General features: G+C 71.9%; 97 protein-coding genes, 2 pseudogenes and 1 riboswitch. Of the genes and pseudogenes, 50 read left to right on the forward strand and 49 right to left on the reverse strand.

The window, feature by feature from the left end; all coding sequences use genetic code 11:
- The first annotated feature begins 113 nt into the window (after positions 1-113).
- The 3 genes from OP04_RS39505 to OP04_RS39515 all read left to right on the forward strand — a co-directional run bounded on the left by OP04_RS39505 (position 114) and on the right by OP04_RS39515 (position 3,222).
- Positions 114-884, forward strand: coding sequence for a pectate lyase (locus OP04_RS39505; protein WP_033345104.1), 771 nt, complete (start codon positions 114-116; stop codon positions 882-884).
- 213 nt (positions 885-1,097) lie between these two features.
- Positions 1,098-2,558 (forward strand): M28 family peptidase, encoded by a 1,461-nt coding sequence (locus tag OP04_RS39510; RefSeq protein ID WP_051799805.1) that lies wholly within the window; start codon positions 1,098-1,100, stop codon positions 2,556-2,558.
- A 28-nt stretch (positions 2,559-2,586) separates the two neighbouring features.
- On the forward strand, positions 2,587-3,222 hold the full coding sequence (locus OP04_RS39515) for a DedA family protein (RefSeq protein ID WP_033345106.1): 636 nt from the start codon (positions 2,587-2,589) through the stop codon (positions 3,220-3,222).
- A gap of 241 nt (positions 3,223-3,463) precedes the next feature.
- Here OP04_RS39515 and OP04_RS39520 read toward each other — a convergent pair whose 3' ends face one another.
- The 5 genes from OP04_RS39520 to uraD all read right to left on the reverse strand — a co-directional run bounded on the left by OP04_RS39520 (position 3,464) and on the right by uraD (position 6,977).
- Positions 3,464-3,652: a hypothetical protein gene (locus tag OP04_RS39520; RefSeq protein WP_033345107.1), complete on the reverse strand. Its 189-nt coding sequence runs from the start codon at positions 3,650-3,652 to the stop codon at positions 3,464-3,466.
- A 325-nt stretch (positions 3,653-3,977) separates the two neighbouring features.
- The gene (locus OP04_RS39525) at positions 3,978-5,306 is read right to left on the reverse strand and encodes an 8-oxoguanine deaminase (protein ID WP_033345108.1); all 1,329 of its coding nucleotides are present in this window, start codon (positions 5,304-5,306) and stop codon (positions 3,978-3,980) included.
- Positions 5,303-6,136 carry a factor-independent urate hydroxylase gene (gene pucL / locus OP04_RS39530; protein WP_033345109.1) on the reverse strand — a complete coding sequence of 278 codons (834 nt, stop codon included), beginning with the start codon at positions 6,134-6,136 and terminating at the stop codon, positions 5,303-5,305. Before pucL ends, OP04_RS39525 begins: the two co-directional genes overlap by 4 nt.
- A gap of 5 nt (positions 6,137-6,141) precedes the next feature.
- On the reverse strand, positions 6,142-6,480 hold the full coding sequence (uraH, locus tag OP04_RS39535) for a hydroxyisourate hydrolase (RefSeq protein WP_033345110.1): 339 nt from the start codon (positions 6,478-6,480) through the stop codon (positions 6,142-6,144).
- The gene (uraD, locus tag OP04_RS39540) at positions 6,477-6,977 is read right to left on the reverse strand and encodes a 2-oxo-4-hydroxy-4-carboxy-5-ureidoimidazoline decarboxylase (protein ID WP_157240982.1); all 501 of its coding nucleotides are present in this window, start codon (positions 6,975-6,977) and stop codon (positions 6,477-6,479) included. Before uraD ends, uraH begins: the two co-directional genes overlap by 4 nt.
- 114 nt (positions 6,978-7,091) lie before the next feature.
- Here uraD and OP04_RS39545 point away from each other — a divergent pair, with 114 nt between their 5' ends.
- Both OP04_RS39545 and OP04_RS39550 read left to right on the forward strand, forming a co-directional pair.
- Complete coding sequence (locus tag OP04_RS39545; RefSeq protein ID WP_157241002.1) at positions 7,092-7,523, forward strand: MarR family winged helix-turn-helix transcriptional regulator; 432 nt, start codon at positions 7,092-7,094, stop codon at positions 7,521-7,523.
- A gap of 5 nt (positions 7,524-7,528) precedes the next feature.
- On the forward strand, positions 7,529-7,948 hold the full coding sequence (locus OP04_RS39550; RefSeq protein ID WP_033345113.1) for an organic hydroperoxide resistance protein: 420 nt from the start codon (positions 7,529-7,531) through the stop codon (positions 7,946-7,948).
- Positions 7,949-8,246: 298 nt separating this feature from the next.
- On the opposite strand, the gene OP04_RS39555 is transcribed toward OP04_RS39550, so the two are convergent.
- From OP04_RS39555 to OP04_RS39570, 4 genes and pseudogenes are all read right to left on the reverse strand, one after another.
- Positions 8,247-10,577, reverse strand: a complete 2,331-nt coding sequence (locus tag OP04_RS39555; RefSeq protein WP_232323911.1) for a putative bifunctional diguanylate cyclase/phosphodiesterase — start codon at positions 10,575-10,577, stop codon at positions 8,247-8,249.
- Positions 10,578-10,744: 167 nt separating this feature from the next.
- Positions 10,745-11,455 (reverse strand): annotated as a pseudogene (locus tag OP04_RS39560) (PP2C family protein-serine/threonine phosphatase); the annotation flags it as partial.
- Between the two features lie 100 nt (positions 11,456-11,555).
- Complete coding sequence (locus tag OP04_RS55020; protein WP_198154146.1) at positions 11,556-11,852, reverse strand: hypothetical protein; 297 nt, start codon at positions 11,850-11,852, stop codon at positions 11,556-11,558.
- Positions 11,839-12,894: a transporter substrate-binding domain-containing protein gene (locus tag OP04_RS39570; protein ID WP_157240984.1), complete on the reverse strand. Its 1,056-nt coding sequence runs from the start codon at positions 12,892-12,894 to the stop codon at positions 11,839-11,841. Before OP04_RS39570 ends, OP04_RS55020 begins: the two co-directional genes overlap by 14 nt.
- Before the next feature lie 280 nt (positions 12,895-13,174).
- Between OP04_RS39570 and OP04_RS39575 the strand changes: the two genes are divergently transcribed.
- The 4 genes from OP04_RS39575 (at position 13,175) to OP04_RS39590 (ending at position 17,633) form a co-directional block, all read left to right on the forward strand.
- Positions 13,175-15,451 (forward strand): transglycosylase domain-containing protein, encoded by a 2,277-nt coding sequence (locus OP04_RS39575; protein WP_085067140.1) that lies wholly within the window; start codon positions 13,175-13,177, stop codon positions 15,449-15,451.
- Between the two features lie 126 nt (positions 15,452-15,577).
- Positions 15,578-16,345 (forward strand): hypothetical protein, encoded by a 768-nt coding sequence (locus OP04_RS39580; protein WP_157240986.1) that lies wholly within the window; start codon positions 15,578-15,580, stop codon positions 16,343-16,345.
- 48 nt (positions 16,346-16,393) lie between these two features.
- Positions 16,394-17,278 (forward strand): type II toxin-antitoxin system PemK/MazF family toxin, encoded by an 885-nt coding sequence (locus tag OP04_RS56880; protein WP_408606833.1) that lies wholly within the window; start codon positions 16,394-16,396, stop codon positions 17,276-17,278.
- An 88-nt stretch (positions 17,279-17,366) separates the two neighbouring features.
- Entirely contained in the window at positions 17,367-17,633 is a 267-nt protein-coding gene (locus OP04_RS39590; RefSeq protein WP_033345116.1) for a YggT family protein, read from the forward strand.
- 1,455 nt (positions 17,634-19,088) lie between these two features.
- Here OP04_RS39590 and OP04_RS39595 read toward each other — a convergent pair.
- Positions 19,089-19,529: a DUF3307 domain-containing protein gene (locus tag OP04_RS39595; RefSeq protein ID WP_232323912.1), complete on the reverse strand. Its 441-nt coding sequence runs from the start codon at positions 19,527-19,529 to the stop codon at positions 19,089-19,091.
- Positions 19,530-19,717: 188 nt separating this feature from the next.
- Here OP04_RS39595 and OP04_RS39600 point away from each other — a divergent pair, with 188 nt between their 5' ends.
- Positions 19,718-21,139, forward strand: a complete 1,422-nt coding sequence (locus OP04_RS39600; protein WP_033345117.1) for an Nramp family divalent metal transporter — start codon at positions 19,718-19,720, stop codon at positions 21,137-21,139.
- Positions 21,140-21,336: 197 nt separating this feature from the next.
- Here the strand turns inward: OP04_RS39600 and OP04_RS39605 are convergent, their stop codons facing one another.
- Positions 21,337-22,368 carry a glutathione S-transferase family protein gene (locus tag OP04_RS39605; RefSeq protein ID WP_033345184.1) on the reverse strand — a complete coding sequence of 344 codons (1,032 nt, stop codon included), beginning with the start codon at positions 22,366-22,368 and terminating at the stop codon, positions 21,337-21,339.
- A gap of 231 nt (positions 22,369-22,599) precedes the next feature.
- On the opposite strand from OP04_RS39605, the gene OP04_RS39610 reads away from it, so the two are divergent.
- The 4 genes and pseudogenes from OP04_RS39610 (at position 22,600) to OP04_RS39620 (ending at position 26,393) form a co-directional block, all read left to right on the forward strand.
- Complete coding sequence (locus OP04_RS39610) at positions 22,600-24,153, forward strand: discoidin domain-containing protein (protein WP_033345118.1); 1,554 nt, start codon at positions 22,600-22,602, stop codon at positions 24,151-24,153.
- 19 nt (positions 24,154-24,172) lie between these two features.
- A pseudogene (locus OP04_RS56075) lies at positions 24,173-24,466 on the forward strand (discoidin domain-containing protein); the annotation flags it as partial.
- A gap of 133 nt (positions 24,467-24,599) precedes the next feature.
- Positions 24,600-25,262 (forward strand): DUF1996 domain-containing protein, encoded by a 663-nt coding sequence (locus tag OP04_RS56080; protein ID WP_232323913.1) that lies wholly within the window; start codon positions 24,600-24,602, stop codon positions 25,260-25,262.
- 96 nt (positions 25,263-25,358) lie between these two features.
- Positions 25,359-26,393: a LacI family DNA-binding transcriptional regulator gene (locus OP04_RS39620; RefSeq protein WP_033345119.1), complete on the forward strand. Its 1,035-nt coding sequence runs from the start codon at positions 25,359-25,361 to the stop codon at positions 26,391-26,393.
- A 16-nt stretch (positions 26,394-26,409) separates the two neighbouring features.
- On the opposite strand, the gene OP04_RS50610 is transcribed toward OP04_RS39620, so the two are convergent.
- Positions 26,410-28,407: a serine/threonine-protein kinase gene (locus OP04_RS50610; protein WP_051799782.1), complete on the reverse strand. Its 1,998-nt coding sequence runs from the start codon at positions 28,405-28,407 to the stop codon at positions 26,410-26,412.
- 171 nt (positions 28,408-28,578) lie between these two features.
- Positions 28,579-29,535 (reverse strand): TIGR03885 family FMN-dependent LLM class oxidoreductase, encoded by a 957-nt coding sequence (locus OP04_RS39630; RefSeq protein ID WP_033345120.1) that lies wholly within the window; start codon positions 29,533-29,535, stop codon positions 28,579-28,581.
- A gap of 157 nt (positions 29,536-29,692) precedes the next feature.
- On the opposite strand from OP04_RS39630, the gene OP04_RS39635 reads away from it, so the two are divergent.
- Positions 29,693-30,112, forward strand: a complete 420-nt coding sequence (locus OP04_RS39635; protein ID WP_157240988.1) for a hypothetical protein — start codon at positions 29,693-29,695, stop codon at positions 30,110-30,112.
- Between the two features lie 125 nt (positions 30,113-30,237).
- The gene (locus tag OP04_RS50615) at positions 30,238-31,716 is read left to right on the forward strand and encodes a hypothetical protein (protein ID WP_051799783.1); all 1,479 of its coding nucleotides are present in this window, start codon (positions 30,238-30,240) and stop codon (positions 31,714-31,716) included.
- A gap of 63 nt (positions 31,717-31,779) precedes the next feature.
- Here the strand turns inward: OP04_RS50615 and treZ are convergent, their stop codons facing one another.
- Genes treZ through glgX form a run of 3 tightly spaced genes read right to left on the reverse strand, consistent with a single transcriptional unit; the run spans position 31,780 to position 37,908 of the window.
- On the reverse strand, positions 31,780-33,513 hold the full coding sequence (gene treZ / locus OP04_RS39645; RefSeq protein WP_033345122.1) for a malto-oligosyltrehalose trehalohydrolase: 1,734 nt from the start codon (positions 33,511-33,513) through the stop codon (positions 31,780-31,782).
- A gap of 14 nt (positions 33,514-33,527) precedes the next feature.
- On the reverse strand, positions 33,528-35,786 hold the full coding sequence (treY, locus tag OP04_RS39650) for a malto-oligosyltrehalose synthase (RefSeq protein ID WP_033345123.1): 2,259 nt from the start codon (positions 35,784-35,786) through the stop codon (positions 33,528-33,530).
- Between the two features lies 1 nt (position 35,787).
- The gene (gene glgX, locus OP04_RS39655) at positions 35,788-37,908 is read right to left on the reverse strand and encodes a glycogen debranching protein GlgX (protein ID WP_033345124.1); all 2,121 of its coding nucleotides are present in this window, start codon (positions 37,906-37,908) and stop codon (positions 35,788-35,790) included.
- Between the two features lie 360 nt (positions 37,909-38,268).
- Here glgX and OP04_RS48775 point away from each other — a divergent pair, with 360 nt between their 5' ends.
- The 5 genes from OP04_RS48775 (at position 38,269) to OP04_RS39685 (ending at position 45,330) form a co-directional block, all read left to right on the forward strand.
- Positions 38,269-40,335: an amylo-alpha-1,6-glucosidase gene (locus OP04_RS48775; protein ID WP_063746828.1), complete on the forward strand. Its 2,067-nt coding sequence runs from the start codon at positions 38,269-38,271 to the stop codon at positions 40,333-40,335.
- A 151-nt stretch (positions 40,336-40,486) separates the two neighbouring features.
- Positions 40,487-41,491 (forward strand): 3-oxoacyl-ACP synthase III family protein, encoded by a 1,005-nt coding sequence (locus OP04_RS39670; protein WP_033345125.1) that lies wholly within the window; start codon positions 40,487-40,489, stop codon positions 41,489-41,491.
- The gene (locus OP04_RS39675) at positions 41,491-42,948 is read left to right on the forward strand and encodes an AMP-binding protein (RefSeq protein ID WP_033345126.1); all 1,458 of its coding nucleotides are present in this window, start codon (positions 41,491-41,493) and stop codon (positions 42,946-42,948) included. The genes OP04_RS39670 and OP04_RS39675 overlap by 1 nt, the downstream gene beginning before the upstream one ends.
- A gap of 145 nt (positions 42,949-43,093) precedes the next feature.
- Positions 43,094-44,452, forward strand: coding sequence for a cytochrome P450 (locus OP04_RS39680; protein WP_033345127.1), 1,359 nt, complete (start codon positions 43,094-43,096; stop codon positions 44,450-44,452).
- Positions 44,453-44,463: 11 nt separating this feature from the next.
- Positions 44,464-45,330 carry an NAD-dependent epimerase/dehydratase family protein gene (locus tag OP04_RS39685; protein WP_033345190.1) on the forward strand — a complete coding sequence of 289 codons (867 nt, stop codon included), beginning with the start codon at positions 44,464-44,466 and terminating at the stop codon, positions 45,328-45,330.
- Here OP04_RS39685 and OP04_RS39690 read toward each other — a convergent pair.
- Positions 45,304-45,795, reverse strand: a complete 492-nt coding sequence (locus tag OP04_RS39690; protein ID WP_051799784.1) for a MarR family transcriptional regulator — start codon at positions 45,793-45,795, stop codon at positions 45,304-45,306. The two genes, OP04_RS39685 and OP04_RS39690, sit on opposite strands and share 27 nt — an antisense overlap.
- A 49-nt stretch (positions 45,796-45,844) precedes the next feature.
- Positions 45,845-46,984 (reverse strand): PP2C family protein-serine/threonine phosphatase, encoded by a 1,140-nt coding sequence (locus tag OP04_RS39695; RefSeq protein ID WP_033345128.1) that lies wholly within the window; start codon positions 46,982-46,984, stop codon positions 45,845-45,847.
- A 129-nt stretch (positions 46,985-47,113) separates the two neighbouring features.
- On the opposite strand from OP04_RS39695, the gene OP04_RS39700 reads away from it, so the two are divergent.
- Positions 47,114-47,503: a universal stress protein gene (locus OP04_RS39700; RefSeq protein WP_051799785.1), complete on the forward strand. Its 390-nt coding sequence runs from the start codon at positions 47,114-47,116 to the stop codon at positions 47,501-47,503.
- Here OP04_RS39700 and OP04_RS39705 read toward each other — a convergent pair.
- The 3 genes from OP04_RS39705 to OP04_RS39715 form a co-directional block, all read right to left on the reverse strand.
- On the reverse strand, positions 47,467-48,081 hold the full coding sequence (locus OP04_RS39705) for a hypothetical protein (RefSeq protein ID WP_033345129.1): 615 nt from the start codon (positions 48,079-48,081) through the stop codon (positions 47,467-47,469). The genes OP04_RS39700 and OP04_RS39705 overlap by 37 nt on opposite strands.
- Positions 48,082-48,195: 114 nt before the next feature.
- The gene (locus OP04_RS39710) at positions 48,196-48,693 is read right to left on the reverse strand and encodes a GNAT family N-acetyltransferase (RefSeq protein ID WP_033345130.1); all 498 of its coding nucleotides are present in this window, start codon (positions 48,691-48,693) and stop codon (positions 48,196-48,198) included.
- A 30-nt stretch (positions 48,694-48,723) separates the two neighbouring features.
- Positions 48,724-49,257 carry an RBBP9/YdeN family alpha/beta hydrolase gene (locus OP04_RS39715; protein ID WP_033345193.1) on the reverse strand — a complete coding sequence of 178 codons (534 nt, stop codon included), beginning with the start codon at positions 49,255-49,257 and terminating at the stop codon, positions 48,724-48,726.
- A 260-nt stretch (positions 49,258-49,517) separates the two neighbouring features.
- Here OP04_RS39715 and OP04_RS39720 point away from each other — a divergent pair, with 260 nt between their 5' ends.
- A complete protein-coding gene (locus tag OP04_RS39720) occupies positions 49,518-50,324 on the forward strand; it encodes a SigB/SigF/SigG family RNA polymerase sigma factor (RefSeq protein ID WP_033345131.1) in 807 nt (268 codons plus the stop codon).
- A gap of 194 nt (positions 50,325-50,518) precedes the next feature.
- The gene (locus OP04_RS39725) at positions 50,519-50,971 is read left to right on the forward strand and encodes a response regulator (RefSeq protein WP_085067153.1); all 453 of its coding nucleotides are present in this window, start codon (positions 50,519-50,521) and stop codon (positions 50,969-50,971) included.
- Positions 50,972-50,977: 6 nt separating this feature from the next.
- Here the strand turns inward: OP04_RS39725 and OP04_RS39730 are convergent, their stop codons facing one another.
- From OP04_RS39730 to OP04_RS39750, 6 genes are all read right to left on the reverse strand, one after another.
- Entirely contained in the window at positions 50,978-52,264 is a 1,287-nt protein-coding gene (locus tag OP04_RS39730; RefSeq protein WP_085067143.1) for a transaminase, read from the reverse strand.
- A gap of 57 nt (positions 52,265-52,321) precedes the next feature.
- The gene (locus tag OP04_RS39735) at positions 52,322-53,032 is read right to left on the reverse strand and encodes an EcsC family protein (RefSeq protein ID WP_033345196.1); all 711 of its coding nucleotides are present in this window, start codon (positions 53,030-53,032) and stop codon (positions 52,322-52,324) included.
- A gap of 73 nt (positions 53,033-53,105) precedes the next feature.
- Positions 53,106-53,255: a hypothetical protein gene (locus OP04_RS55030; RefSeq protein WP_198154147.1), complete on the reverse strand. Its 150-nt coding sequence runs from the start codon at positions 53,253-53,255 to the stop codon at positions 53,106-53,108.
- A 48-nt stretch (positions 53,256-53,303) separates the two neighbouring features.
- The gene (locus OP04_RS39740) at positions 53,304-54,467 is read right to left on the reverse strand and encodes a hypothetical protein (protein ID WP_033345132.1); all 1,164 of its coding nucleotides are present in this window, start codon (positions 54,465-54,467) and stop codon (positions 53,304-53,306) included.
- Entirely contained in the window at positions 54,409-56,298 is a 1,890-nt protein-coding gene (locus OP04_RS39745) for a glycosyltransferase (RefSeq protein ID WP_051799787.1), read from the reverse strand. Before OP04_RS39745 ends, OP04_RS39740 begins: the two co-directional genes overlap by 59 nt.
- 41 nt (positions 56,299-56,339) lie before the next feature.
- A complete protein-coding gene (locus OP04_RS39750; RefSeq protein ID WP_157240990.1) occupies positions 56,340-58,568 on the reverse strand; it encodes a putative bifunctional diguanylate cyclase/phosphodiesterase in 2,229 nt (742 codons plus the stop codon).
- A gap of 193 nt (positions 58,569-58,761) precedes the next feature.
- Between OP04_RS39750 and OP04_RS39755 the strand changes: the two genes are divergently transcribed.
- On the forward strand, positions 58,762-59,679 hold the full coding sequence (locus OP04_RS39755) for a proteasome assembly chaperone family protein (RefSeq protein WP_033345134.1): 918 nt from the start codon (positions 58,762-58,764) through the stop codon (positions 59,677-59,679).
- A gap of 258 nt (positions 59,680-59,937) precedes the next feature.
- On the opposite strand, the gene OP04_RS50620 is transcribed toward OP04_RS39755, so the two are convergent.
- On the reverse strand, positions 59,938-62,076 hold the full coding sequence (locus tag OP04_RS50620; protein ID WP_157240992.1) for an IPT/TIG domain-containing protein: 2,139 nt from the start codon (positions 62,074-62,076) through the stop codon (positions 59,938-59,940).
- Between the two features lie 346 nt (positions 62,077-62,422).
- Between OP04_RS50620 and OP04_RS39765 the strand changes: the two genes are divergently transcribed.
- The 3 genes from OP04_RS39765 (at position 62,423) to OP04_RS39775 (ending at position 65,683) form a co-directional block, all read left to right on the forward strand.
- Entirely contained in the window at positions 62,423-63,013 is a 591-nt protein-coding gene (locus OP04_RS39765) for a hypothetical protein (RefSeq protein ID WP_033345135.1), read from the forward strand.
- A gap of 13 nt (positions 63,014-63,026) precedes the next feature.
- Positions 63,027-65,276: a putative bifunctional diguanylate cyclase/phosphodiesterase gene (locus tag OP04_RS50625; RefSeq protein WP_051799789.1), complete on the forward strand. Its 2,250-nt coding sequence runs from the start codon at positions 63,027-63,029 to the stop codon at positions 65,274-65,276.
- Between the two features lie 104 nt (positions 65,277-65,380).
- Positions 65,381-65,683, forward strand: a complete 303-nt coding sequence (locus OP04_RS39775) for a DUF559 domain-containing protein (protein WP_051799790.1) — start codon at positions 65,381-65,383, stop codon at positions 65,681-65,683.
- Here OP04_RS39775 and OP04_RS39780 read toward each other — a convergent pair.
- Entirely contained in the window at positions 65,670-66,305 is a 636-nt protein-coding gene (locus tag OP04_RS39780; protein WP_033345136.1) for an O-methyltransferase, read from the reverse strand. The genes OP04_RS39775 and OP04_RS39780 overlap by 14 nt on opposite strands.
- 52 nt (positions 66,306-66,357) lie before the next feature.
- Here OP04_RS39780 and OP04_RS39785 point away from each other — a divergent pair, with 52 nt between their 5' ends.
- From OP04_RS39785 to OP04_RS39815, 7 genes are all read left to right on the forward strand, one after another.
- Positions 66,358-67,044, forward strand: coding sequence for a hypothetical protein (locus OP04_RS39785; protein WP_408606838.1), 687 nt, complete (start codon positions 66,358-66,360; stop codon positions 67,042-67,044).
- A gap of 620 nt (positions 67,045-67,664) precedes the next feature.
- Complete coding sequence (locus OP04_RS39790) at positions 67,665-68,648, forward strand: TolB family protein (RefSeq protein ID WP_051799791.1); 984 nt, start codon at positions 67,665-67,667, stop codon at positions 68,646-68,648.
- A 132-nt stretch (positions 68,649-68,780) separates the two neighbouring features.
- On the forward strand, positions 68,781-69,872 hold the full coding sequence (locus tag OP04_RS39795; protein ID WP_033345138.1) for a cellulose binding domain-containing protein: 1,092 nt from the start codon (positions 68,781-68,783) through the stop codon (positions 69,870-69,872).
- A gap of 149 nt (positions 69,873-70,021) precedes the next feature.
- Positions 70,022-70,756, forward strand: a complete 735-nt coding sequence (gene trmB, locus OP04_RS39800) for a tRNA (guanosine(46)-N7)-methyltransferase TrmB (RefSeq protein ID WP_051799792.1) — start codon at positions 70,022-70,024, stop codon at positions 70,754-70,756.
- 43 nt (positions 70,757-70,799) lie between these two features.
- Positions 70,800-70,973: riboswitch (cobalamin riboswitch) on the forward strand.
- A 33-nt stretch (positions 70,974-71,006) separates the two neighbouring features.
- Positions 71,007-71,204 (forward strand): CbtB domain-containing protein, encoded by a 198-nt coding sequence (locus OP04_RS39805; RefSeq protein WP_033345139.1) that lies wholly within the window; start codon positions 71,007-71,009, stop codon positions 71,202-71,204.
- Positions 71,195-71,965, forward strand: coding sequence for a CbtA family protein (locus tag OP04_RS39810; protein WP_051799793.1), 771 nt, complete (start codon positions 71,195-71,197; stop codon positions 71,963-71,965). The genes OP04_RS39805 and OP04_RS39810 overlap by 10 nt, the downstream gene beginning before the upstream one ends.
- A gap of 509 nt (positions 71,966-72,474) precedes the next feature.
- Complete coding sequence (locus OP04_RS39815) at positions 72,475-74,577, forward strand: ATP-binding protein (RefSeq protein ID WP_232323914.1); 2,103 nt, start codon at positions 72,475-72,477, stop codon at positions 74,575-74,577.
- Here OP04_RS39815 and OP04_RS39820 read toward each other — a convergent pair.
- The gene (locus OP04_RS39820) at positions 74,539-74,979 is read right to left on the reverse strand and encodes a hypothetical protein (RefSeq protein WP_051799794.1); all 441 of its coding nucleotides are present in this window, start codon (positions 74,977-74,979) and stop codon (positions 74,539-74,541) included. The two genes, OP04_RS39815 and OP04_RS39820, sit on opposite strands and share 39 nt — an antisense overlap.
- A gap of 384 nt (positions 74,980-75,363) precedes the next feature.
- Here OP04_RS39820 and OP04_RS39825 point away from each other — a divergent pair, with 384 nt between their 5' ends.
- Positions 75,364-76,071 (forward strand): hypothetical protein, encoded by a 708-nt coding sequence (locus tag OP04_RS39825; protein ID WP_033345140.1) that lies wholly within the window; start codon positions 75,364-75,366, stop codon positions 76,069-76,071.
- Between the two features lie 157 nt (positions 76,072-76,228).
- Entirely contained in the window at positions 76,229-77,317 is a 1,089-nt protein-coding gene (locus OP04_RS39830) for a lytic polysaccharide monooxygenase auxiliary activity family 9 protein (RefSeq protein WP_033345141.1), read from the forward strand.
- Positions 77,318-77,351: 34 nt separating this feature from the next.
- Here the strand turns inward: OP04_RS39830 and OP04_RS39835 are convergent, their stop codons facing one another.
- The 3 genes from OP04_RS39835 to OP04_RS39845 form a co-directional block, all read right to left on the reverse strand.
- On the reverse strand, positions 77,352-77,750 hold the full coding sequence (locus tag OP04_RS39835) for a YchJ family protein (RefSeq protein ID WP_051799795.1): 399 nt from the start codon (positions 77,748-77,750) through the stop codon (positions 77,352-77,354).
- 293 nt (positions 77,751-78,043) lie between these two features.
- Positions 78,044-78,925: an LLM class F420-dependent oxidoreductase gene (locus OP04_RS39840; protein ID WP_033345142.1), complete on the reverse strand. Its 882-nt coding sequence runs from the start codon at positions 78,923-78,925 to the stop codon at positions 78,044-78,046.
- A gap of 18 nt (positions 78,926-78,943) precedes the next feature.
- Positions 78,944-79,285 (reverse strand): winged helix-turn-helix transcriptional regulator, encoded by a 342-nt coding sequence (locus OP04_RS39845; RefSeq protein ID WP_033345143.1) that lies wholly within the window; start codon positions 79,283-79,285, stop codon positions 78,944-78,946.
- A gap of 133 nt (positions 79,286-79,418) precedes the next feature.
- On the opposite strand from OP04_RS39845, the gene OP04_RS39850 reads away from it, so the two are divergent.
- On the forward strand, positions 79,419-80,273 hold the full coding sequence (locus OP04_RS39850) for an SDR family oxidoreductase (RefSeq protein ID WP_033345144.1): 855 nt from the start codon (positions 79,419-79,421) through the stop codon (positions 80,271-80,273).
- A gap of 4 nt (positions 80,274-80,277) precedes the next feature.
- Here OP04_RS39850 and OP04_RS39855 read toward each other — a convergent pair whose 3' ends face one another.
- Positions 80,278-81,483 (reverse strand): GGDEF domain-containing protein, encoded by a 1,206-nt coding sequence (locus OP04_RS39855; RefSeq protein ID WP_033345145.1) that lies wholly within the window; start codon positions 81,481-81,483, stop codon positions 80,278-80,280.
- Between the two features lie 53 nt (positions 81,484-81,536).
- Entirely contained in the window at positions 81,537-82,637 is a 1,101-nt protein-coding gene (locus OP04_RS39860; RefSeq protein WP_033345146.1) for a M20 family metallopeptidase, read from the reverse strand.
- A 67-nt stretch (positions 82,638-82,704) separates the two neighbouring features.
- Here OP04_RS39860 and OP04_RS39865 point away from each other — a divergent pair, with 67 nt between their 5' ends.
- The gene (locus OP04_RS39865) at positions 82,705-83,001 is read left to right on the forward strand and encodes a hypothetical protein (protein WP_033345147.1); all 297 of its coding nucleotides are present in this window, start codon (positions 82,705-82,707) and stop codon (positions 82,999-83,001) included.
- A 12-nt stretch (positions 83,002-83,013) separates the two neighbouring features.
- On the opposite strand, the gene OP04_RS39870 is transcribed toward OP04_RS39865, so the two are convergent.
- From OP04_RS39870 to OP04_RS39880, 3 genes are all read right to left on the reverse strand, one after another.
- On the reverse strand, positions 83,014-83,739 hold the full coding sequence (locus OP04_RS39870) for an alpha/beta hydrolase family protein (protein WP_033345148.1): 726 nt from the start codon (positions 83,737-83,739) through the stop codon (positions 83,014-83,016).
- The gene (gene kynU, locus OP04_RS39875; RefSeq protein WP_033345149.1) at positions 83,739-84,995 is read right to left on the reverse strand and encodes a kynureninase; all 1,257 of its coding nucleotides are present in this window, start codon (positions 84,993-84,995) and stop codon (positions 83,739-83,741) included. The genes OP04_RS39870 and kynU overlap by 1 nt, the downstream gene beginning before the upstream one ends.
- A gap of 102 nt (positions 84,996-85,097) precedes the next feature.
- Positions 85,098-85,898, reverse strand: coding sequence for a tryptophan 2,3-dioxygenase (locus OP04_RS39880; protein WP_033345207.1), 801 nt, complete (start codon positions 85,896-85,898; stop codon positions 85,098-85,100).
- A 111-nt stretch (positions 85,899-86,009) separates the two neighbouring features.
- Here OP04_RS39880 and OP04_RS39885 point away from each other — a divergent pair, with 111 nt between their 5' ends.
- Positions 86,010-86,453, forward strand: coding sequence for an Lrp/AsnC family transcriptional regulator (locus OP04_RS39885; protein WP_033345150.1), 444 nt, complete (start codon positions 86,010-86,012; stop codon positions 86,451-86,453).
- Positions 86,454-86,520: 67 nt separating this feature from the next.
- Positions 86,521-87,039 carry an RICIN domain-containing protein gene (locus OP04_RS39890; protein WP_085067144.1) on the forward strand — a complete coding sequence of 173 codons (519 nt, stop codon included), beginning with the start codon at positions 86,521-86,523 and terminating at the stop codon, positions 87,037-87,039.
- On the opposite strand, the gene OP04_RS39895 is transcribed toward OP04_RS39890, so the two are convergent.
- Entirely contained in the window at positions 87,036-88,241 is a 1,206-nt protein-coding gene (locus tag OP04_RS39895) for an LCP family protein (RefSeq protein WP_051799799.1), read from the reverse strand. The two genes, OP04_RS39890 and OP04_RS39895, sit on opposite strands and share 4 nt — an antisense overlap.
- Positions 88,242-88,313: 72 nt before the next feature.
- Positions 88,314-90,365: a protein kinase domain-containing protein gene (locus OP04_RS50630; protein ID WP_085067145.1), complete on the reverse strand. Its 2,052-nt coding sequence runs from the start codon at positions 90,363-90,365 to the stop codon at positions 88,314-88,316.
- Between the two features lie 290 nt (positions 90,366-90,655).
- Between OP04_RS50630 and OP04_RS39905 the strand changes: the two genes are divergently transcribed.
- Entirely contained in the window at positions 90,656-91,441 is a 786-nt protein-coding gene (locus tag OP04_RS39905) for an NAD(P)H-binding protein (RefSeq protein ID WP_033345151.1), read from the forward strand.
- A gap of 395 nt (positions 91,442-91,836) precedes the next feature.
- On the opposite strand, the gene OP04_RS54035 is transcribed toward OP04_RS39905, so the two are convergent.
- From OP04_RS54035 to OP04_RS39915, 3 genes are all read right to left on the reverse strand, one after another.
- Positions 91,837-91,974, reverse strand: coding sequence for a hypothetical protein (locus tag OP04_RS54035; protein ID WP_157240997.1), 138 nt, complete (start codon positions 91,972-91,974; stop codon positions 91,837-91,839).
- A gap of 52 nt (positions 91,975-92,026) precedes the next feature.
- Entirely contained in the window at positions 92,027-93,241 is a 1,215-nt protein-coding gene (locus tag OP04_RS39910; RefSeq protein WP_033345152.1) for a hypothetical protein, read from the reverse strand.
- 101 nt (positions 93,242-93,342) lie between these two features.
- Positions 93,343-93,891, reverse strand: coding sequence for a general stress protein (locus OP04_RS39915; protein WP_033345153.1), 549 nt, complete (start codon positions 93,889-93,891; stop codon positions 93,343-93,345).
- Between the two features lie 180 nt (positions 93,892-94,071).
- Here OP04_RS39915 and OP04_RS39920 point away from each other — a divergent pair, with 180 nt between their 5' ends.
- Positions 94,072-95,169 (forward strand): thiamine pyrophosphate-dependent dehydrogenase E1 component subunit alpha, encoded by a 1,098-nt coding sequence (locus OP04_RS39920; RefSeq protein WP_408606841.1) that lies wholly within the window; start codon positions 94,072-94,074, stop codon positions 95,167-95,169.
- Positions 95,170-95,273: 104 nt separating this feature from the next.
- Positions 95,274-95,654, forward strand: coding sequence for a VOC family protein (locus OP04_RS39925; protein WP_033345154.1), 381 nt, complete (start codon positions 95,274-95,276; stop codon positions 95,652-95,654).
- 23 nt (positions 95,655-95,677) lie between these two features.
- Here the strand turns inward: OP04_RS39925 and OP04_RS39930 are convergent, their stop codons facing one another.
- Positions 95,678-96,544, reverse strand: a complete 867-nt coding sequence (locus OP04_RS39930) for a hypothetical protein (protein ID WP_157240999.1) — start codon at positions 96,542-96,544, stop codon at positions 95,678-95,680.
- Positions 96,545-96,727: 183 nt separating this feature from the next.
- Here OP04_RS39930 and OP04_RS39935 point away from each other — a divergent pair, with 183 nt between their 5' ends.
- Positions 96,728-99,487, forward strand: a complete 2,760-nt coding sequence (locus OP04_RS39935; RefSeq protein WP_085067147.1) for a penicillin acylase family protein — start codon at positions 96,728-96,730, stop codon at positions 99,485-99,487.
- 26 nt (positions 99,488-99,513) lie between these two features.
- On the opposite strand, the gene OP04_RS39940 is transcribed toward OP04_RS39935, so the two are convergent.
- Positions 99,514-100,413, reverse strand: coding sequence for an SPFH domain-containing protein (locus tag OP04_RS39940; RefSeq protein WP_051799801.1), 900 nt, complete (start codon positions 100,411-100,413; stop codon positions 99,514-99,516).
- Positions 100,414-100,568: 155 nt separating this feature from the next.
- Between OP04_RS39940 and OP04_RS39945 the strand changes: the two genes are divergently transcribed.
- A complete protein-coding gene (locus OP04_RS39945) occupies positions 100,569-101,060 on the forward strand; it encodes an MmpS family transport accessory protein (RefSeq protein ID WP_033345156.1) in 492 nt (163 codons plus the stop codon).
- Positions 101,061-101,067: 7 nt separating this feature from the next.
- Here the strand turns inward: OP04_RS39945 and OP04_RS39950 are convergent, their stop codons facing one another.
- Complete coding sequence (locus OP04_RS39950; protein ID WP_033345214.1) at positions 101,068-102,591, reverse strand: SLC13 family permease; 1,524 nt, start codon at positions 102,589-102,591, stop codon at positions 101,068-101,070.
- 341 nt (positions 102,592-102,932) lie between these two features.
- Here OP04_RS39950 and OP04_RS50635 point away from each other — a divergent pair, with 341 nt between their 5' ends.
- On the forward strand, positions 102,933-104,714 hold the full coding sequence (locus OP04_RS50635; RefSeq protein WP_232323915.1) for a serine/threonine protein kinase: 1,782 nt from the start codon (positions 102,933-102,935) through the stop codon (positions 104,712-104,714).
- A gap of 8 nt (positions 104,715-104,722) precedes the next feature.
- Here the strand turns inward: OP04_RS50635 and OP04_RS39960 are convergent, their stop codons facing one another.
- A complete protein-coding gene (locus OP04_RS39960; protein ID WP_051799803.1) occupies positions 104,723-104,992 on the reverse strand; it encodes a hypothetical protein in 270 nt (89 codons plus the stop codon).
- 216 nt (positions 104,993-105,208) lie between these two features.
- Between OP04_RS39960 and ggt the strand changes: the two genes are divergently transcribed.
- Positions 105,209-106,954, forward strand: a complete 1,746-nt coding sequence (gene ggt, locus OP04_RS39965; protein ID WP_051799812.1) for a gamma-glutamyltransferase — start codon at positions 105,209-105,211, stop codon at positions 106,952-106,954.
- Between the two features lie 198 nt (positions 106,955-107,152).
- On the forward strand, positions 107,153-108,721 hold the full coding sequence (locus OP04_RS39970) for a metallophosphoesterase family protein (RefSeq protein WP_033345157.1): 1,569 nt from the start codon (positions 107,153-107,155) through the stop codon (positions 108,719-108,721).
- 4 nt (positions 108,722-108,725) lie between these two features.
- Here the strand turns inward: OP04_RS39970 and OP04_RS39975 are convergent, their stop codons facing one another.
- Positions 108,726-109,214 carry a DinB family protein gene (locus tag OP04_RS39975; protein ID WP_033345158.1) on the reverse strand — a complete coding sequence of 163 codons (489 nt, stop codon included), beginning with the start codon at positions 109,212-109,214 and terminating at the stop codon, positions 108,726-108,728.
- The gene (locus tag OP04_RS39980) at positions 109,211-109,828 is read right to left on the reverse strand and encodes an SAM-dependent methyltransferase (RefSeq protein WP_033345218.1); all 618 of its coding nucleotides are present in this window, start codon (positions 109,826-109,828) and stop codon (positions 109,211-109,213) included. The genes OP04_RS39975 and OP04_RS39980 overlap by 4 nt, the downstream gene beginning before the upstream one ends.
- 67 nt (positions 109,829-109,895) lie before the next feature.
- On the opposite strand from OP04_RS39980, the gene OP04_RS39985 reads away from it, so the two are divergent.
- Entirely contained in the window at positions 109,896-110,471 is a 576-nt protein-coding gene (locus tag OP04_RS39985) for a helix-turn-helix domain-containing protein (RefSeq protein WP_033345219.1), read from the forward strand.
- Positions 110,472-111,454 lie beyond the last annotated feature (983 nt).

Raw genomic sequence — 111,454 nt, forward strand, 5'->3', positions numbered from 1 at the left:
TTAAGTTTCGGGCGGGATCAAACCGGGACGGCGGGGCGCGCGTGCGACAGGGCAGGGACCGGAAAGCGGTTCCCCACCCGATCGAGGGTGACCGGCGTGCGGAAGGCTGATCAATGAGGGTTGCTGTCAAGCGGAGGCTGGTCATCGCGGCCGCGATCGTGGCCGGTGCGAGCGCCGTGGGCATCACGACCTACGCGTCCGCGGAGACGCCGGACGCCACCGGTGAGCAGGTGGTGACCGCGTCGATCGAGGTCGACGGCGTGTTCGACGGGGAGAACCAGCGGTTCATCGGCGGTGGCGCGCTCGGCGACGGCGGGCAGGACGAGGGGCAGGACGCGCTGTTCGAGCTGGCCGACGGCGCCACGCTGCAGAACGTGATCCTGGGCGACCCGGCCGCGGACGGCGTCCACTGCGCCGGGAGTTGCACGCTGCGCAACGTCTTCTGGGAGAACGTGGGCGAGGACGCCGCCACGTTCCGCGGCGAGGACGCGACCGTGGTGATCGAGGGCGGCAGCGCGGCGGGCGCGGCGGACAAGGTCTTCCAGGACAACCGCGGCGCGGGCGGGTCGGTCACGATCCGGGACTTCGAGGTCTCGGACTTCGGCAAGCTCTACCGGTCCTGCGGCAACTGCTCCACCCAGGCGCCGCGCACCGTGACCATGGAGGACATCACCGTGACCGCGCCCGGCGACACGCTCGCCGGCGTCAACGCGAACCTCGGCGACACGCTGGTCATCAACGGCGTCACGATCATCGGGGACGCGGACGAGGAGATCTCGCTCTGCGACCTGTTCGAGGGCAACGACACCGGCGACGAGCCGACGAAGATCGGCGAGGGCCCGGACGGCGAGACGTGCACCGTGACCGGCGTGGTGCGGCAGTGAGATAACGCCGTGCCCATCATCCGCACATGATGACGTTTTCCCTGGTCGACGGGGGAATGAGCGGCATCTGAAGGAATTGATCCAGCGCTATTGATTACACCCCGGGGAGTGGGGAGCCTCGCGTGAGCGCCTGACCGGCGTCCCGCATCCCTACACCCCGGGGAGATCCCCTTGCCGCACCCTCTGGTGGCCGCTGCCGCCGCCCTCCTGATCATGCCGGCCGCGTGGCAGGCACCGGCTCAGATCGCGGCCGCGCCCGACATCTCCGTCACCGCCGTCAAGGCGCACCTCACCCAGCTGCAGTCGATCGCGACCGCCAACGGCGGGAATCGCGCGCACGGCCGCCCCGGCTTCCTGGCCTCGATCAACTACGTGAAGGGTCAGCTGGACGCGGTCGGCTACACCACGGTCGTGCAGTCGTTCACCTACGGCGGGTCCACCGGCTACAACCTGATCGCGGACTGGCCCGGCGGCGACGTGAACGACGTGCTGATGACCGGCGCGCACCTGGACAGCGTGACCGCCGGACCGGGCATCAACGACAACGGCAGCGGCTCCGCGGCGATCCTGCAGAGCGCGCTCGCGGTGGCGCAGACCGGCTTCGCCCCGGACCGGCACCTGCGGTTCGGCTGGTGGGGCGCTGAGGAGCAGGGGCTGCGAGGGTCGACGTACTACGTCAACAACCTGTCCGCGGCCGCGCGGGCGCAGATCACCGGCTACCTCAACTTCGACATGGTCGGTTCGCCGAACCCGGGCTACTTCGTCTACGACGGCGACAACTCGGACAACACCGGTTCCGGTCCGGGCCCGGCCGGCAGCGCCGAGATCGAGGACGTGATCGAGGGCTACTTCGCCGGGATCGGCGTGCCCACGCGCGGCACCGACTTCGACGGGCGCAGCGACTACGGCCCGTTCATCGCGGTCGGGATTCCCGCCGGGGGCACGTTCACCGGCGCGGAGGGCACCAAGACCAGCGCACAGGCCACGCTCTGGGGCGGCACCGCGGGCGCCCGCTTCGACCCGTGCTACCACGCGTCCTGCGACACCTCCACCAACATCAACGACACCGCGCTGGACCGGAACTCGGACGCGATCGCGCACACCATCTGGACGCTCGCCGCCGAGACCGCGACCCCCGGCACGCAGGTCTGGGCGGACGGCCTGGAGACCGCCACCGGCTGGACCACCGACCCGGACGCGACCGACACCGCCACCTCCGGCGCGTGGGAGCGCGGCACGCCCGGCGCCACCAGCTCCGGCGTGGCCACCCAGCTCGCGGCGCGTACCGGCGGATACGACCTGGTCACCGGCGCGACCGCGGGCAGCAGCGCGGGTGCGAACGACGTCGACGGCGGCATCACCAGCGTCCGCTCGCCCGCGATCACGCTGCCGTCCTCCGGCACGCTGACGCTGTCGTTCGCGTACTACCTGTCGCACCTGAGCAACTCCAGCAGCGCGGACTACCTGCGGGTCCGCGTCGCCGGCAGCACGACCAGCACGGTGCTGACCGTGTCCGGCGCCGCCTCCGACCGGGCCGCGTCCTGGGCCACCGCGAGCGTGAACATCTCCGCGTTCGCCGGCCAGTCCGTGCGCATCCTGGTCGACGCCGCGGACGCGTCCACGGCCAGCCTGGTCGAGGCCGCGATCGACGATGTGGTGATCACGCAAAGTTGAGCCACGGGAACGGGTAGCGTCGACAGTCGTGCACGATCTCGTTGACTGGCTGTCGACGCTGCCACCCCTCGCGATCGCCGCCGTCGTGCTGCTGATCATCGGCGGCGAGAGCATGGGCATCCCGCTTCCCGGGGAGCTCGCGCTGATCTCGGCGTCGCTGCTGTCCGTGAGCGCCGGCTTCAGCCCCTGGTACATCGCGGTCGGCGCGGCCATCGGCGCCATCGTCGGCGACTCGATCGGCTACGCCATCGGCCGTCGCGGCGGACGCCCGCTGCTGGTCCGCCTCGGCCGCCGCTTCCCTCGCCACCTCGGCCCGCCGCACCTGGCCCGCGCCGAACAGGTCTTCGCCCGCTGGGGCGTCTGGGCCGTCTTCTTCGGCCGCTTCATCGCACTGCTGCGCATCCTGGCCGGCCCGCTCGCCGGCGCGCTGCACGTCCCCTACGGCCGCTTCCTGATCGCGAACGGCGCCGGCGGCCTGGTCTGGGCCTTCGGCACCGTCTTCTTCATCGTCTGGGTCGGCGAGGCCGCCGAACGCTACCTCAAGGACTTCGCCTGGACCGCCCTCCTGGTCACCACCCTCTTCGGCCTCGCCTCCACCTGGTACATCCGCACCCGCGCCGCACTGAGCTTGCCTGGGGGCGACCCCAGACCCCGATCCCGCTGACGCGATGGCCACGTTCGCGTGTTGCCGCCGGTATTCGCGCCGGCCAGGAGGCGGGTCCAGGTCAAGATCTAATTCATCTGCCCGCTTCCGGCGTGGTCCGGCAGCGTTGCTCCCGCGGGCAAACCTCGCGCCGGGCTCCGCCGGCGCTCCGCACGACGCGAGGAGCCGGTCCCGCCGTGGTCCGGCACACCCATGGTGGCGGCGAAGACCGGTGACTTCCGGGCGCCAGGCACCCGACATTTCACAAATAGGCACCGATCTCCTCCTGCGGGCAGATCTCGCGCCGGGCTCCGCTGGCGCTCCGCACGACGCGAGGGCCGGTCCTGCCGTAGTCCGCCGACCCCAGGGTGGTCGCCGCGACCAGCCCGGCCCGCATCACCCAGCCCAGGCAGCGATCGCCGCAAGGAGCGATCTCCACCCAAAGGATCATTGACCGATGCGAAAGGTAGATCAACAGCGCTAGTCGATCTACCTTTCGCATCGGTCAATGATCCTCCGCCGCACGGTGATCGACTGTGGAGACTGTGCTACCCGCGTCTACTCGATGAATGACTCCTTTATGACGAAATTTCGGGCGCGGAGCGCCCGTTCTCGCCGCCCGCTGACAGGGCCCGCGCCGCGAGCCCTCCCGGGGAGCAACCACCCCGGAGAAACGGCGAGACCGATCCACGCTGAGTGGCTTCATTCCGGCGCCTGCGGAAACGCAGGCCGTGACCGCCCGTGGAGCGGAACGAGAGGGCCTGGAGTGCGAGGTGTCAGCGGCTGCCGAGGAGGCGGTGGGCGGCGCGGGTGGCGTTGCGGGCGAGTGCGAGAGGGTCGGCGGTGAGGAGGGTGCCGGCGTGGACGATGTCGCGGGCGCCGACCAGCAGGGACTCGAGCGGGGCGGGCGGGCCGAGCACCAGGGCGGCGACCGGGTCGGCGATGCCGGCGTGCGGGAGTCCGTCGAGGCGCCAGAGCGCGAGGTCCGCGAGTTTGCCGACCTCGATCGTGCCCAGATCCGCGTCGCGGCCGAGGCAGCGGGCACCACCGAGCGTGGCCATGAACAGCGCGTCGCGGACCGTCATCGCGGTGGGGCCGCCGCGGAGGCGCGCCGTGTAGAGCGCGTGCCGCAGCTCGGCGATCATGGAACCGTTCTCCTGGGAGGCCGGGCCGTCGACGCCGAGGCCGACCAGGTGCAGCTCACGCGCGGGGGCCAGACCGGCGCCGAGGCGAGCGTTCGAGCCGGGGCAGTGCGCCACACCCGTACCCGCGGAATTGATCTTTGAAATGTCCTGGGTGGAGAGGTGCACGGCGTGCGCGAGCCAGACGTCGTCGCCGAGCCAGCCCAGCTTCTCCGCGTAGTCGACCGGCGTGCAGCCGAACGAGGCGAGGCAGAACTCCTCCTCGTCGCGCGTCTCGGCGAGGTGGGTGTGCAGGCGTACGCCCCGGTCGCGGGCCAGCGCGGCCGCCTCGCGCATCAGCGTGCCGGTGACCGAGAACGGCGAGCAGGGCGCGACCCCCACCTGCACCATCGCGGACGGCGACGGGTCGTGGAAGCGGTCGATGGCGTCCGCGGTCGCGGCGAGCGCGGCGTCGACGGTCTCGACCACGGAGTCCGGCGGCAGCCCGCCCGCGGACGCGCCGAGGTCCATCGACCCGCGCGTGGGGTGGAAGCGCAGCCCGATCGCCGCGGCCGCCGAGACGGTCGCGCCGAAGAGGTCCCCGCCGGGCGGGTAGAGGTAGTGGTGGTCGGTGCTGAGCGTGCATCCGGTGAGCGCGAGCCACGCGAGCCCGGCGGACGCGCTCGCGTGCACGATGTCCTCGTCGATCCGGGACCAGATCGGGTAGAGCGTGGTCAGCCAGCCGAAGAGCGTGTCGTCCTGGGCGAGGCCGCGGGTGGCCCACTGGTAGAGGTGGTGGTGCGTGTTGATCAGTCCGGGCGTGAGCAGGCAGCCGGTGCCGTCGATCCGCCGCGACACGGCACCGGTGAACGGACCGCTGCCGACCGCCACGATCCGGCCGGTGGCCGGGTCCGCGACGACGTGACCGCGGGTGTACTCCGGGCCGGAGACCGTGGCGATCGCGCAGTTCTCGATCGTGATCACGCCGGGTCCCGCAGCACCGTGCCCTCGATCAGGCCGTACGGGCGGTCGTCGGCGTGGAACACCTCGGCCGTGGCGTCCAGCCCGAACGGCGTGCAGTCCACGACGAAGTGGTGTTTGTTCGGCAGGCGCAGCCGGATCTCGGCCAGGTCCGGGCAGGCCTCCAGCACGGCCGTGCCCATCGCGTAGAGCGTCTGCTGCAGCGAGTAGCTGTAGGTGCCGACGAACGCGGCCACCAGCGCGTCCCGGGCCGCAGTCCAGACCGCGTTGAAGTCGGCATCAGCGGAGGAGAATCGCCAGGCGGCGTCCACCGCGGTCGCCAGGATCCGGTCCGACGTCTCGGCCAGCGTGGTGTAGTCGTCCCTGATGAAGCCGGAGAACTCCGAGTCGGTGGAGTTGAGCAGCGTCAGCCCGGCCAGGCCGCCGGTGATCTCCGTGGAGGCCGACGACACCACCACGCCGGCGGTACGCACGAGCGACCCGTCCCGGGAGAACGAGTGCGGCCCGAGGCGGTGCCACGGGTACTCCTCGATCTCCACCCGCGCCACGCCGATCGTGGGCCGGGTCGCCGTGAAGTGCCGCGCCAGCAGCAGCGCGAACGCCTCCGGCGAGGCCACCCCGTGCTGCTTCGCGAACGCGTACACCGTGTTCTTCTGGGTGTCGGTCGGCAGCACGTTCGCGTTGTCGCCGGTCAGGTGGGTGGCGGCGAGGTCACCGGAGAGCGAGACGCTGACGTTCAGGTCCGTGACGGTGTGGGTGCCGCCGTCGCGGACGACGCGCACCACCCGGGTCTCCGCCTTGCCGTACTGATTCGGCCCGAGCACGATCGCCACTGTGTCTAGCTCCCTCGATAGGTGGTGTAGCCGTACGGGCTGAGCAGCAACGGCACGTGGTAGTGCCGCCCCGGGTCGTGGACGTGGAACGCGATGGTGATCTCCGGGAAGAACGCGTTCCCGCCCAGGTACGGCTCGACGTAGAAGACCAGCCGGAACCCGCCCGCCTGCCACGCGTTGATCGGCGCCCACTCGCGCAGCCGCCCGTCGTCGTCCGTGCGGCCCTCCGCGATCTGCGCCCAGCCGTCGGCGTCCCGGCGCTCCAGCCGCACGTAGACGCCGCGGGCCGGCTCGCCGCTGACGGTGTCCAGGATGTGGGTGGAGATGCTCGCGTACTCCGTCATCCGAACAGCCTCTCCAGCCGCAGCCGCACGATCCTGGTCAGCTCGCCGTGCACCACGCGCCGTTCGGCCGTCTCGTCGTTGCCGAGCCGTTCGCGCGCCGCGGCCAGCATCTCCACGTCGGACCGGCCGCTCGCGAAGATCAGGAACACGTGCCCGAACCGCTCCTCGTAGTCCGCGTTGGCCTCGGCGAGCGCGGCCCGGACGTCGTCCGCCGCATCGTCCATGCCGGACTGCTCCCGCCGCGACCAGGCGCTCTCCCGGTCGCCGCCGGTCACCCGCTGCCCGATCCGCGGGTGGGCCGCGAGCGCCTCCAGCACGTCGTCCCAGCTGAGCACTGCCAGCGCGGCGTCGCTGACGTTCATCAAAAGATCACGATGGGGGTACGGACGGCGCGCCGCCACCTCGGCCGCCCACCGGGTGGAGGCGCAGCAGGTGCGCAGCTCCGCCCGCGCCTGTTCGTCCGGGAGCTGGTTGAGCGCGGCGAGCTGGTCGGTCACCCGACCAGTCAATCAGTCCGGCCATCGATCATGAAGCCTTTTGATCCCCCGATTTCAGTTGTGCACAACTGAATTGTGGGCTACTTTTGCCGGGTGACGGATGATCCGATCGGCATGGGTGTGCGGTACCAGCTCTGCTTCGCGCTCTACTCGGCGTCGCGGGCGGTCACCGACTTCTACCGGCCGATCCTCGACCGCGTCGGCCTCACCTACCCGCAGTACCTGGTGCTGCTCGTGCTCTGGGAGCGGCCGGACGAGCCGGTCACCGTGAAGGAGCTGGGCGCCACGCTCCGGCTCGACTCCGGCACGCTCTCCCCGATGCTCAAACGCATCGAGGCCGCCGGGCTGATCCGGCGCGAGCGGCGCGCCTCCGACGAGCGCGTGGTCGAGATCGGCCTCACCGGCACCGGCCGTGAGCTGCGCGCCGAGTGCGCCGCAATCCCGATGACGGTCGCCGGCGGCCTGGGCATCTCCCTGGACGAGTACGTCCAGTTGCACCGCACGCTCGAAAAAATCACCACCACCATCAACGGTACGAAGGAGTGACGCGCATGTCGGCCATCTACACCGCCGAGGTCCAGTCGTCCGGCGACGGACGCAACGGCACCGTCCGATCCACGGACGGCCTGATCGACTTCCCGGTCGCCACGCCCAAGGAACTGGGCGGCGCGGGCGGCGCCACCAACCCGGAGCAGCTGTTCGCGGCCGGGTTCGCCGCGTGCTTCCACTCCGCGCTGCGGCTGATCGCCCGCCAGCGGAAGCTGGACCTGGGCGCGTCGACCGTGACCGCGAAGGTCGGGCTCGGCCGCGTCGAGGGCACGCCCGCGCTGGGCCTGTCCGTGATCCTCGAGGTCGCGCTGCCGAACGCGGACGCGGACGGCGCGAAGGCGCTGACCGACGCCGCCGAGCAGGTCTGCCCGTACTCGAACGCCACCCGCGGCAACATCGACGTGACGGTCGTCCACGTCTGACCGCCCCGGCCCGCCGCGCGCCGGGGGACGGGCGTCCGCGAATCTCGCGCACCCCCTCGCCCGGCCCGGCGCGCGGCCGGGAGACGAGCGGCCGCGGGTCTCGCGTGCTCTTCTCCCGGCCACGGCGGGACCGGCTCCGAGCGCAGCGGCAAGCGGAGCGCCAGCGGAGTCTTGGTGCGAAGCGAGGTTGGCCCGCGGGAGCATGCGGGCCGCACCACGCCGGAAGCGGGAAAATGAACTAGATCTTGACCTTGACCTTGCTCCTGATCTTCGCGGAGCGGTCGGATGGATCTTGATATCAGTTCAGCGGGACCGCGGCGCCGTAGAGGTAGCCCTGGCCGAGCGGGCAGCCGAGCCCGGCCAGCGCGGCCGCCTGCGGCGTCGCCTCGATGCCCTCCGCTATCACGGACACGCCCATCTCCCGGCAGATCGCCAGCACGGACCGGATCAGCGCGCGGGACCGCTCGTCCGCCGTGGTCAGTGACGCGTCCAGCTTCACGATCGTGACCGGCAGCGCGTGCAGCTGGGCGAGCGTGTTGTAACCGGTGCCGAAGTCGTCCAGCGCGAGCCGCACGCCGGCCTCGGTCAGCCGCCGCGCCGCCGACACCGCGGCCGAGAGGTCCGCGATCCGGCTGGTCTCGGTGATCTCCAGGATCAGGCGTTCCGGCGGCAGGTCGTGGCGGCGCAGCGCGTCCCGCACCGCGGACTCCAGCTCGGGACGGCCGAGCCGCCCGCCGGACACGTTCACGTGCACGGCCACCTCGCCGCCGTGCAGTGCGGCGAGCGCGCGGGCGTCCCGGCACGCGGTGTCCAGCACGAAGTCGTCGAGCGCGGCGACCAGGCCGGCCCGCTCCGCGACCGCGACGAACACGTCCGGGCCGATCACGCCGAGGTCCGCGTGCGTCCACCGGGCGAGCGCCTCGACGGCCAGCACGGTGCCGCCGTTGCGCAGGTCCACGATCGGCTGGTAGTGCACGGCGAAGCCGGACGACGCGGGCTCCGCGGCCAGCGCCTCCGCGAGCAGGCCGGGCAGGTCCGCGTCGCCGCCGCCGTCGCGGGTGCCGGCGTAGCGGACCATCATGTTCTTGCCGGCGCGCTTGCCCGCGTACATGGCCGCGTCCGCGCGTCGCAGCAGCGCGTCGCCGGTGAGGCCGATGTCGTACGGCTCCGGCGCCACCACGCCCACGCTCGCCGCGACCGTGACCGGCTTGCCGTCGATCTGCACCGGCTCGCGCAGCGCGGCCAGGATCCGCTCCCCCACCAGGCCGGGCGCGCCCGGGTCCGCCTCCAGCAGCACCGCGAACTCGTCGCCGCCGAGCCGGGCCACCATGTCGTCGCGGCGCACGCAGCGCTGCAGCCGGGCCGCGATCTCCTGGAGCATCCGGTCGCCGGCCGCGTGCCCGAAGCTGTCGTTGACGAATTTGAAGTCGTCCAGGTCCACGAAGATCAGCGCGATCGGCCGGCCCTCGTCCCGGTGCGCGTCCACGGCCGCGGTCAGCCGCCGGCCGAACAGCTCGCGGTTGGCCAGCCCGGTCAGCGGATCGTGGGCGGCCTGGTGCGCGAGCCGGCGCCGCGCCTCCGCCACGGAGAGCAGCAGCGCCCGGTTGTCCACGATGGTCATCAGCTGGCGCGCGATCACCAGCAGCAGCCCGAGCCAGCCGAGCGCCACCTCCGGCCAGGTCAGCGGGTGCCCGACCAGCGTGCGGATCGCGATCGTGACGCCGGTCGCGAGCACCGGCAGCAGCGGGAGCAGCAGGTACACCGCGTCCAGATCGCCCGGCGTGGCCTTCTCGTCCTCGGCGGGCGTGCGGGCCAGCGCGGCGAGCCCGATCAGCGCCGGGCCGAGGATCCAGCCCGCGCTGTGCAGCGCCAGCATCCGGTCCGCGTCCATGGACACCAGGTACGCGTAGAAGCCGTCCGCGACGGTCAGCGCCGCCAGGCCGCCGCCGAGCAGCAGCAGTTGTGGCCACAGCGCCCGGGGCGGCTGCCGGAACACGAGCAGCAGCGCCAGCAGCACGCCGAGCAGCACGTCCATCAGCAGGTGGGCCACGCCGGCCACGACCGCGCTGGGCAGCCCGTCCGCCGCCATGATCAGCGCGCGGACCGGCGCCCAGGACAGCATGATCACGGAGCCGAGCACGATGACCACGTCGAGCATCGCGGTCAGCCGGACGCGCCAGGACGGGCCGAGCACGCGGCGAGGCGTGGCGGCCGCGACGGTCAGCAGCGCCCAGAGCGCGAAGACCGGCAGCGACAGGTAGCCGAGCTCGGCCGTGGCCGGTCCGGGCAGGTAGTCGTCGCCGAACAGCTGGTCGACGGTCCAGACCAGCTGTCCGCCGGACCAGCCGGCCATGCCGAGCCCGATCAGCAGCCGCCAGGTGTGCGCGGCGCCGGTCGTGCCGCGCGCGGTGACCAGGCAGGCCGCCGCCGCGGCCACCCCGGCGGCGAGCTGTGCCAGGTTGTCCAGCGCCACGCCGGCCGGGCCGGGCAGCACGCCGGTGGCGTTCACCGCGACGACGAACGCGACCGTGAGCAGCGTGGCGGACACGGCGACACCGAACCGGACGCGCGGCCGCGTGGGGGCGTCGGCGAGGGGCAGCATCGCGGGCGCGAGGCGCGTAGAGGTCATCACACTCACCGGGCATCGAAAGGCCGCAGGTCAACGACCGGTGAGTAACCTACCGCAGGTCTCGGCGCCACGCGATTCGACGGTTAGGCGACCTTCTCCGCGGGGGCGGTCTCGGCCGGTTCGGCCGCGCAGGTGGCGCCCTGCGGGTCCGTCTCGGCCGCGCCGTCGATCAGGTCGACCAGCACCACCGTGATGTTGTCCGGGCCGCCGGCGCGCAGCGCGAGGTCGATGAGCCGCTTCGCGCACTCCTGCATGTCCGGGTATTCCAGCATGGTCTCGTTCATGGTCTCCAGCGACACCACGCCGGAGAGCCCGTCCGAGCAGAGCAGCCAGCGGTCGCCGGCCTCCGGCGGGATCTTCGCGTACGCCGGCGCGACCGCCTCGCCCTGCAGCGCCTGGGTGACCACGGACCGGCGCGGGTGCACGTCCGCCTCGGCCTCGGTGATGACGCCCTCGTCCACCAGCATCTGCACGTAGGTGTCGTCGCGGGTCAGCTGCACGAGCTTGCCGTCCCGCAGCAGGTACGCCCGGGAGTCGCCCACGTGCACGAGCGCGAACAGGCTCCCGGAGAAGAGCAGCGCGGTGAGCGTGGTGCCCATGCCCTGCAGCGTCGGGTTCGCCGAGACGTGCTCGTGGATGCGCGCGTTCGCCGCCTCCACCATCGCGTGCAGCGCCTCGACCTGCTGCTCGTCGGAGATCAGCGAGTCGAACGGCGCGACGGCCTCGATGGTGAGCTGGCTCGCCACCTCGCCGGCGGCCATCCCGCCCATGCCGTCGGCCACGGCCGCCAGGTAGCGCCCGGCGTAGGCGCAGTCCTGGTTCCCGCTCCGGATGAGGCCGCGGTCGGTGACCGCCGCGGATCGCAGCTGCAAGGTCATGGCGGAAGCCTGCCAAATCGTCGTCGGCCTGTCTCCAGGCGGTGGTATCCCATCATGGTCCGCCAACCGAACGCGTCGTGCGCCGGGTTCGGCGGCAGAATCACTCGGTCCGCACGGGGCGTCCCTGACACCGCGGGTCCGGTTCGGTGCGTACCTGCTTCGGGGCCATCCACTCCAGTGCGGTGTCCTCCGCATACCATCCCTGCACGTAGACCGTGCTGGATGGCACCTGCTCCGCCTCGGGACACAGCGTACGGGACCGTACGGCGGACGACGGGATGAAACGGACGCGGCCGTCGGCATCCATGAGCGTGATCATCGAGTCGTCCACGGTGATCAGCCGGCCGCGCCAGACCTCGTACTCCTGATCGGATTTTTCCCCTTCACGAGTGATCACCTCGGGCGTGATCACCGCGCCGGCGGACACCTCGATCGCGGTGTCCGGCAGTATCGGCACGCGCATGAAGAGCACGCCGACGGCGAACGGCGCCACGATCGACGCCGCGACCGCGGCCCAGTGCGTGCCGAGCCGCGCGACCGAGGGCGGGATCGGGCCGGCGATCATCGTCCGGGTCCTCGCGGGAGTGCCAGAGGCTCAGGTCGACCAGCGCGAGCAGCGCGTCGTTCTCGCCGACGTTGATGCCGTACGCCTCGGTGGTGGTCAGCCCGATGTCCCAGTGCCGCAGGTCCGGGTACTTCGCCTTGATCCCGCCGAGGATGGTGGCGTCCGTGCTGATCGCCTCCACCGTGCCGTCCCGCAACAGCTCCACGCACCGGGTGATGGTCAGCTCGGAGCGCACCACGTTGCCGGCCTGGGCCGCCGCGGTCGCACTGGTCGCCGTGGCGAGGCTGCACACGTTCTTCCCGCGCAGATCCTCCAGCGTCGCGACCGGCGCGTGGTCGCTGAGCGTGAGCACGGACTGCTCGGTATAGAGGTACGGCGCGGAGAACGAGACGCCCGGCGCCTCCTTGCGGTCATCGGTGATGCTGAAGCTCGCGATCACCAGGTCGACGATCACGACGTTCGCCCCATCAGGCGTCTCCGCCTGCATGCGCTCGCGATCTTCGCTCTGGATCTGGTAGAACTCGATCTCATTGCGGCGGAATCCAAGATCCTCCGCGACCAGGTAGGCGATCTCGATGTCGAAACCGCTGAACGTGCCGTCCGACTGACGCTCGGCGACCCCGGGCTGATCGAACTTCACGCCGATTTTCAACGTCTGTTTACCGTTGAGTCCGGCCTGCTCGCGTAATTCGTCCACGGACGGGGTACGGGTGAGGAAGACGAAACTCACGGTCACCACCACCGCGAACACCACGAGTCCCGCAAGGATCACGAAGCGGAAGCGCATCCACCACTGCCCCCAGCCGGGTGTCGGCTTCTCGTCATCTTCGGCCGCAACCGGGGAGCCCTTCCCGGAGTCTTTCTGAACGGACACGTCTCACCCCCGTAAGAACGCCGAACCCCGTGCCGAATCAATGGAGCGTTCATGTTCTCCTAAGACGCGGCACGACGACAGACCACAATCCGGACGAGTGCCCCGCCCCCGGGTCACCAATGGACACGAATGATCACGGCACGCAAACAGGAATGTACGTGCTGTGAGCTGATCCGTCACTGGCAGCTGCCTGTGACTTCCGCCCGCGGAGTGGCCATCTGCGCTTCGCAGCGGGACTCTTGAAGACGGCCCACATCTCGACGAGGGGATCCTTCCCGCAATGCAGGTACCGGCAAAACCGCCCGTCCCGGAGACCCCCCCGGAGACCGCGGCCCCCGGCAAGGCGCGCACCACGCTCTCCATAGCCCGGAAGGTGCTCACGCTGGCGATGCTCGGCCTGGTGGGCGGCGCGGTGGTGGCCGGAGCCGCCCTGCCCGCGAGCGCCACCGCCGGTCTTGCGGCGAAGCTGGCCAGTGACTCGTTCGAGGATCTGCCGAGCGCCCTGCAGACGCCGCCGACCGCCCAGACGTCGTACGTCTACGCGAACGACGGCAAGACCGTCATCGCGCAGTTCTACGAGGAGAACCGGACCGACCTGGACGCGGACGACATCGCGAAGGTCATGAAGGACGCGATCGTCGCGGCGGAGGACACCCGCTTCTACGTGCACGGCGGCGTCGACGTGAAGGGCCTGGTCCGCGCGTTCGTGTCGAACGCGCAGGGTGGCGAGGTCTCCCAGGGCGCCTCCACGCTCACCATGCAGTACGTGCGTAACGTGCTCAAGAACGACCCGAGCATCACGGAGGAGGAGCGGCAGGCCGCGCTCGAGCAGACCACCGGCCGCAAGCTCCAGGAGATCCGCTACGCGGTCACGATCGAGGACTCGCTGGACAAGCCGGAGATCCTCCGCCGCTATCTCAACATCGCGTACTTCGGCGCCAACGCGTACGGCATCTCCGCCGCCGCGAACGCGTACTTCTCCACCACCGCGGACAAGCTGACGCTCGGTCAGGCCGCCATGATCGCCGGTCTGGTCCAGTCCCCGGACCAGTACAACCCGCTCAGCGAGAACGGCGAGACCGAGGCGCTCACCCGCCGCAACTACGTGCTCGGCGCCATGGTCGGGACGAACGCGATCACCCAGGCCGAGGCGGACAAGGCGATCGCCGAGCCGCTGGGCCTGCAGCCGAGCCGCGCGCGCAGCAACTGCACCGCGGTCTCCGAGGCGCACAACAGCTGGGGCTTCTTCTGCGACTACTTCGTCTCCTGGTGGCAGGAGCAGGAGGAGTTCGGCTCCACGCCGTCCGCGCGTTACGACTCGCTGAAGAAGGGCGGCTTCCGCGTCGTCACCTCGATGGACGCGGCGATCCAGAACAAGCTGTCCGACGAGTCGAAGAACATCTACGGCTTCGACAACCCGAAGGCCGCGCCGTTCGCCGCGATCGAGCCGAACACCGGCAAGGTCAAGGCGCTCGCGATCAACCGGCACTACAGCATCGAGGACAACCCGGGCGGCAAGAAGTACCCGAACACGGTGAACCAGCTGGTCGCCGGCTCCGAGGACTCGGCGGGCTACCAGTTCGGCTCGACGTTCAAGATGTTCGTCATGCTGGCCGCGCTGGAGAACGGCATCGCACTGGACAAGGGCTTCACCACGAAGTCGCCGTACAAGTCGAAGTACCCGATCGGCGGCCAGCCCAACTGCGGCGGCTACTGGTGCCCGAGCAACGCGAGCACCAGCTACCAGGACGGCTACCAGAACATGTGGACCGGCTTCGGCAAGTCCTCGAACACGTTCTTCGTGAAGCTCGAGGAGACCGTCGGCGCGGACAAGGCCGTGGAGATGGCGAAGCGGCTCGGCATCAAGTTCCGCAACGGCGACGCCAAGTTCGCCGAGGAGGGCGCGTCGGCCAGCTGGGGCACGTTCACGCTCGGCGTCTCCAGCACCACCCCGCTCGACATGGCCAACGCGTACGCCACCGTCGCCGCCGAGGGCAAGTACTGCGCACCCACGCCGGTCGTCTCGATCATCGACACCACCGGTGCGGCCAGCGAGGCGGCCGCGAAGGCCGCCCAGCCGGACTGCAAGCAGGTCATCGACAAGGACGTGGCCCGCGCCGCCACCGACGCGGCCCGCTGCCCGCTCGGCCAGCAGCCCCAGCAGGGCGCCTGCAGCAACGGCACCTCGATCGAGGTGCGGGACATCATCGACCGCCCGATGGCCGGCAAGACCGGTAGCTCCTCGGACAACGAGACGGAGTCGTTCATCGGCTTCACGCCGCAGCTGGCCATCGCCGGCATCGCGGTGAACCCGGACAACCCACGCGACGCCGTGGGCGCCCCGGTCCAGAAGGAGGTCATCGCCGCGGTCGCCCGGACCATGCGCGATGCGCTGAAGGGCCAGGAGAAGAAGAACTTCAACGCGCCCAGCGCGAAGATCGCCTTCAAGTCCGGCAACCCGTCCCGTCCGGAGACCGCCCCGGCCCCGGAGAAGTCCTCCACGCCGGGCGGCGGCAACAACAACGGCGGCCGCCCCGGCAACAACGGACCGCGCTAAACAGCAAGATCACCAAACCCGTCCGGGGGTACGCCAGGCGCCTGGCGTACCCCCGGACGGGTTTTCTGGTCCGACTCCCCCGTTGTTTGACCCGGTAGGCGGCTTATGGGCGTTTATCCTGAGCCTGTGCCCACTCCAAGATCGCTGACGTTCGCCACCGCCGCCGTGCTCGCCGCGCCCGTGTTCGCCTGGCCGTTCCTCGCGGCCTCGCCCGCGTCCGCCGCGCCCGCCACCGGCGCCACCGAGATCGCACCGGTCTGGCAGCAGCCACACACCTCCACCGCACCCGGCCTGGTCAAACAGGAGCTGACGCTGGCGCTGCCGACCGGCTGGACCATGCAACTGGCGAACCGGCACCCGGAGTACACCGACTGCGTCGTCGTCCCGAACGGCTTCTACGCGCGCGAGTCCGCCACCACGATCAGCTACACGCCCACGCTCGGCTTCCTCGGCGCCGCGGACCCGGTCACGATCGAGCTCACCGACCCGGCCGGCGTGACGCACACGACCACCTACACGCCGACCGTCACCCGCCCCGCGCCGCCCGTGATCAAGGATCTGACCAGCGCCGGACGCCCCGGCGTGGAGCAGAGCGTCCAGGTCCCGCTGCCACCCGGCGGCGGCATCGGCTACGTGGACGCGAACGGCAAGGAGGTCGCCGCGCCCCCGTCCACGCACGGCGAGTACTCGCTGGCCGCGATCTCCGGCGTTGCCGCCGAGGAGGGCCGCCCGTTCGACCCGACGCTCATCTCCGCGGCCGGCTACGTGATCTTCACGCCCGCGCGCGGCGCCTCCGGGCCGGTCCCGCCGATCCGCTACCGGGTCACGGACGCCTACGGCCAGACCTCCATCGCCACCTACACACCGTCGGTCAGCGGTTACGCAACGAAGTAAGATCCACCACGGTGGGCGCGGGTGGCGCGCGCCCCGTAGGGTGCCGTCATGGCGCGAATCCTGCGGGCAATCCTCGACTGGCTGACCGGACGCACCTCCGAGGCCTCCCGGGTTCCCCAGGCTCCCGCGCCTCAGAGTCCCGCTTCTCAGGCGCCCGCACCCAAGGCTCCCGCACCCAAGGGGCCCGGATCCAAGGCGACCGAGTCCAGGAAGCCCGCTTCTCAGGCTCCCGCGCGCCCTGCGCCGGCGTCGCCGGCACCCGCCCCGGTTTCGAAGCGCCCGGCTTCCGAGCGTCAGGCGCCCACGTCTCCGGCTCCCGCGCCCGCGTCTCCGAAGCGCCCGGCTCCGGCGCCCCAGGCCCCGGCGTCTCCGGCTCCGCAGGCTGCCGCGCCAAAGCCTCCCCAGACGCCGTCGTCCCGGCCCGCCGCACCCCGGCAGCGCGGCAGCCTGCGGGAGAACGCGACGCACCTGAGCCGCCGCGTCACCGGCCGCCCCACCGCGCGCCCCGGCACCGGCAGCGAGGCCCGCCCCGCCCGCCCGACGCCCGCCACGGCCCGGATCCGCAAGGGCCGCCAGCTCGCCTACGCGCCCGAGCTCGACGGCCAGGCCGACCCGGGCGAGATCGTCTGGACCTGGGTCGCCTACGAGGAGGACGCCTCCAAGGGCAAGGACCGCCCCGTGCTGGTCGTCGGCCGCGACGGCCGCGTGCTGCTCGGCCTGATGCTCTCCAGCCAGAGCGAACGCAAGGGCCAGCGCCACTGGCTCGCGCTCGGCCCCGGCGAGTGGGACCGCGAGAAGCGCCCCAGCTTCGTCCGCCTCGACCGCGTCATCCAGGTCGACGAGGACGGCATCCGCCGCGAGGGCGCCATCCTCGACCGCCCCCGCTTCGACCGGATCGCCGACGTGCTGCGCCACACCTACAACTGGGCCTGAGCCGCCTCACAGGCAGTCTTCAGCCGGTTACACAGCCAGGTCTCAGGATCCTGCCGCACTCTTGGGTGACGTACCCAGGAGGTCACCCATGTTCGCCCTGATCAGCGCGGTCCTGACGCTGTTCCAGTTCGTGCTCATCGCACGCGCACTCCTCGACTGGAGCACCGTCCTGGCCGGCCCTTCACTGCCCGGCTCCTTCCGCGCGCGAGCGACAACCGTGGTCTGGGCCATCACCGAGCCCGTCCTGGCCCCCGTCCGCAAAATCCTCCCGCCCGTCCGCTTCGGCGCCGTCGGCATCGACCTCTCCTTCATCGTCGTCTTCGCCGTCGTCCTCCTCCTGCAGGCGATCTTCTAGCCGTTCTCCCGGGGTTGGGTAGTCCGGAGCGGAGCTGGAGGGCTCCGCTCCGGACTTTTTTGTAGATTTCTTCAGCGCCAGGTCGAGGCCACCCCTCCCAAGACCGCTATTTCCCGAAATTTCGGGCGTACGGCGCCCGCTCCGCTTTCTGCGCCCCCGCGCGCTCCGAAGCTCGCCTCCCGCAACCCGCTTCCTGCAATCTGCTTCCCGCAACCCGCTTTCCGCAGCTCGATCACGGCAGCAGTCACCCTCAGGCCCGAGTTGCTCTTGGATGCGGCACCAATCTCCCGAAATTCAAGAGCACCCTCCCAACATTCGAGACCCAAGATCCTTACGTCTCTGGTGGCCTTTCCCGGCCCGAATGAACAGCCCCGCCGCCCGCCCGCGCGGTCTTTGTCTTTTATGCGCAAGCAGTCACAAAGGTGACCGCCTGGCTGCCCCGTCTGCCATCGACCCGCCCGCAGGGGCGCAGATCATCGGCAGGGCCGCCACCAACGCAACCGGCGGCGAGCAACGCGGCGCAAGCCTGAACCCGACCACGACGCTGACCGGCGCCGGACGACGTCACGCAACCCTCAAGACCGGACCACCCACGGACCGCGGCCATCAACGAAAAGCGACCACCAAACGCGAGAACCGCGCCACCGCCACCGACGAGACCAAAGCTGGCGGCCCTGCCGATGATCTGCTCGGCTTGTCCCGGGTCGACGGCAAACGGGGCAGACAGGCCGCACGAAACCCAGCCACCCACGGGAACGGGCTCAGCGCAGCTGAAGCTTGTGCCCCTGCCCCGGAGCCGGAGCGCTCCCGCCGGAGGCCCGCCGGAGGCCCGCCGGAGGCAAAAACAGCGACCAGCCCACCCAACGCAACCAATAACACGAAATTTCGGGCACGGAGTGCCCGTGACGCGAATCTTTGAAGCCCAGGTCAGGTCGCGAGGGCGAGTCGGGTGGGTGCCGGGTCGGGTGTGAAAGTGAGGCGGACAGTGTCGGCGCCGAGAACAGGAGGGACGGTCTCGGGCGCTGAGAACAGGACAGATCGTCCCGCGCGCCGAGAACAGGACGACCGTCCCGCGTTGAAAGACAGAGCGGACGGCCCCCGATCCTGAAAGGCAGGGCAGGAGTGGTGCTGGAACGCGCCTCGCTCACCGCGACCACGCCGGGAATCGCGTGCTCTTCCCCGGCCACCGCGAAACCGGCTCCGACGCGAAGCGGCAAGCGGAGCGCCGGCGGAGTCTTGGCGCGCAGCGAGGTTTGCCCGCGGGAGCAACGCTGCCGGACCACGCCGGAAGCGGGAAGATCAAGGTCTGGATTTCTCTCTTGATCGGCGAGGTACCGGCGGCGAGTCGCGGGCCGGACCACCGCGTGACCGGAATCGGGATCTGGGCTCGCCCCCGGAAAGACTCAAGCGCCCACAGAAGCAAGCAGACCCCCGCCACGCCGGAAGCGGGAAGCTTCAGAGCCTCGCGATCAGCAATGCCGAGATCAGCAGGCAGGCCCAGTGCAGGGACTGATCCGCCACATACATCCCGCAGACCGGTGACGTCTGGTCGGCGAACTCCCGGGACCCCGTGTGCTGCAGTACCAGCCGCACGAACGCGCGCCGATCCAGGATCGCGTGGGTGACGACGCTGAAGAGCAGTCCCGCCGCCACTCCGAGCCACGTCAGCTGGACCTCCAGCGCCCATGCCGTCAGCCCCAGTACGACCGCGACGGTGCCGTGATAGGCCGCCAGGTGGCCGGCCATGGCGGTGGCCGCGGCCCGGCCGCGCCCGGCCTTGTGGGCGGCCTGGCGGTCGGTCTGCATGACGTGGTCGCCGAGCTGGTGACCCACGATCAGCGCGAGCAGCGTGATCACGAACGTCATCTGCTGTGCGGCTAGCGGGTGCTCGATCATGGAGGGCCTTTCCGCCGGGTACCCACATCGTCCGCGCTCCGGGTCGCCACCGCTGCGCACCATCCGACACTCGGGACAAATGTGGTGAACATCGCGTAATGCCCTGGATCGAGAGACCGTGACGTTTCGGCCGGATTTCGTCGAGGGTATAGAGGGCGGCCCATTTCCGCAGCGCGAAAGGGACCCTCGTGAGCGAGAACGCAGCCGGCCGATTCCCGGCACGCCATTTACCCCAGGTCGTCGTCCGGGATCTGCCGCCACCACCCGCGTCGGCCCGGCGGGTGATCGGGCCCGGTGTGGTCGCGGCGGGCGTCGGACTCGCCTCCGGCGAGTTCGTGCTCTACCCGTATATAGCGTCGCAGGTGGGGCTCGTCTTTCTGTGGGCCGCGGCTGTCGGCATCGTGACGCAGTGGTTCCTGAACATGGAGATCGAGCGGTACACGCTGGCCACCGGCGAGACCGCGCTCACCGGTTTCTCCCGGTTCTGGCGCCACTGGGGACTGGTTTTCGCGATCATGGTCTACTTCGCGAACCTCTGGCCGGGCTGGGCGACCAGTTCGGCCACGATGGTCACGTACCTGTTCGGCGGCAACGCCACCTGGATCGCGATCGGGATGCTGCTGGTCATCGGCGTCACGCTCACGCTGGCGCCGGTCATCTACACCGCGCTGGAACGCATCGAGGGTCTCAAGGTCATCCTGGTGGTGCTGTTCATCGCGGTCGCGATCGGGTTCGCCATCTCCGCGGACGCCTGGGCCGAACTGCCGACCGCGGTCACCGCGCCGGACTTCCCGACCGAGCTCGGCTTCGCGCTGATGCTCTCCGCGCTGGTCTTCGCGGGCGCGGGCGGTGGCCAGAACCTCTGCCAGTCGAACTGGATCCGGGACAAGGGCTACGGCATGGGCGCGTACGTCCCGCGCCTGGTCAGCCCGGTCACCGGCGCGGAGGAGGCGGCGCCGGGTACCGGGTTCATCTTCGAGACCACGCCGGAGAACCTGACGCGCTGGCGGCGCTGGTGGCGGCTGGCCAACCAGGAGCAGGCGCTCACGTTCGCGCTGATCTCGTTCGTCACGATCGTGCTGATGTCGCTGCTGTCGTACTCGACCGTCTTCGGCACGCCGGGCCTGGCCAACAGCGTGGAGTTCCTGCGCATCGAGGGCGAGACGCTCAAGGCCACCGTGGGCGGCTGGTTCGGCACGCTGTTCTGGCTGATCGGCGCGCTGTCGCTGTTCGCGGCCGCGCTCGGCATCGTCGACTACACCAGCCGGCTCGCGGCGGACGTGCTCAAGACGTCCTACCTGCGCTCCCGCTCGGAGAACCGGATCTACTTCGGACTTGTCTGGGGCCTGGTCGCGATCGGCATCGTGGTCCTGCTCGCCGGGTTGAACCAGCCGTTGCCGCTGCTGGTGATCGCCGCGTGCGTGGGCGGGTTGATGATGTTCATCTACTCCGTCCTCCTGCTGCTGCTCAACCGCCGCGTGCTGCCGCCGGAGATCCGTCCGCGCGTGTGGCGGGTGGTGGCGCTGGTCTGGTCCGTGCTGCTCTTCGGCGTCTTCTCCGCCCTCACCATCTGGCAGCAGGGCGCCAAACTGCTGGACTGGATGGGCTAAAGGCAAAGATCTATTTCCCGCTTCCAGCGTGGTCCAGCAGCGTTGCTCCCGCGGGCACCGGTCGTCGCATCAGCCGAGCGTGTACTCCGGTCAGGGGTGGGTGGCCGGGGCGGCAGCGGGCTCCCCGGCGGTGCCGCGGGTGGTTGCGAAGAACCTGGCCGGTGCGAATCGCGCCGGCCAGGTTCTTCGGTGAGGAGCTAGGCGGACAGCGGGTTGTGGCCGGCCGGGACCGTCTCCGCCGCGGACGGCGGTCCGGGCGGCGTGCCCTTGCCGAACGGCTCGCCGCCCAGCGACTCCCGGTCGTGCGGCGTCAGCCAGCCGGAGAGGTCCGGGCCGGCCGGGACGATGCCGGTCGGGTTGATGTCGCGGTGGACCTCGTAGTAGTGGCTCTTGATGTGCACGAAGTCCGTGGTGTCGCCGAAGCCGGGCGTCTGGAACAGGTCTCGCGCGTACGCCCAGAGCACCGGCATCTCGGACAGCTTCGACCGGTTGCACTTGAAGTGCCCGTGGTAGACCGCGTCGAAGCGGGCCAGCGTGGTGAACAACCGCACGTCCGCCTCGGTGATCGTGTCGCCGACCAGGTAGCGCTGCCCGGCCAGCCGCTCGGACAGCCAGTCGAGCGCGTCGAACAGTCGCGCGTAGGCGCTTTCGTACGCCTCCTGCGTCCCGGCGAACCCGCACCGGTAGACACCGTTGTTGACCTCGGTGAAGACCCGCTTGTTGACGGTGTCGATCTCCTCGCGGAGGTCCTCGGGGTAGAGGACGGGCGCGCCGGGCCGGTGGAACTCGGCCCACTCCGAGGAGAGGTCCAGCGTGATCCGCGCGAAGTCGTTCGTGACCACCTGGCCGGTGGGGACGTCCACGATGGCCGGCACCGTGATGCCGCGCGGGTAGTCCGGGTCCCGCTTGAAGAACGCCTGCTGCAGCCGCTCGATCTTGAGGACCGGGTCGACGCCGCCGGGGTCCAGGTCGAACGTCCAGCTGCGCTCGTCGTGGGTGGGGCCGGCGATGCCCATCGAGAGGACGTCCTCGAGGCCGAGCAGGCGCCGGACGATGATCGCCCGGTTGGCCCACGGGCAGGCGCGGCTGACGATCAGGCGGTAGCGGCCGGGCTCGACCGGCCAGCCCTCGCTCCCGTCGCGCGTGATGCGGGTGGTGAGGTAGCGCTGGTCGCGGTTGAACTCGCCCTGCGGGTTGACGTAGACGCCCTGCTGCGACTCGGTTCCCATGGGTGACATGATGCCCGGTTTCCGGATGATCGGCGCGGCGTCGTGAGCAATGTCCGCCGAGATCATCTCGGAGAGCGCTCCCCGGGATTGACGCCGCACTATTGACACAAACCGGTGAACGGCGTCACAGTACTGGCTTAGAGAGCGCTCTCCTGACACGGCTTCGTAACCCCACCGACACGCCGCGAGGGAGAGCGCTCTCTAGATCCGCACCCACCCCGAGGAGCCCCCATGTCCCCACCCCGATGGCGCAGCGCGGGAGCGGCCGTCGTCCTGCTCGGTGCCTATCTCGTCGTCACCGCCGGCACGGCCCAGGCCGCCGAGACGTTGCTGTCCCAGGGCCGCCCGGTCACCGCCTCCTCCACCGAGTCGGCCACCGCGTTCCCGGCGAGCGCGGCCGTGGACGGCGACGGCGGCACCCGCTGGTCCTCCGCGGCCGCCGATCCACAGTGGCTGCGCGTCGACCTCGGCGCGTCCACCTCGGTCAGCCGGGTCGCGCTGAACTGGGAGGCGGCGTACGCCCGCGCGTTCCAGATCCAGACCAGCGCGGACGGCAACACCTGGACCACGATCCACACCGCCACGAACGGCGACGGCACCCCGCCCGCCACGGCCGGGCTGCTGTCCTACAAGAAGCCGGGCACCGCGTCCACCAGCCAGAGCGACGGCGCCTGCTGGGAGTGCACGCCGGACAAGGCCTTCGACTCTGATCCGGCCAGCCGCTGGGCGACCAGCAACGTGAACGGCTGGGTGGACCCGGGCTGGATCGCGGTCGACCTGGGCGCCACCGCGCAGATCCAGCGCGTGGTGCTGCAGTGGGACCCGGCGTACGCCACCGCGTACCAGATCCAGGTGTCGAACGACGGCAACGCCTGGACCAGCATCTACTCGACCACGGCGGGGCGCGGCTTCAAGGAGACGCTGACCGTGAGCGGCACCGGCCGTTACGTGCGGATGTACGGCACCGCGCGGTCGAACGGCTACGGCTACTCGCTCTACGAGTTCCAGGTCTACGGCACCGGCGGCAACCCGACGCCGCCCCCGGCACAGCCCGCGGACCCGGTGTTCCCGGCGACGCGGCTGGTCTGGAGCGACGAGTTCAACGGCGCGGCCGGCGGGAAGCCCGACGCGGCGAAATGGACCATCGACCCGGGCACCGGGCAGAACAACGAGGTCCAGTACTACACGAACAACGACAACGCCTCGCTGGACGGCAACGGCGCGCTGGTGCTGGAGGCCCGGCGGCAGACCGCGGGCGGGCGGGACTACACGTCGCACCGGATGAACACCAGCAACAAATTCCACGTCCAGTACGGCCGGGTCGAGGCGCGCGTCAAGGTGCCGAAGGGCAACGGGCTCTGGCCGGCGTTCTGGATGATGGGCGCGGACTTCCTGGAGGGCCGTCCGTGGCCGTACAACGGCGAGATCGACATCATGGAGGTGCTCGGCCGGAACACCAGCGAGGCGTACTCCACGCTGCACGCGCCCGCCTACAACGGCGCGGCCGGCTACGGCCAGAAGTACGCCACCGTGGATCTCTCGCAGGACTTCCACGTCTGGGCCGCGGAGTGGGACAGCAAGGGCATCCGCTTCTTCCTGGACGGCCGGCTGGTCTTCACGGCCGACAAGGCCACGGTGGAGTCCACGCGCGGGCCCTGGGTCTTCGACCACCAGTTCTACCTGATCCTCAACCTCGCGGTCGGCGGTGACTTCCCCGGCCCGGTGGACGCCACCACGCCGTTCCCGTCCCGGATGTACGTCGACTACGTCCGCGTCTACCAGTAAAGGAGGAACGCACATGAAGATGAAACGCCTGATCACGCTCGGGGTCGCGCTGCTGGGCCTGCTGAGCACGTACCTGGTCGTCTCCGCCGCCACCGCGAGCGCGGCCGAGGCGCTGATCTCCCAGGGGCGCACGGCCGCGGCCTCGTCCACGGAGTCGGCCACGTTCCCGGCGAGCTCGGCCGTGGACGGCAACGGCGGCACGCGCTGGTCGTCCGCCGCGGCCGACCCGCAGTGGCTGCGCGTCGACCTCGGCGCGTCCGCCACGATCACCAGGGTCGCGCTGAACTGGGAGGCGGCGTACGCCCGCGCGTTCCAGATCCAGACCAGCGCGGACGGCAACACCTGGACCACGATCCACACCGCCACGAACGCTGGCCGACTGCCCGTACACGCACCGGCTCCCGGACGACCCGATCATCTTCCCCGGGCTGCCCGGCGCGTCGCACATGCACAGCTTCTTCGGCGCCACCGTCACGAACGCGATGACGAACCTGGCCGACCTGCTCAACTCGCAGACCACCTGCAACCCGCGCGAGGACACCAGCTCGTACTGGGTGCCGACGCTCTACCAGGACAACAACCCGGTCGAGCCGACCATCGTCACGTTCTACTACCTGGGCGAGGGCGTGCGGGACGACATCATCGCCACCACCCAGCCGATCCCGCAGGGCCTGCGGATCGTGGCCGGCAACGCGAAGGCAACCGGGCCGAACGACAACACGATCTCCCGCTGGTCCTGTCTGCACGCGGGGCAGGTCGGCTCGTCGCACGACTTCGTGAACTGCCCGGCCGGCACGATGCTGGAGTCCTACCTGGACTTCCCGCAGTGCTGGAACGGGCGCGACCTGGACTCCGCCGACCACAAGTCGCACATGGCGTACCCGGTGAACCAGGCCTGCCCGTCGACCCACCCGGTGCCGGTGCCGAAGCTGCGGCAGGTGCTGCGGTACCCGGTCAGCGGTGACCCGGCGCGGCTGCGGCTGGCGTCCGGCGGTGGCTTCACGATGCACGGCGACTTCTTCAACGCCTGGCCGGTCGAGGAGATGGCCCGGCGCGTCAACGACTGCATCCGTCCCATCATCAAGTGCGGGGCGAACGGTCGTCCCTGAACGGATGATCGCGCTCCCCTCCGTACCCTCGGAAGATCTTTTGAAAGGCCTTCGAGGGTACGGAGGGGAGTGCCCGGCCGGTGTATAAAGACGAACATGTCCTCCCGGCCGTCGCGCGATTCCCGCCCTCCCACACTTGAGGCGGTCGCCGAGGCCGCCGGCGTCTCCCGGGCCACGGTCTCCCGCGTGATCAATGCGGTGCCCACGGTCGACGCGCGCATCCGGGCCGCGGTGGAGCGCGCGATCGCCGAGATCGGCTACGTGCCGAACCTGGCCGCACGCTCGCTCGTCACCCGCAGTACGAACTCGATCGCGCTGGTCATCTCCGAGCCGGACCGGGAGTACGAGGCGCCGTTCCTGAACCGCGTCTTCACCGACCCGTTCTTCGGGCGCGTCACCGCGGGCGCGCAGGAGGTGCTCCGGCCCAGCGGCATCCACCTGGTGATCATCCCGGCCGACCCGCCCGCGCATCACCTGGTCGTCCGCTACCTGCGGCAGGGCCACGTGGACGGCGTGCTGCTGATCTCCAGCCACAGCGAGGACCCGATCCCGCGGCAGCTGTCCGACCTCGGCATTCCCACGGTGATGTCCGCGCGGCCGGGCTATCCGGTGCCGCTCAGCCACACGGACGTGGACCAGCGGGCCGGCGCCCACCTCGCGGTCGCGCACCTGCGCGCGCTCGGGCGGACCCGGATCGGCACGGTGAGCGGCCCGCTGGACACGCAGGCCGGGCACGATCGGCACGACGGCTTCCTGACCGCGGCCGGGCCGGACGCGCCGTTCGCGGAGGGCGACTTCACCCGCGCGCAGGCCGAGCGCGTCACGCGGGCGCTGCTGGACGCGCACCCGGACCTGGACGGGCTCTTCGTGGCCAGCGACGTGATGGCCGAGGGTGCGCTGGCCGCGCTGCACGAGCTGGGGCGGCGGGTGCCGGACGACATCGCGGTGGTCGGCTTCGACGACAGCAGCGCGGCCATCGCCTGCCGGCCGCGGCTGACCACGGTCCGCCAGCCGGTCGAGGAGATGTCCGCCGAGATGGCCCGCCTGCTGCTGGCCACGATCGACGACCCGGCCCGGCTGCCGCGTTCCGTCATCTTCCAGCCCACGCTGGTGATCCGCGAGTCCGCCTGATCAGCCGGGCACGGTCTCAGCCCGGGACGGTGAAGTACCGGGAGCGGGCCGTGCCCGGGGCCAGCGGGCCGGGGCGGTCCGAGGCGGTGCGCCAGGTCTGGACCACGGCGTAGCGGCGGCCGCGCGGCACGGCCGCGTCGAACCCGCCGCAGGAGTGCTGGATCTCGTCCCTGGTGAACGTCATGGTCGGGCAGTCGTAGGGACCCGCCACGGTACGGCCGGACGACTCCTCCACCAGGTGCAGCGTCACGTCCACGGACGAGCCGGGCAGCGCGGAGATGACGCCGCTGAGCCGCACCGCGGGCCCGATCGCGTAGCAGGTCTGGATCACGGCGGGCCGGCTCGTCGCCCACTGCATCACGGAGTCGCACCGGGACGGGCCCCACGTGTAGGTCACGGTCTCCGGCGTGGCGGCCGGGACAGCCGCGGGCGCGGCGGTGGTCCTGGCCACCGGCCGGCCCGGGACGCTCGCGGGCGCGCCGGTGGGCGTCGGCGTTCCCGGGGCCGCGGAGCCCGAGGCGTGCGGCAGGGGCGCGTGGACCGCGGGCGGCCCGGTCCGGCCGGGTCCGGCGGTGGGCGTGGGCGTGTGGACGCCGGACGGGGCGGCGGAAGCGGTGCGGTGGTCACCGCCGGTCATGCCGTGCCGGACCGCGAGCGTGGCGGCACCGGCCAGGACCCCGAGCGCGGCCACGGCGGCGATCGGGGTGAGCACGCGGCGACGGGCGGCGACGGCCTCCTCGGCGGAGGTACGGCGTCGCTGGCGCCGGGTGCGGAGGGGTTTTCCGGTGCCGTCGATGCCGGGTGCGGCGGCCTTGGTGACGGGCTCGGCCGTGCTGCCGCCCGGTCCGCTGTCGCCTGCGCTGCCAGGAACGGCACCGGACGCGGCGGCACCGGGAGCAGACCCTGCCGCCGCGACGCCTCCGGCCGCCGCCACCTCGGAGGCCGCCGCCCCCTCGGAGGCCGCCGCCTCGGAGGCCGCCCAGGCCGAGACCGCGTCCACGTCCGCCGCGGGCAGGACCGCGTCCGCCGCGCGGGACATGCCGGGCAGGCCGGCTGAGCCCGGCGCGGCCGCCTGGGCCGGGATGGCGACCGGGACCGGGAGCAGGTCGCCGGTGAGCGGCGCGTGCAGCGCGTCGCGGGCCGGTACGCCCTCGGTCGTCTCGGCCAGCAGCCGGAAGCGGTCGATCAGCTCGGCCGCGGTCGGCCGCCGCAGCGGGTCCGCCACCAGGCAGGTCTCGATGATCTCCCAGGCCTCCGGCGGCACCCCGTCCGGCCGGGTCTGCGAGAAGCCGTTGAGCGCGGCGTAGGGCGTGATGCCGGAGAACGGCGGCCGCCCCAGCAGCAGCTCGAACAGCACCACGCCGAGCGCGTAGACGTCCGCGGCCGGCGTGGGCCGCCCGCCGGAGATGACCTCGGGCGCGAGGTAGCTGGGCGTGCCGATGACCGCGCCGGTGGTGGTGAGCCGCGGGCTGTCCAGCACGCGGGCCACGCCGAAGTCGGTGAGCCGTACCGTGGGGTCGGCCTCGCCCGGCGCGGTGAGCAGGATGTTGTCCGGTTTGAGGTCCCGGTGCACGACGCCGCGGCGGTGGGCGTGGCTGAGCGCGGCCGCGGTCTGGCCGAGGATCACCGCGGCCTCGGCGGGCGCCAGCGTGCCGGCCTGGCGCAGCCTGCGGCGGAGGCTGCCGCCCGGGATCAGGTCCATCACCAGGCCGAGCGACGGGCCCACGGTGAGCAGCTCGCGGACCGGCACGATGTGCGGGTGGCGGAGCATGCGCAGGATGGCCCGCTCCTGGACGAACCGCATGACGGTCTTCGGCTCGGTGGCCAGGTCGTCGCGGAGCAGCTTGATCGCGACCTGCTCGCCGGTGGAGGACTCGAGCGCGCGCCAGACCGTGCCGGTGGCGCCGCCGCCGATCTCCTCCTGCAGCGCGTAGGCGCCACCGATCTGCCGGGGCGGCGGCGCCCCGGCCGGGTCGGTGGCCGGGGCATCGACAGAAGGCTCTGAGGGGCGCATCGGCGGGCTCCTTCGTACGGGGAGGATCGGGAGAGACGCGGAGTGGAGTCGCGTCGTTGCGCCCGGTATTCCTAACCCGTGGGAAAGTCTCACGCAACCGACACATCCGGCATATCGCCAAAAGGTGCCCGTAACGGTGAATTGCCCGTCAATAAATGGTCGTAAAAATGACTAAGCGAGCTGCGGCAGCACCTCGGACCCGAACGTGTCGATGAATTCGCCCAGATCCTGGCCGACGTGGTGCAGGTAGATCTCCTCGAAGCCGAGCTCCGCGTAGCCGCGCAGCAGGTCCCGATGCTCGCCCAGGTCGGCGGAGATGTGCACGGACTCGCGGACCTGGTCGATGCCGACCCTCTCGGAGACCACGTCGAACGCCTCCGCGGTGTCCAGGTCCCAGCAGACCGGCGGCGCGAACACATTGCTGCGCCACTGGTCCAGCGCGATCGCCTCCGCCTTCTCCCGCGAGGGGTCCCAGCTCAGGTGCACCTGGAGGTGCAGCGCGCCCCGGCCGCCCGCCTCCCGGTACGCGTCGATCATGCGGCGCAGGTGCTCGTGCGGTGCGTTCACGGTGATCAGGCCGTCCGCCCACTCCGCGCACCAGCGCGCGGTCTCCACGCTCACCGCGGCGCCGACCAGCTTCGGCGTGATCGCGGGCCGCGTCCACAGCCGGGCCCGGTCGACCGTCACCAGGCCGTCGTGGCTGACCTCCTCGCCGGCCAGCAGCGCGCGGATCACGTCCACGCACTCGCGCAGCCGCGCGGTGCGGACGTCCTTGCGCGGCCACGGGTCGCCGGTGATGTGCTCGTTGCTGGCCTCGCCGGTGCCGAGCGCGGCCCAGAACCGGCCGGGGAACATCGCGCCCAGCGTGCCGATCGCCTGCGCGATGATCGCCGGGTGGTAGCGCTGGCCGGGCGCGTTGACGATGCCGAACGGCAGCGAGGTGGCCTGCATGGCCGCACCCAGCCAGGACCAGGCGAACGCGGACTCGCCCTGCCGGGTGCTCCACGGCGAGAAGTGGTCGGAGGACATGGCGGCCGCGAAACCGGCGGACTCGGCCCTGGTGACGGCGTCGAGAAGGGCCGCGGGCCCGATCTGCTCGTGCGAGTTGTGGATTCCGTAGAGAGTCACGCTCTCCCCGTACCCACGAGGGTTTTTGATCATTCTTTCCGATAAGTGCAATATCAGAGGGCAAACGGGGCACCAAGGACGACACGCGGACGTGCTGGTCGTCACCCCGGCGGTCACGAACTCTGCGAGAGGCCGCGAGCGGCGGTACCGTAGATCCGTGCCACTCGCGTTCAGCTCCCTCCGGCTCCCACAGGTGGGCCTCACCTGGGTGAGTCGACGGACGCTGCGTCTGGCCGGGGCGTTCGCGCTCTTCGTGCTCGCCTTCACCGGCGGGTGGACATCCACCACCTCGGATGCACCGCCGGCCACCCGGATCGTCTCCGCCACCTCGGCCGGAGGCATCGATCTGGTGCCGGCCGGAGCCGACAGGTCCGGGATCACTCCGGCAGGCTCCGCCGTCGACGTCGTGCAGGCGCCGGCCGCCGGTGACCGGCAACCCGCACTGCCGGGCACGCTCCCGCTGCTCGCGGTCGCGGCGTTCCTGCTGGCCACGCTTCCGGAGTGTCGTCGCCCCCTCGCCCGCAGTGCCCCGTCCGGGCCTCGTGGCGACCGGGCCCCTCCGCTGAGACACGCCTGAATTTCTCTCATCGGTCACCTTTTGTGACCGCAGCTGCACTCTCACATGATCGCGTCGCCGTCCTACGGTGATGCCACCTGCCCTCCCCGGCAAAACCGGCTTTCCTCACCGATGAGGTTCATGACATGGACGGCTTCATTCAGCAGGCCAACCTCGACGAGATCCTTCAGCTCAGTCGTACGGCCACGCTGAGCTGGCTGGCCTTCTTCGCCTTCGCCATGCTCGCGCTCGCGGGCCTTTCCCTGCTCAACCGTGACCGCGAGGCGGTGGCGGAGCTACGCGAGTACCGGCGGCACCGCCGGCGCTACCGCCGGCGGCTGCGTGTCGCGCGGGCCACCGCGGCCCGGGTCGGCACCACCACGGGCGCGGTCATCTCCAAGCCGCTCCCGTCCGAGCGGCACGAGCCCACGCTCGACGAGATGCGGCGGTACGCGGCCGAGGTCGCCACCGCCGCGATGCACGCGGAGCAGACCGCGGCCCGGTCCCGCACCGAGTGGGAGGCGGCCGAGCGCATCCAGCAGTCCGCCTGGCGCGCGCTGCAGATCGCCACCGACGCGGCCGAGCGGCTGAACCGGGCGTCCGCGTTCGCGTCCAGCGTGGAGCAGATCGAGGAGTCCACGACGGAGCTGGACCGGTCCGAGCTGGAGGAGCGCCGCGCGCACCTGCGGCGGGCCGCGACCCGGGCCTTCCACCGTGGAGAGATCCGCTACGACCAGCTCAGCGTCGTGCTCACGTTCGAGGGCGAGTGGTCGCCGCGCGTGTCCCCACTGGAGCACGAGCGGTCGCTGCTGCGCCTGGCGCAGGAGCGGCTGAACGCGGCGTACCAGGAGGCGACCCGCATCGAGCGCCGCGCGTGGGACCTGGCCGCGACCGCGTCCGCCGCGAAGACCAGCCTGGCGCAGGAGGCCGGCGAGGCCGAGCTGACGGTCACGCTGGCCGAGGCCGAGGCCGCCGCGCCGACGGGCGTCGCCGCGGTGCTGGCCAAGGTCGGCGCGGTCCGGCTGTCCCGCCGCACCAAGCCTGCCCCGGTCCGGCGCGTCACCCGCGTGGTCCTGCCCGAGCCGGCCGCGGTCGCGCTCCCGGCCGAGGACATCGAGGCCACCACGGATCTCACCGCGCTCACCGCGAAGGCGGAGGCCGCCGAGGCCGTGGCGGTTACCGAGGTCGTGGCGGTCACCGAGGACATCGAGGCCACGGTCGCCATCCCGGCCGTGCCGTCCGCGGCCGACGCCGCGGACGAGTGGCAGATCGAGGCGAGCGCGGTCGTCGCGGCCGCGCAGGCCGAGATAGAGGCGGCCGCGTCGCGCACCGAGGACGCCTCCCCGGAGGACTCGGCCGCGCTCAACCCGGCCGCGCTGCCGGTGATGGGCATCGCACGGGTGCCGCTGCGCGCGATCCCGTCGCCGCGGGCCACGGACGACGCCGAGGCGCCGACCGTCTCGGCGCGGGCCGCGGTGACCGCACCGGGCGCGGTGGTCGCCGGGCGCGCGTCGGTCAAGCCGCGCGTGGTGGCGGTCGTGGGCAAGAAGGACGGCAAGCCCACGCCGGAGAACGACGACGACGATCCGACCAGCACGACCATCCCGGTGATGGCGTCCCGGTAGGGCTTTGACGACAGAACGGCCGCGTGGAGATCTCCACGCGGCCGTTCTGTCGTCATGAGGGAGTCAGAGTGAGACGACGACCGCGCTCTCCGGCGGCAGCTCAGCCACGTCGCGCGTGAGGATCGTGCCCGGCTCGGTGGCCAGCAGCACGCCGCGCGGCACCGCGCGCAGGCTGATCCGCTGCGCGACCGGCGCCAGGTTCGCCGCGACCACGCAGTCACCGCGGCGCATCACCACGAACTGGTTGCCGTGCCACACCTGCACCCGGTCCAGCCGCGGCTCGGACAGGTCGGCCCGGGACTTCCGCAGCGCGATCAGCGTGCGGTAGACGTCGAGCATCTCGCGGTGCGCGGGCTTCTCCGGCTCGGCCCAGTCGAGCTTGGAGCGCTGGAACGTCTCCGGGTCCTGCGGGTCGGGCACGTCGTTCTCCGCCCAGCCGTGGCCGGCGAACTCGCGCCGCCGCCCGTTCTGCACCGCGAGCGCCAGCTCCGGCTCGGGGTGGCTGGTGAAATATTGCCAGGGCGCGGTGGCCGCCCACTCCTCACCCATGAAGAGCATCGGCGTGTACGGCGACGTGAGCAGCAGCGTGGCCCCGACCTTCAGCAGGCCCGGGGAGAGCGTGCTGGAGAGCCGGTCGCCGATCGCGCGGTTGCCGATCTGGTCGTGATTCTGCAGGTACGCCACGAAGCGGTGACCGGGCACGGCCGTCCGGTCGATCGGCCGCCCGTGCCGCCGCTGCCGGAAGCTGGAGAACGTGCCCGCGTGGTAGAACGCGCCGGTCAGCACCGCGGCCAGGCAGTCCAGCGAGCCGAAGTCCGCGTAGTAGCCCTGGCGCTCGCCGGTGAGCAGCGTGTGCAGCGCGTGGTGCACGTCGTCGTCCCACTGGGCGTGCAGGCCGTAACCCCCGGCCTCGCGCGGCGTGATCAGGCGCGGGTCGTTGAGGTCGGACTCCGCGACCAGCGTGAGCGGCCGGCCGAGGTGCGTGGAGAGCGCCTCCACCTCCGCGGCCATCTCCTCCAGCAGGTGGACGGCGCCGCGGTCGGCCAGCGCGTGCACCGCGTCGAGCCGGAGCCCGTCCACGTGGTAGTCGCGCAGCCACATGACCGCGCTGTCGATGATGTAGCGCCGGACCTCGTCGGAGCCGGGCCCGTCGATGTTGACGGAGCTGCCCCACGGGGTCTGGGTGCCCTCCAGCAGATACGGCGCGAACATCGGCGCATAGGCCCCGGACGGGCCGAAATGGTTGTAGACGACGTCGAGGACCACCCCCAGGCCGCGCGCGTGGGCGGCGTCGACCAGCCGCTTCAGGCCGTCGGGACCGCCGTAGCTCTCCTGCGGGGCGAACCAGCAGACGCCGTCGTACCCCCAGTTGTGCACGCCGTTGAACGCGGCGACCGGCAACAGCTCGATGATGTCGACGCCCAGGTCGACCAGGTGATCGAGGCGGCCGATCGCGGCGTCGAACGTGCCCTCGGGTGTGAACGTGCCGACGTGCAGCTCGTAGAGCACGCTGCCGGGCAGCTGCCGGCCGGTCCAGGACGTGTCCGACCAGGAGAAGGCAGCGTGGTCGTAGACCCGGCTCGGGCCGTGCACGCCGTCCGGCTGCCAGGCCGAGCGCGGGTCGGGCAACTCCTGCGCGGAGTCGTCGAGCAGGAACGTGTAGTCGGTGCCGGGACCGGCCTCGGGGACGTCCGCACGCCACCAGCCGTCCTCGGCCTTCTTCATCTCCCGCACGTCACCGCCGGGAAGACTGAGCCGGACGTGGGAGCCGGGCGCCCACACAGCAAAATTCGTCATTGAATCAACAGCCCTCAGCGCCTAATCAATAGTGCGACGGGATATGTGTCGAGCACCTCGGCAAGCGACAGCCGAGCCCCACTGTAGTCGCGTCCCGTGAACGAATCGATGTATTCACGGTCCGGAAGTTTCAGCGATGTTTCACTCCAGCCGCCTTGACGTGAGAGTCCCATCGGGAGCCTTGTCGCCACGACGCATGCGCCGCCCCGGTCGAACGCGATCGCGTGCGCCGCGGCCGGCCCCTCGATCTCCAGCGGCGTGTAGCCGGTGAACAACTCCGGCCGGTCCCGGCGGGCACGCAACGTACGGCTGGTGACCAGCATTTTTGCGGCTCCGGAGTGGTCGATGCCGGGCAGTTCGCCGCCGTCGATGCGGGCCAGCAGCTCACGCCGGGCCGCGAAGTCGACCGGGCGCCGGTTGTCCGGATCGACCAGCGAGTGTTCCCACAGCTCGGTGCCCTGGTACACGTCGGGAATCCCGGGCATTGCCAGTTGCACGAGTTTCTGGCCGAGCGAGTTGACCCATCCGGAGAATGTGATCGATTCCGCGAACTCGGCGATCTCGGCACACAACTCCGAATCGTCATACACGCGATCGACCAGCGTCGACAGCGCCTGTTCGAATTCGGTGTTCGGCGCGGTCCAACTCGTGGAAGTTCCAGCTTCGCGCGCGGCCTTTTCCATATAGGCCTTCAACCGCTCACGTTCGATCGGCCACGCGCCGACCGCGGACTGCCACAGCAGGTGCGCGGTCGACGGATCGCCGAACCCGGAGACCTCGGTCCAGCGCTTCACCCGCGACGCCCACTCGTGCGGCGCCTCGGAGAGCACGGCCAGCCTCGCCCGTACGTCCTCGGAGCGCTTGGTGTCGTGGGTGGAGAGCGCGGTCATGCCCTCCGGTGCGCGGGCCGCACAGGCCGTGTGGAACTCGGCCGGTCGCACGCCGAACCGGTCCGGGTCGCCGCCGACCTCGTTGAGCGCGACGAATCGCGTCCACCGGTAGTAGGCGGTGTCCTCCACGCCCTTCGCCATCACCGCGCCGGTGAACTGCTGGAACCGCACGGCCAGCTCGTCCACCGGGTTGCGCAGCCGCGCGGTGAGCGCGTCCAGCCCGCGGCCCATGCCGGGACGGCGGCGGCCGGCCTCGGATCGCGCCTTGGCCAGGTGGCGGGCACCGTCCGGCAGGTAGGAGCGGTAGACCGGGAAGTCCGCGGCCAGCTCCGCCAGCCCCTGTTTCGCGCCGGTCACCTCGCCGGCCAGCTTCGACAGCCGGTTCAGCTCCGCGGCCAGCAGGCGGGTCGCGGCCGCGTACTTGGTGCCGTGGGTCAGCTCGGCCCAGGAGGTCCGCCTGCCGGTCAGGTGGTGGTCGAGCGCGGTGAACGCGGGCCCGGCGGCCGGGTCGATGAACAGGCCGCAGACCTCGCGCATCGCGTCGTACCCGGTGGTGCCCGCGACCGGCCAGTCCGGCAGCTGCTCGCCGGTCTCCAGGATCTTCTCCACCACGATCCACGCGTCCGGTGCGGCGCGGTGCAGCCGCCGCAGGTAGTCGCCGGGGTCGCGCAGGCCGTCCGGGTGGTCGACGCGGATGCCGTCCAGCTCGCCGGCCGCGTACCACCGCAGGATCTCCGCGTGGGTGGCCTCGAAGACGGCCGGCTCCTCGACGCGCAGGCCGGCCAGCGTGGTGATCGAGAAGAACCGCCGGTAGTTCAGCTCCGTGTCGCCGCGCCGCCAGTCCACCAGCTCGTAGTGCTGCCGGTCGTGGATCTCCTGCGGCGTGCCCTCGCCGGTGCCGGGCGCGACCGGGAACCGGTGCGCGAAGTAGTGCAGGTCGCCGTCCTTGAACTCCAGGTCGTTCACCGCGTCCGCGTCGCCGAGCACCGGGACCAGCAGCCGGCCGCGCGTCCAGTCGATGTCGAACCAGGTGGCGTACGCGGAGTCGCGGCCGTGCTTGAGCACGTCCCACCAGGCGGGGTTGCTGGGCGGGTCCGCGATGCCGGCGTGGTTCGGCACGATGTCGACGACCAGGCCGAGGCCGGCCTCGCGCAGCGCGGCGACGAGCCGCTGCCGGCCCTCCTCGCCGCCCAGCTCCGGGTTGACCTTGGTGTGGTCGGCGACGTCGTACCCGTGCGACGAGCCCGGCACCGCGGTCAGCAGCGGCGCGGTGTAGCAGTGACTGACCCCGAGATCGGCGAGGTAACCGGCTAGGTCGGCGGTGGCGTGGAGATCGAATCCGGGGCGCACCTGCACCCGGTACGTGGAAGCGGGCGTTCCCATGTCACACCGTCCTGTCCAGCACGACGATTGAACGATCCGGGACCCAGAACGTGCCGCCGGCCTCGGCGACGACGGGACTGTCGGGCGACGGCTCGGCGGTCTCTATGACCTTCTCCCACTTCTGCCCGTACTCGGTCGGCGGAAGCGTGAATTCCAGGGGCGCGTCGTGCGCGTTGAAACAGAGCAGGAACGACTGGTCGTGGTGCCGCTGCCCGTACTGGCCGCGCTCCTTGATCCCGTCGCCGTTGACGAACAGCGCGACCGCGCGGCCGAAGTCGTTGCCCCAGTCGCCGTCGTTCATCTCGCGCCCGTCCGGCGTGAACCAGGCCAGGTCCGGCAGCGCCTCGTTGCTGCCGCGGCCGCCGACCGGCAGGCCGGTGAAGAACCGGCGGCGGCGGAAGACCTGGTGCTTCTTGCGAAAAGCCACGAGGGTACGGGTGAAGTCGAGCATCTGCTCGTCGACGTTCTCCCAGTCGATCCAGGCGATCTCGCTGTCCTGGCAGTAGGCGTTGTTGTTGCCGTGCTGGGTGCGGCCCAGCTCGTCGCCGTGCCCGATCATCGGCACGCCCTGGGACAGCATCAGCGTGGCCATGAAGTTGCGCCGCTGCCGCGCCCGGATCTCCAGCACGGCCGGGTCGTCCGTCGGGCCCTCCACGCCGGAGTTCCACGACCGGTTGTGGCTCTCGCCGTCCCGGTTGTCCTCCGCGTTCGCCTCGTTGTGCTTGTCGTTGTACGAGACCAGGTCGTTCAGCGTGAACCCGTCGTGGCAGGTCACGAAGTTGATGCTGTGGAACGGGCGCCGGCCGTCGTCCTGGTACAGATCGGCCGAGCCGGAGAGCCGGGACGCGAACTCCGCGATCGTGGCCGGCTCGCCGCGCCAGAAGTCGCGCGCGGTGTCCCGGAACTTGCCGTTCCACTCCGTCCAGACCGGCGGGAAGTTGCCCACCTGGTAGCCGCCCGGTCCCACGTCCCACGGCTCCGCGATCAGCTTGACCTGGCTGATTATCGGGTCCTGCTGCACCACCTCGAAGAACGTGGAGAGCCGGTCCACCTCGTAGAACTCACGGGCCAGCGTGGCCGCGAGGTCGAAGCGGAAGCCGTCCACGTGCATCTCCTGCACCCAGTAGCGCAGCGAGTCCATGATCAGCTGGAGCGTCTGCGGCCCGCGCATGTTCATGCTGTTGCCGGTGCCGGTGAAGTCGACGTAGTACTGCCGGTCCTCCTCGGAGAGCCGGTAGTAGGCCGCGTTGTCCACGCCCTTCATCGACATGGTCGGGCCCAGGTGGTTGCCCTCGGCCGTGTGGTTGTAGACCACGTCGAGGATCACCTCGATGCCCGCGGAGTGCAGCGCCTTGACCATGCCGCGGAACTCCTGCACCTGCTGGCCGAGATAACCGAGGGCCGAATATCCGTGGTACGGCGCGAAGAAGCTGATCGTGTTGTAGCCCCAGTAGTTGCGCAGTCCCAGGTCGTTGAGCCGGTGATCGTGGACGAACTGGTGCACCGGCATCAGCTCGATCGCGGTGATGCCGAGCTTGAGCAGGTACTCGATCATGGCCGGGTGCGCGATGCCCGCGTAGGTGCCGCGCAGCTCCTGCGGGATCTCCGGGTGCTGCTTCGTCAAGCCCTTCACGTGCGCCTCGTAGATCACCGAGTGGTGGTACGGCGTGCGCGGCGGGCGGTCGTTGCCCCAGTCGAAGTACGGGTTCACCACCACGCCCTTGGGCATGTACGGCGCCGAGTTGATCTCCGACATCCGGCTCGGATCGTCCATCTGGTACCCGTAGAGCGCCGGGTGCCACTGCACGTCGCCGTCGACCGCCTTCGCGTACGGGTCGAGCAGCAGCTTGTGCGGGTTGCAGCGGGCGCCGCTGCCGGACGGGTCGTACGGGCCGTAGACGCGGTAGCCGTACCGCTGGCCCGGCTGTACGCCCGGCAGGTAGGCGTGCCAGACGAACGCGTCCACCTCCGTCAGTTCGATGCGCTGCTCCGCGCCGATGTCCCACTCGTCGAACAGGCACAGCTCCACGGACTCCGCGACCTCCGAGAAGATCGCGAAGTTGGTGCCGGTGCCGTCGTACGTGGCACCCAGGGGATAACGCCGTCCTGGCCAGGTCTGCATATGAAAGCTCCCCCTCAACGTCGCGGACGTCCGCGTCCCAATCCTCGCCGGACCGGACCCATACCATCGCGACGCCACGCGACGGTGATCCCGGACACCCGTACTCTCCGCCCGCCCGTACGGACGCGCGAAGGGCGAGGCGCATATGCCCCGAGAGTCACCGCGCTAATCCCCCACGTGTCCACTGCTCCGACGAGCGCGGATTTCGCCTGCCGTACCGCTGAATTTCGTCACCGGCCGGACCCAAAATCTTGACTGGAAGCTGCTAACGTCGAGCGCATCGCCTGCTTTTCCAGGGACTTCACCATTGGTGAGGCCCTCGGAGCATCTTGTCAGGATTCTTTCGATCACAGAGGGCTCGTGCTGTTGAACGCACCGCTGATCTTCGGTCCCCAGGTCTGCGCCTCCCTGTCGGAGGGTGCGGGCGCGTCCCGCGAATGGCTGGTGCCCGACGGTGTCGGCGGGTACGCGATGGGCACGGTCTCCGGCCTGCGCACCCGGCGGTACCACGCGCTCCTCGCGATCGCCGACTCCGCGCTCACCGAACGCCACGTCGCGCTCGCCTCGCTGGACGCCACGCTCACGCTGCCGTCCGGCGCGAAGGTGCAGCTCTACACGCATGAGTGGGCCTCCGGCGCGATAGCCCCCACCGGGCACGCGCACCTGGAGCTGTTCGAGCTGCTCGACGGCCTGCCGCGCTGGCGCTGGCGGGTCGGCGACGTGGTGCTGGAGCGCGAGCTGGCGATGGCGCACGGCCAGTCGTCGCTCGGTGTCGTGCACCGGCTGATCTCCGCGCCCGGCCCGGTCAAGCTGCAACTGGCCGCGATGTGCACCTGGCGCGACGCGCACGGCGAGCGCCGCGCCGACGGCCCGCCGCTGTCCGTGGCGAACGTGTCCGACGGCGCCGTGGTCGAGGAGGCGTACCGGTTGGCCGGCCCCGGCTGGACCGCCGGCGGCGCCTGGCACCTGGACGCGTTCACCCGCGCCGAGGCCGAGCGGGGCCTCAACCCGGTCGAGGACCTCTGGCACGCCGGGTCCTTCACCGCCACGCTGGACATCGGCCAGGCGCTGGAGGTGTCCGCCTGGGCCGGTGACCTGGGCGAGCGCCCGCCGCCGGCCTCCACGATCGTCGCGGCCGCCCGCGACCGCGCGCACAAGCTGGTCACCGGCGCTGACCCGGGCGACGCGATCGCCGCCTCGCTGGCGCTGGCCGCGGACTCGTTCATCGTCGACACCGCCAACGGGCCCGACGTGGTGTCCGGTTACCCGTGGTTCAACGCGTACCTCGGCGACACCATGACCGCGTACGAGGGGCTGTTCCTCGACACCGGCCGCGCCTCCGAGGGTGCGGCGCTGCTCCAGGCGCGCGTCGCCGCCGCGGTCGAGGCCGCCGACGCCGGGCTGCTGCACGACCCGGTGGACGGGCCGTTGTGGCTGGTCCACGCGGTCGAACGGCACGTGACCCGCACCGGCGACACCGACCTCGCCGCGGAGCTGGCCGACCCGCTGACCGCGCTGCTGCTGCGGCACGTCGGCATGGGCCCGGCCACCCGTCCGGCGCCCCGGGAGGAGAAGCCCGAGGTCGCGAAGTCCGCGCTGGCCGCGATGCTCCAGACGCCCACCCAGGCGCTCACGCCGATCACGCCGACGTCCCGCCAGGCCCGGCAGGCGCCGGTGCTGCTGGTCAGCGACGCGGACGGCCTGCTCCGCCACGACTCCGACCGCAACGCGCTGACCTGGATGAACGCGCGGCTCAACGGCGTTGCGGTCACGCCGCGCACCGGCAAGCCGGTCGAGGTCAACGCGCTCTGGGTCAACGCGCTGGCCGGGCTGCTCAGCCTGCTGCGCGCCGCCGGCCGGGAGAACGCGGACCTGACGAAGGCGCACGAGACCGCGCAGACCTCGTTCCAGCGGCGCTTCGTCGCGCCGGACGGCTGGCTCTACGACGTGGTGGACGCACCCCCGGCGCTCTACCCGCTCGGTGGCGGCACGCACCACGACGACTCCAGCCTCCGGCCGAACCAGCTGCTCGCGTTCAGCCTGCCGCACGGGCCGCTGCGGGGCGAGGCCGCGCCGCGGGCGGTTCGCGCCACCGGGTCCGCGCTGCTCACGCCGCTGGGCGTGCGGTCGCTGGCGCCGGGCGAGTTCGGCTACATGGGCACGCACCGGGGCAACCGGATCGTGCGCGACGCTGCGTACCACCAGGGTGTGGTCTGGCCCTGGCTCGTGGGTCCCTACCTGGACGCGTGCATCGCGGCCGGCCTGCCCACGGACGGCGTGCTCACCGGCCTCGAGTCGCACCTGAGCGAGTGGGGTGTCGGCTCGGTCAGCGAGACCGCCGAGGGCGACGCACCGCACGCGGCGACCGGCTGCCCGTTCTCCGCCCGCTCCGTCGCCGAGCTGAACCGGATTCGTCACCGTCTCTGAGCTGCGGGTTCTCGGGGCGTCGTCCGGACCGGTACGGCGCCTCGAACTGTCCGTTCCTGTCTATCGCGTATCCACTCGCCCGTGCTGAACTCCCTATTTTGAGTTCGCCTACTCATACCGGGAGGGGCGGGGCTGCGAGAGGCTACGGCGCATGATCATGACTCGGGTGGGCATCACCGCGGCGGCCTCGGCGCTGCCGGACAACGAGGTGGAGACCGCGGAGCTTCAGCGCCGGGTGGCCGCGGACAGCGGACTCCGCCTGCCGGACGGCATGTTCGAGCAGCTCACCGGCGTGCAGCGGCGCCGGATGGCCCGCGACGACGAGTACGCGTCCACGCTCGCGGTCGCGGCCGCCCGGCGCGCGCTGGACAGCGCCGGGCTCGACCCGCTCGACGTCGACCTGCTGCTCTTCGCGTCCGCCAGCCGCGACATGGTGGAGCCGGCCACCGCGCACATCGTGCAGGCCGCGCTGGGCTCGCAGGCGCACGCGCTGGACGTGACGAACGCCTGCAACAGCTTCATCAACGGCATCGACCTGGCCCGGTCCATGATCATCGCGGGGCGGGCCGGGCGCGTGCTGGTCGTCACCGGCGAGACGCCCACCCGCGCGATGCGCCGCACGCTCACCGACATGCGGCAGGCCCGGGACGCGTTCGCCGGATACACGTTCGGCGACGGCGGCGCGGCCGTGCTGCTGGAGGAGGTCTCCCGCGGCGGCATCCTGGACATCGACACGGAGACGCACTCGGAGCACTGGGAGGTCGGCGGCATCGCCGGCGGCGGCTCCCGGCACCCGCGCGGCGACGAGCACACCTACTTCAGCGGCGAGGGCCACACCCTGCGCGCGGTCTTCGAGAAGGTCGGCGCCGGCATCATCGAGCGGGTCGGCGTCCGCACCGGGCTGAGCTGGGACGACTACCGGCACGTGCTCGTCCACCAGGTCACCGTGCCGTACCTGGAGCGGTTCACCGAGATCACCGGCGTGCCGCCGGAGAAGCTGGTCCCCACGCTGCCCACGCTCGGCAACCTGGCCAGCGCCAGCCTCGGCGTCCAGCTCACCCGGATCTTCCCCGATCTGCGCAGCGGCGACCGGGTACTACTGGTCGGCCTCGGCGGCGGCGTCAGCATGATGACCATGGTCTGGGAGAAGGCCTGATGCTGGACCGGCTCCGCGTCACGCTCGCCCGCGACACCGACCGCCCGGCCGTCCTCGGCAGCACGCGCACCGGCCGGGCCCGTCTCCGCGCCACGCGCGGACAACTGCACGACCTCACCGAGGGGTACGCCCGTGCGCTCCACCACCGCGGCCTGCGCGCCGGCGACACGCTCGGCGTCGCCGCGATCCCGGGACCGGCCGCGCTCGCGCTGATGCTGGCCGCACACCGGCTCGGCCTGCGTACCGCCGTCCTCGACCCGCAGGCCGGGCCGGACGTGCTACTCGCCCGGCTCCGGCTCGCCGAGCCCGCGCTGGTCGTCGCGGACGGCGCCGCCCAGGCGCTCGCCTCCTGGGCCGCGCCGCTGGCCCGCCGCGTCCACCTCGCACTCCCGCCGCTCGGCGACCTGGCCCCGGTCGCCACGCTCGGCCGCCGCTGGCCCGGCAGCGCGCCCGCGCTGACCGTCCCGTCCGGCCCGCCGCCACCGATCTTCGAGGGCGACGGCGACGCGGTCATCGTGTTCACGTCCGGCACCACGAGCAGCCCGCGCGCGGTCGTGCACAGCCGGGCCAGCCTGGACGCCGGCATGCAGGCGGTCACCGAGCTGGTCCGCCCGGACGCGGGGTCGCCGGTCGCGGGCGGCACGTTCTTCGTGCTCGCGCCCGCGCTGGTGGCGGGCGCGCCGGTCGCCATGCCGGCCGGGAACCCGCGCACGCTCGCCCGGCAGCTCGCCCACCTGCGCCCGCAGGCCACCTATCTCACGCCGCCGGAGCTGCGGGCCGCGCTGGACGCGGGCACCCGGTTCACCGGGCGCGTCTACAGCGGCTCCGCGCCGGTGTCGGCCGCGCTGCTCTCCCGGGTCCGCGACGCGGGCGCCGACGAGGCGTGGGGCGTCTACGCCCTCACCGAGGTCTTCCCGGCCGCCGCGGTCGAATCCCGCGCCAAGATCGCCTACGACGGCGACGGTGACCTGCTCGGCGCACCGCTGCCCGGCGTCTCCGCCCGCCTCGACGCGGGCGGCGTGCTGGAGCTGCGCGCGCCGCAGATGTGCGACCGCTATCTGGGCGCGCCGCCGCACGAGTGGGTCTCCACCGGCGACATCGCCCGCCTGGAGACCCCGCACCTGGTGCTCTCCGGCCGCGCCAAGGACATGATCCTGCGCGCCGCCGAGAACATCTACCCCGGCCTGTACGAACCGTCGCTCCACGTTCCCGGCGTCGCACTGGCACTGCTGGTCGGCATCCCCGCCCACGACAACGACGAGACCGTGGCCGCGGTCATCGAGCTCTCGCCCGGCGCCTCCGAGGCCGGGGTCCGCGCCGCCCTCCGCGCGCCGCTGCGCCGCATGGGCGACGCCCGCCCCGACCACCTCGTCTTCGCCCCCGTCCCCACCTCCGGCCGCTCCCGCAAACCCGACCGCGCCGCCGCCTCCGCCCTCGCCGCCCGAGCCGTCCGATGACGCCCGCTCGCCCCGGCAGTCACGCCGCGGCCCCGCGGGCCGGTCGGCGCAACACGGCCGATCATGCCGGTCGGCGGGCTGCGGCCGCCCGATTCCACCCGCGCTCCGCGGCCGGCGCGCACACCTCCACGGGCCTGGTGGCGCGGTGAGGGCGCGGACCCGCGACCGGCGGGTCTATCTGAGCGGCCATCCGGTGCTGTTCGCCCTGCTCGCGGCCGTGCGGAGGCGGCCGGTAACGCGGCTGGGCGGGACGCTGCTGGTCAACGGCACGGACGAGTTCATCGAGGCGATGACGCGGCTGCCGCTGGACCGGCAGGCGGAGGGCACCACCGGCGCCATCGCCCGCGACCTGGCCGACGCGGACCTGCTCTTCGACCAGGAGGGTGCCGCCCACCGCACCACCCGGCGCGATCTCGCGGCGCGGTTGAGCAGCACCGGCGTGGAACGGCTGCGGCCGGTGTGGCTGGCGGTGCTGGACCGCCACCTCGTCACGCTGCGCCGGGGCGGTGAGATCGACCTGGTCGCGCTGACCGCGGAGCTGGCCGGTAGCACCGCGGCCGCGCTGCTCGGCATCGAGGCCGACCCGCGTGCGCTGTCCACGGCCGCTCGCGACGCGGCCGCCGCGGCCGCCCGCGCGCACCTGCCCGGCCCTCGCCTGCCGCACCGCCGCGGCCACGACCCGGCGATCACCGCGGCTCGCCTGACCACGCTGCTCGCCTCCGCGCCGCGCATCCCGGCACCACTGCTCGACGGGCCGGCCGCAGGCTGCCCGGTCACCGGGAGAGCCGGGCAGGAGGCCGCCACCAGCACCCCTTCTGCACCCGGCTGCCCGGTCATCGCGGACTCCGGCTCCAGCACCGCTGTCGCCGCTGGGCAGGAGGCCGCGCCGGGCACGGCGAACTCCCCGCTACCGGGCACGACCGGCTCGCATTCCGAGGCCCGGCGGCGGGGCAGGCCCGCAACAGAGACCGGGCCCGAGATGGGGGCCGGGCTGGCGGCGATGCTGGCGGTGGCCGCGATCAACACCACGGTCGCGGCGATTCCGCGGGCGGTCGCCTGGTGTGCGGACGACGGGCTCTGGGATCACGCGGCCACCGGTGGCGAGCGGCTGGACGCGCTGGTCACGGAGTTGCTGCGGGTCATCGTGCCGACGCCGCTGCTGCCCCGGGCGGCCGCTGCGGACGGCACGGTCGGCGGCTGCCCGGTCGCGCACGGGGACCGGCTCGTCCTGGTCACCCGGCACGCGACCGGCGCGCACCGCGACGACCCGGATCCGGCCGCGCCCGCGCCGCCGCACGTGGCGCAGCTGGTCTTCGGCACCGGTCCGCACGCCTGCCCCGGCGCCGGCCTGGCCCGCGCGCAGCTCCGCGACGTGCTCGCCGCGCTGGCGCCGTTCCGCCCGGTCGTGGTCGCTGCCCGCCCGGACCGCGCCGCCGCGCTCCCCGGCTGGCGCACGCTGCGGATCAGACCCACGATCGGGCAGACCGGCGGCGCAGGCTCGTGATCGAGGCGGGGATGCGCGTGGCGGTGACCGGGGGCAGCGGCTTCTGCGGCGGCTACGTGGCACGGGCGGTGGACCGGTGCGGCGCGGGCCTGGTCTGTCTCGGGCGGCGTCCCGGACCGGCCGGCCGGCACGTCCGGTGGGATGCCGCCACCGACGTGCCCGACCTGGACGGCGCGGATCTCGTCATCCACCTGGCCGCGGCCGTCGGCGACCCCGGGCCCGGCAAACGCGAGGAGCAGCGGTTCCGCGCCGTCAACGTGGACGGCACGAAGCGGCTGCTCGACGCCGCGGGCGGGCGGCCGGTGGTGTGGGTGAGCAGCGGGAGCGTGTACCGGACGAAGAGCGGGACCGTGACCGAGGACGCGCCGGTGGCGGATCAGCGGACCGCCTACGGGCGGACGAAGGCGGCCGGGGAACGACTCGCGCTGGAGGCCGGCGCCGTGGTGCTGCGGCCGCGGGCGGTCTACGGGCACGGGGATCCGCATCTGCTGCCGCGGCTGCGGCGGGCGGTCCGGCGGGGCGTGATCCGGTTGCCGGGGCCGGACGTGCTGCTGAGCCTCACCGCGGTGGAGAATCTCGCCGACGCGTGCCTCCGGGCCGGAGACTGGCCGGCGGGCGCTTACAACATCGCGGACGCACACCCGTACCCCCGGAACGAGGTTGTCGCTCTGGTTCTTCCGGGCGTGCGGATCCGGCAGGTGCCGATCGCCGCGGCGCTCGCGGCGGCCGTGCTGGTCCCGGGGCTGGAGATCACGCGGTACGCCGTGGAGCAGCTGGCCTACGGTCTGGTGCTGGACATCGGGCGGGCGCGCGCGCAGGGCTGGGCGCCGGAACGCGTGCTCGGCGATTTTCTAGGCGACGCCGAGCCCGTCCGCTGAGGGGGTGATGATCTCGGCCTCGACCAGCTCGGACGCCAGCGCCTCGGACGCGGCCGCGAACGCGGTCAGCGAGCGCAGCAGCGACCGCCGGGAGCCGGTCGGCATCCTGGCCAGCACCACCTCGATCGCCTGACAGCGCCGCCGGCGGAGCTCCTCCAGCAGCTCGACCGCGGCGGAGGTGAGCGTCAGGTGCACCTCGCGCCGGTCGCGCGGGTCGGGGGCCCGGGTCAGCAGACCGGTCGCGGCGAGGCGGTCGCAGAGGCGGCTGGCCGAGGACGGCACCACGTCCAGCGCCGTGGCGAGCCCGCCGAGCGTCAGCCCGGGGCGCCGGGACAGCACGCTGAGCACCCGGAACTGCGTGGCCGAGACCGGCAGCCGGGGGTCCAGACGGGCGGAGTCGATCACGTCGAGCAAGGGTCCCACGACCGCCTCGACGGCGACCGCCAATTCACCCACGCTCTTCATAACCGAGGCGCATACCCCGCGCCGGGAGCTTCAACCCGATGAACGCGGATCAGTCCGCCCCGTGCCAATCCAGGCAGACGATCACGGCGTCGTCGTCCGGGTCCGTGTCCTCGTGGTAGTCCTGCAGGCCGCGCATCACGGCGCCGACCGCCTCGGCCGGCGGCTGGAGTTTCGTGGCCCGGATCGCGGTGATCATCGCGGCCTGGCCGAACGCCTCGCGGGAGCCGGGCGTGGCCGCGTGCACGCCGTCGCTGACGATGAAGAGCCGGTCACCGGGCTCGAGCAGGAAGCCCTGGGTGGAGTACCTCGCCTCGCCGAACATGCCGAGCGGCAACTGCTGGTCGAGCGTGATCGGCGAGAGCGTCGCGCCCCGGATGCGGAACGCGTGCGGGGACCCGGCGTCGACCGCGGCGACCCTGCCGGTGGCCAGGTCCGCCTCCAGCAGCAGCGTGGCCACGTGCCGCTCGCCGCCGTAGTGGGCGAAGACGGTGTCGGAGGCCAGCTCGGCCTGCTCGACGATGTCACCGGCGGACCGGCGTGCGTTGCGCATCGCGTTGACCGCGAGCCCGGACAGCGCGGACGCGGCCAGCCCGGTGCCGCTGCCGTTCATGACGGTGAGCGTGAGCTTCTCGTCCGTGACGGCCCAGTCGAAGTGGTCGCCGGCCACCGTGTACGCCGGCTCGAGCTGGCCGGCCAGCTCGAAGCGCGGATGACTGAGGCTGCGGCCGGGCAGCAGGTCCCACTGCATCTCGGCGGCCATGGTGAGCCGTTCGCGGCGGCGGGCCCGGCGGTAACGGTCGGTGTCCCGATCCGCGGCGCGCAGCGCGACCGCCAGCTCGTCCGCGGTCTCGGCGAGGCGGTCCAGGTCGAGGCCGTCGCCGTCGAGCACGAGCACGCCGACGCGCTCGCCCCACGCGGTGAGCGGCAGGAACACGCGGCGGCCCTCGACCACCGGCTGCTGACCGGCGAAGCAGCGGGCGGACGCGCCGCGGTCGCGCAGGATGCCGCCGAGCGGGTCGTCGTCGCGGTCGTCGAGCAGCGGCCACAGCCCGGAGATGCGGTAGTCGGCGAAGAGCACGTCCGCCGCGTCGACGCCGTGCCACTCGCGGAGATGGTCGGCCGCGGCCTCGACGAGCAGGTCGGGCGCGGTGGCGCGGAGCCGTGCCCCGAAATCGTCGTCCGCCGCCATCCGGCATCACCTCCCCCTGCCCCACCTTGCCAGCGGTCCGGCCACCGGTCCAGGCACGTTTCAGGACCAAAGTCCCTGTCGGCCCATCAGGGGGTACGGGAAGACTGGAATCGAGCCCGGGAGGCTGTCATGGAGCGGATCGCGATCGGTTACGACGGCACGCCGGAGTCGGCGGCGGCGCTGCGGTGGGCGGCACGGACGGCGGCTCGACGGCACGGCGCGCTCCGGGTGGTGACCGCCTGGACTGCCCGGGAGCGGGCCGTGGCACGGGCGGCCGGGACGTTGCCGGCCGAACGGGAGCGGCTGCAGCGCGCACAGGCGGATGCGATCGACGCCGCGGTGGCGGGCCTGCCGTCGCGCCCGCCGGTGGTGCGTGAGCTGGTCCTGGGCGAGCCGGAGACGGCGCTGGCGCACGCGGCCTCGGACGCGGCGCTGCTGGTGCTCAGTGCCGGTCAGCGGGTACCGCGGCACTACCACGGCCCTTACAGCACGATGAACGGCGTCGAGCGGGCGATCTGAAGGTCGCGGCCCACGCCGTACTCGTAGGAGTTGACGACCGCGTCCAGCCAGAAGATGTACGGCTCGCCCTTCTTCAGCCCGGTCACGGTCTGGGTGATCGTGGTGCAGCCGTCGCCGGCCGGCACGTCCTTCCAGTCCGCCGGCGCCTGGTCGCCGTAGTAGATCGTCTGCGGGATCGCGGCCAGCCGGTACGACATGACCGTCGGATCGCCCACGTTGACCCAGGTCACGGTCGCCTGCCCGGCGCCGGGCGTGACGGTCAGCCCGTTGATCACGTTCGGCCGCAGGTTGCCGATGCACTCCGGCGGGACCGGGCTGACCGACGCGGCCGGGTCCGCGGAGATGGTGAGCACGCTGGTCGGCGTGGGGCTGAGCGGGACACCGGCGGGCGTGGTGCTCGCGGTCGGCGTGCCGGTGAGCACGCGCGTGCTCCACTGGCCGTCGCCCGCGCCCGCGGACGCGTCGGAGGAGGAGCCGGTGGTGCTGCTCTCCGTGGTCAGCCCGAGCACGCTGCAACCGGAGAGCGCGATCGCGGTCGCCACGCCGGCGATGGCGAGTCCGATAGCCCGTGGATGCATTGTCCGACCCTTCCGTGGTCCGCGCACACGCCGTCCATGGCGGTGGTGTGACCAGACGGATCGGCCGCCGCTGCAGCCTCCTGAGCGAAAGCCTCCTGAGCGAATCGGTGCCGCTCAGACTTCCTGAGCGAAGCGGTGCCAGAGGTCGAGTTGCAGCGCGGTGTGGCGGGGCGGGGTGAAGCCGAGCGCGCGGTACCCCGCCTCACCGTCCGGCGAGGCGTGCAGCGACACGCGGGCCACGCCGCGCTTGGCGAACCACTCGATCAGCTCCTCCATGCACGCGCGCGAGTAGCCGCGGCGCCGGTAGTCCGGATCGGTGGCCACGTTGAAGATGTAGCCGCCCTCGCCGGTCGGCGAATTCGGGCTGGCGATGCGCGTGTCCACGCTCCCGACCGCGCAGGCGGCCAGGCCGGTGCCGTCCGGCCGGTCCACGACGAACGCGGCCAGCAGCCCGGCGGAGTCACCGAGCCGCACCCGGAACTGCCGCTCCGCGATGCCGGTCCACTCCCCCTCCGGTGCGTCGCCCTCGCCGAACGCGTCCCGGATCATGACGGCCCGCAGCCGTACCAGCTCTGCCGCGTCCGTCGATTCAGCCCGCCGCACCGTGATCATCACTCGACCCTAGAACGCTCGGGCCGTTTCTCACAGCAGGTTCTTGAGGAGCTGCTCGCCGGCGGGCCACGGGCCGTACCCCGCGGCGCTGTGCAGATGTCCGGCGTCACCTGCGTCGATCAGCTGCGCGCCCCAGTCCTGCGCGTAGTCGCGGGACTCCTCGAACTCGGCATAGGGATCGGTGCGGCTGGCGACCACGATGGCCGGGAACGGCAGCGCGTGCCGCGGCACGTCGATGGCCGGCTCGTCCGGATCGTCCGGCCCCGGTTTCCACTCCGGATCGATGTAGGGCGGCGCGACCAGCAGCGCGCCCTTCACCGGGCCGGCGTGCAGGCTCGCCCAGACCACGGTCGCGATGCACCCGGCGCTGTGCGCGACCAGCACGACGGGCTCGCGGGACGCGGTGATCGCCCGGTGCAGCGCGGCGACGCGCAGGTCGAGGTCGAAGAGCGGGCCGCGGGGACGGGGGACCCACTGGTAGTCCGGGTGGTCGGCCGCCCAGCGCGACTGCCAGTGGTCGGGTGAGGCGGCGCTTCGCCCGGGTACGAGAAGTATCCGTGCCACGGCCACATCATAGACATCCGTCATTGCGCGCGAAGGCCGTCACAGAGTCGGAAGTCCGTCACATCTCGTAGTTGCTCAACTACGGAGCGACATGCTAATCGAACTCGATTGGTGGACAGCAAATATTCTTGGAAAAGGTGGTTTGAGCCCGGAGGCCAGCGGCTAGTAAGCAGGTCGCCGAGCCCCCGGTCGATAGCGTGCACCAACCGTCGACTGCGCCCCCGGGGTTCGGAGGACACCGAGGTGCTGGGAGGACCACCATGACCGCAACGACCACGGCAGACACGAAGGCCCCGGAGCTCAGTCGCGCCGCGAAGGCGGACCGCGCGACCGAACTCCTGTCGACCCTGTGCGCGATGCCCGCCGGACACCCGTCCCGGGAGGCGCTGCGTGACCAGGCGATCGAGGCCTGGCTGCCGCTGGCCCGCCATCTGGCGCTGCGCTTCTCCGGACGCGGCGAGCCGATGGACGACCTGGAGCAGACCGCGACGATCGGACTGATCAAGGCGCTCGACAAGTTCGACCCGGAGCGCGGCGTCGACTTCGCCGGGTACGCGATCCCCACCATCATCGGCGAGATCAAGCGCTACTTCCGCGACCGGACCTGGGACGTGCGGGTCCCGCGCCGGCTGCAGGAGCTGCGGCTGGCCATCTCGGAGGCGAACAGCACGCTGCTGCAGTCGCTGGGCCGCTCCCCGACGGTCGCGGACATCGCCGCGCACCTGAAGGTGACGGAGGAGGAGGTCCTGGAGGGCCTCGAGGGTGCCCGCGCCTACACGGCCACCTCGCTCTCCACCCCGGCCACCGCAGACGGCTCGACCGAGCTCGGCGACACGCTCGGCGGCGTCGACCGCGAGTTCGAGCTGGCCGAGCTGCGCGTCGCGCTGGGCCCGGCGCTGGCGACGCTGGACGAGCGCGAGCAGAAGATCCTCACGCTCCGCTTCTACGGCAACCTCACCCAGTCGCAGATCGCCGACCAGATCGGCGTGTCCCAGATGCACGTCTCCCGGCTGCTGACCCGCGCGCTCACCAAGCTCCGCGGCCACTTCGGTCCGGACGGCTGCTGAGACCCGCGCTGCTGCGCCCTTCCAAGATCCGCGTGCCGGCCAGGTTCCCCCGTGCTTGGCCGGCACGCTTCTATCCGTTTCACGTCACCGTCGGTATCCGAAAAGCGCGAGAAGCGGACCCAGGTATCCGGGGAGCGCGGCGCGGGTGTCATAGACTGCGGTCCCGCACGCGAGCGAAAGAGGAACCACCGGTGATGATGTCCACCTCCACGCAGCCGGTCCGCATCCTCGTGGTCGACGACGATCCCGGCGACGTGCTCATGATCGAGGAGGCGCTGGAGGCCTCCGGCAGCCCCAAGCACGTGGACGTGGTCGGTGACGGGCAGGAGGCGCTGCAGTTCCTGCGGCGCGAGGGCAAGCACGCGGAGGCGCACCGCCCCGACCTGATCCTGCTCGACCTCAACATGCCCCGCGTCGACGGCCGGCAGGTGCTGGCCGAGGTGAAGTCGGACGAGCGGTTGCGGCTGATCCCGATCGTGGTGCTGACCACCTCGAAGGCTGACACGGACATCCTGTCCAGCTACACGCTGCAGGCGAATGCGTACGTGACGAAGCCGATAGACCTCGACGAGTTCGAGAACGTGGTCCGCAACATCGACGAGTTCTTCGGCCAGATCGTCGTGCTCCCGAAGCAGTCCTGGTCCTAGAACGAACTAGCTCGTCAGCTCCTTGATCGCGCCGTGGAACGCCTCCTGGTGGCGGGCCACGTCGTCGAGCGTGGTGTCCGGGCACATCAGCGCCATGTTGTGGGACGGTGCCAGCAGCACGCCCCGGTTCGCCAGGTAGACGTGCAGGTAGTCCTCCAGCTCCGGGTCGGCCGCGGCCGCGGACTGCGTGCCGTTGCGCGGCGCCGGTGACACGAACCGGTAGTCGACCCGCGCGCCCAGCTGGCACACCGACCAGGTCAGTCCGTGCCGGTCCAGCACCAGCCGCACGCCGGCCGCGAACGCGCGGGCCATCGAGATCATGTGCGCGAACGCCGCGTCGGTGAGCACCGACGTCAGCGTGGCCCTGGTCGCGGCCATCGAGAGCGCGTTGCCGCCGGCGTCGGACAGGTCCAGATCGGACCGGGTGGCCAGCGCGTCGGCCAGCTCCGTGGTGATCCCGTACGCGGCCGACGGCACGCCCCCGCCGATCGCCTTCCCGATCGTGACCACGTCCGGCTGCAGCTCCCAGGCGCGGGTCGCACCGCCCGGCCCCTCGGAGAACGTATGCGTCTCGTCGTTGATCAGGTATGTCCCGTATCGCTGGGTCAGCTCCCGGACCTTGGCCAGGTAGCCGATCTCCGGCGTGACGATGCCGACGCCGGTCAGCGCCGGCTCCATCAGCACCGCGGCCACGTCGCCGTGCGCGAGCTCCCGCGCCAGCGCGTCCACGTCGTTGAACTCCACGACGCGGCTGGTGGTGAGCACGTCGACCGGCGCGCCCACGGTCCCGGCCCGGCTGCGCGGCCGGCCGTCCGGCCCGGTCACGATCAGCGTCTCGTCGACCGCGCCGTGGTGGCAGTGGCTGTTGACCAGGATGCGCGGCCGGCCGGTGACCGCGCGCAGCAGCCGGATCGCCCACCGGTTCGCGTCCGTCGCGGTGAGCGCGAAGCTCCACAGCGGCAGCCCGAAGCGGCGGGCCAGCTCCGCGCCGACCGCCTCCGCGTCCTCGGTGGGCAGCGTGGCGCTGAGCCCGGCGCGGCGCAGCGCCTCGGTGACCGGCGCCGGGGAGTGCCCGGCCATCGCGTCCGTGCCACCGAGGCAGAAGTCCGCGTAGTCGTGGCCGTCCAGGTCGGTCACGTGGGCGCCGCGCGCACTGTCCAGATAGAGCGTGATCGGCGCGCGGCCGAACAGGTGCTCGGCGCGCGCGTGGGCCGCGGCGGAGCGCGGGCTGCGATCGGCGTAGGTGGCGCGCTCCCGGGCCAGCAGCGTGGCGAGACGACCGCGGTCGATCATGTGCAGCGCTCCGATCCGGGCCCTTCAAGATAACGTTTTCCGGGGTCCCCCGGAAGGCTAGGAGGTCAGCGCGCGCGGCGGCGTGTCCCGGTAGATCTCCACCGCGCGCTTGGCCAGCGAGGTCGTGGCGCTGGAGTTGGCCCAGGTGCCGAGCACGACCGCGGCACCGGGCACGACCTTGGCGAACATCCGCTTCGCCGCGCGCACGCCCGCCATCTGTGCCAGCCGCAGTCCGAGCCGCAGCATCACGCCGGTCAGCGGCGCGCCGCCCGCACGGGCGAAGAGCGCGCTGGCCCGCTCCCGGCCGGCCGCCACGCCGAGCGCGGTCCTGGCCGTCTCCGCGACCTTGTGCACCCGCTGCAGGACCAGCAGGTCGGTGGCGCGGTCGGAGTGGGTCGGGTCGACGCCGTACGCGGCGGCGATGTGCAGCACCATCCGCGCCTGGGTCCAGGCGAGCACGCCCACGTCGACCACGGCGCCGGGCAGCCCGGCCGCGCCGGAGACCGCGCCGGACAGCCGCGCGTGCGTGCGGAACCGCTTGGTCGCGCGCCGGGCCAGCACGTCGGCCGGCACGCCCGGCTGGGCCGCGCGGGACCGCTCGGCCCAGTCGCGCGCCTGCGGGCCGAGCCGGCGCACGGCCTCCAGCGCGAGGTGCTCCGGTGCGTACTGCGGATCGCTCTTCATCCGGTCCCACAGCCCGCCGGGCGGTGCGGCGATCGACTCGTCCTCGGCGATCGGGTCGTCGTCATCGGGTGCGGGGGCGGAGATGTCAAACCCATCCGAGGGTACGGTCACGTGTGCGCTCCGGAAGACGTGCTGGTGGTGAAGGACAGGATGCCGGTTACCGGCGACGGCCGGACAACCGGGTCAGGAGTCCGCGCAGCTTCTGCTGCGTCTGCGGCTTCGCGAGCTCCCGCTGCACGCGCTGGGCGGCGCTGCGGCCCGAGGGCGAGCGGAGGAATCGCTGAATGCGGTCGACGATGCGTGCCATGGTGGGGCCTCCTCGGTGACGTTTCCACTGTGATACCCCCGCGCCACCTCACCACAACCATCCGAGGCCGAGCTGGGCCGCGATCGCCGCGGACAGCACCACGATCGTGACGCGGCCGGGGCGGACCGGCACCACCACCGCGGCCACGCCGAGCACCAGCAGGCACTCGTCCGGCGAGAGCGGCAGGCCGAGCGCGACGGCCAGCCCGACCACCAGCGGCAGCACCGGCAGCAGCAGCGCCAGCAGCCACCGGCGGTGGAACAACGACAGGATCAACACCGCCAGGAACACGGGGGTACGGAGCAGCGCCTCCCCCAGCGCCCGCCACGGCTGGTCGTCCAGTGCCGCGAGCCCGTCCGTGACGATGCTCGGTCCCCACCCGCCGTCCAGCCCCTCGAAGAACGTGCCGGCGAACCGCCACTCCAGGAAGGCCCAGCCCAGCAGCGCGGACGCGGCCGGGAAGACGATCACCAGCACGGTCGCGCCGATCAGCCCGGGGGCCACGTCCGCGCCGCCGAAACCGTGCCGGCGGATGATCACCGCGCAGGCCACGGCCAGCATCGCCGTGAACAGCACGGCAGAGAGGTCGCACATCACGGCCGCGCCCATGGCGAGCCCGCAGGTGAAGCCGCCGCCGGTGTCCCCGTCCGCCGCGAACCGCACCATCCCGGCCAGGCCCAGAGAGAGCAGCGCCACCACCAGGAACTGCCCCAGGTCGCCGACCGCGAGCCGGCCGAACACCGGCATCCCGCCCAGCCCGGCCAGCAGCGCGCCGACCAGCCAGAACGGCAGGCCGGACCGGGAGAGCCGTTCCGCGAGCACGCCGAGCACCACGCCGGCCACCAGCGCGCCCGCCAGGCCGGCACCGCGCGCGCCGAACGGGGCCAGCCCGGCCACGGCCGCGGGCAGTGGCGGGAACAGCGTGCTGACGAAGCTCAGGTCGTCGGAGCCCCACGCGATGGCCGCGCCCTCCCGGTCCAGGGCCGCGTTGGCGGACTGGTCGCCGGTCCAGAACAGCGCCAGCGCGACGTACGGCGAGGCCAGCGCCAGCCGGAACGCCCAGCGGCGCAGCGTGCCGGCCCGGCGCTCGTGCTGCAGCGTCCTGGCCCGCTGCGGACGGCTGGTGACCGTGGACGGCGCCCGCGGTGGCCACTCAGGTCGAAACGGCGCCGTCTGCGGTGTGCGTGTGTCCCGCGACGGTGCTGAGGCCATGGGTGGTCTTCTCCCAGTAGTGCGGACGGGTGATCAGCTGCCAGAGCGCCTTGTAGGCGGAGATCGAGTGCATGAGCCAGTAGAGCGGGTTCACCAGGCCCCAGGCGACGAGCCGGTACCGCCGTCGTTTGAACGCGCCCATCATCGACACGTAGATCATCAGCGAGTTGCCGAGCAGCAGGTTGGTCAGCCCGCTCCACAGCACCCAGCCCGGGAAGTACGGCGAGAGCGCGCCCGGCGGCAGCAGCAGCGAGATCGCGAACAGCAGGTAGAGCGGCGGGACGCACAGGAACGTCAGCGGCGTGCCGCCCACCAGCAGCGCGAACCCGAACGCCGACCGGAACCCGATCATCCGCAGCAGCGTGATCGGCTGCCGCAGGTGCACCAGCGTGGTCTGCAGGTACCCCTTGATCCACCGGGACCGTTGCCGGATGAAGTTGCCGTACGCCCGGTTCGCCTCCTCGAACGTGGTGGAGTTGATGACGCTCACGGTCCGCCCGAGCGCGGCCGCCCGGATCCCGATGTCCGCGTCCTCGGTGACGTTGAACGGGTCCCACCCGCCGAGCCGGCGCAGCGCGTCCGTGCGGAAGTGGTTGGACGTGCCGCCGAGCGGGATCGGCATCCGGCTCGCGTCCAGGCCCGGCAGCATGTAGTCGAACCAGAACGAGTATTCGAGCGTGAACATCCTGGTCAGCGCGTTCTCGTCCGCGTTCCAGTAGTTCAGCGCCGCCTGCACGCAGGCCAGGCTCCGCCCGCCACGGCGGAACGCGACCACGGCCTTCTTGAGCTGGTCCGGGTCCGGCTTGTCCTCCGCGTCATAGATGACCAGGAACTCGCCCTTCGCCAGGAACAGCCCGACGTTGCACGCCTTCGGCTTGGTCTGCGGCTGCCCGGCCGGGATCGTGACGAACGTGATCGTCTGCGGTGGCCGGGCCGCCTTGGCCGCGTCCCGGGTCTCGTCGTCCTCCTCCTCCAGCAGCAGCAGGATCTGCAGCTTGGACGGTGGATAGTCGAGCGCACCCAGGTTCGCCACCAGGTCGCCGACCACGTTCGCCTCGCGGTAGACCGGGACCAGCACGGTGTAGACCGGCAGGTCCACGTCGCGCAGCGCGGCCACGTCCGCGCCGGTGACCACCTCGAACCGCTCGAACCGCGCGCCGGACAGGCAGATGGCGAACTTGAACCACACGCTGACCAGGAACGCGGCGCCGACGGTGGCGGAGAGCGCGACCAGGACCGAGCGCGGGTAGAGGATCGAGAGCACCACCAGCACGACCAGCACCACGCCGAAGAACCACTGCTGGCCCTTGCTGAGCACGGTGCGCGCGGAGCGGTTCTCGTCGCGGCGCCACAGGCCGAGGCTGGCCTCCTCCAGCACCAGGCCGCGGAAGCCGTGCATCACGGCCACGTCGATGTCCAGACCGGTGACGGCCGCGAACCGCACCTCCGCGCCGCCGAGCCGACGGGACACCTCGACGCGCCGGCGCTCGGACGGCGCCTCCGCGGTGGCGACCAGGACCGAGCCGTCGTCGTGCCGTCGCACCGGGAACCAGGCCGCGGCCACCAGCTCGGTCGGTTCCAGGCCCGAGAGCAACTGCTCGTCCACCGGGTACGCGTCCAGATCCTCCAGGTACGGGATCTCCCAGCCGCGGGCCAGCACGCGGTAGATGTCCAGCCGCCGGACCACGCCGGAGGTGATCAGAATCGTCTCCAGGCGGGCGCCGGTACGCACCCTGGTCTTCACCGCGTCCGACATCTGCTGCCGGGTGAGCAGCCCCGCGTCGACCAGCAGGTCCCCGACCGGGACCCCGACACCCGCCTGCTTCACCATTCCCACACGATATGACGGAAATTTGCTGCTTTAACGGCAAATCAGACGTTGGCCGCCGACTGTTCCGCGAGCAGGTCCGACACCGCACCCGCGGCCATCGGCCTGGCGAAATGGAAGCCCTGCGCGTTGACGCAGCCGAGCCCGGCCAGCTCCGCGGCCTGCCCCGGCGACTCGACACCCTCCGCGACCGTCTCCAGGTGCATCATCTGGCTCAGCCGCAGCACGGTCTCGGCCACGACCTTGCCCTCGGGCGTGCCGTCCAGCTTCGCCACGAACGACCGGTCGATCTTGAGGATGTCGACCGGCAGCGCGGTCAGGTAGCGCAGCGTGGAGTAACCGGTGCCGAAGTCGTCCAGCGCGATCCGGATCCCGCGCTCGTGCAGCCTGCGCAGCTCCGCCACGGCCACCGGGTCCTCCACCCGGACGCTCTCGGTGACCTCCACGATGAGGTCCCGGTACGGCAGCCCGTACGTGTCCAGCACCGCGAACACCCGGTCGGCCAGCCCCGGCTCCAGCTGCCGCGGTGACACGTTCACGGCCAGGTGCAACATGTGCCCGGCCGTCCGCCACGCCGCGACCTGCGCGATCGCCTGCTCCAGCACCCACGCGCCGATCTGCCGGATCGCGCCGGTCTCCTCGGCCAGCGGGATGAACGACAGCGGCGCCACCGTGCCGCGCTCCGGGTGCTCCCAGCGGACCAGCGCCTCCACGCCCACGATCCGGCCGTCCGGCAGCGTCGCGATCGGCTGGTAGTGCACGCGCATCTGTCCGGCCGCGACCGCGTCACCGAGCGCGGCGGCCAGCTCCTCCACGTCCGGGTCGGCGCCGTCCCGCTCCGCACGCTTCGCCCGGTACATCGACTCGTCGGCCAGCCGCAGCAGCGCGTCCGCGCCGTGCTCGCCCGGACCGGTCAGCGCCACGCCGATCGCGGCGCGCACCTGCACCACCACGTCGCCGATCAGGATCGGCAGCTCCATCTCCTGGCGCAGCCGCCGCACCACGGACTGCGCGTTCGCGGCCGTGCCGATGTCGTGCAGCACCACCGCGAACTCGTCGCCGCCCAGCCGCCCGACCACGTCCGAGCCGAGCACGGCCCGGCGCAGCATCCCGGCGAACTCCACCAGCATCCGGTCGCCGGCCGCGTGCCCGAGCCCGTCGTTGACCTGCTTGAAACCGTTCAGGTCGACCAGCAGTACCGCGGTCGACTGGCCGGAGCGCTGCCCGCGGACCAGCGCGCGGCCGAGCGCGTCGTGCAGCCGGGAGCGGTTCGCCAGGCCGGTCAGCCCGTCCGTGATCGCCAGCTCGTGGTTCTCCCGCAGCGTGGCGACCTGCCGCAGCACCACGATGCCGACCAGCACCAGCGCGCCGAGCACCAGCCCGGTCCACGGATAGATCTCGCCCTCGCGCAGCGTGGCCACGACCAGCAGCGCCAGGCCGACCAGCACGCCGAGGTAGGGCAGCCGGCTCACCGAGGCCCGGCTCACCGACTCCAGCCGGGCCGCGCCCTCGGAGCGGGAGGCCTCGAACGCGGCCGCGGCCAGCATCACGTCCGCCGTCGTCCAGCAGCAGTACTGCCACGCGGTCGCGGCCAGCGTGCCCGGATGCGAGGCCAGCCAGCCCAGGTAGGCATTGCTGATGATCTCGAAGATCCAGCCGGCGCCGACCAGCAGCATCGGCAGCCGGGCGGCCGCGTCCACGCCCCGGACCAGCACCAGCGTCACGCCGAAGAGCAGAAGCAGATCGCCGATGGGGTACGAGAGCGCCGCCGCCGCATCGGCCGCCTCCATCCCGGACGCGCCGGCCACCGCGGGCCCGACCACGAAGTACCACATGACCATCGCGCCGCCGACCAGCACGGCACCCACGTCCAGGATGACCTTCCAGCGGTCCAGGCGCCCGCTCGCGCGCCGGGGCATGGACAGCACGCCGGCCAGCATCAGCGGCAGGAACAGCCCGAGCCGGACCAGGTCGCCGGGCGAGGGGAAAAGGGCGGACTTGTCCCGGTACACGATGAACAGCACGGTGCCGGTGAGCAGCGCGGCGAACGCCAGGGACATGATCAGCCAGGCCCGCCGGGTCGCCGCGTCCAGTCCGGGACGGCGCGCGGCCCGGATCGCGAACACCAGCGCGGTCACGTCCACCAGCGGGATCGCCACGCACGGCAGGATCACCCGGGCCGACAGCGAGAACGGCGCCAGCAGCATCGTGGCGGTCACCGTCAGTACCACGACGCCGGCCGCGCCGTAGAAGGCCACCGTTGATCGGCGCATGATCCTCCCCGCGATCCGGAACCCGACTCATCCCTCATCGGCCACGCGAAGGGCGAGATGAGGCGGCCGCCGCGTACGCCGTCGGGGAAATTTGAGAGAATTTCGCGGGGAACGCCCGGTGATGCGGGAATGAGGCGCCGCACCGGGACGTTGGCCGAGTCGGTTTGTTCTTTGCATGGAGGGGGAGAGACCGGTGCTCGATCCGGAGGGGCTCTACCAGCTCACCGATGACCTGCCGACGCTCGCTGAGCTCGACGAGCCGGTGCTGGTGCACGCGATGACGGGCTTCGTGGACGCGGGCAGCGCCACCCAGCTGGCAGTGGACCACATGCTCACGACGCTGGACAGCACCGTGCTGGCGACGTTCGACCACGACGCGCTGATGGACTACCGGTCCCGCCGTCCCACGATGATCTTCGACCGCGACCACTGGGTCAGCTACGACGCGCCCCAGCTCGCGCTGCACCTGGTGCACGACGAGGTCTCCGCGCCGTTCCTGCTGCTCACCGGCCCGGAGCCGGACCTGCAGTGGGAGCGGTACATCGCCGCCGTGACGCAGCTCATCGAGCGCTTCCGGGTCCGGCTCACGATCGGGCTGAACGCGATCCCGATGGCGGTCCCGCACACCCGGCCGACCAGCGTCACCGGCCACGCCACACGGCGCGCGCTGCTCGGCGATCAGGAGTCGTTCATGCAGAAGGTGCAGGTGCCGGCCAGCATCGGCAACCTGCTCGAATACCGGCTCGGTGAACAGGGCAAGGACGCGATGGGCTATGCGGTGCACGTGCCGCACTACCTCGCGCAGACCGAATATCCGGCCGCGGCCGAGACGCTGCTCAGCTCCGTGTCGCACTCCACCGGCCTGCTGCTCACGCTGGACGGGCTGCGGGCGTCCGCCGCCGAGGTCCGCGCCGAGGTGGACCGGCAGATCGCCGAGGACGACCAGGGCCGCAACCTGGTCGGCGCGCTGGAGCAGCAGTACGACGCGTTCGTCCGCGGCCGCGCCTCGAACAGCCTGCTCGCCAGCCCCGCCGTCGAACTCCCCACCGCGGACGAGCTGGGCGCGGAACTGGAGCGCTTCCTCGCCGAGCAGTCCCGCAACGACGACTGAATTTCTGGTCGTCGCTCCGCTCCTCCGGGCTCGGCGCCACTCCCGGCGACGACAGACGGTATCAAGACGAAGAACGTGTCTTGATACCGCCCGCCATCTCTGGTCGCCCGCGCCTCACGACGCGGCCGGCTCTCGCCGGGGCCGGGGGAAACTGCGGCATCAAGACGAAGAACGTGTCTTGATACCGCCCGCCATCTCTGGTCGCCCGCGCCTCACGACGCGGCCGGCTCTCGCCGGGGCCGGGGGAAACTGCCGCGGTCACTTCCTGAACGTGAACGTGGCCTTCTCGCTGGTACCGCCCGGCGTGGTCACCTGGACGTCGTAGGCGCCCGCGACCTTCGCCGGGAACGTGACCTTGATCTGCGTGTCCGACACCTTCACGAACGACACCTTGGCCCCGCCCAGCGTGACCGCGGTGGCGTCGCTCAGCGCCGTACCCGTGATGGTGATCGAGATCGTCTTCTTCTCCGGGCCGGACACCGCGCTCAGCGCGCCGATGACCGGCTTGTCCGGCGCGACGTAGGTGAACGTCGCCGGGTCGCTGGTGCCGCCCGGCGTGGTCAACCGCACCTCGTACGTGCCGGCCGCCTTCACCGGGAACGTGGCCTTGACCTGCGTGGCGGAGACCCTGACGAACGACAGCTTCTGCGTGCCGAGCGTGAGCGCGGTGGCATCGGCCAGCCCGGTCCCGTTGATCACGACCTGCGTGGTCTTGTACGTCGGCCCGCTGGTCGCGCTCAGCTCGGTCACGACCGGCTTCGGCGGCGCGACGTAGCTGACCGTGACGCTCGTGGTGCCGCCGGCCGTGGTGATGGTCAGCGGGACGTCACCGGCGGGACGCGCCGGCAGCGACACCGTGATCTTCGTGTCCGTGACGGTCCCGCCGGCCGTCTTCCCGCCCAGCGACAGCGTCGCCTTCAGCAGGTTCGTGCCGGTGATGGTGACCGGCGTGGCCTTGAACGTGGACGCCGTGGTCGTCGACACGGCCGTGACCGCGGGCGCGTCCGGCAGCGTGTAGGTCAGCGTGACCGGCGTGCTCACGCCGTACGCCGTGGTGACCTTGACCGGGTACGACCCGGCCGCCATCGCCGGCGCGACGAACGTCAGTGCACCGCCGCCGGCCGCCGCCTTGGCGGACACCGTGCGGGTGCCGAGCGTGACCGACTTGACGCCGGTCAGGTCCGTGCCGGTCAGCGTGACCGTGACGCCGCCGTAGAGCACGGTGGACAGCGGCGAGATCGCGCTGACCGACGGGCCGTTCGGCGTGTACGCGAACTTCGTCGCGGTCCCGGTCGCGCTGGTCCCGGCGCCGTTGACGACCGTGACGTCCACCGTGGCGCCGGAGGCCCCGGCCGGCGCGGTCGCGACCAGCTTGGTGACGCCGCCGGTCGTGGTGGCCGTGAACGCTGCCGTCGTCGCGCCGAACCGCACCGCGGTCGCGGTGGACAGGCCGGAGCCGGTGATCGTGACCGCGGTGCCGCCCGAGGCCGGGCCGGACTTCGCGGAGAGCGACGCGACGGACGGCGCCAGCTCGGTCTGGCTCGCCGGCGTGCTGATGCCGCTGACCGTGTACGCGCCGTTCACCGCGGTCTGCACGAACGACCAGGACAGGTGCGCGTCGCCGCCGTTGCCCCAGCCGGTGCCCCACGAGTTACGGATGATCACGCCGGTCGCGTCGTAGCCCATCACCGCGACCATGTGGCCGCCCAGGCTCGTACCGCTGGTGGTGGTGTAGTTGGTGTGGCTCCTCAGGTTCATGAAGTCCTTGTAGACCGGGAAGCCCATGGCGACCGGCTGGCCCGAGGCGAGCGCCTCCTTGACCACGGCCTGCGCGTTCGCGCCCTGACCGCCGCCGACCCACAGCCGCTGCCAGCCGTTGACCCGGTAGTTCTTCGCGTTCTCGATCTCGTCCGCGGTCGGCGGGGTCTGCCAGCCGGTGGTGCCCTGGAAGTAGTGGTCCTGGGTGTCCACGCCGCCGTTCGACGCCGTGGTCAGCGCGTGGTCCGGGTTCGTGCCGGCGCTCGGTGCGCCGCCGGACGCGACCGTGCGCATGTAGAGGAAGAGCGGCGCGTAGGGCGCGCCCGCCCCGGACTGACGCTTCGCGTAGTAACCCATGATCTGGTACGCGATGGTCCACGACACGCAGGCGCCGACCTGGCCCTGGTCGCCCGGGGACGGGGCGTAGGAGCGCAGGTCGACGCTGGCGGGCAGGTCGGCGGCGGCGGACGCGTCCGACGAGCGCGCCTTCTTCAGGATCGGGCTCTGGACGTAGCCGCCGACCGCGTGCGGGAGCCTCGGGGCCGCGGCCGAGGCCGGGACCGGGACGGCCGCGACGCCGAGCGCCACCGCGAGCAGGGCAGCGCCACGGGACAGGAATCCCCTGCGGGTAATGCTCATACGGGCTCCTTCCGATCGACCGGTCACCCGAAGACGGCTCGGGGACCGGACTGGCCGCACAGTCGGCCCGGCCGGGTGCGGCCTGAGGGTTTTACCGGTGCACCCGGGGTTCGTGCGGTCTCAGCGGGTGCGGCCGGCGCCGCCGCACACATCGCCGTCGCTGCCCGGCCCGCATCGCTGGGGCTGCCCGGCTCGCTGCCGCTGCCCGGCTCGCAACGCTGGGGCTGCCCGGCTCGCAACGCTCGTGCTGCCGGCGCGCAACGCTCAGGTACCGGTCCGCAACGCCGATACAACCTGCCGAGCGCGGCCATCCCCCGTCGCGCCGGTGGTGACGTGGAGGATTCCCATGGCCGGGAACGAGGCCGGAGCGGCAAGCGAGAGTGAGAGCAGCGCGGGCAGCGCCCGGCTCAACCTGATCGGCGCCGCGCTCGTGCTGGCCCTGCTGTTCACGGGCGGGCTGGTCTGGCAACGGCACGTGGCATCCCTGCCCCCGGCGGTCGCGGCCTGGGAGCGCGGCACCGTCTCGGTGACGCCGCAGGAGACCGGCGCGGCACGCCTGGAGATCGCCGGCACGGCCGTGGGCACGGACGACCAGCACTGCGCGACCGTGCACTACACCGGCGACACGGACGTGTCGGTCCGGCTCTACGGCGCGAACTACGCGGACGCGGACGCCGGGCAGGTGCGCCTGCGGATCGTCTCCGGCAGCGGGCCGACGTGCGCCGCGTTCGGCGAGGAGAGCACGGTCTACGACGGCACGGTCGGCGACTTCGCGACCCGGTCCACCGCGTACCGCACCGGCGTCGGCGCGTGGCAGCCGAGCGAGGGTGGCGAGCAGTCGCACCCGTACGCGTTCACCTACGAGGTCATCAGCAGCACCCCGCAGCCCACGGGCGTCGACTTCGTCTGGGAGGCCCGCTCCGGTGACCCGCGCTGAGCCGCTCACTGGCGTGCGGTACGCCGTCGTCGCGGCCACCGCCGCCGCGCTCTACCAGGCCGCCGCGCTCGTCCTGCCGGAGGTCTTCACGCAGGCCGGCCTCTGTGCGGCGCTCGCCGGCGCGCTCGTCGCCTACACGCTGGCCGCGATGCGCCGGCAGTCCGGCCGCCGCTGGCTGTGGACGGTCGGCGCGGTCGGCCTCACGCTGTGGCTCGGCTCGAACGTGCTGATGCTGGCCGGCCTGCTCGCCGGCCGCGAACTGGTCCCGGCGGTCGTGGTCGCGCTGCCCACCATGATGACGTTCGTCTGCGCGTTCGGCGCGCTGCTGATGCTGCCCACCGCGCCCGCCGGCTGGGCCGGCAAGCTGCGCATGACGCTGGACGGTGTGCAGATCAGCACCGCGCTGCTGATGCCCGGCTGGATCCTCGCGGTCGAGCCCGCGCTGCACGACGCCGGACCGCTCGCGGGCGACGGGCGGCAGTGGGTGACCATCTCGTACACCATCGGCTCGCTCGCGGTTCTCGCCGTCGCGCTGCTGCTCTTCTCCGGGGCGCAGGGACAACCCGCGCTCGGCCTGTTCAGCGGCGCGCTGTCGCTGGCCGCCTGCTACAACCTGGCCGCCACCTATTTGGAGATCAACTCCGGGATCGACGTGGACCGGGCGCTGGCCGGACTGCTGGTGCTGGTCGTGCTGCTGATCGCGGGCACGCCCCGGCTGCCGCTCGCCTCCGGCGGCGACGCGACCTGGTCACCTCGCACCATCGTGGGCGGCTGGGTCATGCCCTATCTGCCGGCCATCGCGGGCCTGACCATCAGCCTCGCGCACGTGCTCGGCACCGGCACGATCGACCTGGTCGTGGTGGTACTGACCGCGCTGATGGTCGGCGCGATCCTGGCCCGGCAGGCGCTCACGCTGTGGATGACGTCCCGCCTCACCGCGGAACTCACCGAACAGCGGCAGCGCCTCGCCCACCAGGCCGCGCACGACCCGCTGACCGGGCTGGCCAACCGTTCCGTCTTCGCGGAGCGGCTGGCGGCCGCGCTCACGCCCGGGTCCGGCGGCACGCCCGCGCTGCTCATGGTCGACCTGGACGGGTTCAAGACGGTCAACGACACGCTCGGCCACGCCGCCGGCGACACGCTGCTGGTGGCGGTCTCGGAACGGCTGTGCGCGCTCACCCGCGCCGGCGACACCGTGGCCCGGCTCGGCGGCGACGAGTTCGCGGTGCTGGTCACGGAGTCGTCCGCGGAGGAGGCCGCCGGCCTGGCCGACCGGCTGCTCGCGGAGCTGACCCTGCCGGTACGCGTGGACGGCGGCGACGCCGCGGTCGGCGCCAGCATCGGCATCACGCTCGGCGTCGGCTACGACGACGACCCCGGCCGGATGCTGCGCGACGCCGACCTCGCGCTCTACGCCGCGAAGGCGGACGGCAAGGGCCGCTACCGGTTCGCCGACGCGGAGATGATCGCCGAGTCGCTCCACCGGATGGAGCTCGACGGCGAGCTCCGCAACGCGCTGGTCCGCGGCGAGTTGAAGATCCACTACCAGCCGGTGGTGGACCTGGACACCGGCCGGGTCACCGGCGCCGAGGCGCTGCTGCGCTGGCAACACCCGCAGCGCGGACTGCTGCCGCCCGCCATGTTCCTGCCGGCCGCGGAGGCGAACGGCCTGCTGCCCGACATCGACCGCTGGGTGCTGCACCAGGCCTGCCGTCAGGCCGTCGGATGGCAGGGCGAGCACGGCTTCTCGGTCAGCGTCAACGTCACCGCCGGGCACGTGCTCTCCGGCCGGCTGGTCCACGACGTGCGCGAGGCGCTCGACGGATCCGGCCTGGCCGCGAACAAGCTGGTGCTGGAGCTGACCGAGACGTCACTGCTCTACGACCTGGACGGCGCCGCGGTCACGCTCACCGAGCTGGCCGACATGGGCGTGCGGGTGGCGCTCGACGACTTCGGCACCGGGTACGCGTCCCTCTCCTACCTGCAGAACCTCCCGATCCACGCCATCAAGATCGACCGCTCGTTCGTCCAGCGGCTCGGCGACGACTCCACCAGCTCCGCCGTCACCCAGGCCCTGGTCAACCTGGCCGAGACGCTCGGCATCTCCCAGATCGCCGAGGGCGTGGAGACGCCGGACCAGCTGGACCGGCTGCGCGGCCTCCAGTGCGCCTTCGGCCAGGGCTTCTTCTTCTCCAGCCCCCTCCCCCCGGAGGAACTCACCCGAGTCCTCGCCGACGACCGCGCCGCCGCCGGCTCCTCCTGACAGCGGCCCGCCGCCGGAGCAGCAGCCTCGCCGGCAGGCCGCGTCACGGCCTGCCGGGGCTGCGCACCGCGCTCTCACTGACCGAGCGACTGACCGAGTCGCCGATGGAAACGCGGGTCCGGTTGCTGCTGCACGATGCCGGGCTGGCCGCGCCGACGCCGCAGCACCGGATCATTCACCGTGGACGCCGGCCGGCGCGGGTCGGCTTCGCCTACGAGGAGCAGCGAGTGGCGATCGAGTACGAGGGGGACTACCACCGGGAGAAGTCCGCGTTCCGGTGCGATGTGGCACGACTGCACGACCTGGCCGCGGCCGGACGGCATGTCATCCGGGTCACCGCGGACGACGTCCACCACGACCCGGATCTCCTGATCCGCAGAGTACGAAAACGGCTCAGAACGGGGTGAAGTCCTCGTAGGAGGGCTCGGTCAGCATGTCGGGGAGGCGGATCGCGGTGCAGCGCCACGGCGACGCGGAGGGGATCTCGGTCCAGCCGAGGTTCGTCACGTAGTAGCGCAGCGCGGCCTGGACCGGGGGCACGTCGTCGTCCAGCACGATCACGCCGCCGGGCCGCACGATCTTCCGCAGGTAGTAGAGGTCGACGAAGACCTCGTGGAAGCGGTGGCTGCCGTCCACGAACGCCGCGTCCACCCGCAGGCCGTCGTGCAGCAGACGGGGCAGCGCGACCGAGGAGTCCTCCCGTACCAGCGTGGTGGTCTTCTCCAGACCCGCCGCGGTCATCGCCTCCCAGCCGACGTCGTCGTAGGCGCTCTTCTGGAACGGATCGATCGCCCAGTGCCGGCCGGACGGGCCCAGCGCCTCACCGATCGCGAGCGCGGACGCGCCGTAGGCCAGGCCGATCTCCACCACGGTCCGCGCGCGCTCCGCGAGCAGCAGGTCGCGCAGCAGGTCGCAGTCGTGCGCGGGGAGCGAGACCGCCCGGAAGTCGCCGGCCTGCCCTCCTCCCCGCAGGCGCGGCGGCCCGTCCGTCGTCAGTCGTCGCCGTGCCGCGCTCACCGGATTTTCCACGCTGTCACCGTACCGTCACCGCGGGTCGAAAATGTCGTACCCGTCGATTAGTATGTGTGTACGAAAGACGCCACCCCACCAGGGAGGATCTTCAACCGTGCCCACTCTCGAGAACGATCTCACGCCCTACGCGACGATGCTCTCGTTCACCCGCTACGTCGGCCGCACCGGCCCCAAGAAGGCCTCGTTCGTCAGCGGGCTCCGCCGGGCGCGGCAGGCAAAGTCGGGCTTCAATCCGCACGGCCAGCTCGTCAAGGCACTCAAGGCCGACATCCAGTTCCGCACACCCGGCACGCACCTCGAGGCCGTGGTGCAGGCGGTCAAACCGCGCTGGCGGCCGCTCTACGAGGCGTCGACCACGGGCGCGGCCCGCTACCTCGAGTCGCTCGGCGACCTGGACAAGCTGTGGCTGGCCCAGACCCACGACGCGCTCGCCGTGATCGGCGGGCTTCCAGTCAAGATCAACCCCCACCTCGGCCTGCGGTACGAGGGCGGCCGCGCGGAAGCCGTCCGCCTCCACTTCGACGAGACGCCGCCGAGCGACGAGACCGTGGTCGCCACGCTGCACCTCATGGCCGCCCACATGGGCCTGATCCTCCCGCACGCGGAGCCGGTCCTGGTCGACGTGCGGCGCGGTTCCGTGTTCCGCGCCGACACGACGTCCAAGCCCGCGGACATCGACCGCTGGCTGACCGGCGAGGCCGCGGCCTTCGCGGCGATGTGGTCAACCGCGTCGTAGCCACCGAACCCGGCAAGCGGCGGGCCGCGCGACTTCGCGCGGCCCGCCAGTTCGCGCGGCCCGCCAGTTCGCGCGGCCCGCCAGTTCGCGCGGCCCGCCAGTTCGCGCGGCCCGCCACGTCGCGCAGACCGCCACGTCGCGCAGACCGCCACGTCGTGCACGCCGCCACCTCGTGACAGGAGAGCCGACCAGCAGCAAAGATGGGCCGAGACGCGCCCGAAATACGGTATTTACGGCCTGAATGGTGCACTCCCGCTTAGGGTGCGAAACGGGAAGCGCTCAGGTGCCGTTCGGTTGCGACGATCGGATGCCCGGACACGTCAGCAGGCCGCGATCGCCGCAGGATCGCACGAGCTCGGGAGACCGTGGTGCGCAGGAAGCCTTTCGACCGCGGCGCCGCGGCGCTGGGCCTGGCCGTGGCATTGACGCTGACGGCCCCGCAGACAGCACAGGCGGCCGAGCAGCATCGACACGAGAGCGCAGCCGCCGGGGCCACCGCAGCCACGCACACCAATCCGGCGGCCCAAGCCGATCCGGCCGCGCGGGGCAAGGTCGCCGCGCAAGCCGATCCGACCGCTCAGGACAGACCCACAGTGCAAGCCGATCGGGCCGCGCAAGACATGCCCGCACCGCAAGCCGGCCCGGTCGCACAGGACAAGCCCGCACCGCAAGCCGGCCCGGCCACACCGGGCAGGCCCTCAGCGCAGGGCGAGCCCATCGCGCCGGCCGGTCCGGGCAAGCAGAGCAACGTCGTTCACGAGGTCGCGTTCGTCCGGGACGGGAACGTGTTCGTGACGCGTGGGGGCGTCGAGCGTCAGCTCACCCGGAACGGTACCGCCGCCCGGCCCCGATGGGCCCCGGACGGCCGGCGGATCGCCTATCTCGCCGGGAACCGCCTCTGGGTGATGAACGCGGACGGCAGTGACCAGCGCCGGATCAGCGGCTACGCCTCCGGCGGCGCGGACTGGTCGCCGGACGGGAAGTGGCTGGCCTTCGCCGCCCCGGGCTGCACCGGCGGGCCGGCCGTCTACCGCATCGAGGTTCCCGCCACGCCGCAGCCGGCCACGAAGCCGGAGGTGCTCTTCCCCGCCGAGTGCAAGGGCCAGCCGCTGCCCGCGGACAAGCCCGTACCCGCGCGCGGCACGCTCGCGGAGCGGATCGCCGTGGACGACGCGGTCTCCTGGGCGCCGGACGGGAAGCGGATCGCGTTCCGCGGCGGACGATGTGAGTCGATCTACGACGCCTGCCTGACCGTGGGCACGGTCGCGGGGGCGAAGGAGCAGGCCGTGGCCGTGTTCGGCGGCGGCGGGCAGACGGACGGGTTCGCCGCCGTCCCGGCCTGGCGGCCGGACGGGACGCGCCTGACCTGGACCGCGCAGGGCACGTCGTCGCTGAGCCTGGTCGAGTTCACCACGGCCGGCGGGAAGAAGCGCACGCTCGGGGTGCCGGGTGATCGGGAGCTGAGCTATCTCACCACGCGGATCGCGTTCCTGACCGGGGAGCGGGACGGCCGGTCCTGGATCTTCCAGCTGGATCCGGAGCAGAACACGCGCGTGCCGCTGGGCAAGGGCTCGCAGCCGGATCCGCGCCCCTTGAAAAGATGACATAGAAGAAACAAAATATCTCCGGAGCCGTTCGGGCCCGTCGTGCGGGAGGCAGGGCAAGCCTTCCACCACCAGCGGCGGGAGCGTCGCCACGCTGCCTTCACTCGCAGCGATCCCGTTCGGAGCTGAACCATGCCCGCAAGAACACGCATCCTCGCGACCGTCGCCACCGTGTGCGCGGTCGCCCTCACCCTGCTCATGATCCGGCCCGCAACGGCCCAGACCCGGATGGCCGACCCGGTCCGGATCATGGCGCTCGGCGACTCGATCACCGGCTCGCCCGGCTGCTGGCGCGCGCTGCTGTGGCAGAAGCTGCAGGCCGCCGGATACACCAACACCGATTTCGTGGGTACGCTGCCGACGCAGGGCTGCGGCTTCGTCTACGACGGTGAGAACGAGGGCCACGGTGGCTACCTGGCCACGAACATCGCGAACCAGTCGCTGCTGCCGGGCTGGCTGGCCGCCACCGACCCGGACGTCGTGATCATGCATCTGGGCACGAACGACGTCTGGAGCAGCATCGCGCCGGCCACGATCCTGGCCGCGTTCAGCACGCTGGTCGACCAGATGCGAGCCAGCAATCCCGCCATGAAGGTCCTGGTCGCGCAGATCATCCCGGTCGACCCGCCGAGTTGCACCGAGTGCGCGGCGCGGACGGTGGCGTTCAACGCGGCGATCCCGGCGTGGGCCGCGTCCAGGACGACCGCGGCCTCGCCGGTCACGGTGGTCGACCAGTGGACCGGTTTCGTGCCGGCCACGGACACCGGCGACGGCGTGCACCCGAACGCGGCCGGCGACGTCAAGATCGCGAACAGGTGGTACCCGCCGCTGGTCCAGGCGCTCACCGGCACCCAGCCGACCCCGACGCCGACCGGGACAGGCAGTCCGGCCCCGACGCCCACGCCCACGTCCGGTCCGGCCGGCGGGTGCACCGCGAGCTACAGGGTGACCGGGCAGTGGCCGGGCGGGTTCCAGGGCGAGCTGGCGGTCGCGAACGCGGGTACCACGGCCAGCCGCTCGTGGACCGCGCGGTTCGCGTTCGGCGCGGGGCAGCAGGTCTCGCAGTCGTGGGGCGGCGTGGTCACCCAATCGGGTGCGAACGTGACGGTCGGCAACGCGGCCTGGAACGGCGTGCTGGCTCCGGGCGCGAGCACCACGGTCGGGTTCATCGCGTCGTGGACGGGGAGTAATCCCGCGCCTACCGCCACCTGCACTTTCGGATAAACAACCACAAAACACCACCAAACCCGAAAGGGGGTACGGCGGGAGCTGCGCTTCCGTCGTACCCCCTGGGTATTGTCTGGGGTCTGATGAGTATCGAGACGAACACTGATCTTGAGGAAGCACTCCACCTCACGAGGCTTGCCGATCAGATGAACGGGTTGGCCGACCAGATCAACGCGCTGTCCCACGGACGGGTGCGGACGTTCCATCCCCGGCGGGGGCGGATGAGTCCGAAGCATCACGACGCCATGGAACGGTTGTGGGAGAGCCACGGCGTCGACGTGCCGCTCGACCCTGCCGAGGCGCTGCCGCTCGACCTCGCCGCGCTCTTCGGCCGCGAGGCGCCGGTCGTGCTGGAGATCGGGTCCGGCATGGGCGAGGCGACCGTGTCGATGGCCGAGGCCGACCCCGGGCGCGACTACCTGGCGGTGGAGGTGCACACGCCCGGCGTGGGCAACCTGCTGGCCATGTCCGAGCGCCGCGGGCTGACCAACGTGCGGGTCGCGCTCGGCGACGCATTGACGCTGGTCGGGCACCAGCTGGCGCCCGGCTCGCTCGACGCGATCCACGTCTTCTTCCCGGACCCGTGGCCCAAGGCGCGGCACCACAAGCGGCGGCTGATCCAGCCCGCGCACCTCGGGCTGCTCCGCTCCCGGCTGCGTCCGGGCGGCACGCTGCACTGCGCCACCGACTGGGCGGAGTACGCACAGTCGATGATGGAGAGCCTGACCGCGGAGCCCGGTCTGACCAACGCGTTCGACCGGTTCGCGCCGCGGCCCGAGCACCGGCCGATGACCAAGTTCGAGCGCCGGGGCATCGCCGCGCACCGCCCGATCTACGACGTGATCTTCCACCGCTCGGCCGTCGACGAGGAGCAGCCCTAGTCAGATAGATCATCTCCTCTTGTCGCCGGTTTTTCACGGGGCGTAAGCTGCGCAGGCCACGGTGCTCGGGAAGCCGGTGTGAATCCGGCGTGGTCCTCGCCACTGTGACCGGGAAGTGCCCGTTCCACCCTCGCCACCGGACCCTCGCGGTCTGGGAAGGCCGGAACGGGCGTGATGATCCGGGAGCCAGGAGACCGGCCGTGGCGCTGCATCACATCGCCACGAGGCATGGACGAGAGGATCTTCCATCATGCCGTCTCCCGCCCCCGCCACGGCCGTCGCGCCGATCCGGGTCCCGCTGCTCGCCTGGCTGCTCGCGGCCGTCGCGCTGATCGTGTTCTACCTGCTCCTTCAGGAGAACGGGCTGGTCGTCCCCGGCCAGGTCGCGGAGTACCTGCACGAGTTCACCCACGACGGCCGGCACGCGCTCGGCGTCCCGTGCCACTGATCGCGGCCGAGATGACCACGCCCACGCTGGGCGGCATCCTGCAGCGCGGCGCCCTCGCGGGCGTCGCGGCCGGGGTGGCCGCCTCCCTCGTCGCATTCGCAGTCGTCGAGCCCGTCATCGAGCGCGCCCTCACGGTCGAGGAGGCCCGCACCGCGGGCGAGCCGGCCGAGGAGGCGCTCGTCGGCCGCGCCATGCAGGTCTTCGGCGGCATGGTCGCCGCGACCGCGGTCGCGATCTGCCTCGCACTGGTGCTCGCCGTCGTGTTCGCGAAGGTGCGGCACCGGCTTCCCGGACGCACCGACTTCGGCCGGGCCAGCCTGCTCGCGTTCCTCGGTTTCGTGGCGTTCGCGCTGGTCCCCGCGTTGAAGTACCCGGCGAACCCGCCCGCGGTCGGCGACCCCGACACGGTGAACGCGCGCACCGCGCAATATCTCTCGCTCATCGCGGCCGCGGCGGCGATCGCCTGGCTGGCCGTGCTGGTCCGGCAGGTGCTGGTGGCCCGCGGGTTCGCCGCGCCGGTCGCGGTGACCGGTGGCGTGCTGACCGGCCTGGTCGGCTACGGGCTGATCCTGCTGATCTGGCCGGCCGGCACCGGCGAGATCCCGTCGGACGTGTCGCCGCAGCTCATCTGGGATTTCCGGGTGGCCTCGCTGGGCGAGCTGGCCGCGATGTGGGCGGTCATGGGCGCCACGCTGGGCCTGCTGCTCACGCCGCGCACGGCGAAGGCCGCCGGCGCGGAGACGGTCACCGTTTCGGCGTAGTCCGGCAGACTCCCGGCGATCGGGGCGTTCCCTGCGACAGGGAACGCCCCGATTTCCGTATGACGCGTGCCCGGTCCGGTCCGCGTGCTGTCGCGCGTCCGGAGCGGCGGTGATCACGGGGCGCCACGCGCCCGACATTTCAGGACTTACTGAGCTTTCGGCGTCAGGGTGAGAATGCCGTAGCCATCCGGGCCGCTATTTCATGAAATTTCGGCCACGAAGTGCCTGCTTGATCGCGGCAGGTCCGGACCTCCACGCCGAAATCTCAGTAGCGGCCGCAGCCTCGCTGTGACGCTGCACAGTGCCGTGTCGAGCCGCCGGGCCTGCGGCCCGCGCAGGAGTCACGTTCTCCAGCCCTTCAGCCCCACCGACGACAACGGCCGTGTCGGACACGGAGCGAGCCGGGGGCGCTCGGGGCGTACCCTCGCGTCTGTGATTTGGGGGTTTTGACGTGTCTCGCGGCATTAGTCTGAGAGCGCAGTGGCGGCGAAACGAGAGGATCTCCGACGGTGACGACGACGGGCAGCACCGCCGTGACGGCGCCCGGCGACACGGACGCCGACTGGGTGCACCTCTCCCGCCGCACGCTCTCCCCGGACGCCGCTGACCGGATCGCGGAGCTGGCCGCGCTGGCCGCGGGCGCGCCGACCGGCCTGGTGCAGCTGCTCGAGGATCGCAGCATGCTGATGAGCGGCGGATTCGCGCTGCCGGACGCGTGGACCGATCTCGGCGCCGTGCCCGCCGGCTCCACGCTGGCCGGCCTGATTCTCGACTCCGGCTGCCCGCTGGTGGTCCACGACGTCCACGACGACGAGCGGGTCCCGCCGGACGCGCCGATCCGACGGGCGGACGCGCGCGCCTACCTCGGATATCCGGTGCGTTCCCGGACCGGCGCGGTCGTCGGCGTCTGCGCCGTGGTCGACTACCGGCCGCGCGAGTGGACCGCGGCCGAGCAGTCCGTGGTCGGGCACGCGGCCGAGGTGTGCGGCACGTTCGTCGCGGAGCGTGAGGCCCGGCAGAGCACGGACCGGCGGCAGCGTTTCCTGGACGCGGTGCTGGACAACCTGCACGACGGCGTGGTCGCCTGCGACGCGGACGGCCGCCGGGTGCTGATCAACGCGCCGATGCTGCGCTTCACCGGGCGGACGCCCGCGCCGTTCACGGCCGGCGGCTACCCGCTCGACTTCGGACTGCGGCACGCGGACGGCCGGCCGATGGCACCGGACGACACGCCGCTCTCCCGCGCGTTCCGCGGCGAGGAGCTGCACGGCCTGGAGGTGCTGGCCGGCCCCGCCCGGGAACGCCCGCGCGTGCTGCTCGTCGACGGCCAGCCGATCGCGGACGCGGCCGGCACCCCGCTCGGCGCCGTGATCGCGCTGCAGGACGTCACCGAGCTCAAGCGCACCGAACGGTTCCGCAACTGCGAGCTGGCGGTCACGTCCGCGCTGGCCGAGGCGTCGAGCGCGGAGGAGGCCGGGCCGCGCGTGCTGGAGGCCGTGGTCGGCACGCTCGGCTGGGCACACGCGGAGCTGTGGCTGGTCGACGGCCCCGGCGGCGTGCTGCGGACCGCCGCGCACTGGAGCGCGCCGGGCAGCGTGGCGGAGATGTACGTGCCGGACCAGCTCGCGTACGGGCAGGGCATCTCCGGCCGGGCCTGGCTCACCGGTGAACCGGTCTGGATCCGCGACCTGGCCGACGGCGGCGCGCTGCTGCCCGCGGACACCATCGAGACGTCCCAGCTGCACGCGGCGCTGGCCATCCCGGTCCGGTCCGGCACCGGCACGCTCGGCGTGCTCGCGTTCTTCGCCGAGGTGGTCGAGGATCCGGAGGACACGCTGGTCGCGCTGCTGGCCGGCATCGCGGCGCACGTCGGCCAGTTCCTGGAACGCCGCCGCGCCGAGGACCTGGAGCTGCAGCTGGCCCGCAGCAAGGACGAGTACCTGGCGCTGATCGGGCACGAGATGCGCACGCCGCTGACCTCGATCAGCGCGTACACCAGCCTGCTCCGCGAAGCCTCCGCCGCCCAGCTGGCCGCGGACGGGCCCGCGCTGCTCGAGGTGATCGACCGCAACACCACGCTGCTGCGCGGCATCATCGACGACCTGCTGGACCTGGCCGCGCTCGACACCGGCCACGCCACCGTGCAGATGACGCCGTGCGACCTGGCCGAGGTGGTGCGCGAGGCGGTCGGCGCCGCGCTCTCGTCGCTCACCGGCAGCTCCATCACGCTGCACGCCACGCTGCCGGACTCGCTGGTCCTGCCCGGCGACCGGATGCGGCTGCGGCGGGTGCTGGACAACCTGATCGGCAACGCGATCAAGTACAGCCCCGACGGCGGCGCGGTCACGGTCACGCTCACCGCGGACGGCGACTACGCGGCCGAGCTGACCGTCTCCGACCACGGCATCGGCATCCCGCCGGAGGAGCGCGACCGGCTCTTCTCCCGCTTCTACCGCAGCTCCCGCACGCGCGACCGGGCGATCCCCGGCAGCGGCCTCGGCCTGGCGATCAGCCGCGCCATCATCGAACGACACCACGGCACGATCGCGCTGCTCAACCCCGAGTCGGGCACGTCATTCCAGATCAGGCTGCCGCGTAACAGCTCGGAATAGCGCGTCCCAGTCCGGAATCTCGGCCCCGCCCATCAGATAGCGGTGCGGCACGGTCTCCAGACAGGCCAGCACATCCGCCCGATCGTCCACGAAGTGCGTGATGCCGTACGTCGCGCAGACCGCCGCCTTGTCCCGTCGCTCACGGACGAAATGCACATTCTCCGGGGGTACGCCGGTGCGCGCGAAGAACCCGTGGTGGTGCAGCCAGTCGCGGGTGTTCCGCTCCACCTTCGGCCCGGCCTTCGACACCAGGTGCACCCGCCCCCGGAACCGCCCCGCCGTCAGCGCCGCCAGCCGCGCAAACGCGCCCGGCATGGCCGGCGTCTCCAGCGGCCGCACCCCGAAGAACGACGTGTCCACGTCGTCCCCCGCCAGCACCACCAGCACTCCCCCGACATCCACCCCCAGGGTGTCCGGCCGATTCTTCTGATAGACGGCCCGCCCGGCACCCGGCCGGCGCTGCCCAGCTCGTTGCCGCACCATGCCCGAGTGTCTACGCCTCGGCAGGTGCCCCGGCAACGCATTTCACGCTCCCGGCCGCACGGCCGGAAAGGCCGGCCCCACCCTCGGGCGCGGCGCGGCGCGGCGACGCTGACCTCGGCGAACGCGGCGGCCGGCCGGTGGGCGGCGCCGAGCGCCCCGGCCACACCCGCTATGGCATGCGCCCCGGTCATGGGAATCTCACTCGGAGCGAGGAAAAGCTGAGCGGAGTTTACCCACGGCTTGGCCGAAGGCCCCTGAAGGTTGTCACGGGACCGTTTCGTCACGGGCAATAGGATGCCGGGCGTGTCCGTGACCCAGATCAGGATCTTCGCGGTGGCGGCCGCAATCGCCGCCGCGCTCTTCCGTCTCGCCGCCGAGCCGCTGACCCCGTCCGACGACGCGGCGTGGTCGCCCGCCGGCATCACGTTCATCCTGCTGTTCCTCGGCAGCATGGCCGGCCCCCTCGCCGCCTACGCCATCCTGACCGGGCCGGCCCGCCGGCGACCGGAGTCGCTGCGGGCCGGCACCGCGCCGGGCACCCTGATCGCGCCGGCCCGCCTCCTGGGTCCGGGCTCCCAGCTGATCCTCGGTGCCTGGCTGGTCACGAACCTGTTCCTGGCGAACCCCGATCAGCAGAGCTGGGCGGACGTGCGCCTCGCCTGGCTGAGCCGGGTCCTCGCCGTCGTGGTGCTCCTGATGGGCGTCACGTACACCTTCCTCGTCCGCCCCCGGCCGCACCTGCTGCTCGACGCGAACGGCGTCACGATCCACCCCTGGTTCCCGCGCCGCACGACCCGCGTGCTCTGGGACGACCTCCACCCGGCCGAGCCGGTCCGGACCACGGGTGACCCGGTCGGCCGGGTGCACCTGACCCACGCCGTCGGCGGCTCGGTGACGGTGCTCGCCGAGCATCTCGACGTGGAACCGGCCTACCTCGCACGGGTGATGACCGACCTGGCCACCGCGCCGGACCGACGCGCATTCATTGACAAGCATCTCTTGCTCGTGTGAGGCTCAGGCCACTGCGGGGAGCCTCCACGCAGCCCCACGGCGCGGGCGGCCGGGCAACCCACCGCGCCCCGCCCCGGCGCGATCCAGCTCCGTCCCACCACCGTGACCCGCGCTCGGGCACTTTCTCGCACCACCGACGAGAGTGCTTGGAGTCCTCATGCCCATCCCGAAAGTCCTGCGCCGCCTGCTGCTGACCGCGGCCGCGGCCGTGCTCGTGCTCACCACCGGTCTCGCGGACGGCGCCTTCGCGCACGGGTCCGCGGTGAACCCGTCCTCCCGCAACTACGGGTGCTGGAAGCGCTGGGGCAGCGACTTCCAGAACCCGGCCATGGCCACCCAGGACCCGATGTGCTGGCAGGCATGGCAGGCCGACTCGACCGCGATGTGGAACTGGAACGGTCTCTACCGGGAGAACGTCCAGGGCAACCACCAGGCCGCGATCCCGGACGGCACGCTGTGCAGCGCGGGCAACACCGGCGGCACCCGCTACTCCGCGCTGGACACGCCCGGCGCGTGGGTGGCGCAGACCGTCCCGACCGCGTTCACACTGCGCATGCACGATCAGGCGCAGCACGGTGCGGACTATCTGCTGACCTACGTGACGAAGCCCGGGTTCAACCCGCTCACCCAGCGGCTGGCCTGGGGTGACCTGCAACTGGCCGGGCAGACCGGCGTGATCCCGCCCGGCGGTGGCGAGACCGAGTCCGACCCGGTGCTGAACGGGAAGACGTACACGGTGAACGTGAGCGCGCCGGGCCGCAGCGGCCGGGCCGTGCTCTACACGATCTGGAAGGCCAGCCACGCGGACCAGGTCTACTACTTCTGCAGCGACGTGGTCTTCGGCGGCTCCGGCAACCCGAACCCGTCGCCGTCGCTCACCCTGACGCCGACGCCGTCCCCCAGCGCGACCGCCAATCCGACACCCACGCTCAACCCGGGTGGCGCGTGCACCGCGACCTACGCCGTGACCAGTCAGTGGAACGGCGGCTTCCAGGCCGACGTGAAGATCGTCAACGGCGGTTCCGCGGTCAAGGGCTGGTCGGTCGCCTGGTACTGGGCCAACGGGCAGACGGTCACGCAGAGCTGGGGCGCGACCGTCACCACGAATGCGAACGGCCTCACGGTCGCCAGGAACGCCGCCTACAACGGCACCCTCCCGGCGAACGGGAGCACGTCGTTCGGCCTCATCGGCACGTCCACCGGCACCAACACCAGCCCGACGCTGAGCTGCACCACCAGCGCGTGAGAAAACCGCCGGCCCCGGGGACGCCCGGGGCCGGTCACACCTCGGCGACGTAGAGCCAGCGGCCGTCCTCACGGACGAAACGGCTGCGCTCGTGCACGGTGCCGGTACGGCCGGAGGCGCGGTAGTGCGCCTTGAACTCGACCTCGCCGGCCGCCTCGAAGATCGAGCCACCGGCGGTGTCCACGACGTCCAGACGCAGCCAGCGCTGACCCTCGTCCAGCGTCAGGTCGCCCGGACGGGTGCTCGGATGCCAGGTCTCCAGCAGGTACCGGGCGTCGCCGCGGGCGAACGCGCTGAACCGGGAGCGCATCAGCTGCTCCGCCGAGGTCGCCGCGGACTCGCCGCGGTGCAGACGCCCGCAGCACTCGTCGTAGCCGCTACCGGCGCCGCACGGGCACAACCCGCCGCCGGTCTCCCGCTTCCGTTTCGCCATGCTCTGATTTTGGTCGTCGCTTCGCTCCTCCGGCTCGCCGCCACTCCCTGCTTCTGGTCGTCGCTCCGCTCCTCCGGGCTCGCCGCCACTCCCGGCGATGACAGACGGCCTCAAGACGAAGAACGTGTCTTGAGGCCGCCCGCCATCTCTGGTCGCCTGCGTCTCACGACGTGGTCAGGATTCGTCGGGGTCGGGGGGAACTTCCACAGGCCGGTGGCTGGGCCGCGCACCCCGCCCTCACAGGCCGGCGCACCCCGCCCCACAGGCCGGTGGCTGGGCCGCGCACCCACCTGTCAGGCGAACTGGGGGATGATGTCGGAGGCGAAGGTCAGGAGCGGCTCGTGGTCGTACGCCACGCGCGGGATGTAGAGGATCACGTAGTCCGCACCGGCCTCGACCACGGACTCGACCTTCGCGGCCGTCTCGGCCTTGCTCCATGCCGGGTCGATCCGGATCGAGGTGGACTTGATGATCTCGTCGTAGTCGCGGCCGACCGTGTCGCAGTGCCCGCGCAGGATCGCCAGCTTCTCCCGGATCAGCGCCGGGTCGCCGCCGCCGACGTTGCAGGCGTTCGCGTGCTTGGCGACCAGCTTCAGCGTGACCTTCTCGCCGCCGCCGCCGATCCAGAACGAGGGGTGCGGACGGCGTACCCCCTTGGGCTCGTTGATCGGCTTGTCGATCGAGTAGTACTTGCCGTGGTAGACCGGCGCGTCCTCGGTCCACATCTTCTTCACGATCTCGACGGACTCGCGGAACGCGCCCATCCGGTCCTTGAGCTCCGGCCACTCGTAGCCGTAGGCCTTCCACTCGTGCTCGTACCACCCGGCGCCGAGACCCGCGTAGAGCCGGCCGTGGCTGGCCACGTCCACGGTCGAGGCGATCTTGGCGTAGAGCGCGGGGTGCCGGTAACCGTTGCAGCCGACCATCTGGCCGATGTTGACGCGGGAGGTGTCCCGGGCCAGCGTGGAGGTGGCGGTCCAGCACTCGAACACGCTGTTCATCGTGGGCTCGGGCACGGTGTGGAAGTGGTCGTAGAGCCAGATCGAGTCCCACGGCCCGGCGTCCGCGGCCTTGCCGACCGCGGTCATCGCCTCGTACTGCTCGATCGGGTCGGCGATCTCCGTGAGATCCATCTGCCAGCCCTGGGGAACGAACACGCCAAATCGAACGGTCATGGGATGATCTTATGACCATCAGGACCGCTGATCGACCTCACTCTGGATCAGCTCCACCAGCTCGACCAGCTTCCCGGCGACCGCCGTGCCGAACGGCGTGAGGCTGTACTCCACGTGCGGCGGGATGGTGGTCTGCACGTCGCGGCGGACCAGTCCGTCACGCTCCAGGCCCTGCAGCGTCTGGGCCAGCATCTTCTCGGAAACGCCGTCCACGCGGCGGCGCAGCGCGTTGAATCGGTAGGCGCCGTCGTTCAGCGCCGCGAGCGCGAGCACGCCCCACTTGCCGGCGACACCCTCCAGGATGCCGCGAGACGTGCAGTTACGCGCGAAGACGTCGGCGTAGAGGTGCTCGGGGTTCACGTCCCTCACGGTATCCGGTCCCGGCGCACAACGATTCGTGTCAGTGCTCACTATTCGTTGGCGCTTTCGAAAAGTTAGTACAGTCTCGTCCTGCAGCACTGTGCTGCAGTGAAGACCTTTCGAGGAGCAGACAATGATCGTCGTCACCGGCGCCACCGGACACCTGGGCCGTCTCGTGGTCGAGAACCTGCTGGACCGCGGCGTGCCCGCCGGCGAGATCGTCGCCGCGGCGCGCACGCCGGAGAAGGCCGCGGACCTGGCCGCCCGCGGCGTGCAGGTGCGCGAGGCCGACTACACGCGCCCGGAGACGCTGGTCTCCGCGCTGGCCGGCGCGGAGAAGGTGCTGCTGGTCTCCGGCGAGCCGGGCAACCGGGTGGCCGACCACCAGGCGGTCATCGACGCCGCGAAGGCCGCGGGCGTGAGCCTGTTCGCCTACACCAGCATCCTGAACGCGGACACCACCGCGATGGCGCTGGCCGACGACCACAAGGCCACCGAGGCGAACATCAAGGCGGCCGGCCTGCCGTACGCGTTCCTGCGCAACAGCTGGTACCACGAGAACTACGCCGGCCAGCTCGCGCAGACGCTCCAGAACGGCGCGATCCTCGGCGCGGCCGGCGAGGGCCGGATCGCGGGCGCGGCGCGGGCCGACTACGCGGCCGCGGCCGGTGCGGTGCTGACCTCGGACGGCCCGGTGAACGTGGCCTACGAGCTGGCCGGGGACGCGCCGTACACGCTGGGCGAGCTGGCCGCCGTGATCACCGAGCTGTCCGGCACCCCGGTCGCCTACCGTGACCTGCCGGCGGACGAGCTCGCGAAGACGCTGGCCGGCTTCGGCCTGCCCGTCCCGGTGGCGCAACTGTTCGCGGACGTGGACGCGAACATCGCCAAGGGCGCGCTGGTCAACGACTCCGGCGACCTGACCCGCCTGATCGGCCGCCCCACCACGCCGGTGGCGGACACGATCGCGGCGGCGCTGAAGGGCTGAGACCTCACCGCACGCTCGGACCCGGCGGGAGCGCGGCCCGGTGCCGCCCCCGCCGGTCGGCCATGTACGCCGCGGACGGCGGCGGCTGCGCGCGTCCCGGATGGTGGCCCTTCCGGTTCGCCTTGACCATATACATGTGCGCGTCCGCCGCCCGGAGCACGCCGTCGAAGTCGCGGCGGCCGAAGCTCGCGGTGCCGGGCACGCCGACCATGCCCTCGCCGACCGTGGTGGCGAAGCCGATGCTGGTGCCGACGTACACGGTCTCGCCCTGCAGCTGGATCGGTGCCGCGACCGCCTCCATGCAGCGCCGCGCCACCTCGGCCGCGATGCCGGCGTCCGCGCCGGACAGCACGATGACGAACTCGTCGCCGCCGAGCCGGGCCACGATGTCGTCGTCGCGGGCCTGGGCGAGCAGCCGGGCCGCGACCACCTTCAGCAGCTCGTCGCCGGCCGCGTGCCCGAGCGTGTCGTTGACCTGTTTGAAGCCGTCCAGGTCGAGCGCGAGCACGGCCAGCTCGCGCCGGTCGGCCATCGCCTGGCGGGCGAAGTCGTGCAGGCGGGTACGGTTCGCCAGCCCGGTGAGCGCGTCGTGGTGCACCTGGTAGCTGAGCGCGGCCTTCGCGTCGCGCATGGCCTCGATGCGCCGGTTCGCGCCGCGGGCCGGCAGGCCGGTGAGCAGCGTCAGGCACAGCAGCGCCGCGAGGATCGACGGCAGCGCGAGCCCTTCCCCCGGCGCGAGCCAGGCCGGGTCGTGCAGGAACACGACCGCGAGCAGTCCGACGATCGCGCCGCCGCCGCTGGCGAACGCGCCGCGCAGGTCGTCCCGGAACGCGCCGCCGTAGATCGGGACCAGCAGCGCGGCCCAGACCTGCCCGGCACGCACGTCGCCGGACGTGCCGTAGAGCAGCACCAGCACGCCGAGCAGGTCCAACGGGATCTGCGCGAGGCTGAGCCGCCGGTAGAGCGGGCTGCCGCGGTGACGCAGCGCGGCCAGCGAGACCAGGCAGGTGATCGCGAACAGCAGCGCGGAGAACAGCACCCAGGTCAGCTGCGGAATGCCGTGCAGCGCCGGACCGGGCCTGATCAGCGCGAAGACGAGCAGGCAGCCGACGACGCCGAAGACCCGGACGCCCAGCGCCGAGAACTCGATCACGCGTCGTTGCTGCAGCGAGCCGGCGTCGACTTCGCCGTGCCCCGCCTTACCGTTCATCCCCACCGTCCCCGGCCGCCGTACCTGTCCCATCGGCCGTGGAGGTGCGAACTTTACCAACGCGTGCCGAGCAGGAAGTCGCGCAACGCGTCCCGATATGCGGGGATCGTGCCCAGATCAGCATATTCGTCCGGTCCGTGCTGGCCGTCGCCGCCGATGCCGAACGCGACCGCGGCCATCCCGGCCTGGAAATAGAACCGGCCGTCCCCGGCGCCGTGCCGCCGCAGGTACGCGCCGCCGTAGCCCTGGGCCTGCGCGGCCTTGCGGAGCGCGGCCACGTCCGGGTGGTCCCGCTCGGCCAGGTGCGGCGCGTCCACGTGCGCGACGCCGACCTCCACGCCCGGCCCGGCGATCGTGGCGAGGTGCCGGGTGACCTCGGCGACGGTGCGCCCGGTGAAGTCCGGGTCGGTGGGCGGGAAGCGCAGGTTGAGCCAGGCCGACGCGGCCGACGGCACCTGGTTGAACGCGGCGTTCGGCGTGTCGATCTTCGCCACGTTGACCGTGGTGCGCCACGCCTCCTCGGACGGCACCGGATAGCGCTCCAGCAGCGCCTGCACCGCACGCACCACGGTGAGCAGCGCGTTGTCGCCGAGCCACGGGTACGCCCCGTGCGCGGCCCGCCCCGCAGCCGTGAGCGTGACGTCGATCAGGCCCTTGGACTCGACCGTGATGTCCAGCCGGCTCATCTCGCCGATCACCGCGAAGTCCGTGGTCACGCCGGCCTCGACCTGGTGCCCGGTGCCGTCGCGGCCGCCCACCTCCTCGTCCGTGACCAGCTGGAGCCCGAGCGGATAGGGCAGTTGCGGTGCCAGCTCCCGGAACACGTCCGCCATGACCAGCGCGGACAGCTTCATGTCCTGGGCGCCGCGCGCGTGCAGCCGGTCCCCCTCGCGGCGCGGCGTGAACAGGTCGCCGGGCGCCGGCACCACGTCCAGGTGCCCGTTGAGGATCATCCGGAACCGGCCGGGCCGCACGTCACCGCGGTAGAGCAGCGCGGAGGCCTTGCCTCGTGACTCGAACCGCTCCACGGTGAAGCCGGGGCCGACCCGGTCGATCATCCAGTCCAGCGCGCGGGCCAGCTCCGCGGGCCGGTCCGCCGTGCTCGGAATGCCCAGCAGTTCGTACGCCGCGGTCAGCCACGCCTCGTCCAGCATCGATCCAGTGTGCCGGACCTGGGCGGAACACTTTTTGGCTACCCGTCAGTAAGGTAGCCTCGCGCTCATGAGCATCTCGGGAACGTGGAACGTAGAGATCAGCACTCCGATGGGCAAGCAGACCGCGGTCCTCGCCCTGGCGGCGGACGGTGACACGCTCACCGGCACCGCCACGCAGGGCGGCGAGACCGCGCCGATCCAGGACGGCAAGGCGTCCGGCGACGGCGCCACGTTCACGCTGAACCTCACCAAGCCGATCCCGGTCAAGCTGGGCTTCGACGTGACGGCGTCCGGCGACGCGCTGTCCGGCGACGTCAAGCTCGGCGCGTTCGGCACGTCGAAGGTCGTCGGCACCCGCGCCTGAGACGCACCGCGGTCACGCTCTCCGGGGCACCCCGGAGAGCGTGTCCACCAGGATCGGCCAGTGCGGATCGCACGGATCGACGAACGAGTAGTGGTGCGCGTCCGCGGGCGCGGCAAGCGTCACGCCGTGCCGCGCCGCGTAGGACTCGGACAGCTCCACCGGCACCGTCGCGTCGCGCCTGCCGTGCAAAAGCACAATCCGCGCCGAGGGTACGGATAGCGCGCGGATCGGATCGAGTCCGGCATGATCGACGGCCGCACCGCCGAGGAACGCGCGCACCGCCCCGCCGCCGAGCCGCAGCTGCTCCGCCCGGCGCAGGTCCGCCACCGGCGCGAGCGCCACCACCGCGTGCGGCACCTGCGCGGCCGCCCAGAGCGCGAGCTGGCCGCCGGCCGAGTGGCCGATCACGATCACCCGGCCGTCGTGCGCCGTGACCAGCGCCGGGAGCTTCTCCAGCGCGGCCAGCACGTCGGACGTGGTCGCGGCCGGGTCGCCGGGGATGCGGCGGTACTCGACCGAGGCCGTGGTCCAGCCGGCCGCGCGCAGCGCTTCCGCCATCGGGCCGGTGTGCGTGCGGTCGTAACGCGGCCGCCAGAAGCCGCCGTGCAGGATGAGCAGCAGCGGGCGGGCCGCGTCGCCGAGGCGTACCCCCGCGACCTGATCTTGATCTTCGCCGTAGGCGACGGTGAGGTCCGGATCGGGGGCGGGCCGCGACAGGACGGAGTCGTCCTCCCGCATCAGCAGAGCGCGGCCAGCGCGGCCGACGCCCGCCAGCAGTCGTGGTAGCTGGAGTAGAGCGGCACCGGGGTCAGCCGGATCACGTCCGGCTTCCGCGAGTCGACCAGCACGCCGTGCTCGAAGCGCAGGCGTTTGGCCAGCTGGCCGACGTCCTGCCCGTGGACGCGCACGGAGATCTGCGCGCCCCGGCGCTCCGGCTCACGCGGCGTGATGATCTCCAGCGGGCGGCCGGGCGAGATCGCGTCCAGCGCCTCGATCAGGTAATCGGTCAGCCGCCGGCTGCGGGCGCGCAGCTCGGGCAGGCCGGCCTCGTCGAAGAGCTGCAGCGCGCTGGTCATCGGCGCGAGCGCGAGCGTCTGCGGCGTGGAGATCTGCCAGGCGTCCGCGGTGGCCGGCGGGCGGCTGACCGGCGCCATGTCGAACCGGGTGGCCGCCTCCGTGCCCCACCAGCCGTCCAGGCGCATGATCGACGGGTCGCCCAGATGCCGGGTGTGCACGAACGCGCTGCCCGGCGAGCCCGGCCCGGAGTTCAGGAACTTGTAGTTGCACCAGGCCGCGAAGTCCACGTCCCAGTCGTGCAGGCGCAGCTCCACGTTGCCGGCCGCGTGCGCGAGGTCCCAGCCGACGACCGCGCCGGCCGCGTGCCCGGCCGCGGTGATCGCCGGGATGTCGCAGCGCGCGCCGGTCAGGTAGTGCACGCCGGCCAGCAGCACCAGCGCGACCTCGTCCGTGATCGCGGCGATGACGTCCTCGGTGCGCAGCACGTCCTCACCGTCACGCGGGCGCAGCCGGACCACCGCGGTCTCCGGGTCCAGCCCGTGCAGCACGGCCTGGCTGCGGACCGCGTAGCTGTCCGACGGGAACGCGGCGTCCTCGATGACGATCTTGTGGCGGGCGCCGGACGGGCGGTAGAAGCTCACCATCAGCAGGTGCAGGTTGACGGTCAGCGTGTTCATCACGACCGTCTCCTCCGGGCGCGCGCCGACGATCCGGGCGGACGGCAGGGCCAGGCGCTGCGGCAGGTTCTCCCACGGGTCGTGCGCCTCGACGTGGCCCTCGACGCCGAGCGTGGCCCAGTCGTCCAGGTGGGCCAGCATCTCGTCGCGGACGGCCCGGGGTTGCAGACCCAGCGAGTTGCCGACCAGGTAGGCGGACTCCTCGTAGCGGCCACCGGCCGCGGGCGGCACCAGGAACATGCTCCGGCGCCCGGGATCGTCGGCATCGCGGCGGACCGCGTCGGACTCGTCCAGCGTCATCTCGTCTCCGGGATCCACATAGAACGGTTGCACAGAATGTATCTCCCCGTTACGCGCAGTCGATGGTCTCCGCGCGAAGAACCAACCACATACAGCTGTGAGTTACATGTACGTGCGTGCTTCCCACAGCTCGGGGAAGACCACCCGGGCCATCGACTTCTCCAGCCACGCTATGCCCGCGGAGCCGCCGGAACCGGGTTTCGCGCCCATCGTGCGGCGCACCGCCATCAGGTGCTGGTGCCGCCACTCGCCGAACGCGACCGACACCCCGGTCAGCGCCTCGCCGAGCATCCGCAGGTGGTTGTCCGGACCGTCGACGCGATAGACCTCGACCCAATCCGTGTCGTGCTCTTCCAGCATTCTCTGCGTCTCGTCCCACAGGCTCGGCTCCTCAAGAGCCTTGACCAGACGGGGGTACGACTCGGAGCGCCGGAACGGCCGGATGAGCGACTCGGTCTTCAACCCGAGCAGGAACTCCAGCTCCCGGTACGCGGCCGACTGGAACCCGGAACCCTCGCCGAGCAGGTCACGGAACGTGTTGAAGTCGGCCGGCGTCATCCAGCTCAGCGCCTTCCAGGCCGCGTTCAGGCCCTCCAGGTCGAGCGTGGCGCGGCGCAGCGGGGCGAGCGCGCCCCAGGCGTCGCCGTCGCGGATCAGCGTGCGGGCGCCGTCCAGCTCGAAGCGGGTCAGCCCGAAGTACAGCTCCATGATCTGGCTGACCATCAGGAACGACATCTCGCCCGGGTCACCGCTGAGCGTGCGCTGCAGCGAGTGCAGCGTGGTGGCGTGCACATACGTGTCGTACGGGACGCGTCCGGCGAACTCCGCGGTCGGCACGCCGCCGTTGGCTCCGGCGTTGGCCTCGCGCTGCGCCGCGGTCAGGGATTCGATCACGTCGCCAATGATGTCTCTGCGTTTGCCACTTCCGGAATGCCTTGTCTGCGGGTCCTGCACTGTTCTACTTTTCGTTCGACAGGTAATTCCCGTCGTGGCTTTACGAACGGAAAATCTGTGATGGACGACATGGACTGGGCGCTCCTCGCGGAGCTGCAGGTGGACGCGCGGCTGTCCTACTCCGAGCTGTCCCGGCGCGTGCATCTCTCCGCGCCGGCCGTGGCCGAGCGGGTGCGGCGGCTGGAGGAGTCCGGCGTGATCACCGGTTACCACGCGCACGTCGACCCGGCCCGCGCCGGGCGGACCGTGCTCGCGCTGATCCGGATGTCCTGTTACGGCCCGGCCTGCGTGCTGCGCGACCCGGACGTGGCGGCCTGGCCGGAGATCCTGCAGATCCACCGCGTCACCGGCGACACCTGCTGCATGCTGCGCGTCGCGGCCGCGTCGATGGGCGCGTTCGAGCGGGTGATCGACCGGCTCGGGCCGTACGGGCCGCCGTCCAGCACGATGATCCTCTCCACGCCGCTGGAGTGGCGGCCGCTCACACCGGTCGCCAATCCTTGATCATGAGTCGCGTGTGGATTCGTCTATTTGAGGAATTGCCGCACCATTGCGCCGGTAGCCTTCCGACATGACGAGAATTGCGAATTCTACCCTTCTCCTGGCCGCATCCGTCTCGCTTGCCGGTGTCTTTCTCGCACCATCCTCACCCGCTCAGGCAGCGCCCACCTATTTCCAGCTGCACAACGCGTACAACGGGAAATGCGTCGACGCGGACAAGAACATGCTCGCGCACAACGGCACGCGACTGCAGTTGTGGGACTGCCACACCGGCGACAACCAGCTCTGGTACGCGGACGGCGAAACGATCCGCAACAAGGCCTCCGGGCGGTGCCTGGACTCGGACACCCAGACCTCGGCCTGGCCGGGCACCCGGGTCCGGCTCTGGGACTGCTCCGGCGCGGCGCAGCAGCAGTGGCAGACCGAGATGGTGGACGGCGAGCGCATCATGCTGGTCAGCGTGGCGACCGGGCGGGTCCTCGACGCGGACCGGAACGTGCTCTTCCAGAACGGCACCGAGGTGCAGACCTGGGGCGACTGGCACACGTCCGAGGACCTCAATCAGCAGTGGTTCGTGACGGTCTCCTAATCCGCTTCTCCCGGATCGCCGGGGTTGCCGGTGTCCGTATTCACGGTGTCCGTATTCACGGTCTCCGGGTTCTCGGCGATGAATGCGGCGACGTCGTCCTCCGCGATGGCGTCGAGCATCGCCATCGAGGTGTCGTCCAGAATCTCCGCACTGCCGACGCCCGCGACGTTCTCGGTATTGAACGTGCCGTCGTTCGTCTTGAGCGTGGTCAGCGCGTCCGAACGGATCCCGCGCATCGCGAAGATCCAGTCCTCCAGCGGAATGCCGCCGTCGTCAACCGTCATCGTGCTGCCGACGGCGGCCAGCAGGGACGGGAGCCGGGTCGCCTCCTCGTCCAGCACGCCCTTGAGCACGGCCTTCATGAACTGCTGCTGGTGGCGCTGGCGGCCGTAGTCGAAGTCGTTCGTCTCCAGCAGGTCGCGCTGCCGGACGAAGTCCAGCGCCTCCTCGGGCGTGAAGCACTGCTCGCCCTTCTCGTACACGTTCGGCGTCACGCCCCGGACCTTGGCGCGGATCGTGCCGTCCGGGTTCACGACGTAGGGCGCGGCCGGTCTCCCGGTGCGGTCGTTCGTGCCGACGTGGATCGACGTGACCTCGCCGTCCACGTACATGCAGACCTCGCCGAGCGCCTCCACCACGTCCCGGAAGCCGTCGAAGTCGATGATCGCGCCGGCGTCCGGCACGATGCCGGTGGTGTCCCGCACGGTCGTGGCCAGCAGCTCGAACCCGCCGGACAGCGCCTCCGGCCCGGTCAGGCCCTGGCTGCCGAACGCGAACGCCGCATTGATCTTGTGCTCGCCGCCCGCGAACGGCACCTCGCCGTTGTCGTACTCCGGGATCTCCACCAGCGTGTCCCGCGGCAGCGACACCAGGTAGGCGCGGTCGTGCGCGGCCGGGATGTGCAGAATGATGATCGAATCGGAGCGGGTCAGCTCGTCCGAGTCCTGCCCCGGGCGCGTGTCCAGGCCGACCAGCAGGATGTTCTTCGCGCCGTCGACATCGACGCGCTCCCGCTCCTTCCGTGCGTCACCGAGCAGGTCCTGGCGGGTCACGGTGCCGGTCGCGGCGGTCAGCAGCATGCGGCCGCCGACCACCGCGCCGCCGCCGAGCAGCAGGACGGCCGCGCCGGTGCCGGCGAGGATCCGGCCCCAGGGTGGTCTCCGGCGTCCCCAGCCCCGATTCCTCCTGCTCCGTCGTCTCACACGCGCTCCTCGCCCACGGCCGTCATTACTGACGATCACGCGCGCCGACGACCTCGGGTTCAGATCATGTGCCTACCATTCGGACTTTTCGACCAGGGCCCACTCGTGATCGTCACCGGAGGAGCAGTTCGCGAGCGTGAGCGCGATCGCCTGGGCCGGGTCGGCCACGCCGTAGACGTCCAGGCACAGGCCGGACGACGCGTTCACCACGCGGTAGTTCTCCCAGCCGTCCCGGGTGGTCTGCGGCTCCAGGCGATAGTCCTGGTTGTCCTGCGGGTAGCAGTCCATCTCGGTGACCGCGGTGGCCGCCGGGACCGCGCCGGCACCGGGCACGTCCAGGCACAGGTTGTCGTCGATGTTGCGCACCCAGTAGAGCTGGTTGCCGGCCGAGTCCGTGCCGCGCGGGACGAACAGCCACTCCTGGTTGTTCTCCGCGGCCTTGATGCAGATGTCCTGCTTCACCGGCTCCTCGGGCTTGCCGCCGTAGTCGCCGAACAGGTCGGCGCACAGGTGGGTGGCCATGTTGTAGAGGAAGTACGGGCCGTACGCCGCGACGCCGTTCCGGTCCTTGCCCTTGACCACCGGCTGGTTCTTGCGCCCGGCCGGCTGCGTGCTCTTCGGCGGGGTCGCGCTCTTGCTCTGCTTCGGCGCGGCCGAGGAGGGCGCCGCCGAGGGCGTGCCGGTGGGGGTCGCGCTCGGCGTGACGTCCGGCGCCGCGGGCGCGTTCTCCGGCAGGCCGTAGCCGGTGTCGACGGACTCCCCCGAGGTCTTGTCGATGGCGCCGGTCTCCTCCGCGGCCGTGGCGTTGCGGTAGGCGACGACGCCCGCGCTGCCGATCAGCGCCAGGGTGAGCACGCCGCCGAGCACGGCGACGGCGGTCCAGCGCTTGGGGCGGTAGCGGATGCGGGCGCCGATCGACAGCGGCGATGCGCTGGGTGCCGGGCCTGCGGGCGGCGCGGCGGCGGGTGCCGGGCCCGGATGCGAGACGGGCGGCGGGAAAGCCGGGCCCGGATGCGACGCGGCCGGCGTGCCGGGCGGCGGGCTCGGATCGGACGCGGCGGCCGGTCCGATGCCGGGTGCGAAAGGGGCGCCCGCGTGTGCCGCGGCGGTCGCGCCCGCGCTCGCTGCCGCGGGCGCGCCGACGATCAGCGTGGTGTCCTGCGGCGCCGCGGGTATGCCTGCCTGCGGGGCGGTAGGGACACCCGCCTGCGGCGCGGTGGGCATTCCCGCCTGCGGCGCGGTGGGCATTCCCGCCTGCGGCGCGACGACCGTTGCGGCGGCCGGCGCGGCGGCCTGTGGCGGGGCCGTCCGGACCGATCCGCCGCTCAGTAGCGCGCCATGCAACTCCCGTGCGGTGGGACGCTGCGCCGGATCCGCGGCCAGTGCGCGCTCGACCAGCGTGCGCAGCGGGCCGACCGGCAACCCGTCCAGCTCCGGCGGCTTGGTCAGGATGCGGGCCAGCGTGGCCACCGACGTGTTCGCGTCGAACGGTGCGCGGCCCGTGCCTGCGTAGGCGACCACGCAGCCCCAGGCGAAGATGTCCGCGGCCGGCGTGATCACCGCGCCCTCGAACCGCTCCGGCGCCATGTAGCCGACCGTGCCGACGAACTGGCCGCTGCGGGTGTCCTGGCCCGGCAGCTCCTCCAGCGCCCGCGAGATCCCGAAGTCGATCACCTTGGGGCTGCCCGGCGCGAGCAGCACGTTGCCCGGCTTCAGATCGCGGTGGATGACGCCGGCCTCGTGGATCGCGGTGAGCGCGGTCGCGATCCCGATCGCCACCGCATGCAGGTTCGACGCGGACAGCGGCCCGCGCGCCTTGACCTCCTCGGCCAGGCTGGGACCCTCCACGTACTCGACCACCAGGTACGGCCGGGCCGCGTCGGTGTCCGCGTCGATCACCTCGGCCGTGCAGAACGGCGGCACCTGCCGCGCGCGCTCGACCTCGCCCCGGAACCGGCTGCGGAACTCCGGATCCCGGGCCAGCTCCGCGTGCACCAGCTTGATCGCGACCTGCCGTCCCGAGGCGGCCCGCGCGAGGAACACGACGCCCATTCCCCCGGATCCGAGACGGCGCACCACCTCGTACTCACCGAGCTGCCGGGGGTCTTCCTGCTGTAGTTCCATGAGCGACGGATTCCGATTGTCAGGAGGCCGGAGGGCCCCGCGCGGCAAGAGACGTGGATGCTATCGCGCGCAGACGGCCGCCGCGGGCCGCGCGGCCCCGCTTCCGGCATCCTTCCAGGCCGGACCGTCCCTTTTGCTCGGTGACCCACCGCCGGAGCAGTCGCCGGCTCGACCGCCGGGCCGGACGCCGGGAGCGTGGGCGTCGCACGGGTGGGATAAGCGGTTGCCCGGGTGGGGGCGGGTGTGGCGGACTGTGGGCCGGAAGCGGAGATTCGGCGAGGGGTGCGGGGATGCGGATCGGGGTCACCGGGGCGTCGGGGGCGCTGGCGCGGGCGGCGATCGGGGTGCTGACGGCGGCGGGGCATGAGGTCACGGCGCTCAGCAGGACGCCGGCGGACGGGGAGCGGCGGGCGGACTTCGACGAGCCGGAGGGGCTGGGCGCGGCGTTCGCGGGGCTGGACCGGGTGCTGCTGGTCAGCACGGATGCGTGGGATCCGCGGCGGCGCGTCCGGCAGCACGTGGCGGCCATCGACGCGGCGAGGGCCTCGGGGGTACGCCATCTGGTCTACACGTCACTGACCGGCTGCGACGGGCCGCCGGAGATGCTGAACGCGGCGCACCGGGCCACCGAGGCGCATCTGCGCGCGGCCGGGCCGGGGTGGACGATCCTGCGCAGCGGCATCTACGCCGAGGGTGTCGAGAGCATGATCGCCGAAGCCAGAACCACGCGACGGTACGTGACGAACAGCGGCGACGGCGCGGTGGCGTTCGTGCGGCGGGACGACTGCGCGGCCGCTGCCGCGGCCGTGGTCTCGGCCGAGGACGTCCCGGACGGGCAGGTGCTGGACGTGACCGGCCCGGAGGCGCTGGACGCGGACGCGCTGGCCGCGCTGGCCGGACCGGACGTCACCGTGGAACGGCTGAGCGACGACGCCTACCGTGCGCACCTGAGCGGGCCGGCCGCGGACGCGCTGGTCGAGTTCGGCCGTGCGATCCGCGACGGCCGCTACGGCACCGTCACCACCACGGTCGAGAGTTTGACCGGTCGTCCGGCCCGGCGGGTACGCATGTACTGAGTCCTCCTGACACCTTCGGGGTGACGCCTCGCGGGCGTGAAAATTCTTCAGCTTCGGGCCGCGGCGGCGCCTATTTTTCCGGTCAGTCCTTCTGGCATCTTCGGGTGACGCCTCGCGGGCGTGAAAATCCTTCGGATGTGGTTCGCGGTGGGGCCTGTTTCCCGGTCAGCCCTCGGCATCAGGATGGGGATGCCATACCCGCCAGGCCACTATTTCCCGAAATTTCGGGCACGGAGTGCCCGGTTGATCGCGACGGGCCCCGGATCTCGACGCCGAGAGCGGACCGGGAAACAGGCCCCGCCGCCGCCCGTGGCTGAAGGATTTTCACGTCTGCGAGGCGTCGGCCACCGCACGCGGGTGAGCAGCGAGTGCCTGCGCCGGCTGGACAGGAGCCCTCAGTAGCGCGTCTGCGAGGCGTCGCCCACCGCACGCGGGTGAGCGGCGAGTGCCTGCGCCTGCCGGGCAGGAGCACTCAGTAGCGCGACGTCACCGACGTGCGCCGCGCCGGTATCCACGATCAGGGCGTCACTCATGTCGCTGGAACGACATGGGTGACGCCCTGATCTCTGGACGAGGCTTGCGGGGTCAGCCGATCGGGCCCTCGCCTGCGGCCGGGGCGTCGGCGGCCGGGGCCTCCGCGTCGCCGGGCGGGGTGGCCGGGTCGCCGGTCGGGTCCAGGTCCGGCTGGGGGTCGGTGCCGGTGGTCGGGACCGGGTCGGTGGCGGCCGGCGTCCCGGCCGGGGCCGTGGGCTCGGGCGTGCCTGCCGGGGCGGTGGTGGCCGGGTCGGCGGGCAGCGTCTCGACCGGCGGCGCCGGGGTGAACGCCGGGTCCGGGTCGCCGTCGCCGCTCAGGAACGGGACCGTGGTCGCGCCGGCGGAACCGTCGCCGAACAGACCGGCCAGCGAGTCGCCGGCGATCAGTTCGAACGCGGTGATCGCCAGCATCGCGAGGACGAACATCGCGACCGTGGCCAGGCCGAGCCGCATCCAGTGGGCGCGGCGGCCGATGACCGGCTCGTCGTCGTCCGCCCGGTCGGCGAAACGCCCGCCGGCGGCCGTCGCGACGTCACCGTCGGTCCGGTCCGAAGCCGCACCGTCCGAAGCGGTCCCGTTCCGAGCCGTCCGGTCCGAAGCCGCGCCGGACGAACCCGCGCCGCCGGAAGCCGTGTCCCCCGACAGAGCGCGGCTCGCGGCCCGGCGGTCGACGACCGCGAAAGCCCCGCCCGCGTCGTCGGCGGCGTCCGGGTCCGGCGCCGGGTCGTGAGAGCGGAAGCCCGGCACCGCGTCGCGAGCGCCGGAATCCCCCGCCGCGTCGCGGGAACGGACATCCGCCGCGTCGCGGGAGCGGGAATCCGTGTCCGGGAAACCCAGGCCGGCCGACGCCATCGCCGCGGCACCGCCGGCAGCGGAAGCGTCGTCCCGCGGCACCGTCTCGTCGCCACCCCGTGAGGGAGCGCCCCGTGAAGGAGCGCCCTGTGAAGGGGCGGCCCGCGAGGGGCCGGCCCGTGAGGACGCGGCCCAGAGTGGCGGGCGGCCGGTCGCGCCGACGGCGGCGAGGGCCTGCTCCAGGCGTACCCCCTGGAGGCGTTTGTGGGCGTGTGTGAGGGAGTGGGCGTAGAGCTCCTGGCCGATCGTGGCGACCACGCTGGCGAGCGCGGCCCCCACGATCGTGCCGGTGACGCCCAGCCAGGACGCGCAGACCGCGGAGGAGACGGCGGCGAGCGTTCCGGCGGACAGCTTGACCATGTCGATCTTCGACCAGATCCGGCGGTCGTCCCTGTCTTTGTGGTCCTTGGTCATTCCGTGGCCCGTGCCCCTCCCTCGCGTCGGACGTCCCCGGAAGGACATACCCACCGGCCGGGAGCCAACCTCCTCTGTGATGGAACGAACGGGAGTGAATCTCAGGAGGCGCCGCTGGCCTGCCAGTTCAGCCGGACGAGAAGTTGCCGGGCCTGCTCGGCGACGTCGGGCGCGGCGGTGACCGCGTACTGGCCGGCCTGGAGCGTGCTGCGGGACGTGAAGTCGCGGCGACCGCCGGTGAGCGCGTGGGCGATGGCGCCGAAGACCGCGCCCCAGATGCCGCCGATCACGATGGCCACGAGCATGATGCCGAGCCAGCCGCCGTCGGTGAACAGGCCGAGCAGCAGTCCGATGAAGAATCCGAAGTAGGCGCCGCTGGCCAGGCCGGCGAGCGCGGCGCGGCCGGTGGTGAGGCGGCCGAGCACGTTCTCGACCAGGCGCAGGTCGGTGCCGATGATCGCGGTCTTCTCGACCGGGAACTGGTTGTCGGAGAGGTAGTCGACCGCGCGCTGGGCGGACTGGTAGTCGGGGTAGCTCGCGACCGTGACCGACGTGCCGGTCTCGCCGAGACCGAGCCCGCCGGGCGGCGTGGCCGGCACCTTGCCGGTGGGGCCGGGCGGGATGGGCGTGCCGGAATCAGGAACGGACATCGTGTGCCTCCATGGTGAGGATCCCGCAATACCCGAACGGATTACCCGTCTAACAGCGTGGCGCCGTCTCCGTATCGATGTGAATTCGTTGTGTGCCGGGTCACCGGGGACATCGGTCCCTGCCTGCGAGAATCTGGGCACCTCAAGATCCGTCCAGAGGGATCCAGCGGAGGGATGAACATGAGCGATGCATTCGTGCAGCTCTTGACACCGGACGGCGAACGCATCGAGACGTCGGCCGGGGCGGACGGTGTGGACTATTCCGCCGATTTTTCCGACGAGGAATATCGCATTTTTTACCGCGATATGGTGCTGGCCCGCCGATTGGACGCGGAGGGTGTGGCGCTGCAACGGCAGGGCGAGATGGCGCTGTGGGCCAGCCTCTACGGGCAGGAGGCGGCACAGATCGGCTCCGGCCGGGCGCTGCAGCCTCGGGACATGGCCTTCCCCAGCTACCGCGAGCACGGCGTGCTGCTCGCCCGTGGCCTGGACCCGCTGCTCCCGTTCGGGCTGTTCCGCGGCATCGACCACGGGGCGTGGGATCCGGCGGTGCACCGCACACACACCTACACGCTGGTCGTGGGCGCACACACCCTGCATGCCACGGGGTACGCCATGGGCGTGGCCATGGACCGCCGGGCCGGGCGCACGAACGGCGACGAGGCGGTGATCGCCTACTTCGGCGACGGCGCAACCGCGCAGGGCGACGTGAACGAGGCGTTCGTCTGGGCCGGCGTGCACCAGGCGCCGATCGTGTTCTTCTGCCAGAACAACCAGTTCGCGATCAGTGCGGGACCGGAGCGGCAGTCACGGGCACCGATCTTCCGGCGCGCGGCCGGCTTCGGCTTCCCCGGGCTGCGGGTGGACGGCAACGACGTGCTGGCCAGCTACGCGGTGACGCGGCACGCGCTGGACCGGGCGCGACGGGGCGAGGGACCGACGCTGATCGAGGCGTACACCTACCGGCGGGGCGCGCACACCACGTCGGACGACCCGTCGCGCTACCGGCCGGCCGCGGAGGAGGCGTCGTGGGCGGCCCGGGACCCGATCGCGCGGCTGGCGACGTTCCTTCGCAACCAGGGCATCGCGGACGAGGACTACGTCATGAAGATCGAGGAGGAGGCCCGGCACATCGCGGTCGAGCTGCGCGAACGGGTGCTGAACCTGCCGGATCGGGGACATGCCGCGATCTTCGACCACGTCTACCCGCACGGCTCGCCGCTGGTGGAGCGGCAGCGCACCCGATTCGAGGACTACCGGGCCTCGTTCCAGGCGTGACACCCGGGCACTGATCGGGTAAATCGCCCACGCGCCGTGCCTGATTCCCGACAAGACGGCCGCTCTGAGCAGCGCAAACCCCGACGAGCTGAGACGATCTCGCGATGCTTCGGATTGGTGCGATCGTGCTCGGCGTCTCCGACCTGCCTCGGGCGGTCCGATTCTGGGCCGAGGCGCTCGGCTACCTGATCAGCGCGGCCGAGGAGCGGGACGACTGGGTGGTGCTGGTGCCGGAGGACGGGCCGGGTACGCCACTGGTGCTCACGCTCAACTCCTCGGTCGCGGAGGAGCGGCCGCGCGCGCACGTGGACCTGTTCACGGACGGCGCGGCGGAGCAGGCCGCGGAGATCACCCGGCTGATCTCGATCGGCGGCGTGTTCGTGAGCTGGGACCGGCGGCCGGGCGAGCCGGACTTCGCGGTGCTGGCGGACACCGAGGGCAACCGCTTCTGCGTGGTGGACACCGGCACTGTCGATCTTGGATAGGCAGGCCGGGGGGACACGGACGTCTAGGCGCCCAGCTCGCGCCAGCTGGAGTAGTGCTGGACGGAGACGCCGTTGTAGGCCTCGTCGCCCGCCGCGGCCGTGTCCAGCGCGCCGAGCCGGGTGCCGAGCACGGTGGCGCCCTCCTCGGCGAACGTGCAGTGCGCGCAGTCGCCGAGCGGGGCGGTCTCCGCGCCGAGCCGGACCTTCCGGCCGGTCTGCGCGCCGCGGGCCAGCCAGTCGCGGCTGATCTCGTACATCGAGTTCGGCCCGGTGGCGGTGTCCCGGTAGCTCATCACGGTGACCGCGTCGACCCGGTCCAGGATCCCGGCCGCGAGATTGCCGCCGCCGGTCACGCTGACCTCGCCGTACCAGAACGCCACGTCCGCCTCGATCGGCAGCGTGGCACCGTCGCGCAGCCGGTCCAGCATGGACAGGTAGCGGGCGCCGAGCGTGGCACGGCCGGCCTCCCAGTCCGGCAGGACGTGCGGCTCCACGTCCACGTGCAGGCCGGCGAAGAGGCCGGTGGCGGTGACCGCCCGACGCCAGGCGACGGCCTGGGCCGGGTCGTTCACCCAGTCCGGCTCGCCGTTCAGCGCGATCAGCCGGATGCCGGCCGCGTCCGCGCGCCGGCGGATCTCGGCGAGCCGGGCCAGCTGCGGCGTGGCGGCGACGTTCGTCTCCACGTAGGCGAACAGCTCGGTGACGCCGTGCGCGGCCGCCCACGGCACGACCTCCGCGGCCTCGGTGCGGCTCCACAGCCACATGGCGCGGGCGCCGGCGCCGGTCTGCGGCGTGCCGACGCCGGTCATCCGGGGTGCGGCGATCGGGACCGCGGCGACGGCCAGCGCCAGCGCGGCCGAGGCCAGCTTCGTTCTCCACCGACCTGCCATCGCGCCGCCTCCGTGCGTCACCGGACGGGCGAGTCCGTGGATCCCCGGGCTCGCCCCGCCGCTCGTCCGTGAGCGGCGCGTCCGGAGTATCGGCGCGAAAATCCCCGGGCGGAGGGTTTTCCTGAAAAGATCGACGTTCTACTATACGCGAACCATATTCGCGTTAGTGAAGGGCCAGGTCCCATGCGCCGACGCCTCGTCATCCCCGCCGTTCTCACCCTCCTTCTGCTACCGGTTCCGCAGCCGGCGGCCGCTGCTGTCGTCGCCGCCACCGACTACTGCGCCGGCGAATGTTCCGACGTCCTGCCGCCGGGGCAGAACGGTGACGCCGACCTCCTGCAGATCCTCAGCCACCAGGCGTTCGGCACCATGCCGCCGCACTCGGCCGACCAGCTCGCGAAGTACGCGAACCTGGCCTACTCGTACACCGGCCTGACCGGGCAGCAGATCAACACCTTCTTCAACGACGCGTCGTACGGCGTGAGCGCGGGCCAGGCCGAGCGCACGTACTCGCCGCGGTCCGACGTGACGATCGTGCGTGACCGGGCGCTCGGCATCCCGCACGTCACCGGCACCACGCGGGCCGGGACCATGTTCGGCGCCGGATATGCGGGCGCGGAGGACCGGCTCTTCCTGATGGACCTGCTGCGGCGGGTCGCGCGCGGGCAGCTGACGCCGTTCGCCGGCGGCGCGGAGGGGAACCGTGAGCTGGAGCAGAGCGTCTGGCGCACGTCGCCGTACACGGAGGCCGACCTGACCGCGCAGGTCACCGCGCTGCGCGCATCATCGGCGCGGGGCCAGACGCTCTACGACGACGTCGTCTCCTACATCGCAGGCATAAATGCCTATATTTCGGCATGTATGAGTGCGCGGGACTGTCCGGGCGAATACGTGCTGACCGGGCACCTCGATGCGATCACGAACGCGGGCGGGCCGGAGCCGTTCGTGGTCAACGACCTGATCGCGGTCGCGGGCGTGATCGGCGGGCTGTTCGGCGGCGGCGGGGGCTTCGAGATGCAGTCCGCGCTGGTCCGGATCGCGGCGCGGGCCACGTACGGCACCACGGCGGGCGACGCGGTGTGGCAGCAGTTCCGGTCCGCCAATGATCCGGAGACCGTGCTGACGCTGCACAACGGGCAGTCGTTCCCGTACGGCGCCGGCAACCCGGACGCGGCCGGCGTGGCCATGCCGGACCCGAACCCGGTCCCGGCCCCGCTGGTCCACGACCAGACGGGTGCCGCACCTGCCGAGACCGGTCTCTCCGCCGCGCTCGGCTCGCTGGCCGGCGGCGCGCACCGCGGCATGTCGAACGCGGCCGTGGTCTCCGCCGCGCACTCCGCCACCGGTCATCCGGTCGCCGTGTTCGGGCCGCAGACCGGCTACTTCGCGCCGCAGCTGCTCATGCTGCAGGAGCTGCAGGGGCCCGGGATCAGCAGCCGGGGCATCGCGTTCGCCGGCCTGAACCTCTACACGCTGATCGGGCGCGGGCCCGATTACGCGTGGAGCGCCACATCGGCGGTCCAGGACATCACGGACACGTTCGCCGCGCAGCTCTGCAACCCGGGCGGCGGCGCGGTGAGCCCGGACTCCGCGTACTACCTGTTCCGCGGCCAGTGCGTCGCGATGGAGGCGCTGACCAGGACGAACGCGTGGACGCCCAGCACGGCGGACGCGACGCCGGCCGGGTCGTACCGGCTGACCGTGCAGCGCACCAGGTACGGGCTGGTGACGTGGCGCGGGACGGTCGGCGGCGTGCCCACCGCGTTCACCTCGCTGCGGTCGACCTACCGCCACGAGGCCGACTCCGCCATCGGGTTCCAGATGTTCAACGAACCCGACCAGATGGGTACGGCCGCGGCCTTCCAGAACTCGGCCGCGCAGATCCCGTTCGCGTTCAACTGGTTCTACGTCAACTCGCGCGACACGGCGTACCTGACCTCCGGCGCGCTACCGGTGCGCCACCCGGGCGCGGACCCGAACCTGCCGACCCGCACCGCGTACGAGTGGCAGGGCTGGAACCCGGACACGAACACCGCGTCCTACCTGCCGGTCTCCGCCACACCGAAGGCGGTCAACCAGGACTACTTCGTCAGCTGGAACAACCGGCAGGCCGCGAACTACCAGGCCGCGGACGGCAACTTCTCGTTCTCGTCCGTGCACCGCGCCGAACTGCTGGACAGGCCGCTGCGCGCCGCGGTCACGGCCGGCCGGAAGCTCGACCGGGCCGCGCTGACCGCGATCGTGCAGGACGCGGGCCTGGTGGACCTGCGCGGCGCGGAGGTGCTCGACGACCTGCTGCGCGTGCTGGACACGGCCGCGATCACCGATCCGGCGCTGCAGTCCGCGGTGACCAAGCTGCGCGCGTGGCAGGCCGGCGGCGCCCATCGGAAGGAGACCGCGAAGGGCTCCAAGGTGTACGCGCACGCGGACGCCATCCGGATCCTGGACGCCTGGTGGCCGCTGCTGGTCACCGCGCAGTTCCGGCCGCAGCTCGGCGACCCGCTGTTCCAGTCGCTGGTGAACACGTTGCAGATCAACGAGTCGCCGAGCGGCGGCCAGACCGGCCCGGTGTCGCAGCTGCCCGGCTCCGCGAACGAGGCCCAGGCGCACAAGGGCTCGTCGTTCCAGTACGGCTGGTGGGGCTGGGTGGAGAAGGACCTGCGCGCCGCGCTCGGCGAGAACGTGAGCGGCTGGCCGCGCACGTACTGCGGCGCGGGCGCGGTGGCGGCCTGCCGGACCGTGCTGCTGGACAGCCTCGCGGCCGCGGTGGCCCAGCCGGCCGCGACCACCTATCCGGGCGACGACCACTGCGCGGCCGGGAACCAGTGGTGCGCGGACGCGATCGTCCAGTCCCCGCTCGGCGGGATCGGGCACGACCTGATCGCGTGGCAGAACCGGCCGACGTACCAGCAGGTGGTGTCGTTCCCGGCGGGACGGCCGTAGCCCACCCCGCCGGGAACGATCGCGGCCTAGCCGCCCGCCGGCGCGGGGACCTGCACGTCCCCGCCCGGCGGCACCGGCAGGAACGTCGGGCAGCCCTTGGGCGGCTCGGTGCCGAGACAGCGCTGCATCACGTCGTAGAGGATGTAGCCGTCCGGGCCGAGCACCTTGACCAGCGCCTCGATCTGCTTGAGCTTCTCCTCGACGGTCGCGTTCTGCTCCTTGACCGCCTCACGCTCGGTGATCGCCACCTGCACCGCGGCCAGGCCGTCGACCAGCTCCTTGCGCGGCGCCGGCTTCTGCAGCGTGAGGTTGAACTGCACGAAGTACGCCTTGCCGCCGGTCGTGGCCATCACCGCGTTGCCCAGGTTCGCGTTGATCGCGGCCTCGAACTGCGCGCGCGTGTTCGGGTCGTTGTAGAGCGCGAGCCAGTCGTACTTCTGCGCCTCCGTGGCCAGCGCCTTGTTCAACGGCTGTCCGATGTAGAACCGCAGCATCTCCAGCCAGGTGTCCGTAGTCTGGCCGTCACCGTCCATCGTGGGCTGGAACTTGAGGCCGATCTCCTCGTGGAAGTCGCGGAGCATGCCACCGTCCGGGTCGCAGGACGTGTCCAGGTGGAACGTGAGCCCGCCGGAGACGGTCAGCTCCTGGTTGTCCTTGGACACCACGGTGTACGGGTTGCTCTCCGCGTCGTCGCCGCCCATGAAGTCGAAGTTCCGCTGGCCGGCCGGGTACTTGTAGTACTTCTCGCCCGGTCCGTCCCAGGTCCGGTTGTTCTCCGTCACGCACTCCTGATAGGTGGTGCTGGAGAACGCGCCGGCGTCGTAGTGCAGCGCCACCTGGTCCGACTCCGTGCTCACCGTCGAGCACCCCGTCAGCATCGGCACCATCAGCACCGCTGCCGCCGTCACCGCCACCGTCCGTCGCATGGTCCCCTCCCTTTGTTCCATCGTTGAACGAAGCGTAGGAAGCAGCGTCAACGCCGGGTATGCGGGATATGACCGGGAGCACATAGGGAGAAATTAGGTTTCACTCGGCAATTCGGTCACGCTCGGAGCATCCCTCCTAGTGAAAGAGTGTCGCGTTGACCCGCAACAGTCGTCTCCCCCTCCTCGCCACCGCCGCCGCGCTCCTCGTGCTCGCCACCTCCGGGTGCGGCACGCCCGAGAAGGCCACCGCCTCCCCGGCCGGCGCCACCGACGTGGCGCCCGTGACGTCCGCCACGACCTCCCCGGCCGGCAGCGCCGGTGCCGCCACGGACGGCCACGCCGGCATCCTGACCACCCCGGTCTCGGACGGGATCACGCTGCGGGTGACCGGCAAGGCGGGCGTGGCGGCCCAGATCTCCTACGCGATCAACCGGGTGGAGACGGAGGACGACGCCGCGACCCTGCCCTGGCAGCGGACCGCGGACCCGGCCGGCACGGTGTCCCGCATCTCGCTGATCGCGATGTCCCGGGACACGGACGATCTCTCCTGCGAGATCTTCGTCGACGGTGTCTCGGTCCTCACCGCGCAGGCCGGCGCGCAGACCGGCGGCGTCGCCAGCTGCGAGTGGACGAACAAGGACCTCTGAGCGCACGCTATCCGGCGATGCGCAGCGAGATCCACAGTGCCACGGTGCCGGCCACGATCGTGACCGGCACCGTGATCACGCCGAGCCGCATGAAGCGCCGGTTGCCCGGCCGGTGGTCGTGCGCGTGCAGCACCTGCCGCCAGAGCAGCGTCGCCAGCGAGCCGACGTAGGTCAGGTTCGGGCCGAGGTTCACGCCGAGCAGCACGGCCAGCGTCAGGCCCGGGTTCCCGGCGGTCAGCGGCACCAGCATCAGCGTGGCCGGCAGGTTGTTGAGCAGGTTCGCCAGCAGCGCGGCCAGCGCGGCCGCGGCCAGCAGGCCGGGCAGCGTGGCACGGTCCGGCACCAGGTGGCCGACCACTGTGCCGAAGCCGGAGTCGCGCACGGCCAGCACCACGATCCCGAGCGTGGGAACGAAGATCAGGAACGCCGGGTGTACGGCCCGGAGCAGCCGACGGCCCTCGTCGAGCGGGGCCCGCCACATCCGGGGTACGGCCAGCACGAGCGCGCCCAGCGCCGCGACCCACCCCGGATGCACCCCGAACACCTCGCCCACCGGGAACCCGATCAGCGTGGCGGCCAGCACGGCCAGCGCCACGCCGGGCGGGCGCGGCGCGGCGGGCGTGTCCACCGTGGAGCGCGCGCCGGAGGTGGCGGCGACGTCCGGCCCGCGTGCCGCTTCCGGTGCGAACGCGCCCGGCACGGCCGCCGGATCCCCCGTCGCGGGAACGGCCGGAGACACCGCGGGAACGGCCGGAGACACCGCGGGAACGGCCGGAGACACCGCGGGAACGGCCGGAGACACCGCGGGAACGGCGGGAGACGCCGGCGCGGCTGCCGGCGGCGGCACGGGGACGGCCGGGGCGACGACCGGCGCCGGAACGGCCTGCGACGCGCCGGGCCCGGCGCCGTCCACCGCCGCGAGCGTGCGCAGATCCTTCGCGAAGAAGAGCCGGAAGATGACGTACTCGGCCGCGATGACCACCAGCCAGGGCAGCGCCATCAGGCCCGCGAAGCTCGCGAACGTCAGGCCGCTGGCCGCGAACGCCAGCAGGTTCGTCAGGTTGGAGACCGGCAGCAGCAGCGACGCCGAGTTGGCCAGGTGGGCGCAGGCGTAGACGTGCGGCGAGGTGGGCGCGCGCATCGCGCGGGCGGTCCGGAGCACCACCGGCGTGAGCAGCACCACGGTCGCGTCCAGGCTGAGCACGGCCGTGACCAGCGACGCCAGCACGAACACGATGCCGAGCAGCCGCGCGGGCGAGCCCTTCCCGCGTGCGGCCGCGATCCGGCCCGCCCAGGCGAACACGCCGGCCTCGTCCGCGAGCGCGGACAGCACCAGCACCGCGGCCAGGAACGCCACGGTCGGGCCCAGCTCCACGACCTCGTCCCAGGCCGCCCGCCGCCCGACCAGGCCGGTCAGCACCACCAGCAGCGCGGCGGGCACGGCCGCGGTCGCCTCGGGGAGCCCGCGTGGGCGGGCCACCGCGAACGCGAGCACGACCGCCAGCACCAGCAGCGCCACTATCGTGTCCATGACGCCCACCCGAAACCGTGATCCGAAAAACCGCCGTCGCCCGGATTACCCGCGCGAGCCTTTCCTCACGCGGGAGCTGCGACACAGGTTTTGACCTTGCGGCCACGGATGCCGCAGCCCGCGGGAGCACGCGGAACCCGGCCCCGGCGGAAGCGGGCATATCGGAATTTTGACCCTGCTTTTGCTGGTCAGGGTGCATTTCCGGCAAGCGGCGGGAATGCACCCGGCCGGGTGGGCGGTGACCGGGGGCGGGGACTGTGGACGGCCGGGTTCCGTCGATAGTGGCCGAAAGGGGGCACTGGGCGGACTGATTACCAGGGCCACCTAGTAACTTGTCCCGAGTGAAATCGCCTCGAGTTGCGCCCGACGAGGGCGCGGCGGACGTCTCGCGCGGTGCCAAGATCTCCCCGTTGCATTCGCTCGACCCCACTGAGCTGGGTAAATACCAGATCAAGGGGCGTCTGGGCGAGGGCGGGATGGGCACCGTCTACCTCGCGGAGGACGAGGGGCGGCAGGTCGCGGTCAAGGTGATCCGGGCCGACCTGGCGGCGCAGCCGGACTTCCGGCGGCGGTTCCGCAGCGAGGTGAACCGGGCCAAGCAGGTGCCGCCGTTCTGCACCGCGGAGGTGCTGGACGCGGACCCCGACCACGAGTACCCCTACCTGGTGGTCGAGTTCGTGGACGGGCCGAGCCTGGCCGACGTGGTCGAGGAGCAGGGCCCGCTCAGCTCGGCGAACCTGCACGGGCTGGCGATCGGCATGGCGACCGCGCTGGTCGCGATCCACGGCGCCGGCGTGGTCCACCGTGACCTGAAGCCGCGCAACGTGCTGCTGCCGCCGGGCAGCCCGAAGGTGATCGACTTCGGCATCGCACGGGCGACGGACGCGACCAGCCACGTCACGAAGACGCACGAGATGCTGGGCACGGTCGCCTACATGCCGCCGGAGCGCCTGGACACCGCGTCGAAGGTGCAGACCACCCCGAAGGCGGACATCTTCGCCTGGGGCGTCGTGGTGATGTACGCGGGCACCGGGCGGACGCCGTTCCAGGACGCGTCGATGCCGCTGACCGCGATGCGCATCATCTCGGAGGAGCCGGACCTGGAGGGTCTGACCCCGGAGCTGCGCAAGGTGGTGGCCGCGGCGCTGGCGAAGAAGCCGGCCGACCGGCCGACCGCGCGCAAGCTGCTCGACATGCTGCTGGACGGCTCCGGCGAGGCCACGGACGAGCTGCCGCCGCCGGAGATGGTCGCGCTGATGGAGTCCGCCGCGGCGGAGAAGGCGGTCCCGGTCGCCGCCGCGGCCCCGGCGCCGGTCCGGCCGGCACGCAAGCGCACCGGGCTGATAGCGACGCTGGCCGGCGTGGTGACGGCCGTGGTGCTGGCCGCGGCGATCGGCATCCCGGTGGTGATGGACCGGTTCGCCTCGGCCGGGCCGGACGGTCCGGGCGGCGTCGACCGGGCCGGCGTCGACGGCCCGAGCGCGGGCCCCGAGGACGGCACGGCCGAGGACGGCGAGCCCGGCGCGGAGACCGGCACCGGCGACGCGGCCCCGGTACCGCTGGCCATCGGCGACGGCGGCCAGGAGCTGACGGATCCGTTGTCCTCCGGTGCGAAGTGGCCCGCGAACAGCGGGTTCGGCGGTGACTGCGCGAACAGCGGCGGCCAGATGTCGATCAGCATGCTGTCCGACGGCTGGTTCAAGTGCACCGGGCCGCAGGACGTGTTCGGCGGCGAGCAGCAGATCTCGGTCACCACCACGCTGGTCACGCCGGGCGCATGCGCGTCGATCTGGTTCCTGATGAACGACCCGGACGGCTACGTGCTGCACGCCTGCCAGAACGAGTTCCGCCTGGAGCGGCAGCCGATCGGCGGCGCAAAGACCGTGATCGGCACGAAGTCCCTGCCGAGCCCGGTCGCGCTCGGCACGTCCTTCCGGCTGACGATCCTGATCGGCGGCGACCGGGTCACGCTGTGGCGCGACTCCGCGCAGGTCGCGGTGATCGACTGGCCGGGACGCCCGTCCTCCGGCAAGGTCACGCTCGGCTCGTCCGGCGACGCCCAGAAGAACCCGCCGCCCTACACGGTACGGCTGAAGGACATCACGGTCCGGTCCACGCGCTGACCGGTGGTTCAGTGGAAGTCGGTGGCGGTGCCGGTCGACGGGAGCTGCGGCATGGCGGAGATCGCCCGCGCGTAGTTGTCGACCTGGCGCTGCCCCGCGGCCGCGCCCATGCCGCGCAGGCGCTGGGCCAGCTCGGTGCGGACCGCCTCCTCCGGCAGGCCGCGGTGGGTGGCCATCACCTGGGTCACCACCCAGTCGATCCGCATCTGCACCTGCCAGCCGACCGGGCGGATGTCGGGGGCGGCGGGGTCGAACCGCACCTTTTCGTTGTCGCGCATGTCCTCGACGGTAGGAAACAGGGTGCGGCCAGGGAAGATGCCGCGGGCCGTTACAACCGAGCGGCAACCGAACCGCTCCCGTGCGTCGCGTGTGCGCTTGCATGACGGGGTGGAGAGCGGTAGTCCTGATCTGACATTCGTCGATCTCGGAGGGCCACTGTGAAGCATCGCCGCACCACGCTCGCGGCACTGACCGCCACCACACTAGCCGCCACCATGATCAGCGCAACGCCGGCTTCGGCCTATAAACCCCAGATCGCACCCACCGCCACCGGGTACGGCGGCGCGGTCGCCTCGGTCGACCCGACCGTCACCGCGGTCGGCCTGGAGGTGCTGCGCAACGGTGGCAACGCGGTCGACGCCGCGATCGCGGCCGCGGCGACGATCGGGGTGACGGAGCCGTTCTCGGCCGGCATCGGCGGCGGCGGGTTCTTCGTCTACTACGACGCGCGCACCCGGAAGGTGCACACGATCGACGGCCGGGAGGCCGCACCCGCGTCCCTGCGGGAGAACTCGTTCCAGAACGCGGACGGCACCGCGCTGGACTTCAACGCGGCCCGGGTCAGCGGCCTGTCCGTCGGCGTCCCCGGCACGCTCGCGACCTGGGAGGCCGCGGCCGACAGGTGGGGCAGCCGGCCGCTCGGCGAGCTGCTGCGCCCGGCCGCGGACGTGGCCGACCGGGGCTTCACCGTGGACGCCACGTTCAACGCGCAGGTCGCGGCGAACGCGGCGATCTTCGGGCAGTTCGACTCGTCGTCGGAGCTCTACCTGCCCGGCGGCGCGCCGCCCGCGGTCGGCTCCACGTTCCGGAACCCGGATCTCGCGGACACGTACCGGCTGATCGCGAAGAAGGGCACCGACGTCTTCTACTCCGGCGCGGTGGCCCGGGACATCGCCGCGGCCGTGCAGCACCCGCCGGTCTCGGACACCCCGATCGGCACCTGGGCGCACCCGATCCGGCCGGGCGGCCTGACCGTCCGCGACCTGGACCGCTACCAGGCCCGGTTCCCGGCGCCGACCCGCGCGGGCTACCGGGGGCTGGACGTCTACGGCATGGCCACGCCGTCCAGCGGCGGCGCCGCCGTGGGCGAGGCGCTCAACATCCTGGAGGGGTACGACCTGGGCGCGCTGGACGACGCGGACGCGCTGCACCGCTACCTGGAGGCGTCCGCGCTCGCGTTCGCGGACCGGAACCGCTACGTCGGCGACTACACGCGCCGATCGGTGCTGGACGAGCTGCTGAACGACCGGTTCGCCGCCGAGCGCCGGTGCCAGATCAGCCCGACCGCCGCGCTGCCCAAGCCGGTCGCGCCGGGCAACCCGGACGGGCGCTACACCGGCTGTGCCGCCGCGGCCGCGGGCGTGCCGGACACGGACCAGAGCATCAGCACCACCCACCTGACCGTGGCCGACAAGTGGGGCAACGTGGTGTCGTTCACGTTCACCATCGAGCAGATCGGCGGCGCCGGGATCGTGGTGCCGGGTCGTGGCATCCTGCTGAACAACGAGCTGACCGACTTCAACTTCACGCCCACGCAGGGTACGGCCGCGGACCCGAACCTGCCCGGCCCCGGCAAGCGGCCGCGCAGCTCCATGTCGCCGACGATCGTGCTCAAGGACGGTAAGCCGTTCGTGGCGGTCGGTTCGCCCGGTGGCGCCACCATCATCACCACGGTGCTGCAGATCCTGGTCAACCGGATCGACCTGGGCATGACGCTGCCGCAGGCGCTGGCCGCCCCGCGCGCGTCGCAGCGCAACTCCGCGGCGCCGCAGGCCGAGCCCGCGTTCATCGCCGCGTACGGCGCGGATCTGACCGCGCTCGGCCAGCCGGCCTTCGTGTCCACGGCGGAGATCGGGGCCGCGACCGGCATCGAATTCGGGCGGAACGGGCAGCTCACGGCCGTGGCAGAGCCGGTTCGGCGGGGCACCGGGGCCGCCGGGGTGGTCCGCACCGGACGGTAGGCGACGCCCGGGTGTCCGGCCGGTGCGACAGACCGCGACATTCGGGCCTGGCGTTCCTGGCGTAAGAGTCGTACGCTGAGCGCAGAAAAGGGTTGACCACCTTCCCCCGTGGGTGGTCAACCCTTTTTCGATGCCTGGATGTGTGCGTCTGGTCACTGATCGGATACGTACCGCGCCGCTGCTCCCTAGCCTTGAGCCATGCACCTGCTCTGCGAGCCGTACCTGCTCGATCCCCAGCCCGGCTCCGTCACCGTCGTCTGGCACACCGCGTCGCCGGGCATGGTCAACGCGGTGCTGCTCGGTGCGTTCTCCCCCGCCGACCTCGCCGCCGCGCTCGAGGGCGGGGTGCCCGGCGTTCGCGTGGTGCGGGCGGAGACGCTGCCGCTGAGCCGGATGCGGGAGGACGCGGAGTCCCGGGCGCCCGGCGGGCCGTACGACGGCGTGGTGGCCCGGCCGGTGCACCGCCAGCTCGCGGTCGTCGACGGGCTGCCGGACGCGCGGACGCCGTACCGCGTGGTCTCGGTCTCCGGCGACGGCGGCATCGCGCTCTCCGGCGCCCACACGCTGCGCGGCGCGCTCCCGGCCGGCACCCCGGTGCAGCTGCTGCTCACCAGCGACCACCAGCTCGGCCCGATGGTCCCGGCCAACCTGGAGCTGGCCGCGGAGACCGCGGGCGAGCTGAACGGCGTGCTCTTCGCCGGCGACATGATCAACGTGGTGGACCGGGCCAGCGACTGGTTCGACCACACGAACGGGCGCGCGTTCTTCGCCGGTTTCGGCGGGCGGGCCTCGTGGACCGCGGCCGGGCGCACGTTCACCGGCGCGCCGATCATCTCGTCCGCGCCGCTCTACCCCACGATCGGCAACCACGAGGTGATCGGGCGCTGGTCCACGGCGTCGTCGCTGGAGTTCCAGTTCGAGGACGCGGTGCCGGGCGACTGGGACCTGAGCACGTACGAGGCGATGTTCCCGGTCCCGGCCAGCCCGACCGGCGGCCCGCGCTGGTGGGCGCGCACGATCGGCGACGTGTTCGTGGTGTCACTGTTCGGCACGGAGATCTGGCGGCCGGAGCGCCCCGGCACGCGCGGCACCTACGGCGAGCGGCCGGAGGACCGGGACGCGCCCGAGCGGTGGGGGCACGGCCGGTTCATCTTCACACCGATCGGCAAGGGGTCGCCGCAGTACGCGTTCCTGGTGTCCGCGCTCGCGTCCGAGGAGGCGCGGAACGCCACCTACCGCGTGGTGATGTTCCACCACCCCAGCCACGGGCTCGGGTTCAACTCGGTTCCCGCGTACACCGACCCGGTGCCGGTGATCACGGACGACGCGGTCCGGTACGAGTATCCGCTGGCCGACGACCACATCCTGCGCGACCTGGCGCCGGTCTTCTCCGCGTACTACGTGAACCTGGTCCTCAACGGCCACTCGCACGTGTGGGCCCGGTTCCGCGACGAGGCCGGCGTCAACTGGCTGGAGACGTCCAACGTGGGCAACACGTGGGGCGCCTACCACAAGCTGTCCGGCCGCTTCCGGCTCGCACCGGACGGCCCGGACTACGTGCTGCAGGGCGACCCGGGCGGTCTGGAGCCGATCCTGCCGACCGTGGCGCCGCTGACCGACGCGGAGGGCACGCCGCTGCCGTTCGTGGCCAGCAACGAGATCACCGCGTTCACGCTGCTGGACTCCGCCGCCGGCATGGTCCGCTCCTACCGCTACGACACCGCCGCCGGCGGCGACGTGGTCCTGTTCGACGAGTTCCCGCTGTGACGGGTCAGCGGCCGGTCGCGCCGTCGATCAGCTCGCGCAGGATGTCCGCGTGGCCGGCGTGCCGGCCGGTCTCCTCGATCATGTGGGTGAGCACCCACCGTTTCGTGGGCGGCAGGCCGCGGCCGGGCGGGCGGGGCGCGGGCAGGCTCAGGTCCGTCCAGGTGGCGATGGCGTCGTTCGCGTCCGCGATCGCCCGCCGGTAGTCCGCGATCAGCCCGTCCACGGTCTCGTCCTTCGCCGGTCGGAACGTGCCGCGAAGGTTCGCGATCGGCGTGCCGAGGAAGTAGAACCGCTCGACCGCCGTCAGGTGCTTGACCAGCCCGAGCAGGTTCGTGCCGGACGGCACGCCGGCCGTGCGCACCTGCGGCTCCGGCACGCCCGCCACCTTCTCGATCACGGCGTTGCGCGGGTAGTCCAGGAAGCCCCGCAGGGTGGCCGCCTCGCCCGGTTCGGTCCAGCCCGGCCCGAGGTCCCCTCGCTTGCGCGGGCTCACCGGGTCACCAGCAGCACGTTGTCGGTGACGGTCGCGGTCCGGCCGCCCGGTCCGGTCGCCCGGCGCCGCGGCGTGTCCGCACGCAGGATCGACCACTCCGCCGGGTCCAGGCCGATCTCGGCCGCGACCTCCTCCGGCGTCGCATGGTGCGTGTCCGGGTCCTGGTTCCACGACCAGGGCGCCGCGGAACCGTGATCGACGACCAGCAGCAGCCCGCCGGGTCGCAACGCCTCCGCCGCCGTGCGCAGCACCCGTGCCCGGGGCAGCGCGAACGGCGTCTGGAAGTACTGCGCCGAGATCAGATCGAACTCCCCCGCCGGGAAGCTCTCCGCCAGGTCGTGCCGCGCGGTCGTGACCCGCTCCCCGAGACCGGCGCCGGCCGCGTGCGCCCGCAGCCCGTCGACCGCCGCATGCGCGATGTCGACCGCCGTGACGTGCCACCCGCGCTCCGCGAGCCAGATCGTGTCGCCGCCCGCCCCGCAGCCCAGGTCGAGCGCCAACCCCGGCCTCAGCGGCGTGGCAACCTCGACGAGCAGCGGATTCGCCCGCCCGCCCCAGGTGCGCCGCGTGCGGTAGTGCTGTTCCCAGAATGAGGCCGGTGTGCTCGTGTTCATGCCGCCCAGCATCACGACCGGGCTTCCCTCCTTGCAAGAAATCTTGCGGATCCGCAAGATTGCCGTCATGGGAGACGCCGAGAACGACGTGCTGGCCGCCGTCGGCCCGCGCCTGCGCGCGCTGCGCCGGACCCGCGGGGTCACGCTGGAGGTGCTGGCGGCGGAGACCGGGCTGACCGCGAGCACACTGTCGCGGCTGGAGAACGGCAGGCTCCGGCCGACGCTGGAGCAGCTTCTGCCGCTGGCCCGAGCGCATGACGTGCCGCTCGACGACCTGGTGGCCGCGCCGCCCACCGGGGATCCGCGCATTCATCTGCGGCCGGTACGGCGGTTCGGCGTGACAGTGGTGCCGTTGACCAGGCGGCCGGGTGGGGTGCAGGCATATAAGGTGATTTATCCGCCGGCGGCAAGGTCGGCGACTCTGGATCTTCAAACCCATGATGGGTACGAATGGTTCTACGTCCTCAACGGGCGGGTTCGCTTCGTGCTCGGGGAGCAGGAGTTCCAGTTGGGTGAGGGGGAGGCGGCGGAGTTCGACACGCGAGTGCCGCACTGGATCGGCAGCGCGGACGAACGGCCGGCGGAACTGCTCACTCTGTTCGGACCTCAAGGGGAACGGGCGCATATAGCTGGCGGGCGTTGAAGTCCGCTTGCTCGGTGGGGCTTCGGGGTCGGGTCCTGCTTCTGCCGCCTGCGACTTTGCCTCCGGCGTCTCTGCCTCCGGCGGCCCTCCGGGGGGAGCCAAGCGACACCGGGGCAGCGGAAAGGCCACTTCAACTACACTGCCCGATTCCCGTGGGTGGCTGGGTTTCGTACGGCCTGGCTGCCCCGTATGCCATCGACCCGGGACAAGCCGAGCAGATCATCGGCAGGGCCGCCAGCTTTGGTCTGTCGCGCGGCGGCAGGCCGGCTGCTTACGGGTCTTCTGGTCGCGCTGGGTGATCCGGTTCGGGTTCGTCGTGGTCCGGAGGCCACTCACGATTCCAGGCTTGCCGGCGGTGCGTTGGTGGCGGCCCTGCCGATGATCTGCACCCCTGCGGGCGGGTCGACGGCATACGGGGCAGCCAGGCGGTCACCTTCGTGCGTGGTCCACAACCGAGATCAAAAACCGTGCTCCGCACGCGAAGACGCGCCGCGCTCCTAGCCGCGCTCGCAAAGACGCGCCGCACTCCTGGGATGCGCACACGAAGATGCGCCACATTCCTGGGATGCGCACGCAAGACACGCCGCGTTCCTAGGCTGCGCTCGGCGGATGCGTCGCGCGGGCGGAGGTGGCTGTGCGTGAGGAAAACAGGCGAGGATCGGGCACCGCGCGCCCGATATCTCAACATTTTCCTTCTCGAACCACGGGCTATCCATCTACAGAGATCGCAAGGTCAGCCGCCGAAATCCGAAGCCCAGAAAGGTGTTCGGCGCGTGATCAACGGGCGCTCCGCGCCCGAAATTTCGGCACATAGCAGGCCGGGACGCAACCGACGAACTCACCTGACCCCGAAAGCTCTAAATCGGTCCACAGACAATCCCTGTACCACAGCGCTACAGCACCGCCGTGTGCGACCAAGCCAGCAACCCTCGATCTACCCGTGCGCTCAAACCTCAACAGCGCACCCCGCAAAACCACTGCCC

The organism is Catenuloplanes japonicus (assembly GCF_000717135.1).
GTDB classification, from domain to species: domain Bacteria; phylum Actinomycetota; class Actinomycetes; order Mycobacteriales; family Micromonosporaceae; genus Catenuloplanes; species Catenuloplanes japonicus.

Coding starts and splice junctions, on each gene's coding strand:
- OP04_RS39505 (WP_033345104.1), top strand. CDS start 114: ATGAGGGTTGCTGTCAAGCGGAGGCTGGTCATCGCGGCCGCGATCGTG.
- OP04_RS39510 (WP_051799805.1), top strand. CDS start 1,098: ATGCCGGCCGCGTGGCAGGCACCGGCTCAGATCGCGGCCGCGCCCGAC.
- OP04_RS39520 (WP_033345107.1), bottom strand. CDS start 3,652: ATGATCCTTTGGGTGGAGATCGCTCCTTGCGGCGATCGCTGCCTGGGC.
- uraH (WP_033345110.1), bottom strand. CDS start 6,480: ATGACGGAGTACGCGAGCATCTCCACCCACATCCTGGACACCGTCAGC.
- OP04_RS39545 (WP_157241002.1), top strand. CDS start 7,092: ATGGGTGTGCGGTACCAGCTCTGCTTCGCGCTCTACTCGGCGTCGCGG.
- OP04_RS39550 (WP_033345113.1), top strand. CDS start 7,529: ATGTCGGCCATCTACACCGCCGAGGTCCAGTCGTCCGGCGACGGACGC.
- OP04_RS39555 (WP_232323911.1), bottom strand. CDS start 10,577: ATGACCTCTACGCGCCTCGCGCCCGCGATGCTGCCCCTCGCCGACGCC.
- OP04_RS39575 (WP_085067140.1), top strand. CDS start 13,175: ATGCAGGTACCGGCAAAACCGCCCGTCCCGGAGACCCCCCCGGAGACC.
- OP04_RS56880 (WP_408606833.1), top strand. CDS start 16,394: ATGGCGCGAATCCTGCGGGCAATCCTCGACTGGCTGACCGGACGCACC.
- OP04_RS39590 (WP_033345116.1), top strand. CDS start 17,367: ATGTTCGCCCTGATCAGCGCGGTCCTGACGCTGTTCCAGTTCGTGCTC.
- OP04_RS39595 (WP_232323912.1), bottom strand. CDS start 19,529: ATGATCGAGCACCCGCTAGCCGCACAGCAGATGACGTTCGTGATCACG.
- OP04_RS39605 (WP_033345184.1), bottom strand. CDS start 22,368: ATGGGAACCGAGTCGCAGCAGGGCGTCTACGTCAACCCGCAGGGCGAG.
- OP04_RS39610 (WP_033345118.1), top strand. CDS start 22,600: ATGTCCCCACCCCGATGGCGCAGCGCGGGAGCGGCCGTCGTCCTGCTC.
- OP04_RS56080 (WP_232323913.1), top strand. CDS start 24,600: ATGCACAGCTTCTTCGGCGCCACCGTCACGAACGCGATGACGAACCTG.
- OP04_RS39620 (WP_033345119.1), top strand. CDS start 25,359: ATGTCCTCCCGGCCGTCGCGCGATTCCCGCCCTCCCACACTTGAGGCG.
- OP04_RS50610 (WP_051799782.1), bottom strand. CDS start 28,407: ATGCGCCCCTCAGAGCCTTCTGTCGATGCCCCGGCCACCGACCCGGCC.
- OP04_RS50615 (WP_051799783.1), top strand. CDS start 30,238: ATGGACGGCTTCATTCAGCAGGCCAACCTCGACGAGATCCTTCAGCTC.
- treZ (WP_033345122.1), bottom strand. CDS start 33,513: ATGACGAATTTTGCTGTGTGGGCGCCCGGCTCCCACGTCCGGCTCAGT.
- treY (WP_033345123.1), bottom strand. CDS start 35,786: ATGGGAACGCCCGCTTCCACGTACCGGGTGCAGGTGCGCCCCGGATTC.
- glgX (WP_033345124.1), bottom strand. CDS start 37,908: ATGCAGACCTGGCCAGGACGGCGTTATCCCCTGGGTGCCACGTACGAC.
- OP04_RS39670 (WP_033345125.1), top strand. CDS start 40,487: ATGATCATGACTCGGGTGGGCATCACCGCGGCGGCCTCGGCGCTGCCG.
- OP04_RS39675 (WP_033345126.1), top strand. CDS start 41,491: ATGCTGGACCGGCTCCGCGTCACGCTCGCCCGCGACACCGACCGCCCG.
- OP04_RS39685 (WP_033345190.1), top strand. CDS start 44,464: ATGCGCGTGGCGGTGACCGGGGGCAGCGGCTTCTGCGGCGGCTACGTG.
- OP04_RS39690 (WP_051799784.1), bottom strand. CDS start 45,795: ATGAAGAGCGTGGGTGAATTGGCGGTCGCCGTCGAGGCGGTCGTGGGA.
- OP04_RS39695 (WP_033345128.1), bottom strand. CDS start 46,984: ATGGCGGCGGACGACGATTTCGGGGCACGGCTCCGCGCCACCGCGCCC.
- OP04_RS39700 (WP_051799785.1), top strand. CDS start 47,114: ATGGAGCGGATCGCGATCGGTTACGACGGCACGCCGGAGTCGGCGGCG.
- OP04_RS39705 (WP_033345129.1), bottom strand. CDS start 48,081: ATGCATCCACGGGCTATCGGACTCGCCATCGCCGGCGTGGCGACCGCG.
- OP04_RS39710 (WP_033345130.1), bottom strand. CDS start 48,693: ATGATCACGGTGCGGCGGGCTGAATCGACGGACGCGGCAGAGCTGGTA.
- OP04_RS39720 (WP_033345131.1), top strand. CDS start 49,518: ATGACCGCAACGACCACGGCAGACACGAAGGCCCCGGAGCTCAGTCGC.
- OP04_RS39725 (WP_085067153.1), top strand. CDS start 50,519: ATGATGTCCACCTCCACGCAGCCGGTCCGCATCCTCGTGGTCGACGAC.
- OP04_RS39730 (WP_085067143.1), bottom strand. CDS start 52,264: ATGATCGACCGCGGTCGTCTCGCCACGCTGCTGGCCCGGGAGCGCGCC.
- OP04_RS55030 (WP_198154147.1), bottom strand. CDS start 53,255: ATGGCACGCATCGTCGACCGCATTCAGCGATTCCTCCGCTCGCCCTCG.
- OP04_RS39740 (WP_033345132.1), bottom strand. CDS start 54,467: ATGGCCTCAGCACCGTCGCGGGACACACGCACACCGCAGACGGCGCCG.
- OP04_RS39745 (WP_051799787.1), bottom strand. CDS start 56,298: ATGGTGAAGCAGGCGGGTGTCGGGGTCCCGGTCGGGGACCTGCTGGTC.
- OP04_RS39750 (WP_157240990.1), bottom strand. CDS start 58,568: ATGCGCCGATCAACGGTGGCCTTCTACGGCGCGGCCGGCGTCGTGGTA.
- OP04_RS50620 (WP_157240992.1), bottom strand. CDS start 62,076: ATGAGCATTACCCGCAGGGGATTCCTGTCCCGTGGCGCTGCCCTGCTC.
- OP04_RS39765 (WP_033345135.1), top strand. CDS start 62,423: ATGGCCGGGAACGAGGCCGGAGCGGCAAGCGAGAGTGAGAGCAGCGCG.
- OP04_RS39775 (WP_051799790.1), top strand. CDS start 65,381: ATGGAAACGCGGGTCCGGTTGCTGCTGCACGATGCCGGGCTGGCCGCG.
- OP04_RS39785 (WP_408606838.1), top strand. CDS start 66,358: ATGTGTGTACGAAAGACGCCACCCCACCAGGGAGGATCTTCAACCGTG.
- OP04_RS39790 (WP_051799791.1), top strand. CDS start 67,665: ATGCCCGCACCGCAAGCCGGCCCGGTCGCACAGGACAAGCCCGCACCG.
- OP04_RS39795 (WP_033345138.1), top strand. CDS start 68,781: ATGCCCGCAAGAACACGCATCCTCGCGACCGTCGCCACCGTGTGCGCG.
- trmB (WP_051799792.1), top strand. CDS start 70,022: ATGAACGGGTTGGCCGACCAGATCAACGCGCTGTCCCACGGACGGGTG.
- OP04_RS39805 (WP_033345139.1), top strand. CDS start 71,007: ATGCCGTCTCCCGCCCCCGCCACGGCCGTCGCGCCGATCCGGGTCCCG.
- OP04_RS39830 (WP_033345141.1), top strand. CDS start 76,229: ATGCCCATCCCGAAAGTCCTGCGCCGCCTGCTGCTGACCGCGGCCGCG.
- OP04_RS39835 (WP_051799795.1), bottom strand. CDS start 77,750: ATGGCGAAACGGAAGCGGGAGACCGGCGGCGGGTTGTGCCCGTGCGGC.
- OP04_RS39840 (WP_033345142.1), bottom strand. CDS start 78,925: ATGACCGTTCGATTTGGCGTGTTCGTTCCCCAGGGCTGGCAGATGGAT.
- OP04_RS39850 (WP_033345144.1), top strand. CDS start 79,419: ATGATCGTCGTCACCGGCGCCACCGGACACCTGGGCCGTCTCGTGGTC.
- OP04_RS39855 (WP_033345145.1), bottom strand. CDS start 81,483: ATGAACGGTAAGGCGGGGCACGGCGAAGTCGACGCCGGCTCGCTGCAG.
- OP04_RS39860 (WP_033345146.1), bottom strand. CDS start 82,637: ATGCTGGACGAGGCGTGGCTGACCGCGGCGTACGAACTGCTGGGCATT.
- OP04_RS39865 (WP_033345147.1), top strand. CDS start 82,705: ATGAGCATCTCGGGAACGTGGAACGTAGAGATCAGCACTCCGATGGGC.
- OP04_RS39870 (WP_033345148.1), bottom strand. CDS start 83,739: ATGCGGGAGGACGACTCCGTCCTGTCGCGGCCCGCCCCCGATCCGGAC.
- kynU (WP_033345149.1), bottom strand. CDS start 84,995: ATGACGCTGGACGAGTCCGACGCGGTCCGCCGCGATGCCGACGATCCC.
- OP04_RS39885 (WP_033345150.1), top strand. CDS start 86,010: ATGGACGACATGGACTGGGCGCTCCTCGCGGAGCTGCAGGTGGACGCG.
- OP04_RS39890 (WP_085067144.1), top strand. CDS start 86,521: ATGACGAGAATTGCGAATTCTACCCTTCTCCTGGCCGCATCCGTCTCG.
- OP04_RS50630 (WP_085067145.1), bottom strand. CDS start 90,365: ATGGAACTACAGCAGGAAGACCCCCGGCAGCTCGGTGAGTACGAGGTG.
- OP04_RS39905 (WP_033345151.1), top strand. CDS start 90,656: ATGCGGATCGGGGTCACCGGGGCGTCGGGGGCGCTGGCGCGGGCGGCG.
- OP04_RS54035 (WP_157240997.1), bottom strand. CDS start 91,974: ATGAGTGACGCCCTGATCGTGGATACCGGCGCGGCGCACGTCGGTGAC.
- OP04_RS39910 (WP_033345152.1), bottom strand. CDS start 93,241: ATGACCAAGGACCACAAAGACAGGGACGACCGCCGGATCTGGTCGAAG.
- OP04_RS39915 (WP_033345153.1), bottom strand. CDS start 93,891: ATGTCCGTTCCTGATTCCGGCACGCCCATCCCGCCCGGCCCCACCGGC.
- OP04_RS39920 (WP_408606841.1), top strand. CDS start 94,072: ATGAGCGATGCATTCGTGCAGCTCTTGACACCGGACGGCGAACGCATC.
- OP04_RS39925 (WP_033345154.1), top strand. CDS start 95,274: ATGCTTCGGATTGGTGCGATCGTGCTCGGCGTCTCCGACCTGCCTCGG.
- OP04_RS39930 (WP_157240999.1), bottom strand. CDS start 96,544: ATGGCAGGTCGGTGGAGAACGAAGCTGGCCTCGGCCGCGCTGGCGCTG.
- OP04_RS39935 (WP_085067147.1), top strand. CDS start 96,728: ATGCGCCGACGCCTCGTCATCCCCGCCGTTCTCACCCTCCTTCTGCTA.
- OP04_RS39940 (WP_051799801.1), bottom strand. CDS start 100,413: ATGCGACGGACGGTGGCGGTGACGGCGGCAGCGGTGCTGATGGTGCCG.
- OP04_RS39950 (WP_033345214.1), bottom strand. CDS start 102,591: ATGGACACGATAGTGGCGCTGCTGGTGCTGGCGGTCGTGCTCGCGTTC.
- OP04_RS39960 (WP_051799803.1), bottom strand. CDS start 104,992: ATGCGCGACAACGAAAAGGTGCGGTTCGACCCCGCCGCCCCCGACATC.
- ggt (WP_051799812.1), top strand. CDS start 105,209: ATGATCAGCGCAACGCCGGCTTCGGCCTATAAACCCCAGATCGCACCC.
- OP04_RS39970 (WP_033345157.1), top strand. CDS start 107,153: ATGCACCTGCTCTGCGAGCCGTACCTGCTCGATCCCCAGCCCGGCTCC.
- OP04_RS39980 (WP_033345218.1), bottom strand. CDS start 109,828: ATGAACACGAGCACACCGGCCTCATTCTGGGAACAGCACTACCGCACG.
- OP04_RS39985 (WP_033345219.1), top strand. CDS start 109,896: ATGGGAGACGCCGAGAACGACGTGCTGGCCGCCGTCGGCCCGCGCCTG.